The sequence below is a fragment of the Micromonospora sp. NPDC049523 genome, from assembly GCF_040676775.1.
Lineage (GTDB): Bacteria > Actinomycetota > Actinomycetes > Mycobacteriales > Micromonosporaceae > Micromonospora_G.
Genome location: NZ_JBFAPP010000008.1, coordinates 171,950 through 287,292, shown reverse-complemented (window position 1 = coordinate 287,292; position 115,343 = coordinate 171,950). Strand labels below are relative to the sequence as shown.

General features: G+C 70.6%; 98 protein-coding genes, 2 tRNA genes and 5 pseudogenes (2 of these 105 running past the window's edge). 59 read left to right on the top strand and 46 right to left on the bottom strand.

The features are described 5' to 3' along the window. On the bottom strand, positions 1-52 hold the beginning of the coding sequence (locus AB0J90_RS15285) for a bacterial proteasome activator family protein (protein ID WP_363596118.1). Its footprint begins 533 nt before the window's first position; the window shows 52 of its 585 coding nt (coding positions 1-52); the start codon lies at positions 50-52; its stop codon lies off the left edge, out of view. Between the two features lie 61 nt (positions 53-113). Between AB0J90_RS15285 and AB0J90_RS15280 the strand changes: the two genes are divergently transcribed. Next, positions 114-908 carry an alpha/beta hydrolase gene (locus AB0J90_RS15280; protein ID WP_363596116.1) on the top strand — a complete coding sequence of 265 codons (795 nt, stop codon included), beginning with the start codon at positions 114-116 and terminating at the stop codon, positions 906-908. Positions 909-1,015: 107 nt separating this feature from the next. Further along, positions 1,016-2,218, top strand: a complete 1,203-nt coding sequence (locus AB0J90_RS15275; protein ID WP_363596114.1) for an ABC transporter substrate-binding protein — start codon at positions 1,016-1,018, stop codon at positions 2,216-2,218. Between the two features lie 62 nt (positions 2,219-2,280). Here AB0J90_RS15275 and ddaH read toward each other — a convergent pair whose 3' ends face one another. Beyond that, complete coding sequence (ddaH, locus tag AB0J90_RS15270) at positions 2,281-3,114, bottom strand: dimethylargininase (RefSeq protein WP_363596112.1); 834 nt, start codon at positions 3,112-3,114, stop codon at positions 2,281-2,283. A 59-nt stretch (positions 3,115-3,173) separates the two neighbouring features. On the opposite strand from ddaH, the gene AB0J90_RS15265 reads away from it, so the two are divergent. Then, positions 3,174-3,638 (top strand): Lrp/AsnC family transcriptional regulator, encoded by a 465-nt coding sequence (locus tag AB0J90_RS15265; RefSeq protein WP_363596110.1) that lies wholly within the window; start codon positions 3,174-3,176, stop codon positions 3,636-3,638. A gap of 31 nt (positions 3,639-3,669) precedes the next feature. Here AB0J90_RS15265 and AB0J90_RS15260 read toward each other — a convergent pair whose 3' ends face one another. Next, the gene (locus AB0J90_RS15260) at positions 3,670-4,152 is read right to left on the bottom strand and encodes a hypothetical protein (RefSeq protein WP_363596108.1); all 483 of its coding nucleotides are present in this window, start codon (positions 4,150-4,152) and stop codon (positions 3,670-3,672) included. 207 nt (positions 4,153-4,359) lie between these two features. On the opposite strand from AB0J90_RS15260, the gene AB0J90_RS15255 reads away from it, so the two are divergent. Beyond that, on the top strand, positions 4,360-6,402 hold the full coding sequence (locus AB0J90_RS15255; protein WP_363596106.1) for a beta-propeller domain-containing protein: 2,043 nt from the start codon (positions 4,360-4,362) through the stop codon (positions 6,400-6,402). 76 nt (positions 6,403-6,478) lie between these two features. On the opposite strand, the gene AB0J90_RS15250 is transcribed toward AB0J90_RS15255, so the two are convergent. The 7 genes and pseudogenes from AB0J90_RS15250 to AB0J90_RS15220 form a co-directional block, all read right to left on the bottom strand. Next, complete coding sequence (locus AB0J90_RS15250) at positions 6,479-7,651, bottom strand: hypothetical protein (protein ID WP_363596104.1); 1,173 nt, start codon at positions 7,649-7,651, stop codon at positions 6,479-6,481. A gap of 106 nt (positions 7,652-7,757) precedes the next feature. Next, the gene (locus AB0J90_RS15245; RefSeq protein ID WP_363596102.1) at positions 7,758-8,021 is read right to left on the bottom strand and encodes a DUF6457 domain-containing protein; all 264 of its coding nucleotides are present in this window, start codon (positions 8,019-8,021) and stop codon (positions 7,758-7,760) included. A 49-nt stretch (positions 8,022-8,070) separates the two neighbouring features. Beyond that, on the bottom strand, positions 8,071-8,727 hold the full coding sequence (locus tag AB0J90_RS15240) for an NTP transferase domain-containing protein (protein ID WP_363596100.1): 657 nt from the start codon (positions 8,725-8,727) through the stop codon (positions 8,071-8,073). 143 nt (positions 8,728-8,870) lie between these two features. Beyond that, a complete protein-coding gene (locus tag AB0J90_RS15235) occupies positions 8,871-10,010 on the bottom strand; it encodes a DUF4192 domain-containing protein (RefSeq protein WP_363596098.1) in 1,140 nt (379 codons plus the stop codon). A gap of 179 nt (positions 10,011-10,189) precedes the next feature. Next, positions 10,190-10,522 carry a PPC domain-containing DNA-binding protein gene (locus AB0J90_RS15230; protein WP_363596096.1) on the bottom strand — a complete coding sequence of 111 codons (333 nt, stop codon included), beginning with the start codon at positions 10,520-10,522 and terminating at the stop codon, positions 10,190-10,192. Beyond that, positions 10,519-11,364, bottom strand: coding sequence for a hypothetical protein (locus AB0J90_RS15225; protein WP_363596279.1), 846 nt, complete (start codon positions 11,362-11,364; stop codon positions 10,519-10,521). The genes AB0J90_RS15230 and AB0J90_RS15225 overlap by 4 nt, the downstream gene beginning before the upstream one ends. A gap of 72 nt (positions 11,365-11,436) precedes the next feature. Next, positions 11,437-11,568: pseudogene (locus tag AB0J90_RS15220) on the bottom strand (helix-turn-helix transcriptional regulator); the annotation flags it as partial. A 397-nt stretch (positions 11,569-11,965) separates the two neighbouring features. On the opposite strand from AB0J90_RS15220, the gene AB0J90_RS15215 reads away from it, so the two are divergent. The 8 genes from AB0J90_RS15215 to AB0J90_RS15180 all read left to right on the top strand — a co-directional run bounded on the left by AB0J90_RS15215 (position 11,966) and on the right by AB0J90_RS15180 (position 20,483). Continuing rightward, on the top strand, positions 11,966-12,229 hold the full coding sequence (locus tag AB0J90_RS15215) for a hypothetical protein (protein WP_363596094.1): 264 nt from the start codon (positions 11,966-11,968) through the stop codon (positions 12,227-12,229). A 259-nt stretch (positions 12,230-12,488) separates the two neighbouring features. Next, positions 12,489-12,719: a hypothetical protein gene (locus AB0J90_RS15210; RefSeq protein ID WP_363596092.1), complete on the top strand. Its 231-nt coding sequence runs from the start codon at positions 12,489-12,491 to the stop codon at positions 12,717-12,719. 191 nt (positions 12,720-12,910) lie between these two features. After that, positions 12,911-13,417, top strand: coding sequence for a hypothetical protein (locus tag AB0J90_RS15205; protein WP_363596090.1), 507 nt, complete (start codon positions 12,911-12,913; stop codon positions 13,415-13,417). 158 nt (positions 13,418-13,575) lie between these two features. Continuing rightward, positions 13,576-14,466, top strand: coding sequence for a fructosamine kinase family protein (locus AB0J90_RS15200; protein ID WP_363596088.1), 891 nt, complete (start codon positions 13,576-13,578; stop codon positions 14,464-14,466). Between the two features lie 17 nt (positions 14,467-14,483). After that, positions 14,484-15,593 carry a GTP 3',8-cyclase MoaA gene (moaA, locus tag AB0J90_RS15195; protein ID WP_363596086.1) on the top strand — a complete coding sequence of 370 codons (1,110 nt, stop codon included), beginning with the start codon at positions 14,484-14,486 and terminating at the stop codon, positions 15,591-15,593. A gap of 2 nt (positions 15,594-15,595) precedes the next feature. Next, positions 15,596-15,862 (top strand): MoaD/ThiS family protein, encoded by a 267-nt coding sequence (locus AB0J90_RS15190; RefSeq protein WP_363596084.1) that lies wholly within the window; start codon positions 15,596-15,598, stop codon positions 15,860-15,862. 79 nt (positions 15,863-15,941) lie between these two features. Then, the gene (locus AB0J90_RS15185) at positions 15,942-17,141 is read left to right on the top strand and encodes a low temperature requirement protein A (RefSeq protein ID WP_363596082.1); all 1,200 of its coding nucleotides are present in this window, start codon (positions 15,942-15,944) and stop codon (positions 17,139-17,141) included. Between the two features lie 105 nt (positions 17,142-17,246). Then, positions 17,247-20,483, top strand: coding sequence for a UvrD-helicase domain-containing protein (locus AB0J90_RS15180; protein ID WP_363596080.1), 3,237 nt, complete (start codon positions 17,247-17,249; stop codon positions 20,481-20,483). 59 nt (positions 20,484-20,542) lie between these two features. On the opposite strand, the gene AB0J90_RS15175 is transcribed toward AB0J90_RS15180, so the two are convergent. Next, entirely contained in the window at positions 20,543-21,316 is a 774-nt protein-coding gene (locus tag AB0J90_RS15175; RefSeq protein ID WP_363596078.1) for an A24 family peptidase, read from the bottom strand. Positions 21,317-21,550: 234 nt separating this feature from the next. On the opposite strand from AB0J90_RS15175, the gene AB0J90_RS15170 reads away from it, so the two are divergent. Beyond that, the gene (locus AB0J90_RS15170; RefSeq protein ID WP_363596076.1) at positions 21,551-22,549 is read left to right on the top strand and encodes a flagellar basal body protein FliL; all 999 of its coding nucleotides are present in this window, start codon (positions 21,551-21,553) and stop codon (positions 22,547-22,549) included. A gap of 157 nt (positions 22,550-22,706) precedes the next feature. After that, the gene (locus AB0J90_RS15165; RefSeq protein WP_363596074.1) at positions 22,707-23,957 is read left to right on the top strand and encodes an ATP-binding protein; all 1,251 of its coding nucleotides are present in this window, start codon (positions 22,707-22,709) and stop codon (positions 23,955-23,957) included. 23 nt (positions 23,958-23,980) lie between these two features. Here AB0J90_RS15165 and AB0J90_RS15160 read toward each other — a convergent pair whose 3' ends face one another. Next, positions 23,981-24,520, bottom strand: a complete 540-nt coding sequence (locus AB0J90_RS15160) for an N-acetyltransferase (RefSeq protein WP_363596072.1) — start codon at positions 24,518-24,520, stop codon at positions 23,981-23,983. A 163-nt stretch (positions 24,521-24,683) separates the two neighbouring features. Between AB0J90_RS15160 and AB0J90_RS15155 the strand changes: the two genes are divergently transcribed. Continuing rightward, positions 24,684-25,229, top strand: coding sequence for a DoxX family protein (locus AB0J90_RS15155; RefSeq protein WP_363596070.1), 546 nt, complete (start codon positions 24,684-24,686; stop codon positions 25,227-25,229). A 240-nt stretch (positions 25,230-25,469) separates the two neighbouring features. Continuing rightward, entirely contained in the window at positions 25,470-26,921 is a 1,452-nt protein-coding gene (locus AB0J90_RS15150) for a glycosyltransferase 87 family protein (RefSeq protein WP_363596068.1), read from the top strand. Between the two features lie 25 nt (positions 26,922-26,946). On the opposite strand, the gene AB0J90_RS15145 is transcribed toward AB0J90_RS15150, so the two are convergent. From AB0J90_RS15145 to moaC, 4 genes are all read right to left on the bottom strand, one after another. After that, positions 26,947-27,384, bottom strand: a complete 438-nt coding sequence (locus AB0J90_RS15145; RefSeq protein WP_326561827.1) for a molybdenum cofactor biosynthesis protein MoaE — start codon at positions 27,382-27,384, stop codon at positions 26,947-26,949. A 37-nt stretch (positions 27,385-27,421) separates the two neighbouring features. Continuing rightward, positions 27,422-28,678: a molybdopterin molybdotransferase MoeA gene (locus AB0J90_RS15140; RefSeq protein ID WP_363596066.1), complete on the bottom strand. Its 1,257-nt coding sequence runs from the start codon at positions 28,676-28,678 to the stop codon at positions 27,422-27,424. Between the two features lie 113 nt (positions 28,679-28,791). Then, positions 28,792-29,274 (bottom strand): MogA/MoaB family molybdenum cofactor biosynthesis protein, encoded by a 483-nt coding sequence (locus AB0J90_RS15135; RefSeq protein WP_363596064.1) that lies wholly within the window; start codon positions 29,272-29,274, stop codon positions 28,792-28,794. Then, on the bottom strand, positions 29,271-29,762 hold the full coding sequence (moaC, locus tag AB0J90_RS15130) for a cyclic pyranopterin monophosphate synthase MoaC (protein WP_363596062.1): 492 nt from the start codon (positions 29,760-29,762) through the stop codon (positions 29,271-29,273). Before moaC ends, AB0J90_RS15135 begins: the two co-directional genes overlap by 4 nt. A gap of 698 nt (positions 29,763-30,460) precedes the next feature. On the opposite strand from moaC, the gene AB0J90_RS15125 reads away from it, so the two are divergent. The 6 genes from AB0J90_RS15125 to AB0J90_RS15100 are packed head-to-tail and all read left to right on the top strand — an operon-like array spanning position 30,461 to position 36,304. Further along, a complete protein-coding gene (locus AB0J90_RS15125) occupies positions 30,461-32,986 on the top strand; it encodes a bifunctional diguanylate cyclase/phosphodiesterase (protein ID WP_363596060.1) in 2,526 nt (841 codons plus the stop codon). Beyond that, positions 32,983-34,353 carry a glycosyltransferase family 87 protein gene (locus tag AB0J90_RS15120; RefSeq protein WP_363596058.1) on the top strand — a complete coding sequence of 457 codons (1,371 nt, stop codon included), beginning with the start codon at positions 32,983-32,985 and terminating at the stop codon, positions 34,351-34,353. The genes AB0J90_RS15125 and AB0J90_RS15120 overlap by 4 nt, the downstream gene beginning before the upstream one ends. A 25-nt stretch (positions 34,354-34,378) precedes the next feature. Then, complete coding sequence (gene crcB, locus AB0J90_RS15115; RefSeq protein ID WP_363596056.1) at positions 34,379-34,801, top strand: fluoride efflux transporter CrcB; 423 nt, start codon at positions 34,379-34,381, stop codon at positions 34,799-34,801. Then, positions 34,798-35,166, top strand: coding sequence for a fluoride efflux transporter CrcB (gene crcB, locus AB0J90_RS15110; RefSeq protein ID WP_363596054.1), 369 nt, complete (start codon positions 34,798-34,800; stop codon positions 35,164-35,166). Before crcB (AB0J90_RS15115) ends, crcB (AB0J90_RS15110) begins: the two co-directional genes overlap by 4 nt. 57 nt (positions 35,167-35,223) lie before the next feature. After that, on the top strand, positions 35,224-35,850 hold the full coding sequence (locus tag AB0J90_RS15105; RefSeq protein WP_363596052.1) for a phosphoribosyltransferase family protein: 627 nt from the start codon (positions 35,224-35,226) through the stop codon (positions 35,848-35,850). A 25-nt stretch (positions 35,851-35,875) separates the two neighbouring features. Beyond that, on the top strand, positions 35,876-36,304 hold the full coding sequence (locus tag AB0J90_RS15100) for a zf-TFIIB domain-containing protein (protein WP_363596050.1): 429 nt from the start codon (positions 35,876-35,878) through the stop codon (positions 36,302-36,304). 148 nt (positions 36,305-36,452) lie between these two features. On the opposite strand, the gene dnaB is transcribed toward AB0J90_RS15100, so the two are convergent. Continuing rightward, positions 36,453-37,865, bottom strand: a complete 1,413-nt coding sequence (dnaB, locus tag AB0J90_RS15095) for a replicative DNA helicase (protein WP_363596048.1) — start codon at positions 37,863-37,865, stop codon at positions 36,453-36,455. A 413-nt stretch (positions 37,866-38,278) separates the two neighbouring features. Here dnaB and AB0J90_RS15090 point away from each other — a divergent pair, with 413 nt between their 5' ends. Then, positions 38,279-40,624 (top strand): hypothetical protein, encoded by a 2,346-nt coding sequence (locus tag AB0J90_RS15090; protein WP_363596046.1) that lies wholly within the window; start codon positions 38,279-38,281, stop codon positions 40,622-40,624. A gap of 91 nt (positions 40,625-40,715) precedes the next feature. On the opposite strand, the gene rplI is transcribed toward AB0J90_RS15090, so the two are convergent. The 4 genes from rplI to rpsF all read right to left on the bottom strand — a co-directional run bounded on the left by rplI (position 40,716) and on the right by rpsF (position 42,386). Next, positions 40,716-41,165, bottom strand: coding sequence for a 50S ribosomal protein L9 (gene rplI, locus AB0J90_RS15085; protein ID WP_363596044.1), 450 nt, complete (start codon positions 41,163-41,165; stop codon positions 40,716-40,718). Between the two features lie 14 nt (positions 41,166-41,179). Then, positions 41,180-41,419, bottom strand: a complete 240-nt coding sequence (gene rpsR / locus AB0J90_RS15080; protein WP_007073789.1) for a 30S ribosomal protein S18 — start codon at positions 41,417-41,419, stop codon at positions 41,180-41,182. Positions 41,420-41,463: 44 nt separating this feature from the next. After that, complete coding sequence (locus AB0J90_RS15075) at positions 41,464-42,012, bottom strand: single-stranded DNA-binding protein (protein ID WP_211349271.1); 549 nt, start codon at positions 42,010-42,012, stop codon at positions 41,464-41,466. 83 nt (positions 42,013-42,095) lie between these two features. Further along, positions 42,096-42,386 carry a 30S ribosomal protein S6 gene (gene rpsF, locus AB0J90_RS15070; RefSeq protein WP_121157770.1) on the bottom strand — a complete coding sequence of 97 codons (291 nt, stop codon included), beginning with the start codon at positions 42,384-42,386 and terminating at the stop codon, positions 42,096-42,098. Between the two features lie 859 nt (positions 42,387-43,245). Here rpsF and AB0J90_RS15065 point away from each other — a divergent pair. Both AB0J90_RS15065 and AB0J90_RS15060 read left to right on the top strand, forming a co-directional pair. Beyond that, positions 43,246-44,022 (top strand): deoxyribonuclease IV, encoded by a 777-nt coding sequence (locus AB0J90_RS15065; protein WP_363596042.1) that lies wholly within the window; start codon positions 43,246-43,248, stop codon positions 44,020-44,022. A gap of 13 nt (positions 44,023-44,035) precedes the next feature. Next, positions 44,036-46,330 carry a hypothetical protein gene (locus AB0J90_RS15060; RefSeq protein WP_363596040.1) on the top strand — a complete coding sequence of 765 codons (2,295 nt, stop codon included), beginning with the start codon at positions 44,036-44,038 and terminating at the stop codon, positions 46,328-46,330. A 110-nt stretch (positions 46,331-46,440) separates the two neighbouring features. On the opposite strand, the gene AB0J90_RS15055 is transcribed toward AB0J90_RS15060, so the two are convergent. The 3 genes from AB0J90_RS15055 to AB0J90_RS15045 form a co-directional block, all read right to left on the bottom strand. Then, entirely contained in the window at positions 46,441-47,979 is a 1,539-nt protein-coding gene (locus AB0J90_RS15055) for a glycosyltransferase 87 family protein (RefSeq protein WP_363596038.1), read from the bottom strand. A 121-nt stretch (positions 47,980-48,100) separates the two neighbouring features. After that, positions 48,101-50,368, bottom strand: coding sequence for a transglycosylase domain-containing protein (locus AB0J90_RS15050; protein WP_363596036.1), 2,268 nt, complete (start codon positions 50,366-50,368; stop codon positions 48,101-48,103). 917 nt (positions 50,369-51,285) lie between these two features. Next, a complete protein-coding gene (locus AB0J90_RS15045; RefSeq protein ID WP_363596034.1) occupies positions 51,286-51,747 on the bottom strand; it encodes a DUF5318 domain-containing protein in 462 nt (153 codons plus the stop codon). A 176-nt stretch (positions 51,748-51,923) separates the two neighbouring features. On the opposite strand from AB0J90_RS15045, the pseudogene AB0J90_RS15040 reads away from it, so the two are divergent. Together AB0J90_RS15040 and AB0J90_RS15035 are read left to right on the top strand one after the other, a co-directional pair. After that, a pseudogene (locus AB0J90_RS15040) lies at positions 51,924-52,484 on the top strand (PadR family transcriptional regulator); the annotation flags it as partial. A gap of 107 nt (positions 52,485-52,591) precedes the next feature. Continuing rightward, a complete protein-coding gene (locus AB0J90_RS15035; protein WP_363596032.1) occupies positions 52,592-53,671 on the top strand; it encodes an inositol-3-phosphate synthase in 1,080 nt (359 codons plus the stop codon). A 137-nt stretch (positions 53,672-53,808) separates the two neighbouring features. On the opposite strand, the gene AB0J90_RS15030 is transcribed toward AB0J90_RS15035, so the two are convergent. Then, positions 53,809-54,315, bottom strand: coding sequence for a methylated-DNA--[protein]-cysteine S-methyltransferase (locus tag AB0J90_RS15030; protein ID WP_363596030.1), 507 nt, complete (start codon positions 54,313-54,315; stop codon positions 53,809-53,811). Positions 54,316-54,337: 22 nt separating this feature from the next. Next, on the bottom strand, positions 54,338-54,979 hold the full coding sequence (locus AB0J90_RS15025) for a hypothetical protein (protein WP_363596028.1): 642 nt from the start codon (positions 54,977-54,979) through the stop codon (positions 54,338-54,340). 451 nt (positions 54,980-55,430) lie between these two features. Here AB0J90_RS15025 and AB0J90_RS15020 point away from each other — a divergent pair, with 451 nt between their 5' ends. Beyond that, on the top strand, positions 55,431-55,988 hold the full coding sequence (locus tag AB0J90_RS15020; RefSeq protein WP_363596026.1) for an NAD(P)H-dependent oxidoreductase: 558 nt from the start codon (positions 55,431-55,433) through the stop codon (positions 55,986-55,988). A gap of 129 nt (positions 55,989-56,117) precedes the next feature. Here AB0J90_RS15020 and AB0J90_RS15015 read toward each other — a convergent pair whose 3' ends face one another. Next, positions 56,118-57,623, bottom strand: coding sequence for a CCA tRNA nucleotidyltransferase (locus AB0J90_RS15015; RefSeq protein ID WP_363596024.1), 1,506 nt, complete (start codon positions 57,621-57,623; stop codon positions 56,118-56,120). A gap of 154 nt (positions 57,624-57,777) precedes the next feature. On the opposite strand from AB0J90_RS15015, the gene murJ reads away from it, so the two are divergent. The 7 genes from murJ to AB0J90_RS14980 all read left to right on the top strand — a co-directional run bounded on the left by murJ (position 57,778) and on the right by AB0J90_RS14980 (position 66,221). Beyond that, entirely contained in the window at positions 57,778-59,523 is a 1,746-nt protein-coding gene (murJ, locus tag AB0J90_RS15010; protein WP_363596022.1) for a murein biosynthesis integral membrane protein MurJ, read from the top strand. Between the two features lie 369 nt (positions 59,524-59,892). Next, positions 59,893-61,491: a protein kinase family protein gene (locus AB0J90_RS15005; protein WP_363596020.1), complete on the top strand. Its 1,599-nt coding sequence runs from the start codon at positions 59,893-59,895 to the stop codon at positions 61,489-61,491. 46 nt (positions 61,492-61,537) lie between these two features. Beyond that, a complete protein-coding gene (gene sigM / locus AB0J90_RS15000) occupies positions 61,538-62,302 on the top strand; it encodes an RNA polymerase sigma factor SigM (RefSeq protein WP_363596018.1) in 765 nt (254 codons plus the stop codon). Continuing rightward, a complete protein-coding gene (locus AB0J90_RS14995; RefSeq protein ID WP_363596016.1) occupies positions 62,299-63,273 on the top strand; it encodes a hypothetical protein in 975 nt (324 codons plus the stop codon). The genes sigM and AB0J90_RS14995 overlap by 4 nt, the downstream gene beginning before the upstream one ends. A gap of 185 nt (positions 63,274-63,458) precedes the next feature. After that, the gene (trxB, locus tag AB0J90_RS14990) at positions 63,459-64,412 is read left to right on the top strand and encodes a thioredoxin-disulfide reductase (protein ID WP_363596014.1); all 954 of its coding nucleotides are present in this window, start codon (positions 63,459-63,461) and stop codon (positions 64,410-64,412) included. 37 nt (positions 64,413-64,449) lie between these two features. Next, entirely contained in the window at positions 64,450-64,773 is a 324-nt protein-coding gene (gene trxA / locus AB0J90_RS14985; protein ID WP_363596012.1) for a thioredoxin, read from the top strand. A 284-nt stretch (positions 64,774-65,057) separates the two neighbouring features. Next, positions 65,058-66,221, top strand: coding sequence for an N-acetylmuramoyl-L-alanine amidase (locus AB0J90_RS14980; protein WP_363596010.1), 1,164 nt, complete (start codon positions 65,058-65,060; stop codon positions 66,219-66,221). 15 nt (positions 66,222-66,236) lie between these two features. On the opposite strand, the gene AB0J90_RS14975 is transcribed toward AB0J90_RS14980, so the two are convergent. Further along, complete coding sequence (locus AB0J90_RS14975) at positions 66,237-66,902, bottom strand: GNAT family N-acetyltransferase (protein ID WP_326561856.1); 666 nt, start codon at positions 66,900-66,902, stop codon at positions 66,237-66,239. A 326-nt stretch (positions 66,903-67,228) separates the two neighbouring features. On the opposite strand from AB0J90_RS14975, the gene AB0J90_RS14970 reads away from it, so the two are divergent. Together AB0J90_RS14970 and AB0J90_RS14965 are read left to right on the top strand one after the other, a co-directional pair. After that, positions 67,229-68,545, top strand: a complete 1,317-nt coding sequence (locus AB0J90_RS14970; protein WP_363596008.1) for a PLP-dependent aminotransferase family protein — start codon at positions 67,229-67,231, stop codon at positions 68,543-68,545. 82 nt (positions 68,546-68,627) lie between these two features. Next, the gene (locus AB0J90_RS14965) at positions 68,628-69,569 is read left to right on the top strand and encodes a D-alanine--D-alanine ligase (RefSeq protein WP_363596267.1); all 942 of its coding nucleotides are present in this window, start codon (positions 68,628-68,630) and stop codon (positions 69,567-69,569) included. 249 nt (positions 69,570-69,818) lie between these two features. On the opposite strand, the gene AB0J90_RS14960 is transcribed toward AB0J90_RS14965, so the two are convergent. The 9 genes from AB0J90_RS14960 to rpmH all read right to left on the bottom strand — a co-directional run bounded on the left by AB0J90_RS14960 (position 69,819) and on the right by rpmH (position 79,064). Next, positions 69,819-70,733: a hypothetical protein gene (locus AB0J90_RS14960; protein ID WP_363596006.1), complete on the bottom strand. Its 915-nt coding sequence runs from the start codon at positions 70,731-70,733 to the stop codon at positions 69,819-69,821. Between the two features lie 1,665 nt (positions 70,734-72,398). Continuing rightward, a complete protein-coding gene (locus tag AB0J90_RS14955; protein WP_363596004.1) occupies positions 72,399-73,433 on the bottom strand; it encodes a ParB/RepB/Spo0J family partition protein in 1,035 nt (344 codons plus the stop codon). Positions 73,434-73,460: 27 nt separating this feature from the next. Then, a complete protein-coding gene (locus tag AB0J90_RS14950) occupies positions 73,461-74,495 on the bottom strand; it encodes a ParA family protein (RefSeq protein WP_363596265.1) in 1,035 nt (344 codons plus the stop codon). Positions 74,496-75,374: 879 nt separating this feature from the next. Next, entirely contained in the window at positions 75,375-76,286 is a 912-nt protein-coding gene (gene rsmG / locus AB0J90_RS14945) for a 16S rRNA (guanine(527)-N(7))-methyltransferase RsmG (protein WP_363596002.1), read from the bottom strand. A 7-nt stretch (positions 76,287-76,293) separates the two neighbouring features. Next, positions 76,294-76,902, bottom strand: coding sequence for a R3H domain-containing nucleic acid-binding protein (locus tag AB0J90_RS14940; RefSeq protein WP_363596263.1), 609 nt, complete (start codon positions 76,900-76,902; stop codon positions 76,294-76,296). 242 nt (positions 76,903-77,144) lie between these two features. Next, complete coding sequence (yidC, locus tag AB0J90_RS14935) at positions 77,145-78,176, bottom strand: membrane protein insertase YidC (protein WP_363596000.1); 1,032 nt, start codon at positions 78,174-78,176, stop codon at positions 77,145-77,147. Next, positions 78,173-78,466, bottom strand: coding sequence for a membrane protein insertion efficiency factor YidD (yidD, locus tag AB0J90_RS14930; protein ID WP_363595998.1), 294 nt, complete (start codon positions 78,464-78,466; stop codon positions 78,173-78,175). The genes yidC and yidD overlap by 4 nt, the downstream gene beginning before the upstream one ends. Then, positions 78,463-78,891, bottom strand: coding sequence for a ribonuclease P protein component (gene rnpA, locus AB0J90_RS14925; RefSeq protein WP_363595996.1), 429 nt, complete (start codon positions 78,889-78,891; stop codon positions 78,463-78,465). Before rnpA ends, yidD begins: the two co-directional genes overlap by 4 nt. 35 nt (positions 78,892-78,926) lie before the next feature. Continuing rightward, positions 78,927-79,064, bottom strand: coding sequence for a 50S ribosomal protein L34 (rpmH, locus tag AB0J90_RS14920; RefSeq protein WP_091249168.1), 138 nt, complete (start codon positions 79,062-79,064; stop codon positions 78,927-78,929). A 659-nt stretch (positions 79,065-79,723) separates the two neighbouring features. Here rpmH and dnaA point away from each other — a divergent pair. The 5 genes and pseudogenes from dnaA to AB0J90_RS14895 all read left to right on the top strand — a co-directional run. After that, positions 79,724-81,616 (top strand): chromosomal replication initiator protein DnaA, encoded by a 1,893-nt coding sequence (gene dnaA, locus AB0J90_RS14915; protein WP_363595994.1) that lies wholly within the window; start codon positions 79,724-79,726, stop codon positions 81,614-81,616. Positions 81,617-82,654: 1,038 nt separating this feature from the next. Next, positions 82,655-83,788: a DNA polymerase III subunit beta gene (gene dnaN, locus AB0J90_RS14910; RefSeq protein WP_363595992.1), complete on the top strand. Its 1,134-nt coding sequence runs from the start codon at positions 82,655-82,657 to the stop codon at positions 83,786-83,788. A 40-nt stretch (positions 83,789-83,828) separates the two neighbouring features. Beyond that, a complete protein-coding gene (gene gnd / locus AB0J90_RS14905) occupies positions 83,829-84,701 on the top strand; it encodes a phosphogluconate dehydrogenase (NAD(+)-dependent, decarboxylating) (protein WP_326561866.1) in 873 nt (290 codons plus the stop codon). 6 nt (positions 84,702-84,707) lie between these two features. After that, a complete protein-coding gene (gene recF / locus AB0J90_RS14900) occupies positions 84,708-85,841 on the top strand; it encodes a DNA replication/repair protein RecF (protein ID WP_363595990.1) in 1,134 nt (377 codons plus the stop codon). A gap of 124 nt (positions 85,842-85,965) precedes the next feature. After that, positions 85,966-86,511 (top strand): annotated as a pseudogene (locus tag AB0J90_RS14895) (DciA family protein); the annotation flags it as partial. 106 nt (positions 86,512-86,617) lie between these two features. Here AB0J90_RS14895 and AB0J90_RS14890 read toward each other — a convergent pair. Then, positions 86,618-87,805: pseudogene (locus tag AB0J90_RS14890) on the bottom strand (MFS transporter); the annotation flags it as partial. 196 nt (positions 87,806-88,001) lie between these two features. Beyond that, complete coding sequence (locus AB0J90_RS14885; RefSeq protein WP_326561868.1) at positions 88,002-88,556, bottom strand: hypothetical protein; 555 nt, start codon at positions 88,554-88,556, stop codon at positions 88,002-88,004. 495 nt (positions 88,557-89,051) lie between these two features. Between AB0J90_RS14885 and gyrB the strand changes: the two genes are divergently transcribed. From gyrB to AB0J90_RS14850, 7 genes are all read left to right on the top strand, one after another. Further along, positions 89,052-90,995 carry a DNA topoisomerase (ATP-hydrolyzing) subunit B gene (gyrB, locus tag AB0J90_RS14880; RefSeq protein WP_363595988.1) on the top strand — a complete coding sequence of 648 codons (1,944 nt, stop codon included), beginning with the start codon at positions 89,052-89,054 and terminating at the stop codon, positions 90,993-90,995. A 182-nt stretch (positions 90,996-91,177) separates the two neighbouring features. Beyond that, positions 91,178-93,700, top strand: a complete 2,523-nt coding sequence (gene gyrA / locus AB0J90_RS14875) for a DNA gyrase subunit A (protein WP_363595986.1) — start codon at positions 91,178-91,180, stop codon at positions 93,698-93,700. A 3-nt stretch (positions 93,701-93,703) separates the two neighbouring features. Beyond that, complete coding sequence (locus AB0J90_RS14870; RefSeq protein WP_363595984.1) at positions 93,704-94,693, top strand: DUF3566 domain-containing protein; 990 nt, start codon at positions 93,704-93,706, stop codon at positions 94,691-94,693. Positions 94,694-94,869: 176 nt separating this feature from the next. Further along, a tRNA-Ile gene (locus AB0J90_RS14865) sits at positions 94,870-94,943 on the top strand. Positions 94,944-94,984: 41 nt separating this feature from the next. After that, a complete protein-coding gene (locus AB0J90_RS14860; RefSeq protein WP_211349269.1) occupies positions 94,985-95,113 on the top strand; it encodes a DLW-39 family protein in 129 nt (42 codons plus the stop codon). 46 nt (positions 95,114-95,159) lie between these two features. Then, positions 95,160-95,235 (top strand) — tRNA-Ala (locus AB0J90_RS14855). Positions 95,236-95,344: 109 nt separating this feature from the next. Then, the gene (locus AB0J90_RS14850) at positions 95,345-95,950 is read left to right on the top strand and encodes a cadmium resistance transporter (RefSeq protein WP_363595982.1); all 606 of its coding nucleotides are present in this window, start codon (positions 95,345-95,347) and stop codon (positions 95,948-95,950) included. Positions 95,951-96,030: 80 nt separating this feature from the next. Here AB0J90_RS14850 and AB0J90_RS14845 read toward each other — a convergent pair whose 3' ends face one another. The 4 genes from AB0J90_RS14845 to AB0J90_RS14830 form a co-directional block, all read right to left on the bottom strand. Beyond that, positions 96,031-96,354 (bottom strand): transcriptional regulator, encoded by a 324-nt coding sequence (locus AB0J90_RS14845; RefSeq protein ID WP_363595980.1) that lies wholly within the window; start codon positions 96,352-96,354, stop codon positions 96,031-96,033. After that, positions 96,351-96,809, bottom strand: coding sequence for a hypothetical protein (locus AB0J90_RS14840; RefSeq protein ID WP_363595978.1), 459 nt, complete (start codon positions 96,807-96,809; stop codon positions 96,351-96,353). The genes AB0J90_RS14845 and AB0J90_RS14840 overlap by 4 nt, the downstream gene beginning before the upstream one ends. A gap of 80 nt (positions 96,810-96,889) precedes the next feature. Beyond that, a complete protein-coding gene (locus AB0J90_RS14835) occupies positions 96,890-98,317 on the bottom strand; it encodes an MFS transporter (RefSeq protein WP_363595976.1) in 1,428 nt (475 codons plus the stop codon). A 128-nt stretch (positions 98,318-98,445) separates the two neighbouring features. After that, entirely contained in the window at positions 98,446-99,027 is a 582-nt protein-coding gene (locus AB0J90_RS14830; protein WP_363595974.1) for a peroxiredoxin-like family protein, read from the bottom strand. Positions 99,028-99,096: 69 nt separating this feature from the next. On the opposite strand from AB0J90_RS14830, the gene AB0J90_RS14825 reads away from it, so the two are divergent. The 7 genes from AB0J90_RS14825 to AB0J90_RS14795 all read left to right on the top strand — a co-directional run bounded on the left by AB0J90_RS14825 (position 99,097) and on the right by AB0J90_RS14795 (position 105,309). Further along, on the top strand, positions 99,097-99,717 hold the full coding sequence (locus AB0J90_RS14825; RefSeq protein ID WP_363595972.1) for a TetR/AcrR family transcriptional regulator: 621 nt from the start codon (positions 99,097-99,099) through the stop codon (positions 99,715-99,717). Between the two features lie 109 nt (positions 99,718-99,826). Beyond that, on the top strand, positions 99,827-100,831 hold the full coding sequence (locus AB0J90_RS14820; protein ID WP_363595970.1) for an ABC transporter ATP-binding protein: 1,005 nt from the start codon (positions 99,827-99,829) through the stop codon (positions 100,829-100,831). Then, positions 100,828-101,619 carry an ABC transporter permease gene (locus AB0J90_RS14815; protein ID WP_363595968.1) on the top strand — a complete coding sequence of 264 codons (792 nt, stop codon included), beginning with the start codon at positions 100,828-100,830 and terminating at the stop codon, positions 101,617-101,619. The genes AB0J90_RS14820 and AB0J90_RS14815 overlap by 4 nt, the downstream gene beginning before the upstream one ends. 34 nt (positions 101,620-101,653) lie before the next feature. Next, the gene (locus AB0J90_RS14810) at positions 101,654-102,856 is read left to right on the top strand and encodes a sensor histidine kinase (protein ID WP_363595966.1); all 1,203 of its coding nucleotides are present in this window, start codon (positions 101,654-101,656) and stop codon (positions 102,854-102,856) included. Further along, entirely contained in the window at positions 102,846-103,472 is a 627-nt protein-coding gene (locus AB0J90_RS14805; protein WP_363595964.1) for a response regulator transcription factor, read from the top strand. Before AB0J90_RS14810 ends, AB0J90_RS14805 begins: the two co-directional genes overlap by 11 nt. Before the next feature lie 119 nt (positions 103,473-103,591). Then, entirely contained in the window at positions 103,592-104,680 is a 1,089-nt protein-coding gene (locus AB0J90_RS14800) for an S-(hydroxymethyl)mycothiol dehydrogenase (RefSeq protein ID WP_363595962.1), read from the top strand. Next, on the top strand, positions 104,680-105,309 hold the full coding sequence (locus tag AB0J90_RS14795) for an MBL fold metallo-hydrolase (RefSeq protein WP_363595960.1): 630 nt from the start codon (positions 104,680-104,682) through the stop codon (positions 105,307-105,309). Before AB0J90_RS14800 ends, AB0J90_RS14795 begins: the two co-directional genes overlap by 1 nt. A gap of 16 nt (positions 105,310-105,325) precedes the next feature. Here the strand turns inward: AB0J90_RS14795 and AB0J90_RS14790 are convergent, their stop codons facing one another. Both AB0J90_RS14790 and AB0J90_RS14785 read right to left on the bottom strand, forming a co-directional pair. Continuing rightward, positions 105,326-105,970, bottom strand: coding sequence for a response regulator transcription factor (locus AB0J90_RS14790; protein WP_363595958.1), 645 nt, complete (start codon positions 105,968-105,970; stop codon positions 105,326-105,328). Continuing rightward, the gene (locus tag AB0J90_RS14785; RefSeq protein WP_363595956.1) at positions 105,922-107,238 is read right to left on the bottom strand and encodes a sensor domain-containing protein; all 1,317 of its coding nucleotides are present in this window, start codon (positions 107,236-107,238) and stop codon (positions 105,922-105,924) included. Before AB0J90_RS14785 ends, AB0J90_RS14790 begins: the two co-directional genes overlap by 49 nt. Before the next feature lie 109 nt (positions 107,239-107,347). Here AB0J90_RS14785 and AB0J90_RS14780 point away from each other — a divergent pair, with 109 nt between their 5' ends. Then, the gene (locus tag AB0J90_RS14780; RefSeq protein WP_363595954.1) at positions 107,348-108,988 is read left to right on the top strand and encodes a carboxylesterase family protein; all 1,641 of its coding nucleotides are present in this window, start codon (positions 107,348-107,350) and stop codon (positions 108,986-108,988) included. Positions 108,989-109,301: 313 nt separating this feature from the next. Here AB0J90_RS14780 and AB0J90_RS14775 read toward each other — a convergent pair. Continuing rightward, positions 109,302-113,699, bottom strand: a pseudogene (locus AB0J90_RS14775) (HAD-IC family P-type ATPase); the annotation flags it as partial. A gap of 224 nt (positions 113,700-113,923) precedes the next feature. Here AB0J90_RS14775 and AB0J90_RS14770 point away from each other — a divergent pair. Together AB0J90_RS14770 and AB0J90_RS14765 are read left to right on the top strand one after the other, a co-directional pair. After that, complete coding sequence (locus AB0J90_RS14770; protein ID WP_363595952.1) at positions 113,924-114,178, top strand: hypothetical protein; 255 nt, start codon at positions 113,924-113,926, stop codon at positions 114,176-114,178. A gap of 133 nt (positions 114,179-114,311) precedes the next feature. Beyond that, positions 114,312-115,343 carry the 5' portion of an MFS transporter gene (locus tag AB0J90_RS14765; RefSeq protein WP_363595950.1) on the top strand. 339 nt of this gene lie beyond the right edge of the window, so 1,032 of the gene's 1,371 nt are visible here — the first part of the coding sequence; the start codon lies at positions 114,312-114,314; its stop codon lies off the right edge, out of view.

The window sequence follows — 115,343 nt, the reverse complement described above, 5'->3', positions numbered from 1 at the left end:
CCGGGCGAGTGGACTCGTCATTCTCGTTCGCGGGACGCGCGGCATCGGTCATGAACTCATTTTCGCGCAGTGCGGGCGCCGCCCGCTCGCGGGGACCGGGATACGGTCGGGCCGTGCTTCCCGACCCCCGCGCGGTGCTCACCCGAACCGCCCCCGTAGCCGATGCCACGGTTCGTTATGGCGACGGCCCTGATCAGCTCGCCGACGTACGCCTGCCGGCCGCGCTCGACGGGTCGGCGCGGCCGTTGGTGGTGGTGATCCACGGCGGGTTCTGGCGGGACGAGTACGACCGCGCGCACGTCTCGCCGCTGGCGGCTGACCTGGCCGCTCGGGGGTACCCGGTGGCGCAGTTGGAGTTCCGGCGTACCGGGCAGGCGGGTGGTGGTTGGCCGGGGACGCTCGACGACGTGGCGGCGGGCGTGCTGGCGTTGCCGGAGTTGGTGGCCGAGGTGCTGGCCGTGGCCGGTCGTCCGGCGGCGGTGGGGGCGCCGGTTCTGCTGGGGCACTCGGCCGGGGGTCAGCTCGCCCTGTACTGCGCGCGGAGGCTGCCGGAGCGGGTGGGTGGGGTGCTGGCGCTGGCGCCGGTGAGCGACCTGGCTGAGGCGTACCGTCTCGATCTTGACGGGGGTGCGGTGGCGGCGCTGCTCGGCGGCGGCCCGGAGGAGTTCCCGGAGCGGTACGCGGCCGCCGACCCACGCCAACACGTGCCGCTTCAGTCACCTACGGTAGTTATCCATGGCGGGCTCGACCGGCAGGTTCCGCCCCTGATGAGTCGGCGGTACGCGGCGGCCGCCGGGACGAATTGCCAGTTGATCGAGCTTCCTGATTGCGAGCATTTCGGTCTCATCGATCCTGAATCGGCCGCCTGGCCGACGGTGACCGCGGCACTGCGCTCTCTCCACCGGTGACGTCTCATTCCCTGAACGGATGATCGAGCGCCATTGACGCAGCGTCGCCAAACCGGTAGAACGCGGAGGGGCTTCGGCCGCCCATTCATGTTCGGGAGGAACGATCTGTGTCGCAAATGGACCGCAGGCAGGCACTCAAGCTCTTCGCCGCACTGGGCGGCACCGGGCTGGCCGCCGCGTGCAGCACCGACACCGGAACTGAGGCGGCGGACGGTCCGGTGAGCGATCAACCGGTCCGGATCGGCCTGATCGCCCCGCAGACCGGCGGCTACAAGCCCATTGGTGACGAGATCGCGAAGGGCTTCCAGCTCTTCCTCGAACTCAACGAGGGCCGGCTCGGCGGACATCCGGTGGAGTTGATCCAGGCCGACGAGGGCGAGACGGCTCAGACCGGCAAGGCCGCCCTGGACAGCCTGCTCAAGCAGAACGTGCTCGCGCTGACCGGGGTGGTGAACTCCTCGGTCATGCTCGGCATCCGGGACGGGGTCGAGCAGGCCAAGGTGCCGCTGGTCGGCTCGAACGCCTCGCCGGCCACGCTGCAGAGCGTCGTCTACATCTGGCGCACGTCGTACGTCAACGACGAGCCCGGCCGCGCGCTGGCGCCGTACGTGGCACAGCAGGTGCCGCGCGGGAAGAAGATCACCATCATCGCGCCGGACGGGCAGAGCGGCCGGGACGCGGTGGCCGGCTTCCAGCAGGCGTTCGGTGCCGCCGATGCGCGGATCTCCGGTTCGGTGCTCTGGACGGAGTTCTCCACCAATCCCGGCAAGGGCGCCTTCTCTGCCAAGATCGAACAACTGCGGGACCGCAATCCGGACGCAATCTTCTGCTTCTATGCGGGAGCCGCCGCCGTCGAGTTCATCCGGCAGTTGCGCGGTTCCGGCTACCGGAACCCGATCTATGCGCCGGGCTTCCTCACCGAGGGATCCGTACTCAGTGAGCTGAAGGCGGACGAGGCAGAGGGAATCGTCACCGCCCTGAACTACTCGGCGGACCTCAACAACTCGGCCAATCGACGGTTCGCGTCCGCGTTCCGCAAGGCGCACGGCGCCTCGCCGACCACGTACGCGATGGCCTCCTACGATGCCGCGCAGGTGTTGAACAAGGCGATCCGGATCGCGGGAGTGAAACCGACCCCGCAGCAGGTCAACCTGGCGCTGGGCAACGTGGGTCAGATCGACAGCCCGCGCGGGCCGTGGCAGTTCAACCAGCCCCGTACGCCGCAGCAGAAGTGGTACCTGCGCAAGGTCCAGCGCGACGGGCAGTTGCTCTCCAACGTGCTGATCAACGAGCTGGCGACCCTGGGTTAGCCGGGCCGACCGGTGGTCGGGTGGGGGCGCGCGGGATCAACCCCCCACCCGACCGGTCCGGGTCAGTGGCGCAGTTCGGCGATGCAGCACTTGACGCTGCCGCCGCCCTTCTTCAGCTCGCCCAGCTCGACCGGCACGGGTACGTAACCGGCCGCCGCGATCTTGCTGGCCAGGCCGGTCGCCTCGCTGTTCAGGATCACGTGCCGGCCGTCGCCGACCAGGTTGAGCCCGAAGGCCAGGGCGTCGGTCTCGTCGGCGAGCACCGCGTCGGGGAAGAGCTGGGCGAGCACCTGCTGGGTGGCGGTCGAGAACGCGCCGGGGAAGTAGGCGACGTTCCGGTCGTCGAGTGCGGCGAGCGCGGTGTCCAGGTGGTAGAACCGGGGGTCGACCAGCCGCAACGAGATCACGGGGCGGCCCAGCACCTCCTGCGCCTCGGTGTGCGCGGCGACCTCGGTACGGAAGCCGTACCCGGCGAGGATCGTGCCGCCGTACGCCTCCGGCAGGTACGCGAAGTCGCCCTCGCCCTCGTTCGTCACGGTCGGCGCCACGTACCGCCAGCCCTGGGCCTGGTAGAACGCCCGGTGGGAGGCGGCCTCGGCGGTGCGCTGCTCGTACCTGAACCGGGCCCCGTAGGCGGTGCCGTCGACCACGAAGGCCCCGTTGGCCGCGAAGACCATGTCCGGCAGGCCGGGCTCGGGGTCGAGTACGTGCACCGTGTGGCCGAGGCCGACCAGGGTCTCCCGCATGCGCTCCCACTGCTTGAGCGCCAGTTCGACGTCGACCGGTGCGGTGGGATCCATCCACGGGTTGATCACGTACTGCACCGCGAAGTACTCCGGTGCACACAAGAGAAATGTCCGCTTTCGCGGGATCCGCCGCTGGTTCACGGATACCAAGAGTAGGTACGCTGGAGCAACGTAAACAGCCGGATTTGTTGCTTCTCAGAGGCGGAACGTTGCAGATAGACGAGATAGATCAGCGAATCATTGCGTCGCTGGTCGCGGACGCACGCCAGTCGTACGCGGAGATCGGCAGCCGGGTCTCACTCTCCGCACCCGCGGTCAAGCGCCGGGTGGACCGGTTGCGTGCCGGTGGGGTCATCCGGGCATTCACCACCGTCGTCGACCCGGCGGCGGTCGGCTGGACCACCGAGGCCTTCGTCGAGCTGTTCTGCACCGGCCGGACCACCCCGGCACAGCTCACCGTCGCCACCCGGCGCCACCCCGAGGTGGTCGGCGCGTACACCGTCTCGGGCGAGGCGGACGCGCTGGTCCACCTGCGCGCCGCCGACATCACGCACCTGGAGCAGGCGCTCGAACGGCTGCGGGCGGAGCCGTTCGTGACCTCGACCCGGAGCATGATCGTGCTGTCCCGCCTGGTCGACTCACCGACCGTGGTCCCGGCCCCGGCAGTCGGCTGACCGGGGCGGGCGGACCACCGACGGGCGACGCTCAGCGCAGGCCGGGAGCGGCGTCGCTGCCACCCCAGCTCAGACCCCCGAGACCGGCCGCGCGGTGGAAGCCGGGATGCTCGCGTACGTCCGCACAGACCTCCTCGTCGGGGCCGACGGCGCCACAGAAGAGCGGTTCGATGTGGTTCCAGGTGTCGGCCCGGGAGAGCAGCGGCGCGTGTACGCCCACCTCCGGCCGGAGCACGCTGAGCCCTTCGGCGTAGCTCACCGCGTGCGCGCGGGCCTCGTCCAGGGTCGCCGCGGGGAAGGTGAGATGCAGCGTGTACCGGGTGTGCATGGCCTGCTCGGGCCAGCTCGGACCGGACTGCCGGGGAAACTGTGGAGGGCGCTTGAGCGCGTGTGCCACCGCCGCCCGTACCGGCTCGGAGACGTCGGCCCCGTCAAGTACGGCAAACAGGTCCGCCTCACGCTCCGGTTGGGCATAGTGGGGCTTATGCCAGTGTGGCGAGCGGTTGTCAATCACCAATACCTCCCGTACGCGCGCCTTAGCGTCCTTTGTCGATATTCTTCGTGAAACACAGTGACGAAGCAGTCACGAAGAGCATGCATGGGATTTCTCTCGGATGCAACGCCGCAAATCGGGCCAGGCCGCTGAGCCCTCCCTGATCACGTAGCGGGCAATCGCCAGCCGGGGCGGAACGCAAGCGGCGCTCGCTACGTCGTACCGGCCATGACCCGAAGGCGTTTCGTACGTCCCACCACCGTCATCGCCGGCTGCGCGCTGGTCGGCACGCTCGCACTGGTCGCCGCGAGCGGAACGGCTCCGACCACCACCCGCACCCCCACCCGCGATCCCGGTGTGCCGGCCACCGGCTGGCAGCTCGTCGCCTTCGACTCCTGTGCAGACGCGCTGACCCGGCTCAAGTCGGCCGCGAAGGCGTACGTCGGGCCGTGGGGCTTCGATGGTGTGGCGCTGACCGACGCGATGGCCGCCGGCCGCGGACAGCGGGCAGCCGTCGCAGGTGCCGTGCCGCCGGCCGCGGCCGGCGCACCGGGCGCCGACACGGCAGCCGACACCTCGTCGGGTTACTCCGGCACCAACACCCACGAGGTCGGCGTGGACGAGCCCGACCTGGTCAAGACCGACGGCCGGCGGATCGTCACGGTCGTCGGCGGGGTGCTGCACGTGGTCGACCCGGCCACCCGGCAGCGGACCGGACGGCTGGAACTGTTCACAGGGGACGATCCCGGCCGGTGGAGCGAGAGCAACCTGCTGCTGCACGGCGACCGGGCGCTGGTGCTGGTCCGGGACGGCTGGGGTGGCGGGATGCCGATGCCGGCCATCCGGCGCCCCGGCATCGTGGCCGGACCCGACGGCGTGCCACCGGCATCGGACGCGGTCAGCGGCCCCCGGTTGATCCTGGTCGACCTGGCCGGATCACCCCGGATCCTCGCCGAATACCGCACCGACGGCAGCCTGGTCGACGCCCGACAGGTCGGTGCCACGGTACGGATCGTGGTGCGGTCCGGACCACGCCTGAGCTTCCCGTACAAGGAATCCGGCAGCGACGCGCAGCGGATCGAGACCAACCGCGAGATCATCGACGGGTCGACCGAGCGGTCCTGGCTGCCCCGGTACGAGATCACCACCGACGGCACCACCCGCGCCGGTCAGGTCGGCTGCGACCGGTTGGTCCGACCGGCCAGCTACTCCGGCACCTCGATGGTGACCCTACTCAGCTTCGACCTCGGCGCGGCGACCCTGGACGAGGGGGACCCGCTGACCGTGGTCGCCGACGGCGAAACCGTCTACAGCACCGGTGCCCGGCTCTACCTCACCAACGACCAGCGGTGGCTGATGCCGGGCGGACGGGCTGGCGGCGGTTTCGTTCCGCGACCCCGGTCCGAGACAACCGAGATCTACCAGTTCGACACCAGCGGGACCGGCACGCCCCGGTACCTCGCCGCCACCACCGTTCCCGGCTGGCTGATCAATCAGTACGCGCTGTCCGAGTGGGACGGTCACCTCCGGGTCGCCACCACCACCGGGCAGTCCAGGGGTACGGACGCGCAGTCGAGTTCGGCGGTGTACGTACTGCGTGCGGACGGTAAGGAGCTGACCGAAACCGGGCGGGTGACCGGGCTGGGCAAGGGCGAGCGGATCTATGCCGTACGGTTCGTCGCCGGCACCGGGTACGTGGTCACGTTCCGCCAGACCGATCCGCTGTACACGGTGGACCTGACCCGTCCGGCCGCCCCTCGGGTGGTCGGCGAGCTGAAGATCAGCGGGTACTCGGCGTACCTGCATCCGGTGGACGGGAACCGGCTGCTCGGCATCGGCCAGGAGGCCACCGACCAGGGCCGTACGCAGGGCACCCAGCTTTCCCTGTTCGACGTCTCCGACCTCGCCCGGCCGAACCGGCTCGCCCAGCACCACGTCCGGCAGGGCAATTCGGAGGCCGAGCACGACCCGCACGCGTTCCTCTACTGGCCGGCGGACCGGCTGGTGGTGGTCCCGCTGACCGCGTACGACAACACCCGGACCGGGGTCGGGAAACCGCCGACCCAGGGTGCCTTGGCGCTACGGGTGACCGATTCCGGGTTCACCCAGCTCGGTCTGGTCGAGCACACCCGCGAGGCAGGGCCGGAGAAGACCGGGATGATCCGCCGGTCGCTGGTGGTGAACGGGGTGCTCTGGACCGTCTCGGACGTCGGCCTGAAGGCCCACGAGCTGTCCACGATGGACACAGCGGGCTGGGTGGAGCTGTCCTAGTCGGGTACGGGTCGCGGTAGCGGCGCCGGTCGACCGTCGGGTTCGGCAGTCGACCGGCGTGGTCACCGTCGCAGGATCAGAGGTACATCCCGGTACGGTGCTCGCCCGTCGCCCGGTTCGTCGGCTTGTCGCCCTCACCGAAGAAGCGCTTGCCGCCGAACTCGCCGTGCAGGCGGTCGTCGAGTTCGTCCGCGAGCCCGGTCATCACCTGTACGGCGAGCATCAGATGGGTCGCCTGGAAGTTGCGGCCGAAGACCGGGATGGACGCCCATACCGTCTCGTTGGCGCAGTAGAGCCGGCCGATCGGCATCCGGTTGGTCAGCTCGGAGAGCTTCACGTAGAGCTGCTGGGTCGGCTCGATCTCGGTCAGGATCGGGGAGAAGACGTCGACCAGCGGCGGGTTGTCCCGTACCCGGACGAACACCATGGCCGAGCCGGCTCGGATGTTGATGTCGCCGTCGGAGTCGACCTGGAGCTGCTCGGTGTTCGACTTCATCATCGCGGAGACCACGGTACGGACCCGCTCTTCGAGCGGGATGACCTCGTCGCCGACCGCCTGGGCGGCCCGTGCGGCGGCGAGCGCCTCGTCCAGGTCCACCTCGGTGTCTTCCCCGGACTCGCTGTCGTCGTCCGGGGTGAGCGCGGGACGGGCCGTACCGAGCGGTTGGACCGGGAACGGCACGTCGTCGGCGTCCTGGGCCAGGTAGACCAGGAACGCCGGGTGCGGCGCACCGTAGACGTCGCGCAGCGTACGGACCACCGTGGTGGCCAGCCGGCTCGCTTCCGCCGTACCGCTGCGCAGGCCGAAGTGCGGGCCGGAGCCCTCGATCACACCGGGCGGCGACCAGCCGAGCGCGACCATCTCCGCGACCGCCCCCCGGTTGAGCCGGAAGCCCTCGGGAAGTGCCGCGTTACCGACCGCGCGGGCACCGATCCGACCTTCGGCGCCGGTCTCGATGCTGACCGAGTAGATGGCGTCACCGGTGCCGGAGGCGGTGGGATCGAGGGTGACCTCGATCCGGGCACCGGCCGGCAGTTCCCGCAGGGCGACCGCCAGCGCGCGAGCGAACTCCTGCCAGGCCTCGGTCACCTTCGCCTGCAGGTCGGCGGTGCTGGGCTCGTCGAGCAGGATGGAATCGTGGTGAGCGGGCCAGGCGTCACCGGCCAGGGCAGGCTCGGCCGCAGCAGGCTCGATCGCCTCGGACCCGGTCGCCTCGGACCCGGTCGCCGAGGGGTGCTCCGCGTTCATGATCGCCTCCGTCCGTCAGGCACACACCCTACCCAGCGCGACGGTCGGTGGGCACGGCGCCGACCCGCATCGGACACTCTCCGGAGCTGAGCCGGGACTCATGCCCTCAGGCGGCGTCGTCGGACGCGGCGGGACCGTCCGGCGGCGGCCAGGAACGAGCGAGCACGGCCAGCCGTCCGGCCGCCTCTGCCGGGTCCGCGCCACGCCCGACCGCGATCCCCAACAGGTACGCGGTGACCGGCGCCCCCGGACGCAGCACCTGGTGGGCGACGTCCCGGGCCAGGTCGAGCACCACCGGTACGTCCGCCACCGACGGATCCAGCCCCAGTTCGGCGCAGGCTGTGGCCACCCAGTCGTCGAGCGTTCCCATCAACCCGCCTCCACGATCCGGTGCAGGTGACTGGTCTGGTCGAGCACCGTCATCGCGTCCACTCCTCGGCCCGGCGTACGTCGTCGTCAGTGTCGCAATCGAACCACGGCGGCGGCCCCGATCCGGCCCACGAAACCTCGATCACGGCCAGCTCCCCCACCAGCGCCCGGATCGACGCACCTTCGAGCGTCCCGCCGCGCTGCCGAGCGAGCCGGTCCAGGGCACCGGCCAGTGCGGTCGTACGCCACACCCCGCAGAGCAGTTGCCGCCGGCCGGTGTCGTCGCGGTAGAGCACGCCGTCGGCGGTCGACCCGACAAGCCGCTCGACCAGCAACCCGACCGCCTCGGCGGTCAGCAACGGCAGGTCGGCGGCGAGCAGTGCGACGTACTCCGGCGCAGGCGGGGTGCCACCGGGCCGGGCGCTTTCGCGGCGGAAAGTGGTGGCGGGTTCCGGTGCACCGATGACGGCCAGTCCGGCGGCGGTCGCGGCGACCGGGCCGCCACCGGGCGGGTCCTCACGGGTGACGAGCACTCCGGGCGGCAGGTCGGCGGCCGGGCCGACCACGACCCGTGGCGCTGCCGTGGCGACCGCCGCGAGCACCCGGTCCCGCATCGACCGGCCGTTGACCGGCACGGCCGGTTTGTCCACCCCGCCCATCCGCCGGGCCGCGCCGCCGGTCAGCACCACCGCCGCCAGTCCCACCATCGCCCCACCGTAACCGCATCCGCTCGGGTCGGCTCTGTGGCGGCTCAGACGTGACGAACGCCCGCAGGCCCGGCCCGCCCGCAGAGTTCTCAGGACCCGCTCAGCCGGCGTCGCCCTGGCACCGCCACCAAGCCCGGTCCGCGTCAGTCGGCGTCGCGGCGGGACGGTTGCCAGTCCCGGCGTCGCACCCTGGATCGGCGCGGGCGGACGGCCCGTTCGGCGAGTCCGGGCGTACCGGGTCGGCGGGGTTTTCCCGTCCTGCGGCCACGTCGTCCGCGACGAGCCGGCGACGCCCAGCTCTCGTCCAGCGCGGACGGTGGCAGACCACCGTCGAGTACGTCACCCATCAGCTGTGCCATCGAGTAACCGGGATCGTCGGCCAGTGCCCGCTCCACCGCCGCCGAGGCGAGTGCCCCGTTTCCGACCCGCCAGGCGGCGAAGGCGAGCAGTCCGCCCGGTGCCGCCGCCAGGCCCGGCTCGGCCCGACGAAGTACGTCACCCCAGAGCGCCACCTCCCAGTCCTGCGCCCCGATCCGCTCCCAGGCGTGGTCGCGTACGTCCAGGTGAGTCAGGAGCACGGTGAGCCAGGCCAACTCGTCGTCGGACAACGTGCCACCGGCCCGGTACCGGTCCTCGGTCAGCCGCACCGCCGACGTACCCGCCGTACGGATGGCCGCCATCCCAGTCGGATCGGTGTCCGGGGCGGCTGCCAGCAGGGCGAGCAGCCGCTCTCGGGCACGTACGGTGGCCCGGCTCATCAACTCACGGGCCGCGCCCTCGACCGGGGCGACCTGACCGGTCAGCGCGGCCCGGTCGGGGAGCGCCACGTGGCCGGCGAAGATGGCCGCGGCGGCAACGGCACTGGTGGCCGGATCGAACGGGGTGCCCTCCGGCGGGCAGCACCTCGGTTCGTCGCACCGGTACGACCAGTAGCGGCCGTCGGTCACCCGGAGCGCGTCGAAAATCATCAGCCCGACCCGCTGGACCGCGGTTTCCATCTCGTCCACGGCCGGCGTGACCCGCTGCGCCGGCCCGTACCCGATGATGGTGACCGCGTGCGCGCCCTGCCGGCGGATCACCGCAGCCAGGTATTCGGCGGCCTGGCGCAGTTCCGGACTGCCCGGGTCGGGCAGGTCACCACGGGCGACGAAGACGATCCGGGTGTCCCGCATGGCGAGCAGCACCAGGCTGTCGGCGGGATGGAACCCGAGCAGGTAGGGGACCGCGGAGATCAGATCGGCGGTCGATCGTACGGTGAGCTGCGGTGGATCGGTCGAGGTCATGCCGGCAGCCTCGCGCGCGTGCCGGAGTGATCGGAAGACCCCCGGTTCCGACCTGTGGACGACACGCGGGGTTATCCACAGGCACCCGGCGTAGTTTCCCTGCTAAGACCGAATGTTCGACCGGCGGCTCGACCGTTAGCCAGGCTGGCGGACATCCCTGGCCGGACGGGCTGGAGCGCCTACAGCGGCAGGACGTAGGCGTTCACAAAGAAGTGCTCGACGTTTGCCCAGTGCAAGTGTCCGGCCTTCGCCTCGTCGCCCTCCCGGCCGAGCACGACATGCAGGTGAACCTCGCCGTCTTTCACCTCACCGGTTCCGGTCAGCTCGAACGGCTCGGCATACTCCGTGAGGATGTCCTTGGCGTAGTCGTCCGCTGTCATGGTCGAGATGCAGCACCCCTCCACGGCCCCGATGAGTGACACGACCGCACCATTCGCGACGCCCCGGGCCTGTAGCTCGGCCCTCAAGGTCGACATAACTTCCTGCCCAGGCTGTACGGAAATGAGGATCATCGGGGCCTCTCCGAGGTCGTGGTAACGGGGTCCGCACCGGCCAGCAGCGCCGCCATACCCCGTAGGTTCTCAGGTGCACTCTCGACCCGTAGGGCGTCGGCGACGGCCGCCCTCACCGGCTCTCGGCTGGCGGCACCCACCCTGTAGAGAAACACCGCGCTACACCATCGTGCCGCCGCATCACGGGGGTTTCGCAGCTCCTCGGCGAGCCGGGCCGCTGCGTCCGAGGGCATCGCGCCCGAGCCCCGCGCAAGCTGGCCTGCGACCGCCCATGGCAGCGACAGAACCCGGCTCGCAACTGCAGTCAGGTACAACGCCCGCATGTCGTCATCGGCGCGCAGCGCTTTTATCACTCTGTCGGCTATCTCCGGCGCTTCGATCTTCGCGAGGATGCCTGCCGCGTTCACCCGCAGCAGATCGGTACTGCCCATAGCCATCCACCGGCTCAGGGTCGCCTCGCTCGCCGGGTCATGCTCAACGAACTCACGAATTACGAGGTCGGTCGCGTGGCTGGTCTGGGCCGTTTCGAGTCGCCCGCTGGCGCCCGACGAGATCCCGTCGAAGACCCGGCACGCTAGGTGAAAGTCAAGCAACCCGGGGTGGGGAAAGCGGACCGCACCGGCCACCGTACGAACGAGCTGACGCCGCCGGATGAGGTGGACCGTAGCCGGCCCTAGCTCCACCGGTATCAGGTTCTCATGTAACTCGCGCCCATCACCGCGCCAAATCTGCCACGCGATCCACTGGGCACACTCATCGAGGTCGACAATCGGCGCCGGGTCGGGCACGGCCACTCCGGCGATGGCAGCGCCTGTCAGCGCGAGGAAGTCCTTCCGTCTCACGTCGTCCACGGTAGGCGACGAAGACCCATCGCGTGCCCGCCGTATTGCCCGCCCGTACAGGCCGACTGTGGCCGGTGTGACGGGGCGCTTCCCTGTCTCGATCCGCGATAAGTGGCTGGTAGATAGCCCGCCGAGGCGCGCAACCTCCGCCAATGTGAGGTCGGCCGCCCGCCGCGCCTGCCGTAGCTCTGCCCCTGTATTCATTCCCGCTCCGGTTTGCCGCAACTTTCTTGCCGCACGCGAGCAGCGCCTATCTCACCCTGCGAACCGCAATCCTGACAGAAGGTCAACCCCGACCACCGCAAACGGTATGAGAGGAGCGACGGCATGTCGATGCTGAGACGGCGCAAACCCGCTACCCGAGGGCACCGCCGCGTCTGGCGCGGCTTCCGCCGGTACTGCATATGCGGCCTGCGCTGGCCGTGCATCGACCGGAAGACGCGACCGCAGGGCGTAAGTCGGCTCTACGGCGTCGCCCAGTTGCCTCGCCCGGCCTGCACTTCCGAGCCGACAACGAACGTGGGGCCGTTGCTGACGCTCGGCCAGCGCATGGCATATCGCGTGCCTAGAAACGGAGGCCGCCATGCCAGGTAGGTCATTTGTGCGCGTCGGCGACCTCATCAACGCCGAGCGGGCCGACTACCGCCGGAGCAGCGCGCCCGCCCACCAGGACACCATGGGGGACCTTCACCTGCGGGTGACGCACATGCCGATGGACGCCGGGGCGTTTGACACGGAGTGGCTCACCGTTCGCGGCATCGAGAAGCCGGCAGGCCAGCCCGAGCAGCCCGAGGCGGTATTCGTGATTCGGCGCAGCGTGCTACTTGATCCAGAATCAGCCACGCCACGAGGGCCGCTGTGGTGATGGATGCTCGCCCGCTAGCAGACAGGGCCGTCGCCCACCACATCCCGACTCCAAAACTGTGGATTTGCCGGATCGACGCGTACCCATGGCCCTGCGCCGACGCCCGTCTGAACCTGCTCGCGGGCTTCAACGGCCGGACGCTCGCCCTGAATCTCTACCTCGGCGCCCAGTTCGTAGAGGCGCTGGCCGATCTTTCGGCGATCGACCCGGCTAAGGGTGACCCGCCAGACCCCCGCGTTCTATTCGAACGCTTTATCGGTTGGGCGAGCACCCGGCGATCCTGATGAGCGAACTTCGGAAAATCACGGTCAACCTGACCCCTCGCGCAGTGGGCGCGCTCGACTACCTGGGAGACATCAACCCGAGCAAGACCGATGCTGTGAACTGGGCGCTTGTGCTTGCTGCGAAGCTGGCGGAAATCGCTCCTGTCGGGGACTTCGTGATCCTCCTCCCCGACGGCTCCCGGCACCGGTTCGTCCAACTGTCCTGACCCCTCACATTGACCGGCCCACCTCGGGGCGTGTTGTCCTCCCCCGTGGACGACGCCCCTGAGGTGGGTCTTCGACTTCGCGGGGCCGGTTTTGCGTCGGCGTGTTCGTGCCCCCACGAGGTGAAAATCTCGTTAGATCGTGCAAGCTTCGCAGTCTCTGCACGCGACGTGGGATGGCGTAGCCTCAGCCGATGCCGTCCGAACGATGGATCGCCGAACTGGGCCTGTCCGAAGCCCTCGACAGACTCCAGCACAGGATCGCCGAGGGCACAGGTAGCGAACACCTGATTCCGTTCGCCGAGGCACTTCAATGGGTCTACTCGCTACACGAGTACCACCGCCTCACACACCCCGATTTTTTCAACCAGGCGGCGGCCCATCCGGCTGGCGAGACTCTAGGGGCGATCGTCTATGCGCGAGGTCTGTTGACTCATAGGATGGCTGACGTCACGAGACTGATCGGTAGTCGTCCTTTCCGCCTTGACATCAGTCGCTTGGGTGGTGGGGACACGCTCGGCGGGAGCGGCATCCAGGTGTACTGGGCCAACTTGGCGGCACTACCGGCGCCCGGAAGGCCCGAGAGGCACAGCCGAGATGTCTTCTACGACAGACACCTGTCCGGTGTTCCCCTGCTCGAACCGTTCGGCCCCGTACACGATTGGTTGACGGGCCGGCCGGAGCCGTCGCGAGGGGCCTGACGGCACCGGCCCTCCCACCAGCGTTCGCCCGGCGTCGGCCGTCTACGGTCGTTCCCCCTCACCCGTATCGACCCCGACTAGAGCACGCCTGGTCCGACTGGCTGTCCGGGAGAGGGGCGTTCGTCGGTACTACGGTCAATCGGCGGTACGTTGCGCGGATGGACCTGGTCTACCTCCGGGCGCACCCGCAGCACCTGCCCACCTTCCTGGCCCACCAGCGGATCAGGGAGACGCCGGTGGCCGGTGGCGACATCTGCGACGCCCGTCGGCTCACCCTCGACGACGGCAACTCGGTCTTCGCCAAAAGCTGGCCCGAGAACGGCTCGACGCCCGTACCCGAAGGGTTCTTCGCCGCCGAGGCGGCCGGGCTGCGGTGGTTGCGGGAAGCGGACGCGGTGCCGGTGCCGGAGGTGATCGCCGAGCTGCCGGAGTTGCTCGCACTGGAGTGGGTCGAGCCCGGCCCGCCGACCCCGGCGGCGGCCACCCGGTTCGGCCGGGAACTGGCCGCCCTGCACCGGGCCGGTGCGCCCGCCTTCGGCGCCGAATGGAGCGGCTTCATCGGCGCGCTGCCGCAGTCGAACACCCCGTCGTCCGGGCCGTGGCCGGCTTGGTTCGCCGAGCATCGGCTGGCGCCGTACCTGCGCCTGTCGGTCGACAACGGCGCCCTCGGACCGGCCGAGGTCGCGCTGGTCGAGCGGGTGATGAAAAACATCGACGGGTACGGCGGAGCCGAACCACCCGCCCGGATCCACGGCGACCTGTGGCCCGGCAACCTGCTCTGGGGTGCCGACGGACGCGCCTGGCTGGTCGACCCGGCGGCGCACGGTGGGCACCGGGAAACCGACCTGGCCCAGCTCGCACTCTTCGGCGGTGCTGCCGAACTCCCCCGGATCCTCGACGGTTACCAGGAGATCTGGCCGCTGGCCGACGGTTGGCGGGAGCGGGTGCCGGTGCACCAACTCCACCTGCTGCTGGTGCACACCGCGCTGTTCGGTGCCGGTTACCGTACGGCGGTAAGCGCGGCGGCTGGCTCCGCACTACATGGTTGACGGTATACCGTCGAACGATGGGCATACCGGTTATCCAATCGACCGCCATCGGCCCGGCGAGCGCATCCGGACCGGAGACAGCGACCGGCCCGGCGACCGCGTCCGTACGACCACCGCTGCGCACCCTCGTCGACCGGTACCAACGGGTGGCCACCGACCTGCGCGTCTCCCTGACCGACCGGTGCAACCTGCGCTGCACCTACTGCATGCCCGAAGAAGGACTGCCCTGGCTGCCGCAGAGCCGGCTGCTGACCGACGACGAGATCGGTCGCCTGGTCCGGGTGGCCGTCCAACGCCTCGGCGTGACCGAGGTCCGGTTCACCGGCGGTGAGCCGCTGATCCGCCCCGGACTGCCCGCCATCGTCGCCGCCGCCGCCCGCCTGGAGCCACGGCCGACACTGTCACTGACCACGAACGGCATCGGGCTGGAACGGCTCGCCGTCCCGTTGCGTACGGCCGGCCTGGACCGGGTGAACGTCTCGCTGGACACCATCGACGCGGAACGGTTCCACACCCTGACCCGGCGCAACCGGCTGCCGGACGTGCTGGCCGGGCTGGCCGCCGCGGCGACCGCCGGACTCACCCCGGTGAAAATCAACTCGGTGCTGATGCGCGGCGTCAACGACCGGGACGCGCCCGCGCTGCTGCGCTTCGCCCTCGACCACGGCTACGAACTGCGGTTCATCGAACAGATGCCGTTGGACGCCCAGCACGGGTGGGACCGCTCGCAGATGGTGACCGCCGCGGAGATCCTCGCCGCGCTGCGGGCCGAGTTCACCCTGCTCCCGGATCCGGTCGAGCGAGGTGGGGCACCGGCGGAAACCTGGCTGGTCGACGGGTTCACCGGCCTGGACGGACGGCCGGCGCGGGTCGGCGTCATCGGCAGCGTCACCCGGCCGTTCTGCGGTGACTGCGACCGGACCCGACTCACCGCCGACGGTCAGGTACGCGCCTGCCTCTTCGCCACCGAGGAGTCCGACCTGCGCGAGGCCCTGCGGGGCGGGGCGGACGACGAGGAAATCGCCCGGCGCTGGCGTACGGCGATGTGGGGCAAACGGGCCGGGCACGACATCGACGATCCGTCGTTCCTCCAACCGGCCCGGCCCATGTCCGCGATCGGAGGATGACCATGACCACCCCCGAGAACCCACCCGCGATCACGGTTCGCTACTTCGCGGCGGCACGGGCGGCGGCCGGGATCAGCGAGGAGTCCGCCCCGGGCGGGCTCACGCTCGACACCCTGGCCGACACGCTCGGCATCCGGCACGGCGAGCGGCTGGCGAGCGTACTGAAGGTGGCCAGTTTCCTGGTCGACGGTGTGGTGCAGCGTGACCGCCGGCAGCCGCTGCCGGCGGGCGGCACGGTCGACGTACTGCCGCCGTTCGCGGGCGGCTGAGCGGGGTCTGCCGCGTCGGTGCCCGCCGTCGCTCGTTCGTCACACGTGAGAGCGGGCTACGGGAGGCGACGGTGGGGTGATGGCGACTGACCGCGCCGCCGACCTCGTACGGGAGCCGGACGAGCCGCAACGCGCCACGTTCATCGAACTCCTCTTCGACGTGGTGTTCGCGTTCGCGCTGACCCGGGTGTCCCAGCAACTGTTGGACAGCATCGACGCGGGTCGCCGGATCGAGTGGATTCCCGTCGCCGAGACCCTGGTGCTGTCGCTGGCGGTGTGGAACATCTGGGTCTTCACCTGCTGGATCACCAGCAGGTTCAACCGGCTGTCCGGGGCGATCCACGTCACCATCTCCGCGCTGATCCTCGGCAGCCTGCTGATGGCGGTCGGTCTGCCCGGGGCGTTCGACGACCGGGGAATGCTGTTCGCCGGAGCGTACGCGGGGTCGCAGCTCGGGCGGCCGTTGATCATCATCTTCGCACTCGGTAACCATCCGAGGCGGCGCAACCAGGTCCGGATCCTGTGGTGGGCGGTCGGATCCGGGCTGTTCTGGATCGTCGGGGCGCTGCTACCGGCTCCGCTCCGGCTGGTCCTCTGGACGGTCGGCGTCGCGATCGACTACCTGGGTATCCTGCTCGGCTGGCCGGTGCCGGGGCTCGGTCGCGAACGCAACGCGCGGTGGCGACTGGCCGGCGAGCACCTCGCCGAGCGGTACCAGCAGTTCTTCATCCTGGCGCTCGGCGAGTCGATCCTGTTCACCGGGCTGACGTACGGCGACGGCCAGCTCACCTTCGGCCGTACGCTCGCGTTCCTGTTCGCACTCGGCAGCACCCTGCTGCTCTGGCACATCTACTTCTACCAGGCCGGCAAGGCACTGCCCGAGGCGATGGGACGGGCCGACCACCCCGGTCGGCTCGGCCGATCGTCCAACTACACCCAGTACGCGCTCGTGGCCGCCGTACTCGTCACCGCGGTTGCCAACGAGCTGGCGATCAACAACCCGTTCGGGGATCCACGCCTGGCCTTCGTCGCCGTCACCCTGGGCGGACCCGCGCTCTTCCTGGCCGCGCGGCTGCGGTTCGAGTGGGAGGTGTTCGGGCAGCGCAGTCTCGCCCTGGTCATCGGGCCGGTGCTGCTCTGTGCGCTGATCCCGGTGATGCTCCACCCACCGAAACTGGTCGCGAGTTTCACCGCCGCCGGGGTGCTGGCCTCGGTGGCCGCCGTCGAACTGGTACGCCGCAAGCGGGTCGGCCGCGCGGAACCGGCCCCACCGTTCTGAACCGATGACCGCATCGTCCTGTCCCGGACACCGCATCGTCCTGACCGAACACCGCATCGCGGATCTCACGCTTGTGCGTGGCGCCACGCGCGGGCGGACCAGCCCATGACAGTATGCGGCGTGCTTCCGTTCAGCGCTGCACCTTCCGGCGGCCCCGCCTCGACCGCCGGCTCCTTCGTCGCGGACCTGCACATCCACTCGAAATACTCGCGCGCCTGTAGCCGGGACCTGACGCTGCCGAACCTCGGCTGGTGGGCCAAGCGCAAGGGCATCAGCGTGCTCGGCACCGGCGACTTCACCCACCCCGCCTGGTACGACCACCTGCGCGAGACGCTGCGCCCGGCCGAACCGGGCCTCTACCGGCTCAGCCCGGACGCGGAACGCGACATCGCCCGCCGCCTGCCGCCCCGGCTGTCCAGCGTGGCCGAGGCCAACCCGGTCCGTTACCAGCTCAGCGTCGAGATCTCCACCATCTACAAGCGGGACGACCGGACCCGCAAGGTGCACCACCTGATCTACCTGCCCGACCTGGACGCGGTCGCGCGGTTCAACACCGTACTGGGGCGGATCGGGAACATCGGTTCCGACGGGCGGCCGATCCTCGGGCTCGACTCCCGCGACCTGCTGGAGATCGTGCTCGAAGCGAGCCCCGACGGTTACCTGGTCCCGGCACACATCTGGACGCCGTGGTTCTCCGCGCTCGGCTCCAAGTCCGGCTTCGACGCGATCGCCGACTGCTACGCCGACCTGGCCGAACACATCTTCGCGGTGGAGACCGGCCTCTCCTCCGACCCGGCGATGAACTGGCGGGTTTCCAGCCTCGACCGCTACCGCCTGGTCTCGAACTCGGACGCGCACTCGCCGGCAGCCCTTGCCCGTGAGGCCACCGTCTTCGCCACCGACGTGGACTACTACGCGATCCGGTCGGCGATGCGTACCGGCGACGGGCTGGCGGGGACCATCGAGTTCTTCCCCGAGGAGGGGAAGTACCACGCGGACGGTCACCGGCTCTGCGGTGTCAACTGGGCACCGGAGCGGACCCGGCAGGCCGGCGGCCTCTGCCCGGAGTGCGGCAAGCCGCTCACCGTCGGGGTGCTGAGCCGGGTCGAGGACCTCGCCGACCGGCCGGAGGGACACGTACCGGCGCGCGCGCCTCGGGTGAGCCACCTGGTCCAACTCGCCGAGATCCTGGGCGAGATCAACGGGGTCGGTCCGAAGTCGAAGACGGTCGAGGGGCAGCTCAACAACCTGGTCGCCGCGCTCGGCGCCGAACTCGACATCCTCACCGCCGTGCCCCTGGACGACCTGCGGCAGGCCGGTGGGGAACGGATCGCCGAGGCGATCGGCCGGCTCCGCCGCGGCGAGGTACGCCGGATCCCCGGCTACGACGGCGAGTACGGCGTGATCAGCCTCTTCGAACCAGGGGAACTGCGCGGAGCGGGTGCGGCCGGCGAGCCGGAGGCGCTCTTCGACGTACCCGTTTCGGTGCCCCGACCTCGGCCGGCGGCGGAGGCGGCGGCGAAGCCTCGGGCCAAGCCCGCCGCGAAGGCCGCCGCCGAACCGAAGCGCCGACCGGCCCGGCCCGTGCCCGCCCCGGCACCGCCGATCGCCCCGCCGCCCTCACCGCACGAACCGTTCGAACCGATGCTCGCCGGGATGGAGGAGGTCGGCACCGGCCTGCTCGACCGGCTCGACGCGATGCAGCGGGTGGCCGCCTCAGCGCCCGGCGGGCCACTGCTCATCGTCGCCGGTCCCGGCACCGGGAAGACCCGTACGCTGACCCACCGGATCGCGTACCTCTGCGCGGAGCTGAACGTCTTCCCGGAGCACTGCCTGGCGATCACGTTCACCCGGCGGTCCGCGGAGGAGTTACAGGCCCGGCTCGACGGCCTGCTCGGCCCGGTGGCCGAGGACATCACCGTCGGCACCTTCCACTCGCTCGGCCTGTCGATCCTGCGCGAGCATCCGGCCGCCGCCGGCCTGCCGGAGAACTTCCGGATCGCCGACGACACCGAGCGGACCGCCGCGCGCGCCGAGGCCGGCGAGGACGAGGCGACGTACGTCAAGCTGCTGCGCGGCCAGGACCTGGTCGACCTGGACGAGTTGGTGACCCTGCCGGTACGGCTGCTGCGCGACGATCCGGAGCTGGTCCGGCAGTACCGCGACCGCTGGCGCTGGATCTTCGTCGACGAGTACCAGGACGTCGACGAGGTCCAGTACGAGCTGCTGCGGCTGCTCGCACCGCCGGACGGCAACCTCTGCGCGATCGGCGACCCGGACCAGGCGATCTACTCGTTCCGCGGTGCGGACGTGGCGTACTTCCTGCGGTTCTCGGAGGACTTCGTCGACGCCCGGCTGGTCCGGCTCACCCGCAACTACCGCTCGTCGGCACCGATCCTGGCCGCCGCGGTCCAGGCCATCGCACCGACGTCGCTGGTCCGGGGCCGTCGGCTGGATCCGGCCCGGCTGGATCCGGAGGCACCGCTGGTCGGCCGCTACCCGGCCGCCTCGGTCGCGGACGAGGCGAACTTCGTCGTACGCACCGTCGACGACCTGGTCGGTGGGCTGTCGCACCGGTCGTTGGACTCGGGCCGGATCGACGGTCGCAACTCGACCGTCTCCTTCTCCGACATCGCGGTCCTCTACCGCACCGACGCCCAGGCCGCCTCGATCGTGGACGCGCTGGTCCGGGCCGGGGTGCCGGTGCAGAAGCGCTCGCACAACCGGCTGCGTGACCGCCCCGGCGTGGCGGTGATCGCCCGCGAGCTGCGGCACGCCGACGGACTCGGCGGCTCGCTGGCGGCCCGGGTACGGCTCGCCGGGCAGGTGCTCGCCGAGCGGTTCGCGATGCCCACCCTGGACGCGCCCGGCGGCGTCGGCCCGGAGGAGATCCGCAACGCGGTCGACCTGCTCACCCCGTTGGCCCAGCGCTGCGGCGACGACCTGCCGCTGTTCCTGTCGCAGCTCGCCACCGGTGCCGAGGTCGACGCGCTGGACCCGCGCGCCGAGGCGGTCACCCTGCTGACCCTGCACGCCGCCAAGGGGCTGGAGTTCCCGGTGGTGTTCCTGGTCGGCTGCGAGGACGGGCTGCTGCCGCTGCGCTTCCCCGGTCGTCCGCCGACCGACGACGACGTGGCCGAGGAGCGCCGTCTGTTCTTCGTCGGGCTCACCCGCGCCCAGGACCGGCTCTACGTCAGCCACGTGGCCCGCCGCGTACGGCACGGTCAGGAGCGGGACTGCGTGCCGACCCCGTTCCTGGACACGATCGACCCGGGTCTGTTCGAGCGGTTCGGCGACACCGAGCCGCGCCGCCCCAAGGACCGCCAACTCCGCCTCCTCTGAGCGGCCCCCGGCCGTGAGCTTCGAGGAGGTCCGTCGTCAGCGTTCGAGGAGGCCCGTCGTCAGCCCTCGAAGAGGATGGCGAGCAGGGCGCCGGTGAGCAGGGCGGGGCCGAAGGGGAGCGGCGTGCCCCGGCTGGCGCGCCGGGTCAGCAGCAGGGCGAGCGCCACGGTGCCGTTGATCAGGTGCGGTAGGACCAGCCCGAGCAGCAGTGTCGGCCAGCCGTACCAGCCCAGCGGCAGGCCGAGTACGGCGGCCAGTTTCACGTCGCCGAAGCCGAGCCTGGCACCGGGTAGGAGCGCGAGCAGCACGTAGGCCACGCCGCTGGCGAGCGCGGCGAGCAGGGCGCGTACCAGTGGGTCCGGGGTGCCGAGGACCAGCGCGGCGCCGGTGAGCCCGAGCAGGGCGGCCACGGCGGCGAGCGCCACCAGCGGGTCGGGCAGCCGCAGGCAGGTCAGGTCGACGAAGGCCAGCGGCAGGCCGACCGCGGCCACCGCGAGCACCGCCGGCAGCGCCGGGTCGATCCCGGTGTCCGTGCCGAGAGCGGCGGTGAGCAGGCCGAACACGGCCGCGCCGAGGGCGGCGGTGAGCGGACCGAAGACGGCCGCATCAAGAGCGGCGAGATATCCGGTACGGGAACCCAGACGCGCGCCGCAGCCCGGGCAGCGCGCGTCGGGGCGTATCCAGCCGGGCAGGCCGCGCGGGAACGGGCGGGTGCAGACCGCGCAGGCCGACCGCGGCGGCGATCCCGACTCGACGGCGAGCCGGTGGACCAGCCACGGTGTGCTCGCCCCGACCACCGCCCCGAGTGCGATGGCGGCGAGCGCGGCGAACATGCGCTCGGATGTTAACGCCGGACCGCCACGGTGGGCGACCCCCGAGTCGACTGGGTGACACTCCCCCGCCGTCGGAGCGCTTCCGGAGGGTACGGATCCGGCAAAGCCGACCGACTCGGCGAGTTGGCGCGGTTGGGGGAGGTGAGCCGGTCGGGGCGTCACGATACGGTGACCTGAGCATCGCCGTCGCCCGCGGGTGGCCAGCCTCTTTCTCTCGTGCCAGGAGGACAGTCCATGTCTAACTACGGACCGCCCGGCGGGCCGTACCCGGGCCAGCCGCCGTACCCCGGCCAGGAGCCGGAGCCATGGCCCGGCCAGCAGCAGGGGCCGCGAGGCCAGCAGGGGCCGGGACAGCCGTACCCCGACCAGCAGAGGCCGTATCCGGGGCAGCAGGGGCCGTGGCCGGGGCAGCAGCAGGACGACCCGTACCGCCGGCCGCCGGCCGAGCCGTACCGGCAGCCCGGCGGACAGCAGCCGGGTCCTGGGTACCCGCAGGAGCCGTACCGTCAGCCGCAGGAGCCGTACCGGCAGCCGCGCGACCCGTACGCGCAACCGCACGACCCGTACGCCCAGCCGGCCGATCCGTGGGGCGGTGGCCAGGAGCAGTGGGGTGGCGGTCCGACGTCGGCCCCGCCGGGCGGCCCCGGCTCGCCCAGCGGCTACCAGGGCTACCGCGACCAGGGTTACCGCGACCAGGGTTACCCGCCGGGTTATCCCGCGCCGGGACCGGACCCGGAGTGGACCACCGCCAGCCCGGTGCCGCCGAAGCGGGGCAACCGGGGGATGACCGCGGTGCTGGTCACCCTGGTGGTGCTGGTCCTCGGCGTCGGCGGGGCGGCGTTCTGGTGGCTCGGCCGTGACGACGGCGGGTCGGACACGGTGCCGACCGCGGGTGCGACCACACCGGCCGCGGACCCGAGCGCCCAGGCGCCGGCCGACCCGAGTGCCGACCCGGCGCAGGGTGCCCCGGCACCGGAGTCGTCGACCGACGCGCGGCTGGTCAAGGAGGGCCAGTGCGTGAAGAACGAGGGCGACGCGAGCGGCAAGCCGAAGCTGGCCATCACCCAGTGCGCGCCGAAGACGTACGAGGTGCTGCGGCGTTTCGACGGGGCCACCGACGGTGAGAACGACGCGAAGACGAAGTGCGCGCCGGTCGAGGGCTACACCGAGTGGTACTTCTTCAACAGCGAACTCGACGTGCTCGACTTCGTGCTCTGTCTCAAGTCGCGCTGACCCGGCCGGGGGCCACGCACGAGGTACGCCGATTGTGGAAACTAGGACTGTCTAGCGGAATTGCTAGACAGTCCTAGTTTATTCACGAGACGACACGCCGTAGCGCGATCTACCTGTTTCTAGCCCAGCGGCTAGACGTGCCGATACGGTGCAATGCGTGGATCCGGTCCGCAACCCGTACGCTCCCGGCGCCGGCCAGCGCCCGCCCGAACTCGCCGGCCGGGGGCGGGAACTCGACGTCTTCGACATCGTGCTCGAACGAGTCGCCCGAGGACGACCGGAACGCAGTCTGATGCTCACCGGCCTGCGCGGCGTCGGCAAGACCGTACTGCTCAACACCCTGCGCTCACAGGCCATCGGCCGGCTCTGGGGCACCGGCAAGATCGAGGCCAGGCCGGACCAGTCACTGCGCCGACCGGTCGCCGCCGCGCTGCACATGGCCGTACGCGAACTCGCCCCGCACCATCGCGCACCGGACCGGATCGACGGCTTCCTCGGCGTACTCAAAGCGTTTGCCCTGCGCGGCGGACCGGCCGCCGGCAGCGGTCGCGGAGCCGCCGCCACCAAGCTGCGCGACCGCTGGCAGCCCGGCATCGACGTGCCCGCCGCCAGCGGTCGGGCCGACTCCGGCGACATCGAGATCGACCTGGTCGAACTGCTCACCGACGCGGCCAGCGTCGCCACCGACGTCGGCACCGGCATCGCCGTCTTCATCGACGAGATGCAGGACGTGAACCCCGAGGACGTCTCCGCGCTCTGCGCCGCCTGCCACGAGCTGTCGCAAATCGGCGCGCCGCTGATCGTGGTCGGCGCCGGACTGCCGCACCTGCCCGCCGTGCTGTCGGCGGCCAAGTCCTACTCGGAGCGGCTCTTCCGCTACCAGCGCATCGACCGGCTCGACCGGATCGCCGCCGACCAGGCCCTCTGCGCCCCGGCCGAACGGGAGGACGTCGAGTACGAACAGAAGGCGCTCGACCTGCTCTACGAGAAGTCCGGCGGCTACCCCTACTTCGTCCAGGCGTACGGGAAGGCGACCTGGGACCACGCGCCCCGCTCGCCGGTCACCGCCGCCGACGTACGGGTCGCCGCGCCGGAGGCGGAGGCGGAACTGGCGGTCGGCTTCTTCGGCTCCCGGTTCGAGCGGGCGACTCCGGCCGAACGCGAGTACATGCGGGCGATGGCCACGTTGTCCCTGGTCGCCGGGGAGGAAACCGGAGTCGAGCGGGACGACATGGACGCGGCCGTGCCAACCGCCGAGATCGCCCGAGCGCTCGGCCGCAAACCGGCGAGCCTCTCCCCGGCCCGGGACGCGCTGATCAAGAAGGGGCTCATCTACTCGGGCGAGCGGGGCACGGTGGCGTTCACCGTGCCGCACTTCGGCCGCTACCTGCGTACGCAACCGGCCTGAGCACGGCTGCGCACAACCATCGATCAGACCCGGGACCAGGGCAGGGGGTAGTTGACCTCGCCGCTGAGCACCGCGCCGTCACCGCTGACCGACGGCGGCAGCAGCAGCGCCTGCCAGGGCGCACCCAGCCCGGACCAGGGGCTCGTCAGCTCGTACCTGGAAGCCGGCACGAAGCCGAACCGGCGGTAGTACGCCGGGTCGCCGAGCACCACCACCAGCCGCTCACCGAGCTCGGTGGCAGCGGCGAGCGCGGCCTGCACCACGTCCGTGCCGTAACCCACCCCGCGCCGCTTCGGCAGCACCGCCACCGGCCCCAGCGCCAGCGCGGGCACCGCGCCGGGCTGCACCACCACCCGGGTGAGCAGGGCGTACCCCACCACGTCACCATCGACCTCGGCCACCATGGACAGCTCCGGCAGCCACGCGTCACTGTCCCGGAGTGCCTCGACCAGTCGCACCTCGGCCGGCACCGGGCGGTCCGGGGCGGCGAAGGCGGCGGCCACCACCCGGCGGATCGCCGGTTCGTCGGCGGGCCCCTCGGGTCGCAGCCGTACAGTCGTCACGCCTGGCGACGCTACCGGTACGTAGCCCCCGTCTGCATTACGATTCGCCGACCAAATACCTGATCAAGGCTGGTCACAGCCCTGACGGGCAGTCGCGGGCGGCGTACGGCCAGTCCGGCAGTTGCGGGGGTAAAGGGGGCGCCGAGCGGGTAAGACTGGTCTCATGAGACCCGTACGCACCGTCGCCCGGACCCTGCTGAGCGGCATCTTCGTGGTCAGCGGCGCACAGGCGGTCGCCACCCCCAAGCCGTTCATGGCTCGGGCGCAGCGCGTGACGGACCGGGTTGCCCCGCTGATGGCCCGTACCAGCCCCCGGTTGCCGACCGACCCGGAGACGCTGGTCCGGGTCAACGGGACGGTCCAACTCGTCGGCGGGCTGATGCTCGCCACCGGCTACTTCCCCCGTACGGCAGCGGCCGTGCTGGCCGGCACCCTCGTACCGACCACGCTGGCCGGGCACTCGTACTGGCGGGAGGACGATCCCACGCAGCGCCGTCGCCAGCGCACCGAGCTGCTGAAGAACCTGGGCCTGTTCGGCGGTCTGCTGCTCGCCGCGGTCGACAACGAGGGCCGGCCCGGTTTGCGTTGGCGCGCCGGACACGCGATCGTCGACAGCCGGCGGTCGGTGAGCCGTACCGTGCGACACGCCCGGCGCGGTACGCGGATCGCGGCGCGGTCCGCGCGGGCCGCGCGCCGGCTTCCGGGGTGAGCTGCGACAACCGTTTGAGCTGGGTCGATATCGGGGCGTGTCCCCTCCGGTACGGCGGAAACGGCGAATCACCTTAAACAGTCGCCCCGCGTTAACGTGGTGGAAATGTCGCGAACTAGTGTGGGATCGGACACGGTCGCATAACGCAGTAGGCAATCGGATGGTGCTCCGCTCTAGGCTCCCAACAGGACCTGGGCGCGATTTCGGAAGTTCGACAACTTGTACGGGGGTGGCCACACCATGCCGGCGACCGTCGGGAGACGGCTGGACCGACTAGCCCCAGTCCGCCGTGTCACACGTGGGATCGATCGTCGAACCGTCGCCCGGCTCGGCATCATCGCCGCGACCTGGTACGCAGCCTGGCTGTCCATCGACGCATTCGGACGCCCGTACAACTTCTTCGACATGAAGATCTACCACGGTGCGATCGTCTGGTGGGCCAGCGGCAACGACCTCTACAGCTTCATCGCGCCGATGACCACGCTCGGCTTCACCTACCCACCGTTCGCGGCCCTGATCATGCTGCCGATGGCCTGGTTCCCGGTCGGCGCCGCGGGCTGGCTCAACGTGTTCGCCAGCCTCGCCGCGCTCACCGTCGTCCTCACCGCACTGTTGCGGCCGACCGTCGAACGGCTCGGCTGGTCGCTCTGGTTCGTCGTCGGCATCGCCGTACCACTCGCGGTGGCGATCGAACCGGTACGCGAGACCCTCGGCTACGGCCAGGTCAACCTGCTGCTGTTCGGGCTCATCATGGCCGACCTGGTGGCCCTGCGCTGGCGGGCCCGGCGTGGGATCCGTACCGGCTGGACGGACCGGCCGCTGCGCCGGTTCTTCTTCAGCGGTGCCTGGGCCGGTGTCGGCATCGGACTGGCCACCTCGGTCAAGCTCACCCCGGCGCTGTTCATCCTGTACTTCCTGCTGACCCGGCAGTGGCGTGCCGCGATGACCGCGATCGGCACCACCATCGGCGTAACGCTGGCGACCTTCGCGATCGCCGGTCGCGAGTCGATGAGCTACTTCACCAGCGTGATCTGGCAGACCGAGCGGGTCGGTGCGGCGGACATGACGCCGAACCAGTCGCTGGCCGGCGTGCTCGCCCGCCTCTACGACTCGATCGAGACGCCGGGCCTGCTCTGGCTCTCGTTCGCCCTGGTCATCCTCGCGATCGGACTCTCCCGGGCGGGCAACGCGCACGCCGACGGTGACGAGTTGACCGCGTTCACCCTGGTCGGGCTGACCGCCAACGTGATCAGCCCGGTCTCCTGGTCGCACCACCTCGTCTGGGTGGTCCCGGCGGTCATCGTGCTCGCGGACACCGCCCTGCGCCGCCGCCGCGCCAGCCGCGGCCTGCTGCACCGGATCGGCCCGCCGCCGTCACAGACAAACCTGATCGGCGTCGCCGGCCTCCGCTCACCGATCTGGTTCCCGACCCTGACCGGGCTCCGGCACGCGGTCGCCGCCGTCGGCCTCTACCTGCTGTTCCTGATCTCACCGATCTGGCCGTACGAGCACAAGCTGCCCGAGGTGTCGCACTACCAGGACGGGCTCTTCGGTGCGCTGATGGAGAACTCGCTCGCGCTGGCGCTGATCGTGCTGGTGGCGACGCTGCCCTGGCGCCCCGGCGCCGAACCGGCGTTCTACTCCGAACGGCGCCGGGCGGGATCCGTCCCGCTGCACCACGGCCAGCACTGACCGTCGCAGCGAGAAGCTGCCCCGCTCAGGGGCAGTTGACCCACTCCTCGGTACCGTCGGCGAACACCTGCCGCTTCCAGACCGGCAACTGCGCCTTGACCTCGTCGACCAGCCGGGCGCAGGCGGCGAACGCAGCCGCCCGGTGCGCGGTGCTCACCGCGGCGACCAGCGCCACGTCGCCGATCTCCAGCGGACCGACCCGGTGGGACACGGCAACCGCGTGTACGTCGGGGTCGGCGGCTATCTCGGCGGCAACCGCCCGCAGCACGTCGATCGCGCTCGGGTGGCCCTCGTACTCCAGGCGGGTGACCGCACGACCGTGATCGTGGTCGCGGACCACGCCCTGGAAGGAGACCACCGCACCGGCCCGGCGGTCGGCGACCGCGGCCTCGTGCGCGGCCAGGTCGAGTGGTTCGGTGGTGACCGCCACCTCGGTGACGCCCTCGGCAGTCGGCGCGCTCACGCAACCCACCTCCCGTTCCCGGCCAGCGGGCCGGTAGTCATGATCTCACTCCGGCAAGCAACGGCAACGGTACAACCGGAACCCGGGTACCCGCCTCGCCGTTGCTGCCCGGCTCGATCACCGCGAAGCCGTCGGCCTGCGCCAATCCCCGCAGCATCGCCGATCCGACGTGCCGGACCGGGGTGGCGGTACCGAGCACCGGGTCGACCCGGACCAGGGCCAGGTGGGTGTAGTCCCCGCGACCGGCGACCGGTTCGGCCAGCGTGACGTACGGCAGCAGCGGCGCCGGGCGCCCCTGCAGGCCGGCCAGCAGGGGGGCGACCAGCGATACCAGGGCGACGATGGCGGACTGCGGATTGCCGGGGAGTCCGGCGACGTACCGGTTGCGCCCGTCCGGGCCGGTGATCCGGGCCAGCAGCATCGGGAATCCGGGACGGACCGCCACGGTGTTGACCACGTATTCGGCGCCGAGTTCGGCCAGTGCGGGGTGCAGGTGGTCGACCGGCCCGTGCATGGTCCCGCCGGTGGTGCAGATCAGGTCGACGCCGGCCAGCGCCTGCCGCAGCGCGGCCACGTGCGCCGGCAGGGTGTCGGCGACCGGTCCGATCACGGCCGCGGGCGCGACAGTGGCACCGTAGCGCCGCAACCAGGCCGGTACGGCCGGACCGAGGCTGTCGCGTACGCGACCGGCCTGGGGCGGGCCGTCGGTGAGCAACTCGTCGCCGAAGACCAGCACGGCGGCTCGGGGTGCCGGGTGCACCCGCAGCCGGTCGTAGCCGCAGGAGGCGGCCAGCCCGACCACGCCCGGTCCGACCGGGCTGCCGGCGGGCAGCAGTTCCTCCCCGGCGTACGCCTCCTCGCCCGGAACCCGCCACTCCCGGGCGGTACGCGGTGTGCCCGCGACCCGGCCGTCGGCGGTCCGGGTGGACTCCTCGATCCGCAGCACCTCGCTCGCCCCGGCCGGCAACATGGCCCCAGTCGCGATCTCCATGGTGGTGCCGTCCTCGGTCAGCGGCGGCGGGGTTCCGCCGGCCAGTACCCGCCCGACGACCCGCCACGGCCCGTTGCCCCGGACCGCCCAGCCATCCACGCTGGAGGTCGGGAACGCCGGCAGGTCGGTCAGTGTGGTGAGGGGTTCGGCCAGGGTCAGCCCGTCCGCCTCGACGAGCGGGACTTCGACGGACGCCACGGCGTCCGCCCGGCCGGCCGCGTAGACCCGGGCGCGGGCCTCGGCCCAGCCGACCGGTGGGCGCTCGGCGCCCCGATCGGTGGCGACAGCGGGTTCGACGCTCATCGGGCCGGCCTCGACCGGCGGAATCTCGCACTCACCGATCGAGCCTATCGCCGTACGCGGTCGGCTTGGTCCGGGTCGGGACTCCGGGGCCGGTCCGGGAGGTGCCTGCGGATTCAGGCCGGCTGCGGGTGGTCGCCGCCGCGCAACTGGTCCACGGTGTGCGCGAGGATCGGCCCGAGTACGGCGAGCCCGTCCTTGGCGCCGCCGGTGGATCCGGGCAGGTTGACCACCAGCATCCGGCCGGCCACCCCGGCGAGCCCCCGGGAGAGGGCGGCGGTTGGCACGGCGGCCCGGCTGTGCGCCCGGATCGCCTCGGCGATGCCGGGGATCTCGTAGTCGAGCACCGCCCGGGTGACCTCGGGTGTCCGGTCGGTCGGTGTGACCCCGGTGCCTCCGCTGGTGAGGACGACGTCGACCCCGTCGGCGAGGGCCTGGCGCAGTGCGGCACCGACCGGTTCACCGTCGGGCACGACCACCGGTTCGTCCACCTGACAGCCGAGTTCACGCAGGCCGGTGACGAGTCGGGGGCCACTGGTGTCGGCGTACACCCCGGCGGCGGCCCGGTTGGAGGCGACCACGACCCGTGCGCGGATCACGGGCGGTCCGCCGGTCGGTCCCAGTCCCCGGTCTTGCCGCCCTCTTTGCGCAGCACCCGTACGTGTTCGAGGGAGGCGGCGGGGTCGACGGCCTTGACCATGTCGATCAGGGCTAGTCCGGCGGTGGCGACCGCGGTCAGCGCCTCCATCTCCACGCCGGTCCGGTCGGCGGTCCGTACGGTCGCGGTGATCTCGACGGTCGAGCCGTCGGGTGTCAGGTCGACGATCACCCCGTGCAGCGCGATCGGGTGACAGAGCGGGATCAGGTCGGGGGTCCGCTTGGCGCCCATGATGCCGGCCAGCCGTCCCACCGCCAGGGCGTCACCCTTCGGCAGTCCGTCCTGGCGCAGCAACCGGACGACCTCGTCGGTGGTCTGGAGCCGGCCGGCGGCAATGGCCCGGCGACCGGTCACCGGTTTGCCGGACACGTCGACCATCCGGGCCGCACCGGCCCGGTCGACGTGGGTGAGATGTTCCGAGGTGGTCACGTACGCGAGCCTATCGACCGTCGCCGTCCAATCGCGAGGACCGCGCCGCGCACCCGGACCGCGGTGATCGGGTACGGCGATCGAAGCTGATCGACCGCTACTACGCGCGTTCCCGATCGCGCCGTTCGTGGTCGTCCCGGGCTGGAATTGACTAGTCCGTGGAATCGAGAGAACATCCGCCGATGGCACCCGCGCGGGATGTCCGGAGCGGTACGGCGGTCGACCTGGGGACGGATCGGTGCCGGTCGGACCAGGCCTGATCTACCCAGCCACAGCGTGGTGGCAGGCGAATGCGGTCAGTGGGCTACACCAGCGCCGAGTGTCAACGGGTGTACGGAGTCACGATTCTCGGGCCCCAATCCACAAATAGGAAATATGACGCCGATCAGGCGGACGCATAAGCATTCAGTTTCCATATCGGGACGCAAAGTAGCAAACTAGGTGAGGATTAGCGGATACTGCGCATATCGACACCTAACGGTATATTACTGACGCGTCGTCTCATACGATTCTCACGTCGAACAAGAGCGATCGAAGCGCCGGACCCCCTCCCGCTTCATCGGTACGACGAGAGAGGACGTGCGGAGATGCGCACCACCGACTGGCTCTGAGCAGAGGTATCCGACAACAACTACGAGTCGTAGGCTGGCGAGACATACCGTCACGAGAGAAACACCGAGTGGCGACAAAGGACTGGTATGACTCGGACTGATCAGGACGACACTGGGACCGATCGGCGGCTAGTGCTGCTTGTCGGTCTCGTCGTCATTTGTGCGGGTATAGCCGCAGCGATCAGCATCCGCGAGATACTCGGCCACGGCCTTCCGACCTTCAATGACCTCGGCACCGCCGCCAAACTGACCTTCCTGGTCGTGGTGGGCGCGACGGTGAGCGTCCGGATACGAATTCGGTCGACTCCACACGGCATCTCCTGGACCGAGGTCGCGATCCTCACCGGCCTCGCGCTCGCACCCGCCCCCTGGGTCATCCTCTGCACCGGACTCGGCGTCGGCATCGCGCGGGCAATCGTGCGACTGGCACCGTTGAAACTCGCTTTCGGCGTGGCGAAGGACATGCTGCTCGCCACGGCGGCCGGCGCGGTCGTGCTGCTCCTCGACTGGTCCTGGTCGGCCGATCGGCCGCTGCCAGAGCGAATCGTGCCGCTGGTCGCCGCCTACCTCGTGGTCGTCGTGCTCGACGAGGCGTTGACCCTGCCCGTGATCTCGCTCGCCAGCCGGGTCAGCCTCCGCAGGCTCTTCTCCGGCCACTGGGACCTCCGGTTGGCCAGCGTCGTCGCCCGCCTGCTGGTGATCCTGGCCATCATGCTGATCCTGCAGGCCGACACGAGCCTGCTGCTGATCATCCCGCCGCTCGTACTCAGCCTGCACCTGGCGTACTCGTCCCGGCTGCGCAGCCGGGACGAACGTCACGCTTGGCAGCGGCTGGCGCGGGCCACCGACGCGCTCAACGACGTGGACCTCGGGCAGGTGCTCCGCACCGCCGTCGACAGTGCGGCGGAACTGTTCGGCGCCGACCGGGTCGAGGTCGTACGACACGACGGCGGACGGACCGTCCGGGGCGACGGCGGCAAGATCAGTTCCGACGACAACGGCTGCGAGCCACTACCCACGAGCGGCACCACCGTCACCACCCCACTGCAGGGCCACGACGGCATCGAAATCGGAGTGCTCCGGCTCTGGTTCGCCGGCCCGGTCCAGCTCTCCGAACGCGAGTGGTACACGCTGCGTACGTTCGCCTCCGCGCTCTGCACCGCGATCCGCAACGCGACCGCGTACGCGGAACTGACCCGGGTCGCCGACGAACACGCGCACGCCGCTTCGCACGACGTACTCACCGGCCTGGCCAACCGGCGCTACCTGCTGGAGCGGGGCACCGAGCAACTGAGCCTGCGGCACGCCGACGGGGTCGCCGCGGTGCTGCTGATCGACCTGAACCACTTCAAGGAGGTCAACGACACCCTCGGCCACCCGTCCGGTGACCGGGTGCTGATCGAGGTGGCCGACCGACTGCGGGCCGTCGCCGGCCCCGAGGACCTGGTCGCCCGGCTCGGCGGCGACGAGTTCGCCATCCTGATCACCGGACTGCCCGCGCCCGCGGTCGCCACCCACCGGGCCGAGAAACTGCTGGCCGTGCTCCACGAGCCGATCGAGCTGGACGGGATGCGGATCAGCGTCGAAGCCAGCGGCGGGATCGCGGTCGCACCCAACACCGGCGGCATGTCCGAACTGCTGCGCCGCGCCGACGTGGCGATGTACCAGGCCAAACGGAGCGGCCAGCGGCTCGCCGGCTACGTACCGAGCCGGGACACCGCCGACCTCGGACGGCTCACCCTCAGCGGTGAACTGTCCCGCGCGGTGGCCGAGCGGGAGTTCACCGTCGAATTCCAACCGATCGTCGACCTCGGCACCGGCGTCGTCGTGGCCGCCGAAGCGCTGGCCCGCTGGCAGCACCCGACCCACGGCACCATCGACCCGCTGCGGTTCCTGGACGCCGTCGAACGGTCCGGCCTGCTGCCGGCGTTCGCCGCCGCCGTACTCGACCAGTCGATCGTCGCGGCCGGTGACTGGCACGCGGCCGGGTTCGACCTGCCGGTGGCGGTGAACGTGTCACCGCGCAGCCTGCTCGACGCCAGCTTCCCCGAGGTCGTGCTGGCCCGGCTGCACGCCCACGACCTGCCACCCGAGCGCCTGGTCCTGGAACTCACCGAGAACCTCACCCTCAGCCAGCTCGAGGTGGTAGACCGGGTGCTCGGGCAACTACGCGACGCCGGGGTCCGGCTCGCCCTCGACGACTTCGGCACCGGCTACTCCTCGCTGTCGGTGCTGTCCCGGATCCCCGTACACGAATTGAAGATCGACCGGACCTTCGTGATGGCGATGGAAACCTCGGCCGAGGCGGTCGCGGTGATCCGATCCACCGTCGACCTCGGCCGCAGCCTCGACCTCCAGGTCATCGCCGAGGGCGTGGAGAGCGAACCGCAGCGGCTGGCGCTCTGGGAACTGGGCTGCACCGCCGGACAGGGCCACCTCTTCGCCCGCCCGATGCCCGCCCCCCGGATGCTGGCCGCGCTGCACCGCGGAGCCGAAGGCCGCCCTGGCGCACTCGCGCCACCGCTGCACGACGAGGGCGCGGTGATCCGGCTGTCACCCGGACGGCGCACCGGCACCCGACAGACAGACCGTCTGCCACACTTGCCCGCGTGATCTCCCCGGACCCGCGCGGCCGCGTCCACCGGTTCTGGCGCCGACTGGACGGCGCCGCCGACGGCCTCGCCGCGGACCTGGGGCTCTACGCCGCCTCGGCCGTCTTCGCCGCCGTCACCGCCGCCACCTCCACCCTCCTGCCGCACCGGGCCTGGGGGACCGTGGCAACCGCCGGCTACCTGCTGGCCGCGCTCGCCGTCACCGGCCAGCTCGTCGCCCGCCGCCGGGGCGCGACCCGGCTGGCCGGCACCGCCGCCCGCGCCGTACTCACCGCAGTGACCTGGGTGACCACCGCGCTGTTACCGATGGTGTGGCAGTGCGTCGAGCGGGCCGGTGGACGTACCGACCGGGCACAGGAGGAGGTCGTCGTGATCGAGCACGCCGGCATCCGCCTGCTCGACCACGGCACGCCCTACCTGGGACCGGACGCGATCAGGGCACTGCCGGCCGGCGACCAACTGCTCGGCTACACCCCGTACCAGCCGGGCATGGCGCTGTTCGGGCTGCCCAGGGCGATCGCCGGCAACGGTTGGTGGACCGACGCCCGGATCTGGTTCGCCCTGGTCACCGCGATCGCACTGGTCGTCGCGGTGACGACGCTGCGGCGTACCGGAAACGGTCCCACCCGGGCCGCCACCGGCCCGGAACGGCTCGACGGACCCCCGGCCCGCGACTCGGCCCTGGTACGCGCCGTGCAGCTCGCCACCGTGCTGCCCATCTGCGCACTGACCCTCGCCACCGGCGGAGACGACCTGCCGGTCCTGGCGCTGTGTCTGCTCGCCCTCGCCTTCGGCGCCAACCACCGGTTCGGTGCCGCCGGGGTGGCGATCGGACTCGCCGGCGCGCTGAAGCTCTTCGCCTGGCCGGTCGCCCTGGTGCTGATCGGCTACGCCGCGACCAGGGGCTGGCGGACCGCCGCACGGCTGGCCGCCGGTGCGATCGGCCTGCCCGTCGCCGCGCTGATCCCGGTCCAACTGGTCGACTCGTCGGCGCTGGTGGAGAACGTGCTCCGGTTTCCCCTCGGCCACGGCGTGGTGAGCAGCCCGGCCCAGTCACCCTTCCCCGGTTACCTGATCGCCGCCGCGTTGCCCGCCGGCCGGGTGATCGCCGCCGCGCTGCTCGTCGGGGTCGGGCTGCTGATCGCCGTACGACTCGTCCGCCGTCCACCGCGCACGGCCGGCTCGGCCGCCCTGATCTGCGGGTACGGACTGCTCGCCGCGATCGCGCTGATGCCCTCGACCCGGTTCGGCTACCTGCTCTATCCGATCGCGTTCCTGGCCTGGGCACCCGCCCTGTGGCTCGCCCGACCCGGCTCCGGTCCCGCCGCCGCCGACCGGACCCCGCCCGCGGCGGCCAGCACAAGGTGACCCGACCGAGCGGGCCCGGTACGCCATGACCGGCACCGGATCAGACGGCACCGACCGGCTGCCCGTGGACGTGCTCGCCGTCGTGGCGGCCGGCGGCGCACTCGGCGCAGCCGCCCGGTACGGCGTCGCCACCGCCTGGCCGACCCCCTCGGGTCACTTCCCCTGGACCACGCTGATCATCAACCTCACCGGATGTGCCCTGCTCGGCATCCTGATGGCGTACGTCACCGGCCGGATCGCCCCGCACCGGCTGGTCCGCCCGTTCCTCGGCACCGGAGTCCTCGGCGGCTACACCACGTTCTCCACGTACGCGGTCGAGACCCGGGGACTGCTCGCCGCCGACCGACCCCTGCTCGCCTGCGGGTACGTGCTCGGCACGCTGGCCGGCGCGCTCACCGCTGTCTGGCTCGGCGGTCGACTGCTCAGCCGGATCAGGCCGGCGCGATGAACCTGCTGCTCGTACTGGCCGGTGGGGCGGTCGGGGCGTCCTGCCGTTTCCTGGTCGACCGGATGACCAGCCGCCGGCTCGGCGAGACCCTGCCCTGGGGCACGCTGACCGTCAACGTGGCCGGCTCACTCGTGCTCGGGCTGCTCGCCGGGCTCGGCAGTGCCCTGCCCGGCTGGGTCGGCGTACTCGTCGGCACCGGGTTCTGCGGCGCGCTGACCACGTACTCGACGTTCAGCTACGAGACCGTACGACTGACCGGCGACCGGGCGTACGGGCGGCTGCGAGCGCTGCTCTACGTCACCGCGACCCTGGTCGCCGGACTCGGGGCGGCAGCGCTCGGCTGGTGGCTCGGCCAGACGCTCTGAGCGGGTTTCTACGGCGACCGTCGGGCGGGTTGCGCCGACGAGGCGTACACCTGAGGCATGACCATCTACCGGGACCGGGCCGACGCGGGCCGGGCCCTCGCGGACCGGTTGGCCGGGCTTGCCGGGCGGACCGACCTCACCGTGCTCGGACTGGTCCGGGGCGGGGTACCGGTCGCCGCCGCGGTGGCCGAGCGGCTGGCCGCACCACTGGACGTGCTGGTGGTCCGCAAGCTCGGCCTGCCCCAGGCTCCCGAGGTGGCCTTCGGGGCACTCGGGCCGGGCGGCGTCCGGGTGCTCAATCCCGAGCTGGCCGAGCGGCTCGACCCGGATCGGATAGCGGAGGTCGTGCACCGGGAGACGGTGGAGCTGGAACGCCGGGAACAGCTCTACCGGGCGGGCCGGCCACCGCTGTCGCTCGACGGCCGTACCGCCGTGATCGTGGACGACGGACTCGCCACCGGCGCCACCGCGCGGGCCTCGGTGGCGGTCGCCCGCCAGCTCGGCGCGCAGCGGGTCGTGGTGGCGGTGCCGGTCGGTTCGGTGCAGGCGTACACGGCCCTCGCCGAAGTCGCCGACGAGGTGGTCTGCCTGCAGCGGCCGGAGGACTTCGGCGCGGTCAGCCGCTTCTACGAGGACTTCCACGAGGTGCCCGACGAGGAAGTCACGGCCACGCTCAGTGGGTGATGCTGACTTCACCCGGTACCTTCGAGTGATGCATCTGACATGTCCGAAGTGCCAGGGCGACATGCGCCAGTACGAGCGCAGCGGCGTCACCGTAGACCAATGCAGCGAATGCCGTGGAATTTTCCTTGACCGCGGCGAGCTGGAGAAGCTTTTCGAGGCCGAGTCGAACTGGCAGCAGCAGCAGGGTGGCGCGCCGCGCCAGCCTTCCGCCGCGCCGGCCGGCGGTTACGCACCGCCGCCGCCTCCGCCGGGCGCCGGTTACCCGCCGCCCCCGCCCGCACCGGGACAGCACCAGCCCGGTTACCCCGCCCCCGGCCACGCCCCGCCGCCGCCGGTCACCCACGGCTACCCGCCGGCGCCGGTGTACGGACAGCACCAGGGGCAGCACCAGGGCTACCACGGGCACTACCGGCACAAGAAGCGCAAGAGCTTCCTGAACGAGCTCTTCGACTGACCGTCGGTAACGATTCGCCCGGTTGAACCAGTGAGGTGTCGGCCGGGACCGGGGAGCGATCCCGACGGTCCCGGGCGGCACCTCGTCGGGTTCGTGGGCGGTCTTCGGACCGTCCGGACCGTGCCCTGCGTCGCGGCGAGGGTCCCGTTCAGACGATCGCCATGTCGACGAAGCGGGACAGGTGCAGCTGCGCCGCGACCGTCACCGTGTCGGTGGGCCCGTTACGGTGTTTCGCAACTATGAAGTCCGCCTCACCTGCGCGCGGCGACTCCTTGTCGTAGTAGTCGTCGCGGTGCAGCAGGATGACCACGTCCGCATCCTGCTCAATTGACCCAGACTCACGCAAGTCAGACAGTTGGGGTCGCTTGTCCGTACGTTGCTCCGGTCCACGGTTCAGCTGGCTGACCGCGATGACCGGGCACTCGACCTCCTTGGCCAGCAGCTTCAGCCCTCGGGAAAGCTCCGCGACCTCCTGCTGGCGGCTCTCCGTCTTCTTCGGCGAACTCATCAGCTGGAGATAGTCGACCACGATCATCTTCAGGTCGTGCCGCTGCTTGAGCCGGCGCGCCTTGGCCCGGATCTCCATCAGGTTCATGTTCGGGGTGTCGTCGACGAACAGCGGGGCCTCGCTGATCTCGCCCATGCAGCGGGCCAGCTTGGTCCAGTCGTCGTCAGAGAGCTGCCCACTGCGCAGCACGTGCAGCGGTACGCGCGCCTCGGCCGAGAGCAACCGCATGACGATCTCGACCTTGCTCATTTCGAGCGAGAAGATCGCCGCCGCCTGGTTCGCCCGAATCGCAGCGTTTCTGGCGAAATCCATGGATGCGGTTGACTTACCCAGACCAGGCCGACCGGCGACGATGATCAACTGGCCGGGGTGCAGGCCGTTGAGCAGGCGGTCCAGGTCACTGAAGCCGGTGGGGACACCGGTCATCATCCCGCCGGACGCACCGACCGCCTCGATCTCGTCGAGCGTGGGTTGCAGCATGTCGGCGAGCACCGCGAAGTCCTCGTTCACCCGCCGCTCGGTGACGTCGTACACCGCCTGCTGGGCCAGGTCGACCACGTCGTCGACGTCGCGCCCGCCACCGGCCGCCGAGCCGTATCCAAGCTGGACGATCCTGGTGCCCGCCTCGACCAGCCGGCGCAGCACCGCGCGCTCGCCGACGATCCGGGCGTAGTAACCGGCGTTCGCGGCGGTCGGCACGCTGGCGATGAGCGTGTGCAGGTACGGCGCCCCACCGATCCGGCCCAGGTCACCGGAGTCGGCCAGCGCCGCTGCCACGGTGATCGAGTCCGCCGGCTCTCCCCGCCCGTACAGGTCGAGGATGATGTCGTAGATCGTGCCGTGTACGGGACGGTAGAAGTCGTTGGTCTTGAGGATCTCCACCACGTCGGCGATGGCGTCCTTGGACAGCAGCATCCCACCGAGCACGCACTGCTCAGCCGCGATGTCCTGCGGCGGGGTCTTGTCGAACTGACCGTCGCGCTGGGCCGGTGGCCCTCCGGCGGACGGCCCCGTCGACCTGGCCTCCGCGCGTATGTCATCGCTGACCGACACCGACTCCCCCCTCCGCTGGACCGGCTGTCTCTGAGCGATACCGCCGAGGTACGACAAGTTTTCGCTTGCTCTCCGACCGGCCGGGCTGGCCGGAGGACATCGCGTCAGGGGCGGGGATCCGCTTGGTAACCATACGAAAGTCGAGGTCAGGACCCCAAACGTGGCGGTGGACGAGCCTCGGGACAACCTGTGGACAGTGGGCACCAGGGTGTGCGCGGCCCTGTGCACAGGCTGTGCATAACGGCTGGGGAAGGTAACCTGTACCAGCCGTGACTTGGGCGTACTCCGTCCCCACGGTGTGGAGGAAAGAAAAACCCAGAAGATCCGTCCGAGCTGGCAGGATTATGCCGACATCGACAGATCCGTCTGGACGGTCGATTGCTATTCGATCTCAGAAAGGTCACGCTCCGACCGTGGACTATCGGGACTGGGGGCGCGGTGAGCTCACCCGCCCCGTGCGGCGCCCAGCCGACGCCTGGGTCGATGATGGCGATCCACGCCCCGGTGACCCCTACTCGCACACCGGTGACGGTTACGAACCCACCGGTCGCCGCCGTGGCGCACACCGCAGTGACCCGGAGCGGTACACCCCGAGCTGGGCGCTGGAGTCCCCCACCAGGGCGCAGGACGACTACGGCCGTACCGATGACGACGCCCGCTACCGGGACGATCCGGAGCCGGGTCGGCGCTGGGCGGACGACAACCGCAGCACCGCACGTGACACCGCCAGCACCGCACGTGACACCGGCTCGGCGCGTACGACCGGGTCCGGCACGGACAGTTCGGCGACGGACTACTGGACCGCTCCGACCGGTTGGCAGGGCACCGAACCCACGGGTGGCAGACGACGGAGGGCCGAGCCGGACGACCGGCCGGCGGGGCGCGCGGGTCGACACGCGGACAACACCGACGACCTGGCCGGCGACAGCGTCACCGACCGTCGGGACGGCGACGGGTACGACCGCCAGCGGCGCGGCCGCTCCGAGCGTACGCAGCCGACCGCCAGCACCTGGAGCGACTCCGGGGTGGGCACGGACGACACCCGTACCGGTGGTCCACGGGCCGGCGGCACCCGGCGTCGCGCCGATCGCCGCAGCCGGGACTGGTCGGACGACGCGGCGCCCGTAGCCGGTCGGGACGGCTCCGCCGGCACGAGCCGGTGGAGTTCCGGCAGCGACACCACGATCGGCGCAGAGCAGCGGCGGAATCGGTCGACCGGGGAGTCCCGGTCGGGGCGTTCGGCGGACGCCGCCCGCTGGGAGCGGTTCGACGACACCGGCGTCTGGGACCGGGACGACCTGGACGCACAGCTCGACGCGACGGATCGCACCGACCCGACGAGCCGATCCAGTCGCTCGACCCGTGGCGGCACGTCGGCGGAAACGCGGCGCGCAGACCGGGCCGACCGGTCGGGGCGAGCCGAACCCACGGGCCGAGCGGACCGCGCAGACCGGGCCGCTGCAGACCGCGCAGACCGGGCCGCTGCAGACCGCGCGAGCCGGGCCGCGTCCACGGGCCGAGCTGGCCGCTCGGACCGGAGCGACCGGCCGGGGCGGACGGAACCCACCGACCGCGCGGGCCGAGCAGACCCCACGGACCGGACGGGCCGCACGGAACGGACGAGGCGGGCAGACCGAGCCGGGCGGGCGGACCTGCGGGCGGTGCCCGAGCCGGACGACCGGGTACGGCCGACGCGGTCCGAGCCGCCGGAGCCGGTGACGGACGAGCCCTCGACGGGTCGACGTAGCCGCGACAGGTTCACCGAAACCGGCCAGTGGAACCGGGTGACCGACACCGGTGAGCGACGGCGAGGGGCCGAGTCGCGGCACCGGGCCGACGACACCGGCCAATGGGACCGGTTCGACGACACCGGCGCCTGGGACCGGTTCGACATCGACAACCCGGATCCCGAGGACGGCACCGGGGTCTGGAGTTCGTTCAGCGACACCGGCCGGTGGGATCGGGCCACGGACACCGGCCAGTGGGACCGGTTCACCGACACCGGCGTCTGGGACCGCAGCGAGTTGGCCGCGCTGGAAGAGCCGGACCGGCGGGACTCCGGTGGGACACCGGCCTGGCGCGATCGCGACGCCTTCTGGTCGGGTACCCGCCTCGCTGGCGACGACCCACGCTGGATGGAGACACCCACCTCCGCGCCGCGATCACCCGCGGTGGCCTACCCGCGTCCGCCGAGGACCAGGCCGCTCAGCACTCCGGTGGCACCGACGACAGGGGCCCGGCTCGCGCCCACCGCGCCGGTCGAGCGGCGTACCGGCCGAGGTGGGCGGGGCACCGAGACCACCCGGGGTACGCGCAGCGCCGAGACTGCGCAACCAGGGCTGGGCAGCCTTCCGGGCCGGAGCAATCGGCCCGTACGCAGGATCGAAGAGGACCTCCTCGACGCCGAACCTTCCAGCAGCCATCTCGCCGCGGTGCTCTACACCGCCGCCTGGTACGCCGTACCGGTGCTGGTGTTCTTCGTGTGGCTGGTGACCCTGGACAACAGCGTGCCGGCCGGTTGCGTGACCGATCCGACCGGCGGCGGGTGTGATTCGGAGCGAGCGCAGGCGCTGGCTTCGATCCTCGGTGCTGCCCCGCGCTTCGGTGCCGCCCTGATGGGCAGTCTGGTGGTGGCGCTGTTGCTGCGTTGGGTGAGCCGAGCCTGGCGACCGGCGAGCCTCGGGCTCGCCTCGGCGGTTGTCGGCGGCGGGCTCTCCACGGTGCTGTACAGCGTGGTCACCGGTCAGCAACTCGGCTGACCCCGGGCCGCGGCGTGCCGGGTCCCGATTTCGGTGATGCAACGAGTGAAGGCCGCACCCTCGGGTGCGGCCTTCACTCGTCAGTTCCGAACTAGCGGCTCTGCACCACGTTCAGGTCGAACTTGGCGGTGACCTCCGGGTGCAGCTTGACCCGCACCGGGTACGCACCGACCGACTTGATGTGGCCGGGCAGCTCCAGCCGGCGCCGGTCGAGGACCGGGCCGCCAGCGGCCTTGACCGCGTCGACGACCTCGGCCGGGGTGACCGAGCCGAAGAGGCGACCGCCTTCGCCGGCACGCGCCTTGAGGCTGACCTTGAGGCCCTCGAGCTGGCCGGCAACCTCGGTGGCGTGGCCGAGGTCGCGGATCTCACGGGCCGAGCGGGCCCGCTTGATGACCGAGACCTGCTTCTCCGCACCCTTGGTCCACACGATGGCGAAGCCCTGCGGCAGCAGGTAGTTACGGCCGTAGCCGTCCTTCACCTCGATGACATCGCCCGGGGAACCGAGACCGGACACTTCCTGCGTCAGGATGACCTTCATATCGGCGTCTCCTCTCAGCGGGCCGTGGCCGTGTACGGCAGGAGCGCCATCTCACGGGCGTTCTTGACCGCACGGGCGATCTGGCGCTGCTGCTGGGAGGTAACCCCGGTCACCCGCCGAGCGCGGATCTTGCCGCGGTCGGAGATGAACTTCCGCAGCAACGCGGTGTCCTTGTAGTCGATGTAGGTGATCCCGTCCTTGTCGAGCGGGTTCACCTTCTTCTTCGGCTTGCGCAGTGCCGCAGCCTTTGCCATTGCTCTTGCTCCTGGTTTGCGATCTCGAGCGCTCGGCGGCGCCATCAGAACGGAGGCTCTTCGTCGAAGTTTCCGCCGCCCGAACCGGAAGCCGAGGAGGACGGGGCTGCCGTGGCCCACGGGTCGTCGAAGTTGCCTCCGCCGCCCTGCTGGCCACCACCGCCACCGCCACCGCCGGAGGCGCCGAAGCCGCCACCGCCGCCACCGGAGCGCGACATCTTCTGCACCTTCGCCGTGGCGTACCGCAGCGACGGGCCGATCTCGTCGACCTCCAGCTCGATGACGGTGCGCTTCTCACCCTCGCGGGTCTCGTACGACCGCTGGCGCAGCCGGCCCGAGACGATCACGCGGGCACCCCGCTGCAGCGACTCGGCGACATGCTCCGCTGCCTGCCGCCATACGGTGCAGGCGAGGAAGAGCGGGTCGCCGTCCTTCCACTCGTTCGTGGCCCGGTCCATGAACCGGGGCGTCGAGGCGACCCGGAACTTGGCAACCGCCGCGCCGGACGGGGTGAAACGCAACTCGGGGTCATCAGTCAGGTTGCCGATGACCGTGATGGTGGTATCTCCTGCCATGACCAACTCCTCGCGCACTCATAACACTCCGCCGTAAGGCTGCCAGAGCAGTACGACAGAGCGCTTGAGGCTGATCCGGGCGTGCCGGGAAAGAACGCGCGTCAGCGCGTTTCCGGCCGGATGACCTTGGTGCGCAGCACGGACTCGTTGAGTCGCAGCTGACGGTCCAGCTCAGCCACCGCCGCAGGCGATGCCTGCAGATCGATGACGGCGTAGATGCCCTCGGCCTTCTTGTTGATCTCGAACGAGAGGCGCCGGCGGCCCCACACGTCGAGCTTCTCCACCGAGCCACCCGCGGTGCGGATCACGTTGAGGTACGTGTCGAGCGACGGGGCGACGGTGCGCTCCTCGAGGCTTGGATCGAGGATGACCATGATCTCGTAATGACGCAAGACGTGCTCACCTCCTATGGGCTAACGGCCACGGTCCTTCCGTGGCAGGAGGTCGTGCGTCGTTGCCGCTAACCGGCGGGGGAACCCGTGGTTACGCAGACAACCTGACCAGGATACCCGGTGACGTACCGAGACGTTCACCGGGCGTACGGGGTGTTGACAGGGCCCCTTCCTACCGAAGATCGATAGGAAGGGGCCCTTCCTTGCAGAGCCGCGGGGCGCCCTGTCCGCATTCTTTGGGTGGGACCTGGGGAGGAACGACCACACCGATGAGGTTGGACAGGAGGCGCCCCGCGGAGCCTACTTAGTTGTCATCTTACGCCACAACAGTCCGTGTTGCTCGTTGAGCGACGATAGCCCGAATTGCCCCAACACTGACACCCAGCACGCAGATCGCCGCGATGAGCGCGAGCAGCCGGGTCAACCCCGCGTCCCGGACCGGCTCGGCCGGCACCATGGGCTGCTCCACCGGGCTGGCGGGGCGGGCCGACGGGAAGGCACTCCCCTCCGCCGCGCCGGGCCGCGCGGCGGAGGGGGGCCATGGATCAACGTCAGTCGTACGTCCGACCGCCGACGCCGTCGCGACCTGCCCGCCCACCGCGGCCGCCAGCGGCGGCGCGCCGGCGAACAACGCGGCCACAACCATGGTGGTGCGGCGGTGTCGGAGCAGCGACGGCACTTCTTCGTCCCTCGGGTCGGCAGCGATTCCGGCCCTGATCCGAGCGCCGGACCAGGAGTCTCACCACTGCTAACGACCGGTCCGGCGAGCGGTAACGCACCCCGCGGCGAGGCACCCTTCGGCGCCAGCCGACGGCCGCCGCGATGCCGGCACGGGCCCATGGGACGTAGGCTCGCCCTCATGCGTATCGGAGCCCACGTCGATTCTGCGGACCCGCTGGACGAGGCCACCCTCCGCAAGGCGGACACGGTGCAGTTCTTCCTCGCCGATCCGCAGGGCTGGAAAGCACCGGAACCCAGGGCGGACGCCGACCGGTTACGCGCCGCCGAGGTCGACGTCTACATCCACGCGCCGTACGTCATCAACGTGGCGACGTTGAACAACCGGATCCGGATCCCCAGTCGCAAACTGTTGGTCGAGCACGCCAACGCGGCGGCGACGGTGGGCGCCCGAGGGCTGATCGTGCACGGTGGTCACGTGAACAAGGGCGACGACATCGCCAAGGGATTCGACAACTGGCGCAAGACCTTCGCGTACGCGGCCGAGTCCGGCGGGTTCGCCACCCCGGTGCTGATCGAGAACACCGCCGGTGGCGACAACGCGTGTGCCCGCCGGTTCGACGCGCTCGCCCGGCTCTGGGACGCGGTCGGTGAGTACGGCGTCGGCTTCTGCCTGGACACCTGTCACGCCCACGCCGGCGGCGAGGACCTGCTCGACATCGTGGACCGGGTCAAGGCGATCACCGGCCGGATCGACCTGATCCACGCCAACGATTCGAAGGACGGATTCGACTCCGGCCGCGATCGGCACGACAATCTGGGGCAGGGAAAAATCGATCCCGACCTGGTGGTCGCCGTCATCCGCGCGGCCGGCGCCCCGGTCGTCGTGGAGACGCCGGGTGGGGCCGACGGCCAGGGCGCGGACATCGCATTCCTGCGCGACCGCGTGGGCCGGTAGGAAAAGCAGGCTGATGACAACGGACCAGTCGAACGCCACCGACGTGCCCGCCGACGCGGCCACTCAAGCGACCACCGGCACCGACGAGCCGGCGACCAACCCGGCCTGCCCCACCACCAACGGATCCGACCGCGACAAGCCCGCCAACGGGATCGACGCCGTGGGCAAGCCCGACCAGGCCGAGCCGGTGACCGGGTCCGACGTCACCAACGAGCCGCATGGGAACGGCAAACCCGACCCGAACGCCAAGACCGGAAGCCACGGCAAGGCGGACCCGAAGAGCAAGGCCGAGGCCAGCAAGGCGGACCCGAAGACCGCGCCCGAGGCCAGCAAGGCGGACCCGAAGAGCAAGGCCGACGCAGCGACGGCTGCCGAGCCGACGGTGATCGACCTCGGCGTGATCAAGCCGAACGCCCCGGCAACCGGAGCACGACCACCGTGGTGGCGACGGGCCTGGCCGTTGCGCCGGTCGACGGCGGACGCCGTACAGCTCAAGCCGGCCGCCGAGGCGAGCGAGTCGGAGGCGGAGCCGGTCGACCGGTGGTCGGCGTTCGCTCCGGCACCGGAGCCGGTACCGAGTCGGTTGAGCCGGATCACCCGGGTCCTGGTGCACGAGTGGACCCTGGCTGGTCTGGCCAGCCTGGTGCTCGCCGTCGTACTGACCTGGCCGACCTTGCGCTATCCCGCGCACACCATCCCGCAGGACATCTGGGACCCGACCCTGCAGGCGTGGCAGATGTCCTGGTCCGGGCACATCCTGCTGACCAATCCGGCGCTGCTCTGGCAGTCGAACGCGTTCTACCCGGAGTCCTGGAGCTTCGCCTTCTCCGACACCCTGCTCGGGTACGCCCCGGCCGGGATGATCGGTCACGGCCCGGTTGCCGCGCTGGTGCGTTACAACATCATCTTCGTGCTGGCGCACGCCCTCGCCACCGTCGGCGCGTACGCGCTGGTGCGCCAGCTCGGCGCGGGCCGGATCGGGGCGGCGGTCGCCGGGGTGGCGTTCGCGTACCCGCCGTGGCTGCTCTCCCAGGCCGGGCACCTGCACATCATCTCCAACGGCGGAATCCCGCTGGCGCTGGCGATGCTGGCCCGGGGACACGGCTGGTCGTTGCGGCACGGCTTCCGGCCCGAACGCAAGCACGCCGGCTGGGCACTCGGCGGCTGGCTGGTCGCCGCCTGGCAGCTCAGTCTCGGCTTCGGCATCGGCCTGCCGTTCGCGTACCTGCTCGCCGTGATCTTCATCGTCTCCGCGGTGACCTGGTTCGTACGGCGTACCTGGTTCTGGCCGGAACGGCGACCACTCGGCGTACGGCTGCTCCTGGCCGACTTCTGGGGCGCGGTGATCTTCGCGGGTATCGGCGTACTGCTCGCCATTCCGTACTTCCGGGTCGCCGAGCTGCACCCGAACGCCAAACGTACGGTCGGAGACCTCGCCCTCTACTCGCCACCGCCGAGTGGTTTCGTCGTCGCGCCGCAGGAGTCGCTGCTGTGGGGCAGGCTGCACGAAGCGGCACGGGCCGGGCTGCCGTGGGCGCCGGAGAACACGCTGCTGCCCGGCTTCGTGCTCTACGCGCTGGCCCTCGCCGGCCTGTTCTTCTCCATCTGGACCGTCCGGCAGCGCCTGCTGTTGCTGGGCGGGGTGCTCGTCAGCGGCATCCTGACGCTGGGCACGGAGTTCTTCGGCGGCCGGTTCACCTATCTCCCGCTCTTCGAGCACCTGCCCGGTTGGGACGGGCTGCGCACTCCCGGCCGGCTGATGATCTGGACCACGCTGCTGCTCGGGATACTCGCCGCCGGATCGGTGAGCGCGTTCGCCAAGCGGGCGCGGGACATCTCGGCGGCGGAACGGATCCCGCCGCGTCCCGGCCCGCTGTTGCGCCTGGCCACCCTGCTGCCACTGGTGCTGGTGCTGGCCGAGGGGCTGAACTCGACCCCCACCCCGATCGTGCCCGCCCAGCCGGCGGCGCTGCGTACGGTCGACGGCCCGGTCCTGGTGCTCCCGTCCGACCAGGGCACCGACCAGAACGTGATGCTCTGGTCGACGAGCCGTTTCCAGGACGTGGTGAACGGCGGCAGCGGATTCACCCCGGACTCGCTGGCCCAGGCACGCGAGCGTACGCGGGCGTTCCCCGACCAGGAGAGCGTCGACTACCTGCGCGGGCTCGGGGTGAAGACGGTCGTCCTGCTCAAGGATCGGGCGGTCGGTACGCCCTGGGAGGGCGCCGCCGACCAGCCGGTGAACCAGTTCGACATCCTGCGTGAGGACAGCGGCGACACCATCGTCTTCCACCTCGACGGAAGCTGACCCTGGGATCCGAGACTGGTGCTCGGCACGGCCCGAAACGAAAGCGGCCCGGTTCCCCCGAAAGATCGGGTGAACCGGGCCGCTTCGACTTCTGGCCCTCGCTGCTTCCGCTAGGCCACCGGCACCGGTTGACCGGGCGCGGGCGGTTCCGGGGAGGCGTCGGAGTTGTCCGCCCTGCGTCCCGTACGCCATCGGGTGAACCACGGTGCGTCCGCGGCACCGTCCAGGACCCCGCCGTCCGGGTCGTCGTCGTAGGTGGCGCGTACGGGGTCGAGTTCGGGGCGGAGCACCTCCCGCACGATCAGCCCGCAGAGCACCGCCACGGTGACCAACCGGAGGGTGGCGGCGAGCACGAAGACGCCCTCCGGGAAGACCTGTTTGCCGGAGGCGCCGAGCAGTTCGCCGTAGAAGGCGACGAAGTAGCAGACCTCGGCGAACTGCCAGGCCAGGAACGCGCCCCAGCGGGGCCGGGCGAGCACCAGCAGCGGCAGCAGCCAGAGCGTGTACTGCTGGGACCAGACCTTGCTGAAGATGAGGAACGCGGCGACCACAAGGAAGGCGAGTTGGGCCAGCCTCGGCCGGCGCGGCGCGAGCAGCGCCAGCAGGGCCACGCCGACGCAGGCCAGCCCGAACAGGACGTACGTCAGGTAGTTGAGGGTCGGGTCGACGTGGTTGCTGAGCCACTGGAACGGTCCCTGGTCACCGGGGTTGCCGCTGTTCCACTTCCCGTCCAGGTAGCGGCCGATGTACCAGAGCGTGCCCCAGTCGATCGGCCGCTCGGTGTTCAGTTCGAAGAATCGGTCCCAGCTCTCCCGGTAGGGGATCGCCACCGGCAGGTTGACCGCGACGACCGTGACGACGGCGGTGCCGGCGGCTATCAGCGCCTGTTTCAGCCGGTTCGCTCGGATGGCCAGCACGATCAGCGGGCCGAAGATGAACAGCGGGAAGAGCTTCGCCGCGCCGGCCAGGCCGAGCAGGATGCCGGCCGCGACGGGTCGGCGCCGGGCCCAGGCGTACATGCCGAAGGCGGCCAGGCCGATGGCGAGCAGGTCCCAGTTGACGGTGGCGGTGACCAGCAGCGCCGGTGACAGGGCGAACAGCGCCGCGTCCCAGGGTCGGCGGCGGCGCAGCGACAGCAGCATGGCCACGGTCGCGACCGCCAGGGCGCTGAGCACGATGGCGTTGACGTTGTAGAACCACATGCCCTGGTTGAGGCCGGGCCGGGACTCGCCGAGCGCGTGTACGGGCAGGCCCAGCGCGCCCATGAAGTAACCGGTCACCACCGGGTACTCGACCGGGTGGTCCGCGTAGGGCACCTTGCCCTCGTTGAGGCCCTCGGCGTAGTAGAGCGCGAGCACGTCGGTGTAGCAGAGCCGGGTGTACTGCACGTTGTTCTGCCACGCGCCGTCCTGGCAGGGCGACTTCTGCACCCAGTGCAGGGCAAGCGTGAGGCAGGTCAGCGCCAGCACGATCCGGGCGGCGCTCCAGAAGACGACGCCGCCGCGTCCACCGCCACGCGGTCGGCCGGCGGCGTGTGTGCCCATCGGTCCGCCGATCGCCTCGGCCAGTCCGCGGACGAAGCCGTCCGAGCGGGAGGGGTGGTCCACCTTTTCAGGCTCGTCGATGCCTGCCGTCGACTGCGCGCTCATGAACAGGCATCCTGCCGTACGCGACCGCGATCCGTCCCGCCCGGTCCGCCCGTGTCGGCGGCCGGGTACGGAAATGGGCCGGCGGCCGGGTGATCACCCGGCCGCCGGCCCGTCAGATCGATCAGTTCCGCGTACGCGGGGTGGGGCTCACGGTCCCGCCGCCACCGCCGCCACCGCCCTCGGGTCGACCCGGCTGGTTGGGTTGCCCCGGCTGGTTCGGCTGACCCGGTTGGTTGGGCTGGCCGGGCTGGTTCGGCTGACCTGGCTGGTTGGGCTGACCCGGCTGGTTGGGCTGGGTCGGGATGGTGCCCGGCGGGCAGAGGATCGGGATCGGGTTGTCGCAGGTTGCCGGCGGCGGAGGCGGCGCGATGCCGTTGCCGGCGTCCGGGTCACCGAAGTCCTTCGGCGGATCGGCGAACTTCTCCGTCTTCATGCCCTTGGACGCGGCGTTCATGAAGTCTTTCCAGATGTCGGCGGGTAGCCCGTTGCCGCCGATCGCCGCCTTGTTCTTGTCCTTGATCGCCTTCAGGTCACCGACGTTGCCCACCCAGACCGCGGTCGCGATCTGCGGGGTGGCACCGACCATCCAGGCGTGTGCGTTGTCGCTGCTGGTCGGGCTCAGTTCCCAGGTGCCGGTCTTGCCGGTCGCCGGGCGGTTGCCGGACAGGGTGTCCTTGTTCGCCTCGGGAATCTTTTCCAGCACCGCGTTGACGCTGTCGGCGACCTCGGTACGGATCTTCTGCTCCACCTTGATCTGTTCGCCGCCGACCTTCGTCCAGGCGCCGGTCTCCTTGTTCTTCTGCTCGACCTTCGCGATGAAGTGCGGCTTGCTGTACTTGCCCCGGGCGGCGAGCGTGGCCACGCCGGTGGCGTGGTCGAGCACGGTGATCGCGTACTGGCCGAAGCCGACGTAGGTGTCGAACGGGGAGTCCTTGCCGGAGCCCTTGACCAGGTCGTACGGCTTGTTGTCGTCGGTCCACATGGTGGTGACGCCGGCCGCCTTGGCCATTTCGACCACCTTGTCCACGCCGATCTTCTCGGTCACGTGGTAGAACGGCACGTTGTACGACTGGACCGTGGAGAACTCGAGCGAGCAGTTCTTGCCACACGTCGCGTTCCGACCGGCGTTCTGGACCTTCGGGCCGCCACCTGGGACCTGGAACGGCGTCGCGTCCCAGTGCGAGTCGACCGCGATCCCGGCTTCCAGTGCCGCCGCCAAGGTGTAGATCTTGAAGGTCGAGCCCGGCGGATGGCCACCGGTCAGGGTGCCTTCCATGTTCTTGCCGGCGTAGTCGTGACCGGTGCCGTTGTCACCACCGAAGTAGGCCAGCACCCGGCCGGTTCCCGGTTGGATCGCGACCGCGGCAGCCATCAGGTTCGCCGGCTGGTCGCTGAGCTCGGATCCCTTGGCCTTGCGCCAGGCGGCGGCCTCCAACGCCTTCTGCATCTTGCCGTCGATGGTGGTGGTGATCTTGTAGCCGCCGTCCCGGATCTCCTTGACACAGGTCTCGGCGCTCGAACAGATCTTCTTCTCCACCATTTCGTCGCGCACGTAGTTGACCACGTTGCCGACCGGGGTGTTGATGCCGCACTCGGTGGCGCAGGCGGTGTTGGGCGGGAAGACCTCGGGGTACTCGACCGGCCGCTTGTCAGCCGGCAGCCACTTCTTCTCCACCATGCCGTTGAGTACGTAGTTCCACCGGTCCTTGGCGGCCTCGAGGTTGTCCGCCGGGTCGTAACCCTTGTGCCCGGTCACCTCGTCCGGCTGCGGCTGCTTGATCACCGCTGCCAGCACCGCGCCCTGGGCGGGGGTCAGCTTGTCCACCGGCACGTGGAAGTACGCCTGCGCCGCCGCGTCGATCCCGTACGCGCCCCGACCGAAGTAGATCGTGTTCAGGTAGAACTTCATGATCTCGGGCTTGCTGTACTTCTCGTTCAGCTTGGACGCCAGCACCGCTTCTTTGATCTTCCGGCCGTAGCCGCCGCTGAGTTCCATCGCGTTGCGGGCGTACTGCTGGGTGATGGTCGACGCGCCCTGCTTGCTGCCGCCGGTGAAGTTGTTCCAGGCGGCCCGGGCGATACCCACGTAGTCGAGACCGCCGTGGGTGTAGAAGTTGCGGTCCTCGGCCGACGCGACCGCCTGCTCGACGTAGTCGGGGATCTGCTCGATCGTGACGAAGTTCCGGTTGTACTCGCCCATCTTCACCAGCTGGGTGGTGCCGTCGGCGGCGTAGATCGTGCTGGACAGCGGGAGCGCCAGGTCCTCCGGCAGCACCACCGTGGTGGAGTAGTACGTCGTGGCCACCACGCCACCACCGGCCAGCATGATCAGTACGGCGAAACCGGCGATGAGCCAGTTGATCCGCTTACGCATCTTGGCCTTGCGCAACGACTCGGGATCGGTGCCGCCCCGCCGGCCACGCCGCCCGGGACCGTCCGGCCCACCGGGGCCACCGGGTCCGTTCGGACCCCCGGGTCCACCGGGACCACCCGGACCGGCGGGTGAGATCGGACGTACGCTGGCCCGACCGGCGACCCCCGCACTGCCGGCCGCGCCGCCGACCGAAGCCGAGCCCACCGAAGCCGAGCCGACGCTGGCCCGTCCGACCCGCGCCCGACCGGCTCCGACGGACGCCGAGCCCACGGAGGCGGAACCGACGGAGGCCGAGCCCACCGAAGCCGAGCCCACCGAAGCGGACCCGACGGACGCGGAACCGACCGAAGCGGAGCCTCTCGACGCCGTACCTCTGGCACCGGGACCGGCGGAGGCGGATCCCGAGGCAGCCGGGCCTCCCGGGGGCGCGCTGCGCGGCCCGGAGCCGACCGAGGCGGAACCGACCGAGGCCCGTCCGCCGGCGGCCGGCCCTACCGAGGCGGAACCGACCGAAGCCGAGCCGCGTGGGGCGGATGCCGCTGCGCTGTGGCCGTTCGAGCCACCGTTGGCCGACCAACTCGCACCGGCGCCATCCGGCGCGGACGAGCGGTAGGTCGGGGAGACGTCCTGAGCCGGACGCCGGTACGGGTCGTCCGCCGTGGGTCCGGGTTCGCCGTTGGGCCCTGAACCATGGGCCTGACCGCGTGCGGAACTGGGGTCGCCGTACGAGTTCATCTGTCACACCCTGCCGGTCGCAGTGGGGCGCGCCAGCGCCACCACCGGGTTGCCGTGAGCTAGGACACGCTGCAAGCCTGACCGGGATTGCCCATTGCCTGCAGCCATTTCGGGAATAACCGGACTTATCCGGTTAGAAATCCGCCACTCGCCCTGACTGGTCAAGGAAACCGTGCTAGGGGCCGGGGGCGGTGGGTTCACCGTTGCGCCTCACGCCTTCGACGAGCTGTCGGGGTCCGGGAGCCCGTGGCGGCCATCGCCTCGCCGCCGCCAGCGTCACCCTGATCGGTCGCCAGACCGTCCCGTCCGAGCAGGTACTGCTCGACGAGGTGGTTCCAGTTGCAGGCCTGGCAGACCTCGACCACGTACACCTGGAATTCACGCACAGTCATGGCGAGCACAGGTAGCTCCGCCAACCTGCGTGCCTGACCGGCGGACTGCTTGAGCTCATCGCCGTAAATGTAGTGGACGTGCGTGAGATTCTCGCGCCGGCAGATCGGGCACCGCACCTCGGTCGGCTCGCCGTGGAAGTGAGCGGCGTTCTTCAGGTACGGAGACGCGTCACAGACCTCGTAGGTCCCGACCCGCCCGGCGTAGACCTCGCGCAGCACCGCCCGCTTCTGGAGCGAGTAGTCCACCACCCGGCGCTGCGTACGCATGCGGTGAAGGGTACGCGGTTCGGCCCGGCGAGGCGACCACCGTCACACCCTGTGACGACACGCATGCCGATCCGGGGTTTGCCCTCGCCGCGCCGGGGGGCTACGGTGCGATGTATCGGGCCGATACATCGGGTGGATTACCGGAGAGCAAGCGGGGAATGGAGGACTGGCATCTGATGCTCGAACTCGCCATTCTCGGCCTTCTCCAGGAGTCCCCCATGCACGGCTATGAGCTGCGCAAGGAGCTCACCGCCAAGCTCGGAGCCATCCGCGCGGCGATCAGCTACGGCTCGCTCTACCCGACGCTACGCCGGCTGCAGGCCGCCGGTTGGATCGTGGAGGCGGCCGAGACCTCGGTCACCACCGAGGTGGTCCCGGCACTGACCAGTCGCCGGGGCCGGGTGGTCTACAAAATCACCGCGGAAGGCAAGGAGCGGTTTGCCGAGCTCATCGCGCAAACCGGCCCGGAGACGTACGAGGACACCGGATTCGGGGTGCACTTCGCGTTCTTCGCCCGTACCGACCAGGCAACCCGGCTACGGATCCTGGAAGGTCGCCGACGCAAGATCGAGGAACGTCGCGAAGGTCTGCGCGACGTGCTGGGCCGAGCGGCCGAGCGCCTCGACGCGTACACACTCGAACTTCAGCGCCACGGGCTGGACGCCTGCGAACGCGAAGTCCGCTGGCTGGAGGAGCTCATCGCAAACGAGCGCTCCGGCCGGTCCCCGGCGGCACCCTCGGGTGCCGGCGGGACCCCATCAACCGAGATAAGCCCGTCTCCGCCTGGACGACAGCAGTCCAGCAATGAGCCGGAGCGGCCGTGATAAAGAAGGAGGCAAACGCGATGGGCTCCGTCCGCGTCGCCATCGTCGGTGTCGGAAACTGCGCCTCGTCCCTGGTACAGGGCGTGGAGTACTACCGCAATGCCGACCCAAACGACCGCGTGCCGGGTCTCATGCACGTTACCTTCGGCGACTACCACGTCTCCGACGTGGAATTCGTCGCGGCGTTCGACGTGGACGCCAAAAAGGTGGGCATGGACCTGGCCGAGGCAATCGTGGCCAGCGAGAACAACACGATCAAGCTGGCTGACGTGGCGCCGACCGGCGTCACCGTCCAGCGTGGTCCGACCCTTGACGGGCTGGGCCAGTACTACCGGGAGATCGTCCAGGAGTCCGACCGCGAGCCGGCCGACGTCGTGCAGGCACTGCGTGACGCCCGGGTCGACGTGGTCGTGTCCTACCTGCCGGTCGGCTCCGAGCAGGCGGACAAGTTCTACGCCCAGGCGGCCATCGACGCCGGCTGCGCGTTCGTGAACGCGCTCCCCGTGTTCATCGCCTCCGACCCGGCGTGGGCGCAGAAGTTCACCGACGCCGGCCTGCCGATCGTCGGCGACGACATCAAGAGCCAGGTCGGTGCGACGATCGTGCACCGCGCGCTGGCCAAGCTGTTCGAGGACCGCGGGGTCGAGCTGCTGCGCACGTACCAGCTCAACTTCGGCGGCAACATGGACTTCATGAACATGTTGGAGCGCACCCGCCTGGTCTCCAAGAAGATCTCGAAGACCCAGTCGGTCACCTCGCAGATCCCGCACGAGATCAACAAGGGCGACGTGCACATCGGCCCGTCGGACCACGTGCCGTGGCTGGACGACCGCAAGTGGGCGTACATCCGGCTCGAGGGTCGCTCGTTCGGCGACGTACCGCTGAACGCCGAGCTCAAGCTCGAGGTCTGGGACTCGCCGAACTCCGCCGGTGTCATCATCGACGCGGTTCGCGCGGCGAAGATCGCACTGGACCGGGGTATCGGTGGACCGATCCTCTCGGCCTCGTCCTACTTCATGAAGTCCCCGCCGGTGCAGTACTCCGACCACGACGCCCACCAGTCGGTCGAGGACTTCATCGCCGGCACCGTCGAGCGGTAGTCAGCCCGCGGTGAGCACCGAACGCTGAGCGACGATCAGCACACTTCGAGGGCCGGGTCCGCTGGACCCGGCCCTCGCTGGTTGTCCGCCCGTCCCGCGCTGGTCCGTCAGCTCAGCGCCCGGCCCGTTGCAACAGCTCAGCCCCAGGCCCGCTGCAGCGCGACACCGGCCTCGATCTCGAGCAGCTGCCGCTTGCGGGGCAGTCCGCCGCCGAAGCCGACCAGCTTGCCGCCCGCGCCGACGATCCGGTGACAGGGCACGATGACCGGGATCGGGTTGCGGTTGCAGGCAACCCCGACCGCGCGGGCCGCACCCGGATCACCCAACGCCGCGGCCACCTCCCCGTACGTGCGCATCTCCCCGTACGGAATCGTCGACATCTCCCGCCACACCGCCCGTTCGAAGTCCGAACCACGGCGTACGGAGAGCGGAACGGTGAAGTCGGTCAGCTCGCCGGCGAAGTACAGCCGGAGTTGTTCGACCGCCGCCCGACGCCACCGCCCGTCCTGTCCGGCTGGCGCCTCCGGTTCCGTCCCGGCGGGAACCGCGCCGTCGACCGGCCCGAAGTGCACGCCGCAGATCCCGGCGTCGTCGGCGGCAACGGACAGTTCACCGATCGGTGTGTCGAGCACGGTCCAGCGCATCGGACCATTATCCAAGGGGAGGTCAGGCCCGGTCGAGCTGCTCGGCGAGGCGGGCCGCGACGGCCCGCACCCCGCTCTCGCCGCCGGGATCGGGCAGGTTGAGCGTGGAAACCAGCGAACCCCGCCGTACCACCACGAAGTAGGAGACCGTCGCGGGCGCGTCGGCGGTCACGATCCGGCCCCGTACCAGCAGCGCCGCGTCGCCGGCGAAATCCGAGTCGAGCAGGCTGAACGAGACCTGCCCACCGTAGGCCGGGTAGCTTCCACAAGCCTCCAGCACCCGGCGTACGTCCTCCAGTGCCCGCCCGGCCCAGTCCGGCTCGTACGCCTCGACCACCTGGAGCGCGGCGGCCCGGGGTGATGCGCGCAGGTACTGGCGGGCGACGCTGTCGCGCCGGTGTCGCTGTGCCGGGAAGTCCGCGTCCCGGTACGCCGGGCAGTCCTCCTGGGCCCAGGGCCAGCGCGTTCCGTCCGCCGAGGTGGTGCCGGCGGTCCAGTCGCCGCCGAGGGCGTCCGCGCCCAGCAACGCCGGTTCGACCGCGGCCCGACCGCCCGCCGGCCCGCCCCCTGACGGTCTGTCGGCGCAGGCAGACAGGATCATCCCGGCCAGCGCGAGCAGTGTCACGACGAGCGTCGACACCGCCCGTACCCGTGTGATCGGCATCGTCGGCTTGCCCCGGTGGTTGGCCACGCCAGTAGGACGCGACCCCCCGCAGCCGGCGTTGCATCCACCGCGCCACCATCGCGCCCGGCTAGCCGTGCACCCGGCGGCCGAGGCCGGTCGGGGAGGTCGCCCGGACCGCGGTCCGGCAGCCCACTCAGCGGCTCGACCCGGACGGGGCCGGCGACCTGCGCAGCGACCGTTCCACATCACGGGCCAGGGGAGTTGCGGGGCTTGACGGATGGCCGGACCTGCGCGGGCCGGGCGTGCGATGCTGGCGCCAACCGGACTTTTCGGCCTACGGCTACGCCAGACCCGGTGGTTGCCCGGTCACACGTCCGGGGTACCCGTGAGTCGTGCGTCACGTCCGCTGATCCCACCAAGGGTGACGTGTCATCCTGGCTAAGGCGCTGTCTAAGGATGACACGTCACCCTAGTAAAGGAAGATCCAAACATGACCAAGGTAGCCATCATCCTCGGCAGCACCCGGCCGGGTCGTAACGGCGAGGCCGTCGCACGCTGGGTCTACGACCTCGCGAGCAAGCGCACCGACGCCGAATTCGAGTTGGTCGACATCGCGACCTTCAACCTGCCGCACCTCGACGAGGCGATCCCGCCGTCGATGGGCCAGTACGCCAACGAGCACACCAAGGAGTGGGCCTCGAAGATCGCGGAGTTCGACGCGTACATCTTCGTCACCCCGGAGTACAACCACTCCACGTCGGGCGCGCTGAAGAACGCGATCGACTACCTGTACGGCGAGTGGAACAACAAGGCGGCCGGCTTCGTCAGCTACGGCTCCCTCGGTGGCGCCCGCGCGGTCGAGCACCTCCGCCTGATCATGGCCGAGCTGCAGGTCGCGACCGTCCGCGCCCAGGTCGCGCTCTCCCTGCACAGCGACTTCGAGAACTACAGCGTGTTCAAGCCGGCCGCGATGCACGACGACGCGCTGAACACCGTGCTCGACCAGACGGTCGCCTGGGGCCGCGCGCTCGAGACGCTGCGCAAGTAATCGCCACACCCCGGTACGACTCGAACGGGGCGGTGTCCGGACCGGACGCCGCCCCGTTGCCGTCGGTACCGGCGGACGGCGGACGTGGCGCGGGTGGACCGCCGGCATGACCGCGCCGTCGGTACGCGCTCAGCCCGCGATGCCCTGGTCCCGCGCCCAGCGCTGCAACTCCGCCTCGGCCTGGTCCCGGTCCATCGGCCCGCGCTCCAGGCGCAGTTCCTTGAGGTACCGCCACGCCTGCCCGACCAACGGACCCGGCGGTACGCCGAGCAGCTCCATGATCGCGTTGCCGTCCAGGTCGGGCCGGACCCGAGCCAGGTCCTCCTCCGATTGGATCCGGGCGATCCGCTCCTCCAGCGCGTCGTAGTCCCCGGCGAGCTGCCGCGCCTTGCGCCGGTTACGGGTGGTGCAGTCCGACCGGGTCAGTTTGTGCAGCCGCGGCAGCAGCTCACCCGCGTCGGCGACGTACCGCCGGACTGCCGAGTCGGTCCACTCGCCCCGGCCGTACCCGTAGAACCGCAGGTGCAACCCGACCAGCGCGACCACCTGCGAGGTCACGTCCTTGGGGTAGCGCATCGCCTTCATCCGCTGCTTGGTCAGCTTGGCGCCGACCACCTCGTGGTGGTGGAAGCTGACCCGCCCGTCCGGGCCGACCGCCTTCGTCGCCGGCTTGCCCGCGTCGTGCATGAGCGCGGCCATCCGCAGGATGAAGTCGCAGCCGTTCTCCTCCAGCCGGACCGCGTTGCCGACCACGGTCAGGGTGTGCTCGTACACGTCCTTGTGCTGGGCGTGCTCGTCGATCTCCAGCTTCAGGCCGGACAGCTCGGGCAGGAAGCGGTCGGCCAGGCCGGTGTCGACCAGCAGCCGCAGGCCGGTGATCGGATCCGCGCCGCAGAGCAGCTTGGTGAACTCGTCCCGGATCCGCTCGGCGGTGATCCGGTCCAGGTCGGCCGCCATCGCGACCATCGCCGCGTGCACCTCCGGCTGCACGGTGAAGCCGAGCTGGGCCGCGAACCGGGCCGCGCGCAGCATGCGCAACGGATCGTCACCGAACGACTCCCGCGGCGTTCCCGGCGTACGGATCACCCGCGCGGCCAGGTCGGCGAGCCCGCCGTACGGGTCGGTGAACACGTGTCCGGGCAGGCTGACCGCCATCGCGTTGATGGTGAAGTCGCGCCGGCGCAGATCGTCGATCAGGTTCGTGCCGTACTGGACCACCGGGTTGCGGGTGATCTGGTCGTACGACTCGGCCCGGAAGGTGGTGATCTCCAGCCGCAGCCCCTCGCGCTGAGCGCCGATGGTGCCGAACTCGCGGCCGGTCTCCCAGGTAGCCTCGGCCCAGCCCCGGAGCAACCGCAGCGTGTCGTCCGGGTGGGCGTCGGTGCAGAAGTCGAGGTCGTCGCCGAGCCGGCCGAGCAGCGCGTCCCGGACCGAGCCGCCGACCAGGTGCAGTTCGTGACCGGCGCGGGCGAATCGGCGTCCCAGCTCGTCGGCGACGGGGGAAACCCGCAGCAGCTCGGCGACGGCGTTGCGTTGGACGGTGGTCAACCCGGCCTCGGAGGGCTGGGGCGCGGCTGGTCCAGCGGCGGGTGCTGCGGCTGGTCCGGCGGCGTCGGGAGCGGAGGTTTCGGACATGGGAACGCCAGCCTATCGGTCCGGCCCGGCTCAGATCCCGGCGGGCAGACCAGCCGGATCGGACTCGGCGCGGCGGACGATCGCACCGGTTGACTAAGGTCTGAGCAGTATCGGCCGGGCACGCCTGCCCGCCGTACCGGTTGGGGAGGCTCTCATGGGCGACGGGCTGTACCGCAGCGCGAACGCCATGCCGCACGGAGTCCCGCCGCCCGCGGACGGCGCGACCCTGATCTCGATCGAGTCCCTGGACCAGCCCATGGTCGAGACCACCGCGTCGGCCCCGGAGCCGCCGGGCGAGGGGAACGCCGCGGGTAACAGCGCGGTGATGGCGATCGGCAGCCTGGTGAGCCGTGGTACCGGCTTCCTGCGTACGGTCGCGCTCGGTTCGGCGCTTGGCTCGCTCGCTGTGGGCAACGCCTACACCACCGCCCAGATCTTCCCGGGCATGGTCTACGAGTTCCTGCTCGGCGGCATCCTGACCAGTGTGCTGATCCCGGTGCTGGTCCGGCGCCGCAAGGCCGACCCGGACCAGGGCCAGGCGTACGCCCAGCGCCTGCTCACCCTGGCGGTGTTCGCCCTGGGAGTGGCGGCGGTCATCGCGGTGGTTCTGGCCCCCGTGCTGACCGCGCTGTACGGCAGCGACCAGACCAGCGAGGACTTCCAGCGGCTGGTCACCCTGCTGTCGTATCTGATGCTGCCGATGATCTTCTTCACCGGCCTCTCCGCGTTGATCAGCGCCGTGCTCAACGTCCGGGGCCACTTCGCCGCCCCGATGTGGACGCCGATCCTGAACAACCTGGTGGTGATCGCCACCTTCGGGATCTACATCGCCGTCTTCGGGGCGAAGGTGATCCCGGCGGACGAGATGACGCCCGGCCGGATCGCACTGCTCGGTGGCGGCACCCTGCTCGGGGTGGTCGTCCAGGCCGCCGGGCTGGTGCCGGCCCTGCGCAAGGTCGGTTTCCGGTGGCGCTGGCGGTTCGACTTCCGCGCTCTGGGCCTGCGCGAACTGGCCCGCCTCGGCGGCTGGATGTTCTGTTACGTCGCGGTGAGCCAGATCGGCCTGGCCGTCCTGTTCAACCTGCTGAACCGGGCCGGAGACGCCGACGAGGCCGGGCCGCTGATCTACAACAACGTCTTCCTGCTGGTGATGATGGCGCACGGCATCGTGGCGGTGTCGATCCTCACCGCGCTGATGCCGAGGATGAGCGCGGCAGCAGCGGAGGGCCGGTACGCCGACGTCGTCGCCGACCTTTCCCGGGGAACCCGGGTGGTCACCGCGGTACTCGCCCCGATCGCGGTCTGCTACGCCGTGCTGGCCAACCCGATCGCGGTCGTGCTGTTCCGGTACGGCGCGTTCAGCGCCAAGAGCGCCACCGCGACCTCGGTGGTTCTGCTGGTCGGTGCGCTGGCGCTGATCCCGTTCGCGGTGAGCCAGCTCTTCACCTTCGCCTTCTACGCGCTGCCGGACACCAAGACCCCGGCACTGATCAACATTCCGGTGGTGGGGATCCGGATCGTGGTGCAGATCGGGCTCTTCGCCGCGTTCAGCGCCTCGTTCGCCGCCGCCGGGCTGATGCTCGGCAACGCTGTGTCGTACCTGGCGGCGGTGGTGATCACGGCGATGCTGCTGCGGCGCCGGATCGGCCGGCTCGGCCTCGGCGAGATCACGAAGACACTCGGCAAGGTGCTGGTCGCCGCGCTCGCCTCGGCCCTGGTCGGGTGGCTCGCCCTGCAACTGCTGCCGGGGGATTCGACGCCGAGCCGACTGGAGGCGATCATCCGACTGATCGTCGGTGGTGGTCTGATCGGCGCCAGTTATGTCGGGCTCGCCATGCTGCTGCGGATCAGCGAGATCAGCGAGGTGGTCCAGCTCGTACGACAGAAGGTTGGTCGCTGATCGTCACGACACGGCTGGGGACGAGCTGTGGATAACCGAGGGATGTCCGTGGATGAGCGAGGGCCTGGCTGTGGACAACCGCAGATCTTCGTCGACCACGGAACGGGCGGGCGGGCCACACCGGTGACCCTCGCGCAAGTAGTTGAAATCAACCGATAGATTAGGAATTGCCGGTGCCATCAAGGCGGATGACACCGGTCGTACTTGGACTGTTCGGCATACTCCCGGCACCGGGTCGGGTACGCCCGCAAGATGACATGTCGGGGATGAGTCCATCCCAGGTAAGGTCGCTCTCGACAGGTGCGGAGAGCGCCTACGCTATGGAATGGCGCCCAGCGTCCGGTCCACCGGCGATAGAGCGGAAAACCAATGCCCAGCAGCACGGGTCCATCGATCGCGACAATCATCGAGGGAGGACGGGTGACCCAGGTCGGCGAAGGTCAGGAGGCGGACGAGGTCACTCCGCCCGTTATGGCCTTCGGTGCCCCCGCCGTCGGTGAGGTCCTCGCCGAACGGTACGAGTTGGCCGAGCACATCAACGACGACAGCGCGGGCCGCCAGGTCTGGCGGGGTGTCGACGTGGTGCTTCGCCGGCCCGTGGCCGTGGTGCTCCGGTACCCCGGCGGCGACTCGGCGATGGAGATGCTCCAGGCCGCGGTGACCGCGAGCCGGGTGATCCATCCCAACCTGGTCGGCGTCTACGACGCCATCGACGAAGACGAGCGGGCGTACGTCGTACGCGAGTGGGTGGACGGCCACTCGCTGCGGGAACTGGTCGCCGACGGTCCCCTCGAACCGGCCCGCGCCACCAGCATCGCGCACGCCGTCGCCGGTGCCATCGCCGCCGTACACGCCACCGGAATGGTGCACGGCAACGTCCACCCCGGCACCGTGATGGTCGGTGACGACGGCCGGGTGGTGCTCGCCGACGCCCGCGCCGACGGCGCCGACACCATCGAGACCGATGCCCGAGCGGTCGGCGGCGTGCTCTACTTCGCCCTCACCGGGGCCTGGCCGCACATCGAGGCCAACCTCTCCGGCGGCCGGGGCCGCTCCGCCCTGCCGGACGGGGTCCGGGACGCCAACGGCGCCCTCGCCGCACCCCGTCAGGTACGGGCCGGCGTGCCGGCGTACCTCGACGACCTGACCATGGACCTGCTCGACCCGCAGCTCGCGGTCCCCTCGGTCGACGTGCTCGCCGCCGAACTCGGCCGGCTGAACGCCGCCGCCGAGGAGCAGTACCTGGACAACAGCGGCCCGCTGCGGTTCGCCACACACGACGAGGAGAGCGTCGGCGCTCCGACCGCACCCTCCGGTACGCGCAACATCGTCGCCGGGGTGGCCGGACTGCTGGTGATCGCCCTGATCGGCCTCTACTTCGGCATCAACGCGCTCTCCGACAAGGGCGGCACCAACGCCGCCTCGCCGAGCACCCCGCCCGGTGCCACCGCCCCGGCCGGCGGCACGGACGCGCCGACGACGCAGCCGCAGAAGATCCCGATCGACGGCAACAGCGTCCGGATCGTCAGCACCGGCACCGACCGGGGCCAGGAGCTGAACGGCGCTGCGGCCGTGGTCGACGGTGACGTCAACAAGGGCTGGGAGTCCGACTCCTACGAGGGCCCGAAGTTCGCCAGCCTGAAGTCGGGCATGGGCGTACTGATCGACCTGAAGGAGCCCCGGGCCATCAAGGACGTGCAGGTGGTCCTCGCCAATGCCGGCGCCACCGCCGAGCTGAAGACCGGGACGACGACCCTGCCGTCCAGCAAGGCGTCGGACACCCAACTCGTCGCCAGCTACACGATCCTCGGCGAGCCGTACGAGCGGGCCGGGGCGAACATGACCTTCAGCGCGTTCGACTCCACCCAGAAATACCAGTACCTGCTGTTCTGGGTCACCGACATCACCAAGAACGCCAAGAACGAATACCGGCTCGGCATCCAGGAAATCACGGTCCGGGCACCATGATCGACGGGCCGGCGCACTACATCCGTCCACCGGGACAGGCCGGGTCATGACCGGCCTCCCGGTGCCGGACGAGACGGGCGGCGCCCCGGCCGACACCGCAGGTGCCCCCGGCCGGCTCACCGAACTCAGCGACGCGGAACTGCTCCGCGCGCACGTCGACGGTGACCGGGACGCCTTCACGACCCTCTTCCACCGGCACCGGGACCGGCTGTGGGCGGTGGCGCTGCGTACCCTCTCCGACCGGGAGGACGCGGCCGACGCCCTACAGGACGCACTGCTCTCGGCCCACCGCGCCGCCGCCCGCTTCCGCGGCGACGCCGCGGTCACCACCTGGTTGCACCGCATCGTGGTCAACTCCTGCCTGGACCGGATTCGGCGCCGGCAGGCACACCCCACGGTTCCGTTGCCCGACGGCTCGCGGACCGACGAGACCGGCCGGTGGGCCGGCATCGAACCGGCCGCCCCGGCCCCCGACCACGACACCGCCCTCGTCGTCCAGCAGGCGCTGGCCAAGCTTCCGGCCGAGCAGCGGGCCGCGATCATCCTGGTCGACGTGCAGGGCTACCCGGTCGCCGAAGTCGCGATCATGCTCGGTGTCGCCGAGGGCACGGTGAAGAGCCGCTGCGCCCGGGGCCGGGCCCGGCTCGCCCTGATCCTGGGCCACCTGCGCCCCCGTGGACCGGCCGTACCGGCAACGAACAGGGCGGACAAGGACGTGCCGTCGGTCACCCGGGGGAACCCAGCGACCGGTGGCGGCGTCCGATCGGGGTCGAGTCATTCCGGGCGCGACGGCATGCAGGAGGAACAGTGACCGCGGGCCAGTCCAGCGAGGTCGACCTCGACCTGCTGGCCGACTATCTCGAGGGGGTCCTGACGGACACCCCGGAAGAGGCTGCGGTCGCCCGCCTGATCGAGGCGGACCCGGAGTGGGCGGCCGCGTACGCGGCACTGGCCCTGGCGTTCGACTCGGTCCAGCAGGACCTGGCCGGCTGGGCGGCCACCACCGAACCCATGCCGGCCGAGATCAGCGACCGGCTCACCGCCGCGCTCGCCGATGCCGGGCCGCTCGGCCAACCCACCATCCCGACCCAGTTCACCGAGCAGAACCCGGTGAGCGAGCAGGCCGAGCGCCGGCTCACCCTCGTACCCGGGTCGGACGACCGGGCGCACGGCGGCCGGGACCGCTCCACGCGGTCGGCCCGGCAGCGCCGGTCGCGCCTCGCCGGTCTGGTGGCGGTCGCCGCCGCGGTGATCGCGTTCGCGGGCTTCGGACTCAGCCGGCTCGGCCTGTCCGACAGCGCGTCCACCGACAGCGTGGCCAGGGCCCCGGCGATGGCCCCGTCGTTCGCACAGCCCGCCGCGCGGCAACTGGTCGCCACCGGCACCGACTACGCACCCGCCACCCTGCACGGCGCGGTCGCCAACCGGCTCCAGGGCACCGTCGAGGAGCGCAGCGGCACCGACGCCGCCAGCCCGCCCGACGCCAGCTCGCCGGGCACCCTCGGCGCCGCGCGGGAGCCGGGACAGGGCCCGCAGGCAGCCGGTCTGACCCGGCTGGCCGACCCGGACGCGCTCACCGCCTGCCTCGAAGCGATCGCCCGCGCCCACGGCCGCGGCCCGATCACGTTCGACCTGGTGGACTACGCCGCCTTCGAGGGCACTCCCGCGCTCGTGCTCGGCCTCGTCGACGGCACCGGCGCCCGTTGGGCCTGGGTCAGCGGCGCCGACTGCGGACTGCCCGGGTCGGGCCCGGACACCCGCTACCAGGCCCAGGTAGGGTGAATCGACTCCGCACGCCTGTTTGGCCGTCAGCGTGACGTGACCCACCGGATGGCCGGCTAGGGAATTTCCCCTTCGTAAGATGACGTTCTGCTCAACAGTTGCCGGTCGTCGGATCATCGGCCGGCCGCTGGCCGGCATCGATGGACCACGCCGGTTGGCGACACACAGACTCTCGGGAGACGGCAGTGGACGAGGTCCGCAACCTCATCATCATCGGCTCGGGGCCGGCCGGATACACGGCCGCCGTGTACGCCGCCCGGGCCAACCTCAAACCGCTGATCATCGAGGGTGTGCAGTCGGGTGGCGCCCTGATGACCACCACGGAGGTCGAGAACTTCCCCGGCTTCCCGGACGGGATCCTCGGGCCGGAGCTGATGGACTCGATGCGTAAGCAGGCCGAGCGGTTCGGCGCCGAGTTCCTCACCGACGACGTCAGCCGGGTCGAGCTGAACGACACCGGCGAGCCGGGTTCCGGCGCGGTCAGCACCGTGTACGTCGGCGAGACCGCGTACCGGGCCAAGGCGGTCATCCTCACCACCGGCTCCGCCTGGCGTCCCCTCGGCGTACCCGGCGAGCAGGAATACCTCGGCCACGGCGTGTCGTCGTGTGCCACCTGTGACGGCTTCTTCTTCCGGGGCCAGGAGATCGTGGTGGTCGGCGGCGGCGACTCCGCGATGGAGGAGGCCAGCTTCCTCACCAAGTTCGCGGCCAAGGTGACGATCGTGCACCGGCGGGACAGCTTCCGGGCCAGCAAGATCATGGCCGAGCGGGCGCTGAGCAACGAGAAGATCCAGGTGGAGTGGAACAGCCAGGTCGAGGAGGTCCTCGGCGCCGACGGCAAGGTCACCGGGGTACGGCTGCGCAACGTACACACCGGCGAGACCAAGGTGCTCGACGTCGCGGGTGTGTTCGTGGCGATCGGTCACGACCCTCGTAGCCAGCTCTTCCAGGGCCAGGTCGACATGGACGAGAACGGCTACGTACGGGTGAACGCGCCGGGCACCACGACCAACGTGCCGGGCGTCTTCGCCGCCGGCGACCTGGTCGACCACACCTACCGCCAGGCGATCACCGCCGCCGGCACCGGCTGCGCCGCGGCGCTGGACGCCGAACGCTTCCTCGCCACGTTGGAAGTCTGAGACAACCGAAAGCGCACGCCCGGAGGAGGGTCTTTTCATGGGAACAACCAAGGCGGTCACCGACAAGAATTTCGTCAGTGACGTGCTCCAGTCGGAGAAGCCGGTGCTCGTCGACTTCTGGGCCGAGTGGTGCGGACCGTGCCGGAAGGTCTCCCCGTTGCTGGAGGAGATCGCCCGCGAGATGGGCGACAAGGTCACCATCGTGAAGCTCAACATCGACGAGAACCCCGAGACCGCCATGGCCTACCGGGTGATGTCGGTACCGACCCTCACCATCTTCAAGGGTGGCCAGCCGGTGCAGTCGGTGGCCGGCGCCCGTCCCAAGAGCGACCTGGTCAAGCTGATCGAGGCCGCGCTCTAGGGCAGAAAACACGTACTCGTTCGCGCCCGTCACCGGACCACGGCGGCGGGCGCGTTCCGTTGCCCCGCAGACCCGTGCCCGACAGACCTGCCCCGCGGCGGTGTGAACGCCGATGTCGTCGGCATCCGGTCATCCCAGGGCGCTGGGCACCGGGCCACGGTACGCTCCGGAAGCGTTCTCAGGAGCAGACGGCAGCCGGCGAACAGGACACCGCCGGACGATCAGCCCGACTCGCCCCCGCCGGCAGGCCGACCGAACACAGCACCCGCAGAGGGAGGTCGTTTGTGCGTCCGGTCCGACGTGGTGACCGAGGTCCCGCGGTCACCGAGATCAGAGGCGTCCTCCTCGGCATCGAACTGCTCACCCCCGACGCGTCGGCCGAGACCGACGAGTTCGGGCCGGACATCGAGCACGCCGTACGCGCCTTCCAGCAGAGCCGTGGGCTGAGCGTCGACGGCCAGGTGGGCGCCGAGACGTGGCGCGCGCTCGACGCCGCCCGCTGGCGACTCGGCGCCCGCACCCTGTACCACGCGATTCCCGAACCGCTCACCGGCGAGGACGTACGCACGTTGCAGGAGCGGCTGCTCGAGATGGGCTACGACGTGGGCCGGGCGGACAGCATCTACGGCGCACAGACCGCCCGCGCGGTCGCACAATTCCAGCGGGAGGTCGGACTCTCACCGGACGGCACCTGCGGACCGCACACCATGCACGCGCTGCGCCGGCTCGGCCGCAAGGTGGTCGGTGGGCGACCGCAACTGCTCCGCGAATCCGACGCGATCCAGCAGTCCGGCCCCAACCTGATGGGCAAGGTCATCGTCATCGACCCCGGCCACGGCGGCTCCGACCAGGGCTTTGTCGTAGCCGACGGCGCGCTGCGCTGGACCGAGGCGGAAATCGCCTACGACCTCGCCAACCGACTGCGCGGGCGGCTGGTCGCCGCCGGTATGCGAGTGCACCTCACCCGGGGCCCGATGCCGAGCGCCGCACTGCCCGACCTGGCCCGCGCGGAACTCGCGAACGAACTCGGCGGCGACCTGTTCATCTCGCTGCACGTCGACGGCCACGCCAACCCCGAGGCGGACGGGGTGGCCACCTACCATTACGGCACCGACAACGGCGTCACCTCGACCGTCGGGGAACGGCTCGCCGGCCTGGTCCAGCGGGAGATCGTGGCCCGGACCGGCATGCGCAACTGCCAGGTGCACGCGAAGACCTGGGAACTGCTCCGGCTCACCCGGATGCCGGCCGTACGAGTCGAGGTCGGTTACCTCACCTCGCCCGTGGACCTGGCCCGGCTGACCAACCCCGGCTTCCGGGACCACGTGGTCGAGGCGATGGTCGCCGCCGTACAGCGGATGTACTTCCCGGTGGAGCAGGACGTACCGACGGGCTCGATCGACGTGAGCGAGCTGCGCGCGGCGGTGGCCGCCGGAGCGCTCAAGTAAGGCTCCGGCGCTGTCTCAGCCCGCCGTGGTGGTGGTACGGGTGGCCGGGCGGACCGGCCGGAGCAGGCTCTCCGGGCTCATCGAGCCGAGCAGCTTCTCCAACGCGTACTCGACGTCGGATTTCCAGGAGAGCGCGGTACGTAGCTCCAGCCGCAGCCGCGGGTAACGGTGGTGCTGGCGTACCGTCTTGAAGCCCACCGAAAGGAAGTAGTCGGCCGGGGCGACACAGCTCCCGGCCTCGTCACCGGCTTCGCCGAACTTCGCGTCCCCGAACGCCTCGATCGCCTTGATACCGCGTTTGGTCAGGTCACGGGCAACACCCTGGACCAGCATCCGGCCGAGCCCACCACCGGCGAAGGCGGCCACGACGTGCGCAGTGGTCAGCAACGCGGCGTCTGCGGAGACCGGCGAGGTGGGAAACGCCATCGACCGCGGCACGTACGCCGGTGGCGCGTACATGGCGAAGCCGGCCGGCATCCCGTCGACGTAGACGAGCTTGCCGCAGGAGCCCCACTCCAGCAGGGTCTGGGAGACCCAGGCTTCCTTCTCCAGGCCCGGATCACCCGCCGCGCAGGCCCGGTCGGCGGCCACCGGATCGAGCTCCCAGTAGACGCACTGCCGGCACGGGCGCGGCAGATCTTCGAGCGTATCGAGGGTGAGACTGACCAGACGTCGCGACATCGCCGTATCCCCAAAAATCCGGTCGGAGGCCTAAAGACCGCGAAAAATCGCCACAGCCGCGCCTTGCCCCCAACGAGCGATCGTACGCCGTAACTTCGCGGCATGGGAGAGGTCGGGCTGAGCAGTACGACCCGGATCGCGGGTCGGGCCGCCGACCGGTGTCCGGGATGTGGACCACGGGTCGGCTGTACGGCCGTAACGCTCGGCCGCGGATTACGATCGAATTAACGGTGCCGTGTGGCCTAGGGTTGCTCGGCACCCTGCGATCAGGGATGTCATGACCGACGATCAGTGCTGTCATGACCGAGCGCAGCGAGGGAGAGGCCATGACCGGCACGACGCTCGACGACTATACCGACCGCTATGCCCGCCGGGTGCGGGGCATGACGGCATCGGAAATCCGAGCGCTCTTCGCCGTCGCGAGCCGACCCGAGGTGGTGTCGCTCGCTGGCGGTGCCCCGTACATCGCCGCCCTGCCGCTCGACGCGGTCGGTGAGATGCTCGGCCGGCTCGGCGCCGAACAGGGCACCACCACCCTCCAGTACGGCATCGGCCAGGGCATGCTCGACCTGCGTGAACGCATCTGCGAGGTGATGGCGCTCTCCGGCATCGACGTCGGCTGCGGCGCGTCACCGGAGGACGTGGTGGTCACCGTCGGCGGCCAGCAGGCCCTCGACCTGGTCGCCAGGCTCTTCCTCGACCCCGGGGACGTGGTGCTCGCCGAAGGCCCCACCTACGTCGGCGCGCTCGGCGTCTTCCAGTCCGCCCAGGCCCAGGTCGTGCACGTGCCGATGGACGATGACGGGCTGATCCCGGAGGCGCTGGAACTGGCCATCGCCGACGTGGCCCGGACCGGCCGGCGGGCGAAGTTCCTGTACACCATTCCGACGTTCCAGAACCCCACCGGCGTGACCCTCACCGACGAGCGGCGGGAGCGGGTGCTCGACATCTGCGAGCGCGCCGGTCTACTGGTCGTCGAGGACGACCCGTACGGCCAGCTCGGCTTCGACGGGGACGCGCCGGCACCGCTGCGGGCCCGACGACGCGACGGCGTCTTCTACCTCAGCACCTTCTCCAAGACCTTCGCGCCGGGCCTGCGGGTGGGCTGGATCCTCGCCCCGCACGCCGTACGCGACAAGCTGGTGATCGCCAGCGAGGCGCAGATCCTCTGCCCGAGCGCGTTCGCCCAGTCGGCGGTCACCAGCTACCTGAGCACCATGCCCTGGCGGGAACAGCTCAAGACGTACCGCGAGGTCTACCGGGAGCGCCGGGACGCGATGCTCGACGCGCTCGGGGACCTGATGCCGGCGGGCACCACGTGGACCGAACCGGGCGGCGGGCTGTTCGTCTGGGCGACGCTCCCCGACGGCCTGGACTCGAAGGCGATGATGCCGAGGGCGATCGCCGCCCGGGTCGCGTACGTGCCGGGCACCGGCTTCTACGCCGACGGGACCGGCACCGGTCACATGCGACTCAACTTCTCCTTCCCGCCACCGGAGCGGATCCGCGAGGGTGTCCGCCGGCTGGCCAGCGTGATGGAGCAGGAGATGGCGATGCGGCAGGTGTTCGGCACGGTCAGCCGACCGCTGAACGGCCGCCGTGGGCAGGCCGGCGCGGACGCTCCGGGTCCCGACTTGGCATGATCTCGGCATGAGTACGCCGCCTGCCGACTCCGGTCCCCCCACGAACGAACCACTGTTCCCCACCGCGCACGCCATCACCGACATGCGCGTACTGGTGCTGGCCGGCGGCTTGTCCTACGAACGCGATGTGTCGTTGCGCTCGGGGCGCCGGGTGCTGGACGCGTTGCGCACCATCGGGGTGGAGGTGGAACTCCGCGACGCCGACGTGGCACTGCTGCCCGCGTTGCAGGTCGATCCGCCGGACGCGGTGGTGATCGCACTGCACGGTGCGACCGGCGAGGACGGTTCGCTGCGCGGCGTGCTCGACCTCTGCGACGTCCCGTACGTCGGCTGTGACGCCCGCTCGTCCCGGCTCGCCTGGGACAAGCCCTCCGCCAAGGCTGTGCTGCGCGAGGCGGGCATCCCGACGCCGGACTGGGTGGCGCTGCCGCACGACCGGTTCTCCGAACTCGGCGCGGTCGCGGTGCTGGACCGGATCGCCGACCGGCTGGGACTGCCACTGATGGTCAAGCCGGCGCAGGGCGGATCGGGCCTGGGCGCCGCCGTGGTCCGGGACGCCGCGGCGCTACCGGCCGCGATGGTCGGCTGTTTCGCGTACGACTCGACCGCGCTGGTCGAGCGGTACGTGCCCGGGATGGACGTGGCGGTTTCGATCGTCGACCTGGGCGACGGCCCGCGCGCTCTGCCTGCCGTCGAGATCGTGCCCCGCAACGGCGTCTACGACTACGCGGCCCGCTACACGGCCGGTCTGACCACCTGGCACGCACCGGCCCGACTGGCACCCGTGGTGGCCGCCGAGGTCGCCGACACGGCCCTGGCGGCGCACACGGCGCTCGGGTTGCGTGACCTCTCCCGGGTCGACCTCATCGTGGACGAGGCTGGACGTCCGCACGTGCTGGAAGTCAACGTCTCGCCGGGGATGACCGAAACCTCGCTGCTGCCGCTGGCGGTGCAGGCGGCCGGACTCGATTTCGGCAAGCTACTCGGCTCGCTCGTCGCCCGCGCGGTCGGCCGACGGCGCTAGGCGCCGGACTGCCGCACCAACCTCTACCGCCAGCTTCGGTACGCCCGTTCCTGTCTGTTCCGCGCTGTCTTTCCCTGGTCCTGCGTCCGCGCTGTCCAGCATCTGTGCTCTCGCGTCCGTGGCTCCCGCACCCGTGCTGTCCCTGCTAATGCGCTGTCCTGTCCACGGGTTCCCCTGCTCGTCCTGGTGATCGGGCGGCACCGGATGCCCGGTGGCCGACCCGATCTCCAAGGTCTCGCGTACGGCCGGTCACCCGGCGGACCGATCAACCGGCCGTTCGGTCCGGTCCTGCTGTTCGGGGTCGCCGGCTTGCTCGGTCTTACCGTTCTGTTCAGTCTTGGTGTGCTGTTCGGTCCCGTCAGCCTGCTCGGTCCCGTCGGCCTGTTCCGGTGGCGCCTCGGCGTACGCGACCAGGGATCCGTCCGTCACCGATCGGTCCGCCGGAGCGTTGTCCGGGGTAGCTCCATCCGGTGCGGTGCCGGTCGGGGCATCGCCCTCGACGTCGTCGCTTGAGCTTGCCGGCTCCAGTTCGACGTCTTCCAATCCCAGGCTGGCTGCCGCCTGCTGGGTCAGATTCGACGGCGCCTGCCATTGAATCCGTGGTGGCGCCGCCAGCGGTCGCCCGCCGAACTCGGCCAACCAGGCCGCTACGTGGGCAAGGTTCTCCCGCCAGGTCGACTCCGGGATCGCCGGCAGGATGGCATCCCACAGCGACAGGAAGGTACCTCGTAGCTGCAGCCGGCCGTACGGCCTCGCCAGGAACCACATGTGCAGGTGAGCCGAGCCGTCGCCCCACCGGTTGACGTGGACCCGGGCGACGCCGTCGAGGGATCGGATGGCTCGCTCCAGGCGCACGGTCATCACACCGAGCTCGGCCGCGAGCAGGTTGGGTAGGTCGCCCAGGTCGAGATGCGACCGGGATTCGAGAATGAGCACCATCGGCAGACCGGTCGGGCGGTCCATGGCGCGTACCCGCCAACGCTCACTGATCCAGATGTACGCGTCATCCGGGGCGTTGCAGGAGAGGCATTCGGCCGAACCTTCGCCCTTGCGAGCCGGCTCGACGTCGACCGGGTCGTCGAGGTGCTTGACGCGGAGGTCGCCTTCGAAGGGGAACGAGGGCCACTTGGCGAAGTCTGGTACGGAAAGAGGGGTGTGGGGCACGACGCTGACCCTAACCGAGTTACAGACGACTGTCCCTCCCCATCTCGGCCCGCGCGCGGTACGCAAACCGGGCTGACCACCGGCCCTGCTCCGGTGTACGTCGGTTCGGCCCGCACAGCTCGGCAACGGCACCCCGAAACAGGGGCGAGAGCTGGGTCGAAGTCGTCGATCAGGACCGGCGACCCCCACCATCAGCCGTCCGAGAGCCCGATTTTCGGTCCGTCATCCACAGGGCCACACCCCGGTTTACGCGCGGTTTCACGTGAAACGGGGGCAGGCTGTGGACAAACCCTGTGGATTACTTCGGGCGCGCGTTCGCTCGGCACGTGCGGCCGCTCCGGCACCCGGTTCCGTCCGTCGCCGGGGCCGCGATCGCGGCGCGTTTCGCCCTCCGGAGAGCTCGCGTACCACGTCCCTGGTCGACGTCCTGCTGTAGTTCGGTGGGTGGCGGTCAGCGAGACCAGGCCGAACCCGATCAGCGGGTGGTGGTCATGTTCGCCGACCTGTCGCCCGGTGCCATGCCGCCGCGAACTCGACCGGTGGCCCTGACGTCAGGGGTCGAGACTCTGCCCATGCGTCACGGATGACCGGCGCAGGGGAAGACGTACGCCGCCGTTGCCTCGTTGCGAGTGGCCCCACTCCTATCACCCGTCATGCCTCGCCTTCCATCGCAGCGACGGCCCATGCCACGGAGAACGAATACCGCCACGGCTGGCGGGCGCTCCCGCTCTTTGAGCCGAGGGGTCAGCCCGCCCACTCGTGCTGCCCCTACAACGGCATCCCGCGCGGCCAATGGCGGCAGGACAGCGGGAGCCTGCGCGTCATGGGGCGCTCATCGCTGCCACCGAGGGCGCTGCCACCCCGACCACAGGACAAGACGAGCGGTACTCCGACAACAACTCGCGAGCGCGGCGAGATCGGGCGTGCTACCGGGACACGATCGGCTGCGGGTTGGTGTGACGCCTCCTTCGGTGGATCCACATCGCCCTGACATCGGCGGCCACGGCGGGCCGACAGACCGACTGCGATGAGCCCGGCAATGGATTTCCGGGGCCGGATACGGGAGCTTCTCCGCCCGCGCCGCCGACGGCCTACGACTGGCCGAACTGCCGCGCTCGTTCTGCCCGGCGGTTCGGTCACCGGCACCGCCGCGACGACGTGTTCCTGGCGACGAAGTTCCACGGCCAGATCGGTGACACGTTGTCCAGCTGTTCTTCGGAGAGCGGCGTGGACCACGCCCGGTGTCGCGACGGTCGACGGCGAAGGACCGGGCACCCGTCGGATCGGCCCACTCCCCGCACGGTTTCACGTGAAACAGGCCGGCGTGGAACGCGCCCGCTGTGGGAACAGAAGCGACCGAGGGCCGAGGGCCGGGGCCGAGCGCCGGGGGGCGGGGTCCGGGGGCCGGGGGGGGCGGGGTCCGGGGGCCGGGGGCCGGGTGCAACGGGAGCAGAGTGCAGCAGGAGCAGGGCAGCGGGAGCGGATCCAGCGCATGGAACGCCGACACCACCACCCGAGTCAGCGCGTCCACAGCCGGCCGGACGACTGCTTTCAGAGACTGGGCGAGGGGCGGTGCGGTAGCGGACGGCGTACCCCGGAGAACAGCGATGGCCGCGACACCGCCGGGATCGGCGGGCGCGGCCATCGGACTGGGCTACGGATCGGTCAGTCGGGAGCGTCCTGCTCCTCCATGCCGATGATGCCCACGATGCGCTCCAGATCGTCGACCGAGGCGAACTCGATCGTGATTTTGCCCTTGCTCCGGCCGATGTCCACCTTGACCCGGGTGTCGAAGCGATCGGACAGCCGGTCGGCGAGATCGGTCAGTGCCGGGGCGTGCGGCTTGGCCCGTCGGGTCGCGGGCGTGCTCTTCGTCGCCGCCCCCTCGGAGATCGCCAACTGCACGAGCTCCTCGGTCGTACGCACCGAGAGCCCTTCGGCGACCACCCGGAGCGCGAGTGCCTCCTGTGCGTCCGCCTCGTCGAGGCCCAGGAGAGCGCGTGCGTGACCGGCGGACAGTACGCCCGCGGCAACCCGCCGCTGCACCTGCGCCGGGAGGTTCAGCAGCCGGATCGTGTTGGAGATCTGCGGCCGACTACGGCCGATGCGCCGGGCGAGTTCCTCATGGGTGGCCCCGAACTCCTCCAGCAACTGCTGGTACGCGGCCGCCTCTTCCAGCGGGTTCAGGTTCGCGCGGTGGATGTTCTCCAGCAACGCGTCCCGCAGCATCGCGTCGTCACGGGTGTCCCTGACGATCGCCGGGATGACCTCGCGCCCGACCGCTTGCGCCGCACGCCACCGCCGCTCGCCCATGACGAGCTCGTACTGCTCGCCGTCGAGGCGCCGTACGACGATCGGCTGGAGGAAGCCGACCTCCTGGATCGAGGTCTTGAGCTCCTCCAGCGCCTCCTCGTCGAAAACCTGCCGAGGCTGCTTCGGGTTGGGCACGATCGAACCGACCGGGATCTCCGCGAAGTGCGCCCCCGGTACGGGCGCCAACTCGGGTCCCGAGCCGTTTGCCGGTTCCGGCGTGAACGGCTCGGGAGCGTCGGCGAAATCGCTGTCGTCGGAGATGTGGTCGCTGGCCTCGATCCGGCTCGGGTCGCCCTCGGCCGTCGCCACCCCGGACGCCGGTAGCGGGGCAGTGGGGATCAACGCCCCAAGACCCCGACCGAGCCCGCCCCGCGGACGGTTCTTCATCCCACGCCTCCCACCGAATCAACCGACCTAGGCATTCCGGCCGACGGGGTCTTTGACCCCCCGCTCCGCAATCTCCTGAGCCGCCTCGAAATAACTCGTCGCGCCCCGCGAACCGGGATCGTAGGTCATCACCGACTGACCGTAACTAGGAGCCTCCGACACCCGAACGTTGCGCGGGATGACCGCCTGGAGGACCTTGTCGCCGAAGTGGTTGCGAACGTCCTGCTCCACGGCATCCGCCAGCCGGGTACGCCGGTCGTACATGGTGAGCAGGATGGTCGAGACGTCGAGCGTGGGGTTCAGGTGCTGCTTCACCAGGTTGATGTTGTTGATCAGCTGGTTGAGCCCTTCCAGCGCGTAGTACTCGCACTGGATGGGGATCAGCACCTCCTGGGCGGCAACCAGGGCGTTGACCGTCAGCAGGCCGAGCGAGGGCGGGCAGTCGATGAACACGTAGTCGAACTGACCGGGGTAGGCGTTGATGGCCCGTCCCAGCCGTGACTCACGGGCCACCACGGAGACCAGCTCGATCTCGGCGCCGGCAAGGTCGATCGTCGCCGGTACGCACCAGAGGTTCGGGATGCCCTCGACCGCCTGGGCCACCTCCGCAAGGGGCACGTTCTCGATCAGGCAGTCGTAGACGTCCGGGATACCGGCGTGGTGCGGCACGTTGAGGCCGGTCGAGGCATTGCCCTGTGGGTCGAGGTCCACCACCAGCACCCGGTTACCGTGCAGCGCGAGCGCGACCGCCAGGTTGACCGTGGTTGTGGTCTTGCCGACGCCGCCCTTCTGGTTCGCGACACACATGATCCGCGTCCGGGTGGGGCGGGGCATGCTCACCTCGCCACTCGGGTTCAGGATTTGCACGGCGCGCATTGCCTCCATAGCCAACGGGGGATCATCCTCTTCCCGAGACGAAGTTTCACGTGAAACGTACGCGTCCCTACCCGGATCTTCCGGGAAGGGTCCGGTGCCGGGTGCGGGCGTGTCTGGCGGCCCGACCTCTGTCGGCTCCGACTGAACCGGCACGCCGGCATTGGACTGCACCACGGGACCACCCACTCCCGACGACTGGTACGACGAACCGGCCGACGCCGGTACGGGTTGCTCCGGTGTGGCGGACCCTTGTTGCGGCGCTCCGCCCCGCTCCGCCATCGGCTCGTCCGGCCGCTGCCGCTGCGCCATCAGCCGCCCCGACACCGATGCTTCTGCCGCCGCGGTTCCGGTCTCGAAGCGAACGGTCGCTCGGTCGAGCCGGGGTTGCGTGGGGCCGTATTCCTCTACTGGGCTCGTCGCCGGGTCGGACCCGTGCGATGACCGGGCTCGACTTCCGGCCGACCAGCCCTCGTACTCGGTTTCACGTGAAACATCAGGGCCATCGGATTGATAGCGCCGGGCTTCGGTTATCCCTTGATCGTCATACCTACCGTTGTCATGCACCGTGTCATCCCTGCCAGCTTCGGACGGGTCGGCACCGCCAGCGCCCACGAACTTCGCGCTTTCGGGTTGTAGCCTACGGCCCGGCGAGAAACGGCAGGGGCCCACAGGGCCGCCGGCCGCCGCCCGGTCCACACTATCGACGCGCGGCCAGCCTACGGCCGATGGGCCGGGTAGACCATGGCTGGCAACAAGGTCCACCGCCGAGGTCGCCAGAAACACCTCTCCGAACGAGGTGGCCAAGCAGAACGACGACAGTGCGGGCAACCAACCGCGCGTTCGCCGACCATGTTCGGGAGGCCGCGCGTCCACCGCCGAGCATTGCGGTCCGGGGCATCGCTCGCCGCCCGCGCCAACGCCACCCGCTGCGCCGCCAACCGCTACTCCCCGGACTGCCGGCCCGCCGGTCGCAGTCAGTCCCACGGTCCGCGGAAAAACGGTCGAGCCCGACCCTGGGTCGAAAAGGACCAGAGCCGGGCTCGACCGGACACGAAGAAACGAAAGTCAGCGGCCTCGGGCTCGGCCGCCACCGCGCCGGCCCGATTCGGCCCGGGCTGCCGCCCGGCGCTTGGCCAGCGCATCACGCAGCGCTGGACCGACCAGACGCTCGCGCACGATCTCCACCACGGTCGTCGGCGGGTCGATCAACCCCGCACCGCAGTGCCGGACCTCGGGTGCCGCGCCACCGAGCCGGGCAACGGCCTTGCCGTACTCGGCGACCTCTTCGGCGGCCGAGGAACCCTTCAGCGCGAGTACCCGGCCGCCCAGGGTGGTCAGCGGAAGGCACCAGCCCGCGAGCCGGTCGAGCGGGGCCACCGCGCGGGCGGTGACGATGTCGGCCGGCACCGGCAGCCCGACGGGTCCGCCGCCGGCCAGTTCCTCCGCACGCGTACGGAGCACCGCCACCGAGGAGTCCAGGCCGAGGGCGGTCACCGCCTCGGTCAGGAAGGAGGTCCGTCGTGCCAGCGGTTCGACGAGTACGACCGACAGGTCCGGACGTGCGATCGCGAGCACGATGCCGGGCAGCCCGGCCCCGGAACCGACGTCCAGCACAGAGGACCCGGTGGGGATGAGTTCGGCGACAGCCGCACAGTTCAGCAGGTGTCGGGCCCAGATCCGGGGTGCCTCGCGTGGGCCGATGAGGCCGCGGAGCACCCCGTCGGTCGCCAGCAGTTGCGCGTACGCGGTCGCCAGGTCGAGCCGGTCGCCGAAGAGCGTACGGGCGGCGTCGACCAGGTCGTCCGGCAGCGACACGTCGGTGGGATCGGGTTCGGCCGTGTTCGGTGCCCCGGAAGGGTCCGAAGCGGCGGGATGCCCGGCACGTTCCACCCCGTCCGACCCGGCAGACGAAGACGGCCCGGGCGGTGTGTCACCACCCGGGCCGGCGGCGGCGTGAGCCGCAGGGTCGTACGTCATCACCCGGTCAGGCAACCGGACGGACGACGATACGACGGCTGGGCTCGACGCCCTCCGACTCACTCTCGACACCGCTGATCGCGTTCACCACGTCGTGTACGCACTTGCGCTCGAACGCGGACATCGGCTCGAGGCGTACCGGCTCGCCGTGTTCCTTGACCTTCTCCACCGCGTTCTTCGCCACCGCGGCGAGTTCCTTGCGCCGGGTCGCGCGGTAACCGCCGACATCGAGCAGCAGTCGGCTCGGCGTACCGGTCTGGCGGAAGACCGCGAGCCGGGTCAGCTCCTGGAGGGCCTCCAGCGTGGCGCCGCGCTGACCGACCAGCGGTTGCAGCCGACCCCCCACCACCTCGACGACCGGCCGGCCGGCCGACACCAGCTCGTCGATGTCACCGTCGTAGTCGAGGATGTCCAGCAGGCCTTCGACATAGTCCGCGGCGATCTCGCTCTGCCGGAACAGGTCGGCGTCGGTGGTCGCGGGCTTGGCGGCCGCCGCCTCTGCGCGCACCTCGGTACCGCCCTCGGCGGCTTCCTCGTCGGTGTCGTCCTCGGCCTCGGTCTCGACCGTGATCGGGTCCGTCTCTTCTTCGAGGGTCTGCTGCTCGGCGCGCGGAATGCTGGTGTCGGTCACGGTCTCATCTCCGTACTCGCTCGGCCGGACCCGTACGGTCCGCTGATTCCCGGGCCCGGCGGGAGGTCGCCGAGTGCCACGGGCACGTCTTCTCGGGCGATTTCGCCCGCTACCGCGACGGCGCGCGGAGGAATCCGGGTGTCCGGCGCCGGGCGCGCTGGCGGCTGCCTGGACTCCGGATTCCTGTGGGCTGCCGGCGGGGTGGGTACCGCCGGCAGCCCGATGGCTCAGCCCTGACGCTTGGCCGGGCGACCCTTCTTGGGGTTGACCGGCTTGGCGCCCGGCTTCGGAGCCAGCGCCTTGGTGTCGACGGTGGGCTTGGGCGCCGGCTGGGCGCCGTTGGCCTTGGTACGGCCGAAGAGACCGCTCGGCTTGGCCGCCGGTGCCGCCTTGCTGCCGGTCCCCTGACGGTTGCCGGTCCCCGCGGTACGCGAGCCGGAGCCGGGCAGGCCGGGCAGGCTGGCGGTGGGCGGCGGCGGGTACTTCCGCAGCACCCACTGCTGCTGGCCGAGGGTGAAGAGGTTGTTGGTCACCCAGTAGATGATCACGCCGATCGGGAAGATCGAGCCGGAGATGAGCAGCGAGGCCGGGATGCCGTAGAGCATCAACCGCTGGATCATGCGCTGCTGCGGGTCCTGGGCCCAGCCGGTCTTCAGGATCATCTGACGGCTGGTCAGGTAGGTGGTCGCCATCATGATGAGGACCAGGACACCCGCCATGACCTTCACGGTGGTCGGGTTGGCGCCCAGCTCGCTCAGCTGCTCGCTGGTCGAGCCGAACCGGCCGGAGATCGGGGCCGTGAAGAGCTTCGCGTTGGACGCGCTGGTGAACTGGTCCAGGCTCCAGCCGTAGATCGTCGGCTGGGGGTTGTCCGGGCTGAGCCGGCGGAGTACGTGGAAGAGGCCGAGGAAGACCGGGATCTGCAGGAACATCGGAAGGCAACCCATCAGGGGGTTGGCCTTCTCCTTCCGGTACAGCTCCATCGTTTCCTTCTGGAGCGTCTCCCGGTCACCCTTGTGCTTCTCCTGCAGGGCCTTGATCTGCGGCGCGAGTGCTTGCATCGCCCGCTGCGACTTGATCTGCTTGACGAAGACCGGGAAGAGGATCACCCGGACGGTGATCACCAGGAAGATGATCGAGAGGATCCAGGCCCAGTTCGTACCGAGGGCCGCTGTTGCCGGTACCCCTATCGCGTCCCACGCGGAGTGCCAGATCAGCAGGATCCACGAGATCCCCCAGTAGATCCAGTCGAGACTCAATTCGGGGCTCCAGTCACATCGGCATGTCGGCGGCCGCCCGGCTCCGGCACCGGGTCATATCCACCAGGGTGGAAAGGGTGGCAGCGCGACAGCCGCCAGACCGCGAGGCCGGATCCCCGGAGGGCACCGTGCCGCGTCACCGCCTCAAGGGCGTACGCGCTGCACGACGGGTAGAACCGACAGCGGGCCGGCAGCGCCGGGCTTATCCAACGACGGTACGCGACGATGGCTCCTGCCAGCACACGGGCACCGAGTGTGGTGGCTCGGGACCTCCCGGTCACCCCGCTCATTCGGGTCGCCGCCCCGAGCGGCGGGGCCGCCGGGCTGCGGCGAGCGCCGCGTCCAGGTCGCCTGCGAGCCGGTCGTACGTCAGGTCGGCGGCGCCGGGCAGCGCCCGTACGACGAGGGTCGTGCCGGCCGGCAGGTCGGTCAACCGCTCCCGCACCAGGTGCCGCAACCGACGACGGACGCTGTTGCGGACCACCGCCCCGCCGACGGCCTTGGAGACGACAAAACCGGCGCGGGCCGGCACGGAGTTCTGCTCCGCGCCGGCCGGACGCACCGGCTCTGGCGTTGCTGTATCGGGCCCGACGGTCGGCGAAGCGGACGGCAGGTCGAGGTGGACCACGACGGCGCCTCTGCCGGCACGCCGTCCGCCGCGGACCGCAACGGCGAAGTCGCCGCTACGCCGCAGTCGCTGCGCGGCCGCCAGCACGACGTCTACATCCCCGGGGCCGGGCCGATCGGCCCTCAGGCCGACAGGCGGTCACGGCCCTTGGCGCGACGGGTCGAAAGGATGGCACGGCCGGCGCGGGTACGCATGCGCAGCCGGAAGCCGTGGGTCTTCGCGCGCCGGCGGTTGTTCGGCTGGTAGGTGCGCTTGCTCACGTCAGGCTCTCCGTCTTCGTACGAGCCCCGGTCGGTCGACTACGGGGTCGGATGGTGGTCCGCCCGTCGACCACCGAAACGGGGTGGCCTACGGTCGATGCTGCCCGGTGGTGCACGGACCGGCGAGGCGCGGGGTGGCGACCGCGGACAGCAAGCACCCATCACCCTAGCAGAGGGCGAGAGAGCAGCCGCTAAAGCCTACGCACGGGCGCAATGACCGTCAAACACCACGGAGGGCGTGCCAAAAAATCGGTCAGGATCGGACGGCCAGGCCGTAAGCGGTAGTTTTCGCCGATGTTCCGCCCACCCGCACCGGTCCGACGGTTGAAGCGTTGTGGAGAACGCTGTTAGCGTGCCCGTTTGCCGGTGAGCGTCAGGGGGGTCGGTGCCGCCGCCGTGCAAAACTGGACAAGCTAGTCGATCGTTCGACAGGTGAACCCGCGTCAGCGCTGATTCAGCCGGGGGCAGGTAGGACACAGGTCCTGCGGGAAGCCACAATCAGTCGATACACAGGTTGTGGATAACTTGTGGACGACGGTCGGTCAACCGCAGGGCATGCCAGGTCGTGCCTGTTCGAGAGCGGTAGCAGGCCCGGAACGGTCGACTGGCAAGACAGCAGCGGCGGCCGGGAACGCAGAGGCGATGGGGGTGGCGCGACGGTGGCCGACACGATCGACCTTGCCGCGGTGTGGCTGGCCGCAACCGATGATCTTGCCGACGAAATTATCTCGGCGCAACAGCGCGCGTACCTCCGCCTCACCCGCCTGCGGGCCATCGTCGAGGACACCGCACTGCTGTCGGTCCCGGACGCGTTCACCCGCGACGTCATCGAGTCCCGGCTCCGGCCCGCGATCACCGACGCGCTCTCCCGGCATCTCGGTCGGGCCATCCAGGTCGCGGTCACGGTACGACCGCCGGAAGACGGCCAGGGACGACCGACCGGCACGTTGTACGGCAGCGGCACCCCGAATCCCGCCCCGAGCGGATACGCCCCGGCCCCCGGCCCCGGTGCCTACGGACCACCGCCGGAGCTGCCACGGGACACCGCGCCCACCGGCCCCGTCGACCGGGTACCGACCGGCTCCGCCCAGTACCCCGCCGCCCCGGTCGAACCGCCCCGGATGGGGATGATCCCGAACAGCCGCGACGGCGGACAGGACACCCTCTTCGGCCCCGGCTACCCGGACCACACCGGTTATCCCCCCGAGCAGCAGTACCCCGAGCCGGGCTACCCGGACGGCTCCTACACCGACCAGGGCCGGCCGCCGGCACCACTGCAGGAGCGGCGCAACCTGGACGACCGTGGCGTCGAGCGGGGCCCGCACGGCCTCGACCCCCGGCAGGTGGAGCATCGCTACCGGGACGACTCGATCGGCGGGCACGGCGATCCGGGGCCGCGCGGTCTGGCTCGCGACAACGGCACGGACAGCGGCCCCGGCCGCGGCGGTTCCCCGATGGACCACCGGACCCCGGGCCGTGACGACCGCCGGTTGGGCGGCGGCATGGACAGCGGGAGCAGCGGGGGTAACCGGCTGAACCCGAAGTACATGTTCGAGACCTTCGTCATCGGCTCGTCCAACCGGTTCGCCCACGCCGCCTCGGTTGCGGTCGCCGAGTCGCCGGCCAAGGCGTACAACCCGCTCTTCATCTACGGCAGCTCCGGGCTGGGCAAGACCCACCTGTTGCACGCCATCGGGCACTACGCCACGACGCTGGGCAACGCCCGCTCGGTGCGGTACGTCTCCACCGAAGAGTTCACCAACGACTTCATCAACTCGCTGCGCGACGACAAGACCAGTGCGTTCCAGCGCCGCTACCGCGACGTCGACATCCTCCTGATCGACGACATCCAGTTCCTGGAGAACCGCGAGCGGACCCAGGAGGAGTTCTTCCACACCTTCAACACCTTGCACAACGCGAACAAGCAGATCGTGATCAGCTCCGACCGCTCGCCCCGGGACCTGGCGACGTTGGAAGACCGGATGCGTACCCGGTTCGAGTGGGGGCTGTTGGCCGACATCCAGCCGCCGGACCTGGAGACGCGGATCGCGATCCTCCAGAAGAAGGCCGCCCAGGAGCGCATGTACGCCCCACCGGACGTACTGGAGTTCATCGCGTCGCGGGTGTCGAACTCGATCCGGGAGTTGGAGGGCGCCCTGATCCGGGTTACCGCGTTCGCCAGCCTTACCCGGGCGACGGTCGAGCTGTCGCTGGCCGAGGAGGTCCTGCGCGACTTCATCCCGGACGGCTCCGGCCCGGAGATCAACGCCGACCAGATCATGGTCTCCACCGCCGACTACTTCGGGGTGAGCCTGGAGGACCTGCGCGGCCAGTCCCGGTCCAGGGTGCTGGTCAACGCTCGCCAGGTGGCCATGTACCTGTGCCGCGAACTGACCGAGCTGTCGCTGCCCCGGATCGGTCAGGCGTTCGGCGGCCGGGACCACACCACGGTGATGCACGCCGACCGCAAGATCCGTCAGCAGATGGCCGAGCGGCGTTCGCTCTACAACCAGATCGCCGAGCTGACGAACCGGATCAAGCAGAACACCTGAAGCGGGTCGCGCCGTCGGCCGGACCCGCAACGGGTGCCGACCTTCCCGCGCCGTGACCGACCCCGCAGATAACCAACGGGTACGTCGGCGCTAGCCCGCGTACGCGTCCCCACCCGCTCTGCCGCTGCGGTGTCCGTGGCGGGTGCTCCGCCCGTACCCGATTGTCCGAGTGCTCGTGGCGCCCCCCGAAACTCGGCCGGTGGCGCGCGCCCGTACCGGGGTCGGTCGGATCGTCCGGTCGGGTGAGGTCGGCCGACGATCGGACGAGATCCGGCGGCGGGCGCGGGGCTTTCCCACGGCGCATCTCGGCCCGGATCGGGCGCCGTGCCGAGGGTCGGAGGGCACCGGCAACGGCGGATGGGCGCCTCGACCGACCTGTGGGCGGCGATCGGCGGTGGATGGGCGGAAGTTGTCCACACCTTGTTATCCACCGACGGTGGACAACCGGTAGTGCCGATCTTCCCTGCTATCCACAACCTGTGGACAACTTCTGGGGAAACCGCTGTGGACAGACACGCTCCGTAGTCGAGTTATCCACGGACGCCCGCGGGCTGTGGACCGGCTGTTGAAGGTTCTGGGGACAACGATGATCGATGGGGATTCGGCTGTCCCCAGGCTTGGGGAGAAACCCGGTGGAGAACCGGTGGACAACCGGTGGACAACCGTGGACAACTGCCGGCCGCCGCCGGGCTGTGGATCGCGAGCCGGGTTTTACCCCAGGTTTTCCCCAGCGAACCCACCGGTGGATAATCCTCTGGCCAGGCCAAACGCCGCTCATCCACAGTTTGCACAACACCGATGAAGACGATGAGTTTTATCTCTAAGACAACAAAAACCAATCATCACCGTTGGGCATTCTGTGGATTCAGCTGATCGACCCGACCAGAGCCCTGCACCGAGTACCGAACCACCGGGGTCGGGCGCACAGCCGATGACATCGCGGCCTAAGGTGCGATGGGGATCCGCACGGTTGGCCGGGCGGGCAGGCAGCACCCGGCATGAGACAGTGGTCGCTGACGTCGACGCGGAGGCAATGGCATGAAGTTCCGAGTGGAGCGCGACGCGCTCGCCGACGCCGTGGCCTGGACGGCCAAGAGTCTGCCGAACCGGCCATCGGTTCCGGTGCTCGCCGGTGTGATGCTGCGGGTCGCCGAGGGCAGCCTGCACGTGTCCGGCTTCGACTACGAGGTCTCGAGCCAGGTGACGGTGGACGTACAGGCCGACGCGGACGGCGCGGCACTCGTCTCCGGCCGACTGCTCGCCGAAATCACCAAGGCGCTGCCGGCCAAGCCGGTGGACATCGCCGCGGTCGGCTCGCACCTGGAACTGGTCTGCGGCAGCGCCCGGTTCACCCTGCCGACCATGCCGGTCGAGGACTACCCCACGCTGCCCGAGATGCCCGCCAGCGCCGGCACCATCGACGCCGCCGCGTTCGCCTCGGCGGTCAGCCAGGTGGCGATCGCCGCCGGGCGCGACGAGACGCTGCCAATGATGACCGGCGTACGGATCGAGCTGAACGGCAGCACGCTGGCGATGCTCGCGACCGACCGTTACCGGCTCGCGCTGCGCGAGATGCAGTGGCAGCCGGACGACCCGGAGATCAGCCTGAACGCGCTGGTGCCGGCCAAGACCCTGCACGACACCGCGAAGACGCTCGGTCCGACCGGCGGCCAGGTGGTCATGGCCCTGGCCCAGGGCGCGGCCGGCGAGGGAATGATCGGTTTCGCCGGTGGCACCCGGCGTACCACCAGCCGGTTGCTGGACGGCGCCAACTACCCGCCGGTCCGGTCGCTCTTCCCGAGCAGCCACAACGCCGAGGCACGGGTCGCGGTCAGCGGGCTGATCGAGGTCGTCAAGCGCGTCTCGCTGGTCGCCGAGCGGACCACCCCGGTGCTGCTGAGCTTCAGCTCGGACGGCCTGGTGGTCGAGGCTGGCGGCACCGAGGACGCGCGGGCGAGCGAGGCGATGGAGGCCACCTTCACCGGTGAGCCGTTGACCATCGGCTTCAATCCCGGCTACCTGATCGACGGGCTACAGAATCTGGGCGCCGCGACGGCGGTCTTCTCGTTCGTCGACGCCTTCAAGCCCGCGGTGATCTCCCCCTCCGGGGAAGACGGGGAAGTAATCCCCGGCTATCGCTATTTGATCATGCCGATTAGGGTCACCCGCTGACCCCGAATCGGTAGAACGTAACTCATAAGGGGACACGGAAATGCAAATCGGCCTGGTAGGTCTCGGTCGGATGGGCGGCAACATGCGCGAACGGTTGCGCGCCGCCGGACACGAGGTGGTCGGTTTCGACCGTGACCCCGGGGTCACCGACGTTGCCGGTCTCGCCGAGCTGGTCGAGAAGCTGGCCGCCCCCCGGGTGGTCTGGGTGATGGTCCCGGCCGCGGTGACCGAGGCGACCATCGACGAGCTCTCCGGGGTGCTGGCGTCGGGTGACATCGTGATCGACGGCGGCAACTCCCGCTTCAGCGACGACGCCCCGCGGGCAGAGAAGCTGGACCGGTTCGGCATCGGCTACGTCGACGTCGGCGTCTCCGGCGGCGTGTGGGGCCGGCAGAACGGGTACGGCCTGATGGTCGGCGGCTCCCAGGAGCACGTCGACCGGCTGATGCCGATCTTCGAGGCGCTCAAGCCGGCCGGCGAGTTCGGTTTCGTGCACGCCGGCCCGGTCGGTGCCGGGCACTACGCCAAGATGGTGCACAACGGCATCGAGTACGGCCTGATGCACGCGTACGCCGAGGGCTACGAGCTGATGTCCGCCTCCGAACTGGTGACCAACGTGCCCGGCGTGATCAAGTCGTGGCGCGAGGGCACGGTGGTCCGCTCCTGGCTGCTCGACCTGCTCGACCGGGCTCTCGACGAGGACCCGGAGCTGGCCAACCTGCGCGGCTACGCCGAGGACACCGGCGAGGGCCGGTGGACCGTCGAGGAGGCGATCCGCCTGGCGGTGCCGATGAACGTGATCGCCGCATCGCTCTTCGCCCGGTTCGTGTCCCGCCAGGACGACTCGCCCGCGATCAAGGCGGTGGCCGCGCTGCGCAACCAGTTCGGCGGCCACGCCATCCACAAGAACTAGCGCCCGGTGTACGTCCGCCGGCTCGAACTGGTCGACTTCCGCTCGTACGAGCGGGTCGAGCTGGACCTCGAGCCGGGCGGGAACGTCTTCGTCGGCCCCAACGGGGTAGGCAAGACGAATCTCGTCGAGGCACTCGGCTACGTGGCGACCCTGTCCAGTCACCGGGTCGCCACGGACGCCCCGCTGGTACGGGTCGGCGCGAGCGCCGCGGTGCTGCGGTGCGCGATCGTGCACGACGGCCGGGAACTGCTGGTCGAACTGGAGATCGTCCCCGGCAAGGCGAACCGGGCCCGGCTGGGTCGTTCACCGGTCCGGCGGGCCCGCGACGTACTCGGCGCGCTGCGCCTGGTGCTCTTCGCCCCGGAGGACCTGGAGCTGATCCGGGGCGACCCGGCGGAGCGGCGCCGCTACCTGGACGACCTGCTGGTCACCCGGCAGCCGCGCTACGCCGGGGTCCGGGCCGACTACGAGCGGGTGGTCAAGCAGCGCAACGCGTTGCTGCGGACGTCGTACCTGGCCCGCAAGACCGGCGGTTCGCGGGGTGGCGACCTCTCCACCCTCGACGTCTGGGACGCCCAACTCGCCCGGCACGGCGCGGAACTGCTCGCGGGTCGGCTCGACCTTGTCGCCACCCTGGCGCCGCACGTCACCAAGGCGTACGACGCGGTGGCTGCCGGTCGTGGTGCGGCCGGGATCGCGTACCGACCGTCGATCGAGCTGACCGACCCGGTGCCGGACCGGGCGACGCTCGAGGCGGCGTTGGCTGCCGCGTTGGCCGAGTCCCGCCCGAGCGAGGTCGAGCGCGGCGTCACGCTGGTCGGCCCACACCGGGACGAACTCGCCCTCACCCTGGGGCCGATGCCGGCCAAGGGGTACGCCAGCCACGGCGAGTCCTGGTCGTACGCGTTGGCGCTGCGGCTGGCCGCGTACGACCTGTTGCGGGCGGACGGCATCGAGCCGGTGCTCGCGCTCGACGACGTGTTCGCCGAACTGGACGCCGGCCGACGCGAGCGGCTGGCCGAACTCGTCGGCGGGGCCAGTCAGCTCCTGGTCACCTGCGCGGTCGATGACGACGTGCCGCGCCTGCTGCGCGGATCCCGGTACGCGGTGACGGACGGGACGGTCCGCCGTGCCCACTGAAGCGAACCCGGACCCGAGCCGGAAGCCGGCTTCGAAGGCGAAGCAGAGCACGAGGTCGACACCGCCCAAGGCACCGGCGACCGGATCCGCGTCCGATCCGCCGACGGGGGCCGGTACGACAGCGGAGCAGAGCGGGCCGGAGCTGGCTCGGGCCGTACTGGATGCGGCGCGGGCGCGTCGGGAGACGAACCGGGCGCCGCAGCGGCGCCGGACCGGCGCGGACGCCGACGGGGTGACCGGCGACGACCGGGGTCTGGGCCGCGACGGCCAACCCCGGCGGCGGCTACGGGGTTACTCGGGCCCCGGACCGGATCCGCGCGATCCGCAACTGCTCGGTACGGTGCTCGCCCGCCTGGTCAAGGCGCGTGGCTGGCAGCAGCCCACCGCGGAGGCGACGGTTTTCGGGGCGTGGGAGAAGGTGGTCGGCCCGGACGTGGCCAAGCACAGTCGCCCGATCAAGCTGGAGGACGGCGAGCTGACGGTGGAGGCTGAGTCGACCGCGTGGGCGACCCAGCTACGGCTGCTGGCCGGCTCGCTGTTGAAGCGGATCGCCGGCGAGGTCGGCCATAACGTGGTTCGGAAGCTGCATATCCACGGGCCGACAGCACCGTCGTGGTCGCGTGGGCCACGACGGGTACGGGGGCGTGGCCCACGGGACACATACGGCTGACCGCCGCCACGCCACGCCGCCGGGCGGCCGCCCGACCGACGGTGACCGGAGCCGGTGGCGTCGACACGACCGGTACGGCCCGGGCCCGTTGCCGGCCGAGCGCGAGCCCGGCCGCCACCGAGGCGAGCGCCGCGAGCGCCCCGGCCAGCACCAGCGTCTGGCGCGGCCCGAGGTGTTCGGAGAGCCAGCCGAGCAGTGGTGCACCGACCGCTGCCGAGACGGCGCCGGTGACGCCGACGGCGGCGAGTACCCGACCGCGCATCGCGCCGTCGGTGTCGAGTTGGGCGCGGGTGCCGACGGTGGTGTCGATGAGGACCGCGGTCGCCGCGATCGGCAGGATGAACGCCGCGAAGCTCCAGGTGCCGGGTGCCAGACCGGCCAGGATCTGCATCAGGCTGGCGAGCACCCCGGCACCGATCAGGATGCCGTAGCCCAGTTCGCGTCGTTGGGCGGCGATCAGCGCACCGACCACGGTGCCGACCGCGAAGACGGTCGATAGCAGCCCGTACCCCGAGGCGCCGGCGCCCAGCGGACCGTCGCTCATGGCGGCCATGGTCACCTGGTAGTTACGCCCGAGGCTGCCGAGTACGAAGGCGAGCGCCAGCATGATCAGCACCAGCGGCTGCCCCCGCAGGTACGCGAAACCGGCCCGTACGCCGCCGGTGTCGGAGCGCGTCTCGATCCCGTCGGGCTCCGGTGCGGGGGTGTGCAGGTCGCCCTGCCGGATGGCGAGCAGTGCCAACACCACCGCGGCGAAGCTGATCGCGTTGATCAGGAACAGCGGGGCGGGGCCGGACGCGGCGACCACCACCGCACCGACGCTCATGCCGAGGATCCGGCCGGCCGAGTTGGTGAGCGAGCCGAGCGCGAGGGCGTTGCCGAGGGTGGCGCGGTCGACCAGGGTGGAACCCCAGCGTCCCATCACCGGGCCCTCGACGGCGGAGACGGCGCCGCTGATCAGCGAGATCGCGTAGATCACCGGCAGTCCGCCGGTGTGCGACCAGGCCACGGCCGCCAGCCCCAGGGCGAGCGCGGTGTGCATGACCTGGGTGCCGACCAGCAACGGCCGGGCCGGTAGCCGGTCGGCGAGCGCGCCGCCCCAGGTGCTGAGCAGCAGGGTGGGTACCGCCTGGAGCAGCACCGCCCAGCCCATCGAGGTCACCGAACCGGTCGCCTGGAGCACGAACCAGTTGATGCCGAGTACCTGCATCCAGGTGCCGATGATCGACACGAAGCCGGCGCCGGCCCAGATGCGGTAGTTGCGATGGCGCAGAGCAGCGAATGTGGCGCGCATGGTCGCGAGCCGACCCCCCTCGGACGGCGGCGACGAACGCGCACCAGGTCCCGGACTCCGCCGCCGGCTCTCGGCGACGTGCAATCCTGGCTCAGGAGGTAGCGGATCGCTTACTTCTAGTGATGGAGTTCATGCCCGGCCGCGCTCGGCCTGAGCTGGGCAAACGCCGACCCAGTAGCTACCCGGGCGGTAACAGTCAGGAGTCGGCGTAGACGGCGAAACCACGGTCGGCGCAGCGTCGGTAGAAGCCGGCGAGCACGCTCAGCTCCGACCGTACGAAACTCCACTGCGGGGCCGCGCCCGACTCGTCGCGCAGGGCGTCGAGCCGGTTGTCCAGCCAGCGCAGTTGCTGCTCGGCCAGCCGCCCGTCGGCGAGCGCGGACCGGAGCACGGCACCGACCGTGTCGAAGGTCACCAGATCGCCGTACTGGCGGTGTCCGTCGACGAAGCGTTCGAGGCCGCCGGCGATCCAGGCGCAGCCATCGGGGTCGATCACCGGGTCCTCGTCCTCGGCCGCGGCCTCTGTGGCGTAGAGCACACCGTCGAGCCCGAGCAGAAGATCGACAAGCTCGGTGTACGCGGTCGCGCGTACCGTTCCGGTCTTGGCGATGTGCCCGGCCAGCGCGGCGGTCGGCGCGGCCACCTCGGGCGCGTCGGCGAGGTCGCCGAAGTCCACGAAGTCGGCCGGGGCCACCGGATCGTAGAAGCGGCCGGTACGCGGCCAATGCACCGCGACGTTGTCCAGCCCCATCGGGCGTCACCTTCCTGAGCACGTACCGAACCGGCCGTCCGAGGCACGGCGACAGCGACGCAAAGTTACGGCACGGCGAGCCGTTCGCGCGACCCCCGTGCCCAAGATCCGCCTCCGGGTCGAGCGCGGCGGCGCGGAGCGGCCTTGATCCGACCGGTGGCGTGTGGGGGGAGTCGCGGTAGGCGGGGTGCGGCCGGCTACGGGGGTCTCAGGTGGGTCCGCAGGGGTGCCGCGTACTGGTTCTGTCGTCTCGGCACAGTAGGATTGACATCGAGACGAGGACACGGTGTGGAGCGACGACGCGGGCCAGGTTGGCCTGGGCCACCAGTCCGCACCGGGTCCGAGCCGATCGCGAACCGCGGGCATCCGCGGCGACCGGCGCTTTCGGCCGTATCCGCAGATCAATCGTGGTGCCGGCCTGTGCGCTGAGTCGCGTGCCCGCCAAACCCGCGCCCGCCGCGCCCTGTGCCCGGATGGTGCGAGAAAGTGGCCAAGGTGGCAACGCAGGACAAGCAGGAATACGGTGCCGGGTCGATCCAGGTGCTCGAGGGCCTGGAGGCGGTTCGCAAGCGGCCCGGTATGTACATCGGATCAACCGGCGAGCGCGGTCTGCACCACCTGGTCTGGGAGGTCGTCGACAACGCGGTTGACGAGGCACTCGCCGGATACTGCGACACCATCGAGGTGACGCTGCTCGCCGACGGCGGCGTACGGGTGGTCGACAACGGCCGTGGTTTCCCGGTCGACCTTCACCCCACGCTGAAGAAGCCGGGCGTCGAGGTGGCGCTGACCATCCTGCACGCCGGTGGCAAGTTCGACGGAAAGGCGTACGCGGTCTCCGGCGGCCTGCACGGCGTGGGTGTCTCGGTGGTTAACGCGCTCTCCGTCCGGATGGCGCTGGAGATCCACAAGGACGGCTTCGTCTGGCGGCAGCAGTACCACAACTCCAAGCCGACGCCGCTGGAGAAGGGCGAGAGCACCAACCTCACCGGCTCCTCGGTCGCGTTCTGGCCGGACCCGACGATCTTCGAGACGATCGAGTTCACCTTCGAGACCATCTACCGCCGCCTGCAGGAGATGGCGTTCCTCAACCGGGGCCTGACGATCCAGTTGCGCGACGAGCGGGTCCAGGAGGACGACGGCAAGCCGCGCGAGGTGACCTTCTGCTACAAGGGCGGCATCTCCGACTTCGTCCGGCACCTGAACGCCTCGAAGAGCCCGATCCACAAGACGGTGGTCGAGTTCGGGGCCGAGGAAGAGGGCATGTCGGTCGAGATCGCCATGCAGTGGAACGAGTCGTACGGCGAGTCGGTCTACACCTTCGCCAACACGATCAACACCCACGAGGGTGGTACCCACGAGGAGGGCTTCCGGGCCGCGTTGACCGGTGTGGTCAACAAGTACGGCATCGAGAAGAAGTTCCTCAAGGGGGACGAGAAGCTCTCCGGCGAGGATGTCCGGGAGGGGCTGGCCGCGATCATCTCGGTGAAGCTGTCCAACCCGCAGTTCGAGGGTCAGACCAAGACCAAGCTGGGCAACACCCCGGTGAAGAGCTTCGTGCTCCGGGTCTGCAACGAGTGGCTGGTGGACTGGTTCGAGCGCAACCCGGCCGAGGCCAAGCTGATCATCACCAAGGCGACCCAGGCATCCCGGGCCCGGATAGCCGCGCAGCAGGCGCGCAAGCTGGCCCGGCGCAAGTCGCTGCTGGAGTCCGGTTCGATGCCGGGCAAGCTCGCCGACTGCCAGTCGACCGACCCGCGCGAGTCCGAGGTGTTCATCGTCGAGGGTGACTCCGCGGGTGGCTCGGCCAAGCAGGGGCGTGATCCGCGTACCCAGGCGATCCTGCCGATCCGCGGCAAGATCCTCAACGTGGAGAAGGCCCGGATCGACCGGGTGCTGAAGAACAACGAGGTCCAGGCGTTGATCACGGCGCTGGGTACCGGCATCCACGACGACTTCGACATGGAGAAGCTGCGCTACCACAAGGTCGTGCTGATGGCCGACGCGGACGTGGACGGCCAGCACATCCAGACCCTGCTGCTGACGCTGCTGTTCCGCTTCATGCGGCCGCTCGTCGAGATGGGTCACGTCTACCTGGCCGCCCCGCCGCTCTACAAGATCAAGTGGAACAAGAAGGGCGACGACGCCCAGTACGCGTACTCCGACCGGGAACGGGACGGGCTGATCGCGCTGCGGCAGCAGAAGAAGCCCAACGCCAAGCCGGACGACATCCAGCGGTTCAAGGGTCTGGGCGAGATGAACTACCCGGAGCTTTGGGAGACCACGATGAACCCGGCAACGCGTACGCTGCGTCAGGTCACGCTCGACGACGCTGCAACCGCTGATGAGCTATTCAGCGTCCTGATGGGTGAGGACGTGGAGGCACGACGGTCGTTCATCCAGCGAAACGCGAAGGATGTCCGGTTCCTCGACATTTAAGGCTGCTCCCGTACGGCGGGATCTTCCTGATCGTGTCCTGGTTTCCGGGTGACCGACGGTGGACATCAGGATGACCAGTGGGTGCACGGAGACTTGAATCCACATGGTTATCCACAGCTTCGACGGTTTCCACAGCCGTTATCCACAGGTAAAGCGGCTAATTAGTCTGATAAGGGTTGACAGTGACGGATACTCCCGAGTCCTTCGATAGCGAGCCGGTCGATCCGGCCGCCGCCATCGCGGCGGTGGTCCAGCACGACCGCATCGAGCCGGTGGGCCTCGAGGTGGAGATGCAGCGGTCCTACCTCGACTACGCGATGAGCGTGATCGTGGGGCGGGCCCTGCCGGACGTACGGGACGGACTCAAGCCCGTACACCGCAAGATCCTCTACGCCATGTTCGACTCCGGCTACCGTCCGGACCGCGGGTACGTGAAGTGCTCCCGGGTGGTCGGCGACGTGATGGGTCAGTTCCACCCGCACGGCGACTCCTCCATCTACGACGCGCTGGTCCGGATGGCCCAGCCCTGGTCGCTGCGCTACCCGCTGGTCGACGGCAACGGCAACTTCGGTTCGCCCGGTAACGACCCCGCCGCCGCCATGCGGTACACCGAGTGCAAGCTCGACCCGCTGGCGATGGAGATGCTCCGGGACATCGACGAGGACACCGTCGACCTCCAGGACAACTACGACGGCCGGGCCAAGGAACCGACGATCCTGCCGTCCCGGATCCCGAACCTGTTGCTCAACGGCTCCGAGGGCATCGCGGTCGGCATGGCCACCAAGATCCCGCCGCACAACCTGCGGGAGATCGGCGCGGCGGTGCAGTGGTGCCTGGAGAACCCGGACGCCGACGAGGCCACCACGCTCGACGCGCTGATCGAGATCGTCAAGGGTCCGGACTTCCCCACCTACGGGCTGATCGTCGGACACCAGCCGATCCAGGACGCGTACCGGACCGGCCGCGGCTCGATCCGGATGCGCGCCGTGGTCGACGTGGAGGAGGACAAGAAGGGGCGGGCCTGTCTGGTCGTCACCGAGCTGCCCTACCAGGTCAACCCGGACAACCTGGCCGAGCGGATCGCCGAGTTGGTCAAGGAGGGCAAGCTCGCCGGGATCGCGGACATCCGGGACGAGTCCTCCGGGCGTACCGGCATGCGGATCGTGCTGGTGCTCAAGCGCGACGCGGTCGCCAAGGTGGTGCTGAACAACCTCTACAAGCACACCCAGCTCCAGGAGACCTTCGGCGCCAACATGCTGGCGCTGGTCGACGGGGTGCCGCGCACGCTCAACCTGGCCCAGTTCATCCGGTACTACGTCGAGCACCAGATCGAGGTGATCCGGAGGCGGACCGCGTACCGGCTGCGCAAGGCCGAGGAGCGGGCGCACATCCTGCGCGGTCTGGTCAAGGCACTGGACGCACTCGACGAGGTGATCGCCCTGATCCGGCGCTCGCCCACGGTCGAGGAGGCCCGCCAGGGTCTGGTCCAGCTCCTGACGATCGACGAGATCCAGGCGACCGCGATCCTCGACATGCAGCTGCGGCGGCTCGCCGCGCTGGAGCGTCAGAAGATCATCGACGAGTTGGCGAAGATCGAGCTTGAGATCGCCGACTACAAGGACATCCTGGCCAAGCCGGAGCGGCAGCGGAAGATCGTTTCCGAGGAGCTCGGCGAGATCGTGGCGAAGTGGGGCGACGAGCGGCGTACCAAGATCCTGCCGTTCGACGGCGAGGTCTCCATGGAGGACCTGATCGCCCGCGAGGACGTCGTGGTCACCATCACCCGCACCGGCTACGCCAAGCGCACCAAGGTCGACCTGTACCGGTCGCAGCGCCGCGGCGGCAAGGGTGTCAGCGGCGCGACCCTGCGCCAGGACGACATCGTCAGCCACTTCTTCGTCTGCTCCACGCACAACTGGATGCTCTTCTTCACCAACAAGGGCCGGGTCTACCGGGCCAAGGCGTACGAATTGCCGGAGGCGAGCCGTACCGCCAAGGGCCAGCACGTGGCCAACCTGCTCGCCTTCCAGCCGGACGAGCAGATCGCCCAGGTCATCCAAATCCCGGACTACCAGGTCGCGCCGTACCTGGTGCTGGCGACGCAGAAGGGCCTGGTCAAGAAGACCAAGCTGGAGGAGTTCGACTCCAACCGATCCGGCGGCATCATCGCGATCAACCTTCGCGACGAGGACGAGCTGGTCGGCGCGGCACTTGCCGGACCCGAGGACGATCTCCTGCTGGTGTCCAAAAAGGCACAGGCGATCCGGTTCAACGCCACCGACGAGGCACTGCGGCCGATGGGCCGCGCCACCTCGGGCGTGATCGGGATGCGCTTCACCGACGACGACGTCCTGTTGGCCATGGAAGTGGTCACCGACGGGATGGATGTCCTGGTGGCAACGAACGGCGGGTACGCAAAACGTACGCCGATCGAGGAATATCCGGTCCAGGGCCGGGGAGGAAAGGGTGTGCTGACCGCGAAGATCACCGAGCGACGTGGTGGACTGGTCGGCGCAGTGGTGATCAGCCCGGACGACGAGTTGTTCGCGATCACCAGTAACGGCGGCGTCATCCGGACTCCGGTGAAGCCTGTACGCCGTACACGCGATCGGAACACAATGGGGGTCAAGCTTATGGACCTCCCGGATGGTGTGACGATCGTGGCCATTGCTCGCAATGCCGACGAGCCTGACGAACAGGACTAGTTGATGACGGAGACACAGGCGAAGTCGGGGAGTGCGGGGACCTCGGCCAACCCGGTCGATGAGGAGGCCGCCGCGGGCGGCGCACCAGCGACCGGCCGCGCGGCCGTCGGCCGGGCGGTAGTCCCCGCCGACGCACCGTCGCCGAAATTCACCCGGGCCCCCGGCATGCCACCCCCGCCGGATCAGCCCGGCGGGGAAGCGGGCAGCCGCCCGGCCGAGGCATCCGGCACCGAGGGCGGGTCGTCCTCGACGCCGTCCTCTGGCGCGGGAGCCGGCGCTGCCGCGTCGGCCAGCGGCCCGCCGTCCGCCGACCGGCCGAGTGGCCAGAATCGGCCGGGCGCGCAGAGCAGACCGTCGATGCCGGGCAGCTCCGGCGCCCCGGCATCGGGGCAGTCCGCTCCGGGGCAGACCATGCCGGGCATGTCCGTGCTGGGTCAGCCGGCTCCCGGCGCACCCACGGGCGGACCGGGCGGTTCCGACCAGGGTCGGGCGACGGGTTCGGCTCGGCCGGACCAGGCCGGTGGCCCGGCCCGTACGTTCGGCGGCGCTGCCGCGGTCGGTGCGGCCCGGGTGAGCGAGGCCGTACGTTCGGCCCGCAGTGCGGTCGGCTCCGCCGCCTCGCGGGGGCCGCGACGGGCCCGGCTGAACCTCAAGCGCATCGACCCCTGGTCGGTGATGAAGTTCTCGTTCGCGGTGTCGCTGGTGCTCTTCGTCGTCGTGATCGTGGCGACCTCGGTGCTCTACCTCGCGCTGGACGCGATGGGCGTGTTCGAGAGCGTCAACAGCAGCCTCACGGACCTGATCAACGCCGGTGGTGGGCAGAGTGACAACGCCCTGAAGATCACCGCCAAGGGCGTGATCCTCAGCTCTGCGTTGATCGGGCTGGTGAACGTGGTGCTGTTCACCGCGCTCGCAACGCTCGGGGCGTTCGTCTACAACGTCTGCGCCGACCTGGTCGGCGGGATCGAGTTGACCCTCGCCGAGCGCGACTGACAACGTGCCGACGCCGGGGCTCCGCAGATATTGCGGTGGCCCCGGCGTTTTGCATTCGGTAGCGTCTGCGACGACCGCAGGGTTACCCGCGCACAGTTCGTTGTCGCAGGTCAGTCTGGGGGTCAGCCCCCGAGTTGGGACCTGGCCCGTAGGTACGGTAACCTTGCTCGTCGCACGGGGCTATAGCTCAGTCGGTTAGAGCGCAGAGCTGATAACTCTGAGGTCGCTGGTTCGATTCCAGCTAGCCCCACTTTCAGATCGTCCGACAGCAGTCGAGCGTGAGGGACTGTCATGTTCAAGAAGCTTCTGATCCTCGCCAGCGTTGTCGGCGTGGCGGCCCTGATCGCCAAGAAGGTCAAGGAATCCAACGACGAGCGGGCGCTGTGGCACGAGGCCACCACCGCACCGGACCTCCGGTAATTCGCTCGACCTGGATTGCCCGACCTGGCGGCGTCAGCCGCCCTTCGGGGCCATAGCTCAACTGGCAGAGCACTGCCTTTGCAAGGCAGGGGTTAGGGGTTCGAGTCCCCTTGGCTCCACCAGCACTTTCGTACGTCAGCTCCTGCTTGCCCAGTCCAACCGGAGCAGGGCGCCGGGGACGTACCTGGCCGAGTAGGGCCTGTCGCCCGCCGGACTCGTACGCTGTCGCGCGTGGGAGATCTCGCCAGCACCTTACTGACGGCGGTCGGCGTGTTCGCGGGCACGAACGTCGACGACATCATCGTGCTGACGGTGCTGTTCCTCTCCGCACGCGCCAACGGCTCACCGAAGGTGTGGCAGGTCTGGACAGGACAGTACGCCGGGATCGGCGTACTGGTGGCGGTGTCGGCGGTCGCGGCCCTCGGGTTGACGATCGTGCCGGACGAGTGGGTGGGTCTGCTCGGGCTGCTGCCCTTCGCGTTGGGCGTAAGCGGGTTGATCGCCGCGGTTCGCGCCCGTGGGCAGGACGAGCCGCCGGGGGCGGCGGTGGCGACCGGCCTGGTGTCGGTGGCCGGGGTGACGATCGCCAACGGTGCCGACAACATCTCCGTCTACACCCCGCTGTTCCGTACCGTCGGGTTGGCGGACAGCCTGGTGACCGTGGTGGTGTTTGCCGCACTGACCGCGGTGTGGTGCCTGGTCGGCTCCTGGCTCGGCTCGCACCGGCAGGTCATCGCGATCGTGCAGCGGTACGGGCACTGGATCGTGCCGGGGGTCTTCATGGTCATCGGCGCGGCCATCGTGATCGAGTCCGGGGTGATCGGCCACCTGCGGTGAGCCGGCCGGCGGCACCGGTGGCGGCCGAGCGGCCCACGGGCACGCTCGGCCGGTAGCACCGCCGTGCGGCGAGCCTGTCGTCAGGCCTCGACCGGGTCGGACTGGGTGCCGACGATCGCCTGTAGGGCGGCGACGTGGGCCCGGTACGCGGCCCGCCCCTCGGGGGTGAACTGCAGCCAGACCCGGGGCCGGGTTTCCCGGACCGCCTTGCGTTGTGTCACGTAGCCGGCCTCGGCCAGGACCGTCACGTGTTTGCTGAGCACGGAAGCGCTGACCGACAGCCGTTCCTGGACCACGCCGAACTCGATCTCGGCGACGCTGTCGAGCAGCGCGCAGATCAGCAGCCGGTTCGGTGCGTGGATGACCAGGTTGAAGCCGCCGGGCTCCGGCGCCTGCGCGGTCATGCCCCCGCTCGCAACTGGCGGCGGTGCCACCAGCCCACGCCCAGCACCGTCCCGGAGTTGACGATGGCGGCGACGATCCAGCCCCATTCGCGGCCGGAGTCGTCCAGCCAGGCGGCGGCCAGCGTGACGAGCACCAGCGGTGTCGTGGCGAGGATGATCCACCGAGCGTTGACCTTGCCGACCTGCGGTACGACGCCGGCCCGGTCGAAGAAGACCCGCACGACCGCCCCCATGATCGCGACCAGCGCGAGCGTGACCACGATGGTGGCCGCGGTGGGTAGCAGTTGACTCAGGGTGGTCGCGCCGAGCATTGCCGCCACGGCTGCGAAGTACCAGCTAGGTGCGAGTCTGCGGCCGAGTGAGGACTGCGCGTCTCGCACCTGGCGCAGGGCCGCGGCGGCCTCGGCCGGGGTGGGTCGGTGGGCGGTCGAGTCGAGGGGTGCATCACTTGCCATGACGGAAAGTCTCGCTCAGACTTTCCGTCATGGCAAGTGAAGACTTTCGGTAGCGGAAACTCAGGAGTTCCCGTCAGCGGTCACGCCGCGACGGCCGCCTCGGCCACCTGTTCGGCGTCGGGCCGCAACTGCGGGGTGGCGATCGTGACCACGAGGTTGAGGATCGCGAACACGGCGGCCACCATCAGTCCACGGTGGAAACCCTCGACCAGTGCCTGCTGCTGGTCGATCCCCTGGGCGACCGCGTCGGTGGTGCGGGTGATGGACAGGGTGGTGACGATGGCCAGCCCCAGTGCGCCGCCGACCTGGTAGACGGCGGTCACCACGCCCGAGGCGGCACCCGCCTCGTGGTGCGCCACGTCGGCCACGGCGGCGATCTGGGCCGGTACGCCGACGCCGAGAATGCCGAGTCCGAACAGGACGAAGCCGGGCAGCAGTTCACTGGCGTAGCTGCCGGTCGCGCCGGCCTGGGAGAGCAGCAGCAGACCGGCGACGCTGAGCACCGCGCCGGCTAGCTGGAGCGTACGGGTGCCGATCCGGTGTACCAGCTGGGTGGCGAGCGCGGCGCCCACGATCGCGGCCGCGCCCATGGGCAGGAAGTGCACGCCCGCGGCCAGTGGCGAGTCTCCGCGTACCTGCTGGAGGTAGATCGCGGTCAGGAAGAACATGGAGAGGAAGGCGGCGCCGTTGAGGGCCAGGGCGGCGCTGGAGACGCTCAGGGCGCGCGAGCGGAACAGCCGCAGCGGTACGAGTGGTGCGGCGGAGCGGGCCTCGACCGCGATGAAGGCGATCAGCAGCACGATTCCGCCGGTGAGGAAGCCGACCACTTCGAGCGAGCCCCAGCCGCTCGCCTCGGCGCGTACGACGCCGAAGACCACGGCGAGCAGTCCACCGGTGCCGAGGATCGCGCCGGCCACGTCGAAGGTCCGGTTGCCGTGCTCGTCGTGGCGGATGTCCCGGACGAAGGTCGGGATGATCGCGACCAGGGCGATCACGATCGGCACGTTGACGAAGAAGACCCAGCGCCAGCTCAGTGAGTCGACGAGCAGCCCACCGGCGACCACACCCAGGGTGCCGCCGAGCCCGGCCAGGCCGCCCCAGACACCCATGGCGATGTTGCGGGCCCGGCCGTGCGCGAAGGTGACGGTGAGGATGGCCAGCGCGGCCGGCGAGAGCAGCGCGCCGCCCAGACCCTGGACGGCTCTTGCCCCGATCAGCAGGCCCGGCGAGGTGGCGAACCCGGCGAGCAGGGAGGTCACGCCGAACAGGACGAGTCCGCCCACGAACACCCGGCGAGGTCCGAGCAGGTCGGCGGCACGTCCGCCGAGCAGCAGGAAGCCGCCGAAAAGCAGGGTGTACGCGCTGATCACCCATTGCAGGTTGTCGGTGCTGAAGTGCAGGTCGGACTGGATGTCGGGCAGTGCGACGTTCACGATCGTCACGTCGAGCACCACGATGAACTGGGCGAGTGCCAACACCGCGAGGGTGGCCCAGGGACTGCGTCGCATTGCGTACCTCATAGGGAAGCCGACGGCTGGTTTGTGTACGGCGTAGGTATACGACGTACGTTTACAACGTAGACGTCAGGTCTACGCCGTACACACGCCTGCGGCGAGCTATGAGCAAGGACACAGGGTCAGCGGCCTACGCCGACTCGGGTCAGCTCCAGCAGTTCGTCCACCGACCACTGGTCGTAGGCGTGGGACCCGTACTTGCTGGCGATCAGCCGGCCGTCGGTGTCGAGCAGGAAGTCGGCGGGTAGGCCGATCCGGCCGTTGGGCTGGCTGGTCGAGGGCAGGGGTTTGCCGTGCCGGACGACCGCCACCAGGTCGAGCGTGACCGACCGGAGGATCGGGCCCCACACTCGCGGGTCGAGCAGGGCGCGTGGGGCAGCCTCCACCCCGAACGCGCGGTACCAGCGCCGGTCCGGGTCGGCGATCACCGCGAACGGAAGATCGGAGGTGTGTTCGCGCAGCTCGTCGGCGTCGGAGTGGAAGAAGACCACCTCGCGTACGCCGGCCGCCTCGATCTCCGCGTGCCGGCGGGCCACGGAACGCAGGTGCAGGTTGCAGACCGGGCAACCGGCGAACCGGCGGAACTGGAGGTGGACAAGTCGATCGGCGTCGGGCACGGCGACGGGCTCACCGTCGACGGTGACCAGTTCCAGGGGTGCGACGACGTGTCCGGGCGGTAGTCGGTGGGCGTTGTCTCGGTGCATGTCCGTCCTCCTTGTAGGCGTACGGCGTACTCCTACGAGCGTAGGCGTATGGCGTACGCTGTCAAGGCCATGCCTCGTCCGAAGTCCCTCACCCACGAGCGGATCGCCGCCGCCGCGCTCGCCGTGATCGACCGCGCCGGGCTCGACACCCTGTCGATGCGTACGGTCGCGCAGGAACTCGGCATCGGCACCATGTCGCTGTACCGCTACGTGGAGGACCGCGAACAGCTCGAACAGCTCGTCGTCGACCTGGTGCTGAACGACCTGGACCCGGCCCGGCCAGACGGCTCCTGGACCGAGCGTGTGATCGTGCTGGCCGAGCGGGTCCGGGACGCGGTCGGCGCGCATCCCGCCGTCGTACCGCTGTTCCTGAGCCACCGGCACCGCAACCGGCACGTGATGGCCTGGGGTGAGGCGGTGCTCGGCACCCTCACCGAGGCCGGCTTCGCCGACCGGCGGCGGGTCGTCGCCTTCCGTACGCTGATCAGTTATCTGGTCGGCGCGTTCAGCGCCGAACAGCTCGGCCCGCTCTCGGGGCCGGGCACGATCGTGCTCGCGGAGTTGCCGCCCACACCGTTCCCGCTGCTCGCCGAGACCGCCCGCACCGCGCGGGAGATCCCCGCCGCCGAGGAGTTCCGTGGCGGGCTCGCCATCCTGCTGGCCGGACTCGCAGCGACCAACCCACCGTGATCACACGCCGACAGCCGAACGAGGGCGATCGGCAGGGCTGACAAATGTCATGGTCAGGTGGTGACGCGCGGCCGATCGGGACCGGCACCCGGCGGCGCAACCTGGTCCCATGACGAGATCAACGACCGCGGTGCCGGTGGCCCGACCGGTCGCCAGCGGTGCGGGGACCCCCGCCGTCGAGCTGACCGGACTGACCAAGACCTTCGGCCCGGTGACCGCCGTCGACGGGCTCAGCCTGCGCATCGAACCCGGCGAGGTGGTGGCCTTCCTCGGGCCGAACGGCGCCGGCAAGACCACCACTATCGACATGCTGCTCGGCCTGGCCCAGCCGACCTCGGGCACCGTACGGGTCTACGGGCAGGCGCCCGCCGACGCGATCGGGCAGGGCCGGATCGCCGCCGTCATGCAGACCGGTGGCCTGCTCAAGGACCTGACCGTGGCCGAGACGGTAAGGATGACCGCCACCTTCTTCAGCCACGCCCGCCCGGTGACCGAAGTGCTCGACCGGGCCGGCATCACCGGCATCGCCGACCGTCTGGTCGGTAAGTGCTCCGGCGGCCAGCAGCAGCGGCTCCGGTTCGCGCTGGCGCTGCTCTCCGATCCGGACCTGATGGTGCTCGACGAGCCGACGACCGGGATGGACGTCGAGGGGCGGCGGGACTTCTGGACCGCGATCCGGCAGGACGCCCGAGCGGGTCGCACGATCCTGTTCGCCACCCACTACCTGGAGGAGGCGGACGCGTACGCCGACCGGATCGTGCTGGTCCGGCAAGGGCGGATCGTCGCCGACGGCACCAGCGCCGAGATCAAGAACCTGGCCGCCGGCCGGCTGGTACGGGCCACGCTGCCCGGCGCCGACCAGGTACGGCTCGCCGCGCTGCCGGGCGTCGACTCGGTCGAGGTACGCGGCGACACCGTACTGCTGCATGCCACCGACTCCGACGCGGTGGCGCGGCACCTGCTCACCACCACCGCCGCGCGGGACCTGGAGATCACCTCACGCAACCTGGAGGACGCGTTCATCGCCCTCACCGCCACCGAGGCCCCGAACCGTGGCACCACCACCGCAGGTGACGCGGCAGGCGCTGCCGTCGAAGACCGGAGGACCCGATGACCAGCACCGCCTCGCCCGTACCTGCCGTGAGCCGGCAGCGCCCGCCGCTGGGTGGCTTCACGTCGACCTTCCTGCTGCTGGAGATCCGCCGGGTGCTGCGCAACCGCCGTACGATGATCTTCATCCTGGTCATGCCGGCGGTCTTCTTCCTCCTGTTCGGCCTCCCGCAACGCGGCCAGACCCTCGACAACGGATCCCCGGCCACCGGCTACATCATGATCAGCCTGGCCGTGTACGGCGCCATGGTCGCGACCACCAGCGGCGGTGGCATGGTCGCGGTCGAACGCGCGCTGGGCTGGAGCCGGCAACTACGGCTCACCCCGCTGCGCCCAGCCGCGTACGTGACCACCAAGGTGCTGACCGCGATGGCGCTCGGCCTGGTCGCGGTCGTGGTCGAGTTCGCCGTCGGCGGTCTTTCCGGCGTACGGATGCCGCTGCACGTCTGGCTGCTCGCCGGGCTGGCCGCCTGGATCGGCTCGCTGGTCTTCGCCGCCTTCGGACTCTTCGTCGGCTACCTCGCCCCGGCCGAGAACGTGATGCAGTTCCTCGGCCCGATCCTCGCCATCCTGGCCATGTTCGGCGGCCTCTTCGTGCCGCTCGAAGTGCTGCCGCAGGCCATGCAGGACATCGCCAGGTTCACCCCGGTGTACGGCGTCGGCGAGATCGCCCGCAGCCCGCTGACCGGATCCGGGTTCACCCTGGGCGCGGTGGTGAACGTACTGGCCTGGACCGTCGCCTTCGGCTTCGGCGCCGCCCGCCTGTTCCGGCGGGACACCCAGCGGGTATGACCGGCGACACCGCCGGGCTGGCTAGGGTGGGCTGGTGACCTCCCCGCCCCGTTCGGCCTGGTGGTGGCCTGGCCGCCACGGCCGGCGGGACCTCGGCTGGGTGGTCGGCGCGATCTGGCTGGTCTACCTGGGTCAACCGATCAGCTCCGCCTGGCACCACCCGCCCGGATTAGCCCGGGACCTGGCGGTCGGCGCGCTCGCCGCCTTCGGCCTCGCCTACGTGCTCATCTTCGTGCTGGTGGTCCGGGCCCGGCTCCGCCGCGCCAGCACCGGTACGCCGACCACCTGGGGAATGCTCGACACCCGGCTCAACTGGGTACTGCTCGCCCTGCTGCTCTGCCTCGGCCTGCTCGCCATTCCCGGTGCCGGTGCGGACTGGCTGGTCACGATCGTCTACCTCGCCACCGCGGCGGTGCTGCTGCTGCCACGGCGTACCGCCCTGCTGGTGGTCGCCGGGCTGGCAGCGGTCGCAGCGGTCCTGCCGCTGGCCGTACCGGCCTGGCGCAGCCAGTCCGACCTGGTCTTCGCCCTGCTGCTGGCCGCGTTCGCCACCTTCGGCGTGATCCGGCTGGCCGAACGGAACTCCGACCTGCTCCGGGCACAGCGGGAGATCCACCGGCTGGCGGTCGCCGGGGAACGGGCCCGCGCCGCCCGCGACCTGCACGACATCCTCGGCCACTCGCTGACCGTGGTGGCGGTGAAGGCCGAACTCGCCGGCCGGCTGCTGGAGGTCGACCCACACCGGGCCGCCGTCGAGATAGCCGACGTGGAGCGGCTGGCCCGTGAGGCGCTGGCGGACGTACGGAGCACCGTCGGGGCGTACCGTGAGGTCACCCTGGCCGGCGAACTGGCCGGCGCCCGGTCGGCGCTGGATGCGGCGGGCATCCGGGCCGACCTGCCGGACTCCGTGCCGGAACTGCCGGTCGGCCTGGCCGAGTTGTTCGGCTGGGCGGTCCGCGAAGGGGTGACCAACGTGGTACGACACAGCGGCGCCGGGCGCTGCACCATCCGGCTCGGCCCCGACCACGTCGAGGTGCTCGACGACGGCCGGGGCCCGGTCGGCGACGGCGAGCCGGACCACCCGACCACCGGACCGGATCCCGCGTACGGCGGCCACGGGCTGATCGGGCTGCGGGAACGAGCCGAACAGGCCGGCGCGCGGGTGAAGCTGGGCCGAGGACCGGGCGGCCGGGGTTTCCGGTTGCGGGTCGAAGTGGACCGTGCACATGCCGGGTGAGTGCATCCGGTTGCTGCTCGCCGACGACCAGGCGCTGGTCCGGGGTGCGCTGGCGGCGCTGCTCTCCCTCGAACCCGACCTGACCGTGGTCGCCGAGGTCGGGCGCGGTGACGAGGTGCTCGACGCGGCCCGGCGTACGGCACCCGACGTCGCGCTGCTCGACGTGGAGATGCCCGGCCTGGACGGGATCGCCGCCACCGCTGCCCTGCGTGCCGGCGTACCGGGCTGTCGGGTGTTGGTGGTCACCACCTTCGGCCGCCCCGGTTACCTGCGCCGGGCGATGGAGGCCGGTGCGGACGGCTTCGTGGTCAAGGACACCCCGGCCCGGCAGCTCGCCGATGCCGTCCGCCGGGTCCACGCCGGGCTGCGCGTGGTCGACCCGACCCTGGCCGCGGAAACCCTGGCCAGCGGGGTCAGCCCGCTCACCGAACGGGAGACCGAGGTGCTGCGGGCGGCCAGGGGCGGCGGCACGGTGGCCACGCTCGCGGCGGCCCTGCACCTGTCCGAGGGGACCGTACGTAACCACCTCTCCGCGGCGATCGGCAAGACCGGGGCGCACAACCGGACCGAGGCGGTACGGATCGCCGAACAGAACGGCTGGCTCCTCGGCGACTGAGCCCGGCTGCGTACCCGGCCCGTCGCCGGTCGTAGCTCTGGCCCTCGATTCATGCGCATGGTGTGATACGTCGGGATCATGACCGAGGGATCGATCGCGGCGGAAGTGAGGGCGGACCAGTGGGCCAGGAAGTACGCGGTGTCATCTCGAGGGCCAAGGGCGCACCGGTGGAGGTCGCCACGATCGTGGTGCCCGACCCCGGACCGGGCGAGGCCGTGGTGCGGGTGCAGAGCTGCGGGGTCTGCCACACCGATCTGCACTACCGCGAGGGTGGGATCAACGACGACTACCCGTTCCTGCTCGGCCACGAGGCGGCCGGGATCGTGGAACAGGTCGGCGCGGGTGTCACCGACGTAGCGCCGGGCGACTTCGTCGTACTGAACTGGCGGGCGGTCTGCGGCGACTGCCGGGCCTGCAACAAGGGCAAGCCGTGGTACTGCTTCAACACCCACAACGCCAAGCAGAAGATGACCCTCACCGACGGCACCGAACTGTCGCCGGCCCTGGGCATCGGCGCGTTCGTCGAGAAGACCCTGGTGCACGCCGGACAGTGCACAAAGGTCAACCCGGCGGCCCGACCTGCGGCCGTGGGCCTGCTCGGCTGTGGCGTGATGGCCGGCCTCGGTGCGGCGATGAACACCGGCGGCGTGACCCGCGGCGACTCCGTCGCGGTGATCGGCTGCGGCGGCGTCGGCGACGGCGCGGTGGCCGGTGCGGTGCTGGCCGGCGCGACCACGATCATCGCGGTCGACACCGACCCGAGGAAGCTGGAGTGGGCCAGGGGGTTCGGCGCCACCCACACCGTGAACGCCCGCGAAACCGACCCGGTCGAGGCGATCAAGGCCCTGACCGGCGGCTTCGGGGCGGACGTGGTGGTCGACGCGGTCGGCCGCCCGGAAACCTGGCAGCAGGCGTTCTACGCCCGTGACCTGGCCGGCACGGTGGTCCTGGTCGGGGTGCCGACACCGGAGATGAAGGTCCCCGAGTTGCCGCTGCTGGACGTCTTCGGACGCGGCGGGGCGCTCAAGTCGAGCTGGTACGGCGACTGCCTGCCCAGCCGCGACTTCCCCCTGCTCACCGAGCTTTACCTGCAGGGCCGGCTGGACCTGGACAGCTTCGTCACCGAGGAGATCGCGCTGGAGCAGGTCGAGGAGTCCTTCGCCCGGATGCATCGCGGCGACGTACTCCGCTCTGTGGTGATCTTCTGATGGCCACCCGGATCGACCACGCGGTCACCTCGGGCACCTTCTCCCTCGACGGCCAGACCTTCGACGTGGACAACAACGTCTGGGTGATCGGCGACGACCACGAATGCGTGGTGATCGACGCACCGCACGACGTGGAGGCGATCAGGCGTACGGTCGGCGACCGGCGGGTACGGGCGATCCTGGCCACGCACGCCCACGACGACCACGTACGCGTCGCGCCGGAACTGGCCGAGGCGACCGGCGCACCGGTGCTGCTGCACCCGGACGACCGGGTGCTCTGGGACCAGGTGCACCCGGACGTCGTACCCGATGGTGAGCTGGCCGACGGGCAGACGATCGAGGTGGCCGGGGTGGTGCTCACCGTGCTGCACACGCCGGGGCACAGTCCGGGCGCGTGCTGCTTCCACGTACCCCGGCTCGGTGCGGTGTTCACCGGTGACACCCTCTTCGCCGGTGGCCCGGGTGCGACCGGGCGGTCGTTCAGCGACTTCGGCACCATCGTCGCCTCGATCCGGGACCGGCTGCTGGGACTGCCAGCGGAGACCGTGGTGCACACCGGCCACGGCGACCGTACGACGATCGGCGACGAGGCGCCGCACCTGGAGGAGTGGCTGGCCCGAGGTCACTGACGCCGGGGCAAGCTGGTCAGGCGTCGAGGTAGGTGAGCACGGCCAGGACCCGCCGGTTGTCGTCGTCGGAGGGCGGCAGGCCGAGCTTGCTGAAGATGCTGTTGATGTGTTTGCTGACCGCCTTCTCGGTGACGAAGAGCCGTCCGGCGACAGCCGCGTTCGAGCGTCCCTCGGCCATCAGGCCGAGGACCTCGCGCTCGCGCGCGGTCAACCCGGCGAGGGGTTCGTCGCGGGTGCGCCGGGCCAGCAACTGGGCCACCACCTCGGGGTCCATCACCGTGCCGCCGGACGCCACCTGGCGTACCGCGTCGACGAACTGCCCCACATCGGACACCCGGTCCTTGAGCAGGTAACCCACCCCGCCGCTGCGGTCGGAGAGCAGTTCGCGGGCGTAGAGCTGCTCGACGTGCTGGGACAGCACCAGTACCGGCAGTCCGGGGACCTGCGTACGGGCTGCGATCGCGGCCTGCAGGCCCTCGTCGGTGAACGTCGGCGGCAGCCGTACGTCGACCACGGCCACGTCTGGCCGGTGGGTGGTCAGCGCCGGCAGCAGGGCGGGACCGTTGTCCACCGCCGCGACCACCTCGAAGCCGAAGGCGGTGAGCAGCCGGGTCAGGCCGTCCCGGAGGAGGGCCAGGTCTTCCGCGATGACAACTCGCACGAGAGCTCCATGGTGACGACGGTCGGTCCACCGGGCGGGCTGGTGACGGTCATCGTGCCATCGAACGCGGCCAGACGACGCCCGATGCCGGGCAGGCCGGTGCCCCGGTCAGGATCGGCGCCGCCGTCACCGTCGTCGCCCACCACGGCAACGAGCCGGCCGTCGGTGTGGGTCAGCTCGATCCACGCCGTCCTGGCGCGGCTGTGCTTGGTCACGTTGGCCAGCGCCTCGGCGACGGCGAAGTACACGGCCGACTCGACCGGTGCCGCCGGCCGTCCGGGCAGGTCCACCCGTACCCGTACGGGCAGCGGCACGGCCAGGGCCAACGCCTGTACGGCACCGCTCAGGCCGCGTTCGGCGAGCACCGGCGGGTGGATGCCGCGTACCAGGTCGCGCAGCTCCACCAGGGCCCGGCTGCTGGCCTCCCGTGCCTCGCCCAACAGCCGTTGGGCGGCCTGCGGGTCCCGGCCGACCAGTTCCTCGGCCAGCCCGATCGTCATGCCGACCGCCACCATCCGGGCCTGGGCGCCGTCGTGCAGGTCCCGTTCGATCCGGCGCAACTCGGCGGCCTGTGCGTCGACCGTCTCCGCGCGGCTCTCGGTCAGGTCCCGTACCCGTCGGGTCAGCGCGGCCGACCGGGTCGGTGCCAGCAGCCAGCGGGCGAAGAGGGCGTGTACGCGCAGCGCCAGCGGTGCCGCCGCCAGCCCGGTGGCCAGGATGAGCACACCCTGTGGGAAAACCAGGAGCCTGGTGGCCAGGTCGTCGACGGGCCAGGTGGCGGCGTAGCCGAACGGTCCCAGCACCACCCCGAGCAGGACCGGTTCGAGCACGACGCCGAGCAGGCCGTACAGGATCAGCAGGGTGGGTACGAGTCCGAGCACCAGGCCCACCGGGATTTCGAGCAGCAGCCAGAGCAGGTCGCGCCAGGTCGCCGGATCCGTGACCGTGCGGCGGTAACGCTGCCAGGGGTTCTGTCGCCCGTCCGGCTCCGGCCGGTACGGGACCGGGATCGGGACCTGTGCCCAGGTACCGGCCAGTCGCCGTCGCAGGTTGGCGACCCGGCGTACGGCGGCCGTGACCACCGGTACGGCGAACAGGCCGACACCGACCACCGTGGTCAGGACGGACAGCACCGACAGCACGATCAGTGCGATGTTCGCGGTGACGGCCAGGGCGGCGTCGGGTAGCCCGCGCAGGGCGCAGAGGAGTCCGCGGCGGCCCCACGGCCGCAGCGACCGGATCCACGGGTGCAGAGTCTGACTGACCATGTGACCAGTGTGGAGGGTGCCTCGCCGGAGATCAGGGGTGCTAACACCACCGGAGGTTCGGGACGTGCCACCCCTGTGCCAGCCGGCCTGATCGGATTGGCTCGAAGCCATGAACATCACGAGCGTTTTCGTCCGGGCCGTACTCGGCCTGACCGTCATCTCCACCGTCCTCACCGGAACCGGCGGCGCGTCGGCGGGACCGCCGGCCGCTGGGCGCGACCCGGCCGTGGTCCGTACCGACAGCGGTTCGGTGCGGGGTGTTGTCGCCGACGACCACCGGTCGTTCCTCGGCATCCCGTACGCGGCGCCGCCGATCGGCGAGCTGCGCTGGAAGTCGCCGCGTCCGCCCGCGAACTGGGCCGGCGTACGCGACGCGACGGTGCCCGGTGCCGCCTGCGCCCAACCCGCCGGGATCCCGATGGGCCGCCCGAGCACCGCCGAGGACTGCCTCTTCGTCAACGTGACCACACCCGCCCGCACCAGCGGCAAGCGGCTACCGGTGATGGTCTGGCTGCACGGCGGCAGCCTGAAGTACGGTGCCGGCGACATCTACGGCGCGGAGTCCCTGGCGGTACGGGGCGACGTCATCGTCGTGTCGGTCAACTACCGGCTGGGCATGTTGGGCTTCCTGGCCCACCCCGCGTTCGAGGCCGGCACGGCCGCCTCCGGCAACTTCGGCATCGAGGACCAGCAGGCGGCGCTGCGTTGGGTACGCAGCAACGCAACCGCCTTCGGGGGCGACCCGCGCAACGTCACGCTGTTCGGCGAGTCGGCCGGCAGCTTCAGCACCTGCGCCCACCTGGCCGCACCGGCCTCCGCTGGGCTCTTCCACCGGGCGATCATGCAGAGCGGTCCGTGTACCGCCGGCTGGTCGCCGTCCACGACGTCGTCGTTGCGGCCACGGGAGACAGCCAAGGCCGAAGGGCTCTCGGTGGCGCGGGACCTCGGCTGCACGGATCCGGCCACCGCCGCGTCCTGCCTGCGCGGTGCGGGCGTGACGGAGCTGTTGGACAAGAGCGATCGGATCGAGTTCGGTCCGGTGCTCGGTGGTCCGGTGCTGCCCGTCGACACGGCCCGTGCCCTGGCCGCCGGCCACTTCAACCGGGTGCCGGTGATCCACGGCGGCAACCGTGACGAGGAACGGCTGCGGGTGTGGGGGATGGAGGTACGCGGCGAGAACTGCGGACCCGGGGTGCCGTCGCTGCCCGGTCGGCCCAACGAGTGCCCGCTCACCGCGGACCAGTACCGCGACGAGTTGGACGAGCTGTTCGGTGCCGACGCGGCGAAGGTGCACCGGCGCTACCCGAGTGAGGCGTACGAGTCGCCGAGCGTGGCGCTCGGTGCCGTACTGACCGACTCGATCTGGTCCAGGCCGATCCTCGACACGGTGAAGACCCTGGCCCGGCACACCCCCACGTACGCCTACGAGTTCGCCGACGACCGGGCCCCGTTTTTCGTCGGTGCGCAGGAGCCCGGCTTCCCGCTGGGGGCGTTCCACACCTCGGAACTGCCGTACCTGTTCGGCGTCGACTACGCGGCACCGCTCAGTGACGCCCAGGTCCGGTTGGCGGAGCAGATGATCGGCTACTGGACGCGCTTCGCGCACACCGGTAACCCGAACGGCGGGGGTGCGCCGTACTGGTCCGAGTTCTCCGGGCAGCGGGTGCAGTCCCTGGCGCCCGGGGCCGTCGGGCCCGTCGACTTCGGCCGGGAGCACCGGTACGACTTCTGGCGGTCCCTCGACAACTGAACGCCCGCGTCTACGTCCCCCGGTGGCTGCCACCGGGGGACGTGCCGCCGTCCGGCCCCGCCCCGGCCGCGCCCGCGTCCGCGTCCGCCCCGTCCTTGGGCGAGTCCCCGTCACCGCCCGGACGATCGCCCGAGCCGTGGTCATCGACGGAACCGTCGGGCGAACCGTGGCCCTCGCGCAAGCCGTGGCCGTCGGGCGAGCCGTGGCCCTCGGGCGAGCCGTGGCCGTCGGGCAAGCCGTGGTCATCGGACGAGCCGTGGCCGTCGGGCGAGCCGTCGGCTGGGGCGTGGTCGTCGTCCGGGCGGACGAAGAACCGGCTGAGGGTGCTGCTGGCAAAGGTGGCGCCGAGCGCGCTGCCTGCGGCGATGCCCCAGCCGAGCGGGCCGAGCGGGGTGCAGCCGAAGAACTGGCTCACCCCCGGCGTCTGGATCACCCCGGCCAGGACCGCCAGCGAGCCCGCGGTCGAGACGAGTACGGCTGGGCTGGCCCCGCCGTCCACCACGGTCTGGCCGAGTTGGGTGCCGACCAGCGAGGCAAGCGCGATGGTGCCGGCGCGGCGCTGCCGCCCGGTGTACCGGGCCAGGGTCCACCCGGCGGTGGCGCCGAGGGTGGTGGTCGCGGCCCGCGACGCGATCTCCCGGTTCAGACTTCCGCCGAGTGAGCTGTCCGGACCTTCGAGCAGTAGACCGTCGGTGGCGTCCGGGTTGGGTGCCCGGATCGCGATTGCCATCGCCGGGGCCAGGTCGGTGAGCAGGTTCACCAGCAGGAGCTGGCGACCGTTGAGGGCGGAGCGGCCGGTCGCGGCGGCGGTCAGCACGCTGAACGCGATCTCGCCGAGGTTGCCGCCGACCAGGATGCTCAGGGCGTGGCGTACCGAGGACCACATGGCCCGGCCCTCGACCAGGGTGGCGATGATCGTTTCGAGTCGGTCGTCGGTGACCACCAGGTCGGCGGCGGCGCGTGCGGCGGGGGTGCCGCGTTGACCGAGCGCGATGCCGACGTCGGCGAGCCGGATCGCGGGCGCGTCGTTGGCCCCGTCACCGGTCATCGCGACCACCCGCCCGGCCTGTTGCAGCGCCTGGATGATCCGTACCTTGTGGGCCGGGGTGCACCGGGCGACCACGTCCGTACGGGCGAGTCGCTCGGCGAGCGCCGCGTCGTCGAGTTGGTCGAGTTCGGTGCCGGTGGCGACCCGCTGCTCGGTGTCGTCGGTGCTGATGATCGAGGCGATCGCGGCAGCGGTGCCCGGATGGTCGCCCGTGATCATGATGGTGTGCACGCCGGCCTGCCGGATCCGGGCGACCGCGGGCGCCGCGCTGGCGCGTACGCCGTCGGCCAGGGTCAGGCAGCCGATGAACGTCAGGTCGGTGACGTCCGTGTCGGTGACCGAGTTGTGGCCGAGCACCCGCTCGGCGACCGCCAGCACCCGCTGCCCGGCACCCGCGTGCCGGCCCATCATCTCCTGGAGCGCTTCCCGGCCGGCGTCGTCCAGCGGCTCGTCACCGTCGCGGGTCCGCTTCCGTCCGCAGCGGGGCAGGATCGTCTCCGGTGCGCCCTTGACGCTGAGCAGGTACGTCTGGTGCCGGTTGCCGACCGTGGCGTGGTAACCCCGGGACGGCTCGAACGGCAGCGCGGAAGCGTAGTGCCAACTGCGGCAGCCGGTGGTCGGCTGGACCTCGGCGGTCTGCGCGCCGACCAGCACCGCCCGGTCGGTCTGGCCGCTGAGCTGCTCCGGCTGCTCCGCCTCCGGGGTGGCCCGCAGGGCGGCGGCGAGGACGTGGCGCAGCGTACGGTCGAGCGCGTCGACCTCGGCGTACCGCTCGCTGTCGCCGACCCCGGCGAGCCGCAGGTGTCCCTCGGTCAGGGTGCCGGTCTTGTCGAAGCAGAGCACGTCGACCCGGCCGAGGGCCTCGATCGTGCGCGGGTTGCGGACCAGCGCGCCATGGTCGGCCAGCCGCCGGGCGGCGGCCAACTGGGCCGCGCTGACCAGGAACGGCAACCCCTCCGGCACCGACGCCACGGCGAGGTTCGCGGCGGTCGCGGCCGTTTCGGCCAGCGGTACGCCCCGGAACAGTCCCGCCCCGGCGACCGCCATCGCGGCACCGGCGGCGACCGGGATGGTGGCCTTGGTCAGCTTCGTCAACCGGGCCTCGACACCGCTGGTCGGCGGCGCCTGGCGGGCCAGCGCCATGCCCCGGCCCACCTCGGTGTCGGAGCCGGTGGCGACCACCACCGCGACGCCCCGGCCGGCGGCGACGGTGGTTCCCTCGTAGAGCATCGAGTGCCGGTCGGCGACCGCGGCGGCGACCACCGACCGGCTGTCCTTGGCGACCGGCAGGGACTCGCCGGTCAGCGACGACTCGTCCGCCTCCAGCCCGGCGGCCTCCAGGACCCGACAGTCGGCCGGGATGGCGTCGCCCGGTCCGACCAGGACGATGTCGCCGGTGACCAGGTCGGTGGCGGTGACCACCCGTTCGCCACCGTCGCGCCGGACCCGGGCGGTGACCGCCGACCGCGACAGCAGTTCGGACAGCGACTTCTCGGTGTTGATCTGGTGGATGGCACCGATCAGCGCGGAGAGCCCGACCACGCCGCCGACCAGCGCGGCGTCGACCACCGAACCGACCGCCGCGGAGAGGCTGGCCCCGGCGGCCAGCACCGGGGTGAGCGGGTTGGCGAGTTCGTCGACGAAGGCCCGGCCGAGGTTGGTGCCCTGGTGGTCGTCCGAGCCGGTGTCGCGCCCGCGGCGTTGCGCTTCCTGCGAGCTGAGGCCGTCCGCGCTGGTGTCCAGCCGGGCGAGCACGGTCGGCACCGGCATCAGGTGCCATGGTGTGGCGACCCCGGTCGGTCGGGCGGTACCGTGCGTGGGCAGCCGATTGGCCCGCCAGATTCCGTTGGCCAGCGCCATCGCACCGGCCAGGTTGACGCTGTTCATCGTCCGGCGGGGCAGCATGTTCACCGGCGAGGTGAAGGCGGTAAGTGCGCCCAGGCTGGTGCCGGCCGCGGCCAGGGCGATGTTCTGCCGGGTCAGCGCCTTGGCCACACCGACCGCCTCGACGATGAAGGCGGGCACCTCCAGGTCCGCGCCGACCAGCAGGTGCGCGCCCCACGGCGGGGCTTCCGCCGGGTGCCAGATGCCCAGTCCGCAGTCGGCCGCGCCGAGCGCTCGCCGGTCGCCGGAGACGAGCATGACCATCGCCCCTCCGGCCTGCAACGAGCGGATCGACGCGGTCAGTTCGGTCCCGCCGGGCACCACGGCGTCGGCGAAGTCGTACCGGTCGGCGTCAGCGCTCGCCACGACCAGCCGTACGCCGACCCGGCGGGTTGCCGACGGCAGGGCGTCGACGCCGGGTGCTGGCTCCGGCTCGTACTTGACCGCGGCCGCCAGTTCACCGCCGTGGGCCAGGCCGAGCACGCTGCCGCCGGAGTCGAACAGCCGGCTCGCCTCGGGGTGGTCGCTCGGCGCGGCCAGACCCAGTTCGGCGAAGGAGCCGAGCCGCCAGCCGTCCGCCTGGCGCAGTTCGTCCGGGGCGGTCGGGTCGAACAGGGTGAACGCCTGGGCGGCCACCTCCTCCGGGTCGCCGGCCAGTGGCACCAGGTCGGTCAGCGTGCCCCGGTTGGAATGCAGCACCGACTCGTCCAGCACCAGAGTGTCGACCCGGTCCAGTTCACGCAGCACCGAGCGGTCCATGGCGATCACACCGCGGGCGGCGAGCGCCCGGCCGAGCTGGGCGGCGTAGCTCTCGCGGCCGTCGAACGGCGCGTTGGAAAGGCCGGACATGGCCAGCGCGGCGGCCCGTTTGGGGCCGGCGAACGGCAGCGCGGTCGCCCCGGCCAGGGCCCCGGCGGTGAGCATCCGGGCGACGTACCGCTCCAGCGGGCCGTCGGGCTTGGGGCGGGGTCGCCCGTCGAGCAGGGGGCCGGCCGAGGCCAGTTCGGGCGTACCGGCGAGCCGGGGTTCGGCCTCCTGCCAGGCGGTGAGCTGGGCTCGCGCCTCCTGCCACTGCAACACCCGCTGCGCGCCGTCGAGCAGGATTCCCGCCCATCCGCCGGTCAGGCCGAGCGCCAACGCCTCGGCCAGCGGCAGGAACGAGTCCGCGCGATGGTCGCCGCGCAGGCTCTGCCCGACCAAGGCGTGCAGCTTCGGGTGCATGTCGATCGCCTTGAGCAGGCCGGCGAACTCACCCGGTAGCGGGGTGAAGGGCAGGATCCGGGTGGCGACGGTCAGTCCGAGACCGAAGGCGTCGGCGGCCAGGGTGGAGACGGCACGCCGGGTACGCGGGCCTTCCTCCGGCGGGTGCGGTTGCCGGTCGTCGGGGTGGTGCTCGCAGTCATCGGTACGTTCGGTAGCGACGATCGTCGCGATCAGGTCCCGCAGCCGGGGTGCGGGTTCACCGACCGCCACCACCACCCGGCCGGTGGGTGCGTTGACCCTGGCCCAGCGCACTCCGGGGATCCGTTCGAGTGCTTCCTCGACCCGGTGGGCGAGCCGTTCGCTGCCGGGCTGGGCGACGCCGCGTACCTCGATGTGGTGCCGGCCGGGTCGGGACCGTACGCCGCGCTGGGTGAGTCCGGCGGCGCGTGCACCCTGGCCGGCCAGGGCGCCCGCCCGGTTGGCCAGCTCCTGCGCACCTCGGGAGACACCGCTGAGCAGGTTCGAGACGGTTGGTGTCGGCAGGGCTCCGGTGAGGTTCAGTCCGAAGGGCGTCATCGAGCCGCGCGGATGACGGCTTCGTGCCGCTGCGACTGCTGTCGACTCCTGATGCTCGTGTACGCCATATCGCCCCCCGGATCCACGGTCGGCCCTGGCTTCCCAGGTGTGGGTGCGTTATGCGCGCCAAGGTGACGAAGTTTCCCGGTTTTCGCCCCTCCCGGCGCATGGACGCCGTCGACGGTGGAATGCCAACCGGCACACGTCGACCCTGGGAGGCAGCCATGAACGTCAGCGTCCTGCATGACCCGCGCAAGGTGGTCGAGTTGTACGCCGGAAGGGTGCGGATCCCCGGTTTCGGCGAGATCGCGGTCCCGCCCACCGACAAGATCGCCTACTACGCCGGTCTCGGCCTGCTCGCCGCCCTCCAGATCATCGAGTGGCCGCTGGCGTTGGTGATCACCGCCGGGCATCTCATCGCCGACCAGCACTTTTCCGGGTTGGCCAAAGGGTTAGGCGAGGCGTTGCAGCAGGCGTAGCGGCTCGGTACGCCTCCGGCCCGGTCCAATCCGGTTGACCTCAACCACGGTTCATGTCCGATGCTGGTGCCCAGCGACCGGTCGACCACCGGCCGGAGTGGAAGGGGCGCCGCCTCATGATCGAGTTGTCCCGGTGACCGCGTTGCTGGCACCGACGCCGTCGGCGGGAGGGCTGTTCGGCCGGCGGTTCCGGGGGCTGAGCGTGGGCATGGTGGCGCTCATCTCCCTGCTCGCGTTCGAGGCACTCGCGGTCGCCACCGCGATGCCGACGATCGCGCACGCCCTGGACGGCTTGCGGCTGTACGCGCTCGCCTTCGGCGGGCCGGCCGCCGCAGGGGTGGTCACCATGGTCGTCGCCGGCATGTGGAGTGATGCGCGTGGGCCGGCCGCCCCGGTGTGGCACGGCGTCGGCTGGTTCGTCGTCGGCCTGGTGGTCGCCGGCACCGCCCCGACCATGGTGCAGTTCGTGATCGGGCGGGTGCTGCAGGGACTCGGCTCGGGACTGCTGATCGTGGCGCTCTACGTGGTGGTGGCACGGGTCTACCCGGAGACGCTGCACCGGCAGGTCTTCGCCGCGTTCGCCGCGGCCTGGGTGGTGCCGTCGCTGGTCGGACCGGCGATCGCCGGCCTGATCGTGCAGTACGCCGGCTGGCGCTGGGTGTTCCTCGCCGTACCGGCGCTGGCGGTGCCGGCGGTGCTGCTGGTCCGCCCCGCCCTGCGGAGGATGGGCGGCCAGCCGGCGCGCCCGCTCGTGCCCGGCTCGGTACGCCGGATCGGCTGGGCGTGCGGGGCCGCGGTGAGTGCCGGACTGCTGCACATCGGGGGGCAGCAGCACGGCACTCTCGCGGTCGTGTTGATCGTGCCGGCCCTTGTCGGCCTGGGAGTGTGCGTACCCCGGCTGTTGCCGGCCGGGGTGCTGCGGGCGGCACGCGGGCTGCCGACGGTGATCGCGTTGCGCGGGCTGGCCGCGGCGGCGTTCCTCGGCGCGGAGGTGTTCATCCCGCTGCTGCTCACCCGGGAGCGGGAACTCGCCCCGGCGCTGGCCGGTGCCGCGCTCGCGGCCGGTGCCGTCTCCTGGTCGTTCGGCTCCTGGTTGCAGGGGCGGGTCGGGCAGCCGAGGTCGCGAGCCACCCTGCCCCGGGTCGGGTTGCTGCTGATGGCCGCC

What these genes read in the sequence shown, in the direction of transcription:
- AB0J90_RS15255 (WP_363596106.1), top strand. Translation starts at nt 4,360, where the DNA reads ATGACCCGAAGGCGTTTCGTACGTCCCACCACCGTCATCGCCGGCTGC.
- AB0J90_RS15250 (WP_363596104.1), bottom strand. Translation starts at nt 7,651, where the DNA reads ATGAACGCGGAGCACCCCTCGGCGACCGGGTCCGAGGCGACCGGGTCC.
- AB0J90_RS15245 (WP_363596102.1), bottom strand. Translation starts at nt 8,021, where the DNA reads ATGGGAACGCTCGACGACTGGGTGGCCACAGCCTGCGCCGAACTGGGG.
- AB0J90_RS15240 (WP_363596100.1), bottom strand. Translation starts at nt 8,727, where the DNA reads ATGGTGGGACTGGCGGCGGTGGTGCTGACCGGCGGCGCGGCCCGGCGG.
- AB0J90_RS15235 (WP_363596098.1), bottom strand. Translation starts at nt 10,010, where the DNA reads ATGACCTCGACCGATCCACCGCAGCTCACCGTACGATCGACCGCCGAT.
- AB0J90_RS15230 (WP_363596096.1), bottom strand. Translation starts at nt 10,522, where the DNA reads ATGATCCTCATTTCCGTACAGCCTGGGCAGGAAGTTATGTCGACCTTG.
- AB0J90_RS15205 (WP_363596090.1), top strand. Translation starts at nt 12,911, where the DNA reads ATGCCGTCCGAACGATGGATCGCCGAACTGGGCCTGTCCGAAGCCCTC.
- AB0J90_RS15200 (WP_363596088.1), top strand. Translation starts at nt 13,576, where the DNA reads ATGGACCTGGTCTACCTCCGGGCGCACCCGCAGCACCTGCCCACCTTC.
- moaA (WP_363596086.1), top strand. Translation starts at nt 14,484, where the DNA reads ATGGGCATACCGGTTATCCAATCGACCGCCATCGGCCCGGCGAGCGCA.
- AB0J90_RS15190 (WP_363596084.1), top strand. Translation starts at nt 15,596, where the DNA reads ATGACCACCCCCGAGAACCCACCCGCGATCACGGTTCGCTACTTCGCG.
- AB0J90_RS15185 (WP_363596082.1), top strand. Translation starts at nt 15,942, where the DNA reads ATGGCGACTGACCGCGCCGCCGACCTCGTACGGGAGCCGGACGAGCCG.
- AB0J90_RS15180 (WP_363596080.1), top strand. Translation starts at nt 17,247, where the DNA reads ATGACAGTATGCGGCGTGCTTCCGTTCAGCGCTGCACCTTCCGGCGGC.
- AB0J90_RS15175 (WP_363596078.1), bottom strand. Translation starts at nt 21,316, where the DNA reads ATGTTCGCCGCGCTCGCCGCCATCGCACTCGGGGCGGTGGTCGGGGCG.
- AB0J90_RS15170 (WP_363596076.1), top strand. Translation starts at nt 21,551, where the DNA reads ATGTCTAACTACGGACCGCCCGGCGGGCCGTACCCGGGCCAGCCGCCG.
- AB0J90_RS15155 (WP_363596070.1), top strand. Translation starts at nt 24,684, where the DNA reads ATGAGACCCGTACGCACCGTCGCCCGGACCCTGCTGAGCGGCATCTTC.
- AB0J90_RS15150 (WP_363596068.1), top strand. Translation starts at nt 25,470, where the DNA reads ATGCCGGCGACCGTCGGGAGACGGCTGGACCGACTAGCCCCAGTCCGC.
- AB0J90_RS15140 (WP_363596066.1), bottom strand. Translation starts at nt 28,678, where the DNA reads ATGAGCGTCGAACCCGCTGTCGCCACCGATCGGGGCGCCGAGCGCCCA.
- AB0J90_RS15125 (WP_363596060.1), top strand. Translation starts at nt 30,461, where the DNA reads ATGACTCGGACTGATCAGGACGACACTGGGACCGATCGGCGGCTAGTG.
- crcB (WP_363596056.1), top strand. Translation starts at nt 34,379, where the DNA reads ATGACCGGCACCGGATCAGACGGCACCGACCGGCTGCCCGTGGACGTG.
- crcB (WP_363596054.1), top strand. Translation starts at nt 34,798, where the DNA reads ATGAACCTGCTGCTCGTACTGGCCGGTGGGGCGGTCGGGGCGTCCTGC.
- AB0J90_RS15105 (WP_363596052.1), top strand. Translation starts at nt 35,224, where the DNA reads ATGACCATCTACCGGGACCGGGCCGACGCGGGCCGGGCCCTCGCGGAC.
- rplI (WP_363596044.1), bottom strand. Translation starts at nt 41,165, where the DNA reads ATGAAGGTCATCCTGACGCAGGAAGTGTCCGGTCTCGGTTCCCCGGGC.
- rpsR (WP_007073789.1), bottom strand. Translation starts at nt 41,419, where the DNA reads ATGGCAAAGGCTGCGGCACTGCGCAAGCCGAAGAAGAAGGTGAACCCG.
- AB0J90_RS15065 (WP_363596042.1), top strand. Translation starts at nt 43,246, where the DNA reads ATGCGTATCGGAGCCCACGTCGATTCTGCGGACCCGCTGGACGAGGCC.
- AB0J90_RS15060 (WP_363596040.1), top strand. Translation starts at nt 44,036, where the DNA reads ATGACAACGGACCAGTCGAACGCCACCGACGTGCCCGCCGACGCGGCC.
- AB0J90_RS15055 (WP_363596038.1), bottom strand. Translation starts at nt 47,979, where the DNA reads ATGAGCGCGCAGTCGACGGCAGGCATCGACGAGCCTGAAAAGGTGGAC.
- AB0J90_RS15045 (WP_363596034.1), bottom strand. Translation starts at nt 51,747, where the DNA reads ATGCGTACGCAGCGCCGGGTGGTGGACTACTCGCTCCAGAAGCGGGCG.
- AB0J90_RS15035 (WP_363596032.1), top strand. Translation starts at nt 52,592, where the DNA reads ATGGGCTCCGTCCGCGTCGCCATCGTCGGTGTCGGAAACTGCGCCTCG.
- AB0J90_RS15030 (WP_363596030.1), bottom strand. Translation starts at nt 54,315, where the DNA reads ATGCGCTGGACCGTGCTCGACACACCGATCGGTGAACTGTCCGTTGCC.
- AB0J90_RS15025 (WP_363596028.1), bottom strand. Translation starts at nt 54,979, where the DNA reads ATGCCGATCACACGGGTACGGGCGGTGTCGACGCTCGTCGTGACACTG.
- AB0J90_RS15020 (WP_363596026.1), top strand. Translation starts at nt 55,431, where the DNA reads ATGACCAAGGTAGCCATCATCCTCGGCAGCACCCGGCCGGGTCGTAAC.
- AB0J90_RS15015 (WP_363596024.1), bottom strand. Translation starts at nt 57,623, where the DNA reads ATGTCCGAAACCTCCGCTCCCGACGCCGCCGGACCAGCCGCAGCACCC.
- murJ (WP_363596022.1), top strand. Translation starts at nt 57,778, where the DNA reads ATGGGCGACGGGCTGTACCGCAGCGCGAACGCCATGCCGCACGGAGTC.
- AB0J90_RS15005 (WP_363596020.1), top strand. Translation starts at nt 59,893, where the DNA reads ATGCCCAGCAGCACGGGTCCATCGATCGCGACAATCATCGAGGGAGGA.
- sigM (WP_363596018.1), top strand. Translation starts at nt 61,538, where the DNA reads ATGACCGGCCTCCCGGTGCCGGACGAGACGGGCGGCGCCCCGGCCGAC.
- trxA (WP_363596012.1), top strand. Translation starts at nt 64,450, where the DNA reads ATGGGAACAACCAAGGCGGTCACCGACAAGAATTTCGTCAGTGACGTG.
- AB0J90_RS14975 (WP_326561856.1), bottom strand. Translation starts at nt 66,902, where the DNA reads ATGTCGCGACGTCTGGTCAGTCTCACCCTCGATACGCTCGAAGATCTG.
- AB0J90_RS14970 (WP_363596008.1), top strand. Translation starts at nt 67,229, where the DNA reads ATGACCGGCACGACGCTCGACGACTATACCGACCGCTATGCCCGCCGG.
- AB0J90_RS14965 (WP_363596267.1), top strand. Translation starts at nt 68,628, where the DNA reads ATGCGCGTACTGGTGCTGGCCGGCGGCTTGTCCTACGAACGCGATGTG.
- AB0J90_RS14955 (WP_363596004.1), bottom strand. Translation starts at nt 73,433, where the DNA reads ATGAAGAACCGTCCGCGGGGCGGGCTCGGTCGGGGTCTTGGGGCGTTG.
- rsmG (WP_363596002.1), bottom strand. Translation starts at nt 76,286, where the DNA reads ATGACGTACGACCCTGCGGCTCACGCCGCCGCCGGCCCGGGTGGTGAC.
- yidD (WP_363595998.1), bottom strand. Translation starts at nt 78,466, where the DNA reads ATGAGCGGGGTGACCGGGAGGTCCCGAGCCACCACACTCGGTGCCCGT.
- dnaN (WP_363595992.1), top strand. Translation starts at nt 82,655, where the DNA reads ATGAAGTTCCGAGTGGAGCGCGACGCGCTCGCCGACGCCGTGGCCTGG.
- gnd (WP_326561866.1), top strand. Translation starts at nt 83,829, where the DNA reads ATGCAAATCGGCCTGGTAGGTCTCGGTCGGATGGGCGGCAACATGCGC.
- AB0J90_RS14885 (WP_326561868.1), bottom strand. Translation starts at nt 88,556, where the DNA reads ATGGGGCTGGACAACGTCGCGGTGCATTGGCCGCGTACCGGCCGCTTC.
- AB0J90_RS14870 (WP_363595984.1), top strand. Translation starts at nt 93,704, where the DNA reads ATGACGGAGACACAGGCGAAGTCGGGGAGTGCGGGGACCTCGGCCAAC.
- AB0J90_RS14860 (WP_211349269.1), top strand. Translation starts at nt 94,985, where the DNA reads ATGTTCAAGAAGCTTCTGATCCTCGCCAGCGTTGTCGGCGTGGCGGCC.
- AB0J90_RS14845 (WP_363595980.1), bottom strand. Translation starts at nt 96,354, where the DNA reads ATGACCGCGCAGGCGCCGGAGCCCGGCGGCTTCAACCTGGTCATCCAC.
- AB0J90_RS14840 (WP_363595978.1), bottom strand. Translation starts at nt 96,809, where the DNA reads ATGGCAAGTGATGCACCCCTCGACTCGACCGCCCACCGACCCACCCCG.
- AB0J90_RS14835 (WP_363595976.1), bottom strand. Translation starts at nt 98,317, where the DNA reads ATGCGACGCAGTCCCTGGGCCACCCTCGCGGTGTTGGCACTCGCCCAG.
- AB0J90_RS14830 (WP_363595974.1), bottom strand. Translation starts at nt 99,027, where the DNA reads ATGCACCGAGACAACGCCCACCGACTACCGCCCGGACACGTCGTCGCA.
- AB0J90_RS14825 (WP_363595972.1), top strand. Translation starts at nt 99,097, where the DNA reads ATGCCTCGTCCGAAGTCCCTCACCCACGAGCGGATCGCCGCCGCCGCG.
- AB0J90_RS14820 (WP_363595970.1), top strand. Translation starts at nt 99,827, where the DNA reads ATGACGAGATCAACGACCGCGGTGCCGGTGGCCCGACCGGTCGCCAGC.
- AB0J90_RS14815 (WP_363595968.1), top strand. Translation starts at nt 100,828, where the DNA reads ATGACCAGCACCGCCTCGCCCGTACCTGCCGTGAGCCGGCAGCGCCCG.
- AB0J90_RS14805 (WP_363595964.1), top strand. Translation starts at nt 102,846, where the DNA reads ATGCCGGGTGAGTGCATCCGGTTGCTGCTCGCCGACGACCAGGCGCTG.
- AB0J90_RS14795 (WP_363595960.1), top strand. Translation starts at nt 104,680, where the DNA reads ATGGCCACCCGGATCGACCACGCGGTCACCTCGGGCACCTTCTCCCTC.
- AB0J90_RS14785 (WP_363595956.1), bottom strand. Translation starts at nt 107,238, where the DNA reads ATGGTCAGTCAGACTCTGCACCCGTGGATCCGGTCGCTGCGGCCGTGG.
- AB0J90_RS14780 (WP_363595954.1), top strand. Translation starts at nt 107,348, where the DNA reads ATGAACATCACGAGCGTTTTCGTCCGGGCCGTACTCGGCCTGACCGTC.
- AB0J90_RS14770 (WP_363595952.1), top strand. Translation starts at nt 113,924, where the DNA reads ATGAACGTCAGCGTCCTGCATGACCCGCGCAAGGTGGTCGAGTTGTAC.